Annotated in this window: 124 protein-coding genes and 1 pseudogene (2 of these 125 running past the window's edge); 49 read left to right on the top strand and 76 right to left on the bottom strand. The window is 63.4% G+C overall.

Annotated elements, in window-relative coordinates:
* The 7 genes in view from HOY44_RS08010 to HOY44_RS07980 are tightly spaced (at most 42 nt apart) and all read left to right on the top strand, a layout consistent with a single transcriptional unit that may run on beyond the window.
* Positions 1-12, top strand: the final stretch of a protein-coding gene (locus tag HOY44_RS08010; RefSeq protein WP_008333383.1) for a response regulator transcription factor. Its footprint begins 690 nt before the window's first position; only the last 12 of its 702 coding nucleotides appear in the window; the start codon falls outside the window, past its left edge; the stop codon is at positions 10-12.
* Positions 13-43: 31 nt separating this feature from the next.
* Entirely contained in the window at positions 44-1822 is a 1779-nt protein-coding gene (locus HOY44_RS08005; protein WP_138422023.1) for a sensor histidine kinase, read from the top strand.
* Positions 1819-2262, top strand: a complete 444-nt coding sequence (locus HOY44_RS08000) for an HPr kinase/phosphorylase (protein ID WP_287434121.1) — start codon at positions 1819-1821, stop codon at positions 2260-2262. The genes HOY44_RS08005 and HOY44_RS08000 overlap by 4 nt, the downstream gene beginning before the upstream one ends.
* Positions 2259-3152: an RNase adapter RapZ gene (rapZ, locus tag HOY44_RS07995; RefSeq protein ID WP_287434120.1), complete on the top strand. Its 894-nt coding sequence runs from the start codon at positions 2259-2261 to the stop codon at positions 3150-3152. The genes HOY44_RS08000 and rapZ overlap by 4 nt, the downstream gene beginning before the upstream one ends.
* Positions 3153-3182: 30 nt before the next feature.
* Positions 3183-3590 (top strand): PTS sugar transporter subunit IIA, encoded by a 408-nt coding sequence (locus tag HOY44_RS07990; protein ID WP_008333392.1) that lies wholly within the window; start codon positions 3183-3185, stop codon positions 3588-3590.
* Entirely contained in the window at positions 3587-3865 is a 279-nt protein-coding gene (locus tag HOY44_RS07985; RefSeq protein WP_008333394.1) for an HPr family phosphocarrier protein, read from the top strand. The genes HOY44_RS07990 and HOY44_RS07985 overlap by 4 nt, the downstream gene beginning before the upstream one ends.
* Positions 3866-3907: 42 nt before the next feature.
* Complete coding sequence (locus tag HOY44_RS07980) at positions 3908-4846, top strand: lysophospholipid acyltransferase family protein (RefSeq protein ID WP_287434116.1); 939 nt, start codon at positions 3908-3910, stop codon at positions 4844-4846.
* Positions 4847-4881: 35 nt separating this feature from the next.
* On the opposite strand, the gene HOY44_RS07975 is transcribed toward HOY44_RS07980, so the two are convergent.
* Positions 4882-5757 (bottom strand): 3-hydroxybutyryl-CoA dehydrogenase, encoded by an 876-nt coding sequence (locus HOY44_RS07975; RefSeq protein ID WP_040885048.1) that lies wholly within the window; start codon positions 5755-5757, stop codon positions 4882-4884.
* Between the two features lie 172 nt (positions 5758-5929).
* Here HOY44_RS07975 and HOY44_RS07970 point away from each other — a divergent pair, with 172 nt between their 5' ends.
* Positions 5930-6757, top strand: coding sequence for a DUF6473 family protein (locus tag HOY44_RS07970; RefSeq protein ID WP_287434115.1), 828 nt, complete (start codon positions 5930-5932; stop codon positions 6755-6757).
* A 94-nt stretch (positions 6758-6851) separates the two neighbouring features.
* Here the strand turns inward: HOY44_RS07970 and HOY44_RS07965 are convergent, their stop codons facing one another.
* The gene (locus HOY44_RS07965; protein ID WP_138422019.1) at positions 6852-7778 is read right to left on the bottom strand and encodes an electron transfer flavoprotein subunit alpha/FixB family protein; all 927 of its coding nucleotides are present in this window, start codon (positions 7776-7778) and stop codon (positions 6852-6854) included.
* Positions 7778-8536, bottom strand: a complete 759-nt coding sequence (locus HOY44_RS07960) for an electron transfer flavoprotein subunit beta/FixA family protein (protein WP_008333406.1) — start codon at positions 8534-8536, stop codon at positions 7778-7780. Before HOY44_RS07960 ends, HOY44_RS07965 begins: the two co-directional genes overlap by 1 nt.
* A 168-nt stretch (positions 8537-8704) precedes the next feature.
* On the opposite strand from HOY44_RS07960, the gene HOY44_RS07955 reads away from it, so the two are divergent.
* On the top strand, positions 8705-9070 hold the full coding sequence (locus HOY44_RS07955; RefSeq protein ID WP_287434111.1) for a VOC family protein: 366 nt from the start codon (positions 8705-8707) through the stop codon (positions 9068-9070).
* Positions 9071-9120: 50 nt separating this feature from the next.
* The gene (locus HOY44_RS07950) at positions 9121-9594 is read left to right on the top strand and encodes a GyrI-like domain-containing protein (RefSeq protein ID WP_287434110.1); all 474 of its coding nucleotides are present in this window, start codon (positions 9121-9123) and stop codon (positions 9592-9594) included.
* Here the strand turns inward: HOY44_RS07950 and smpB are convergent, their stop codons facing one another.
* Positions 9595-10071 (bottom strand): SsrA-binding protein SmpB, encoded by a 477-nt coding sequence (smpB, locus tag HOY44_RS07945; protein ID WP_040885747.1) that lies wholly within the window; start codon positions 10069-10071, stop codon positions 9595-9597.
* A gap of 92 nt (positions 10072-10163) precedes the next feature.
* On the opposite strand from smpB, the gene HOY44_RS07940 reads away from it, so the two are divergent.
* Positions 10164-11027: a hypothetical protein gene (locus tag HOY44_RS07940; RefSeq protein ID WP_287434109.1), complete on the top strand. Its 864-nt coding sequence runs from the start codon at positions 10164-10166 to the stop codon at positions 11025-11027.
* Between the two features lie 22 nt (positions 11028-11049).
* On the opposite strand, the gene dapA is transcribed toward HOY44_RS07940, so the two are convergent.
* Complete coding sequence (dapA, locus tag HOY44_RS07935) at positions 11050-11922, bottom strand: 4-hydroxy-tetrahydrodipicolinate synthase (protein ID WP_008333415.1); 873 nt, start codon at positions 11920-11922, stop codon at positions 11050-11052.
* Positions 11923-12078: 156 nt separating this feature from the next.
* Between dapA and HOY44_RS07930 the strand changes: the two genes are divergently transcribed.
* A complete protein-coding gene (locus HOY44_RS07930; protein WP_287434107.1) occupies positions 12079-14031 on the top strand; it encodes a lytic transglycosylase domain-containing protein in 1953 nt (650 codons plus the stop codon).
* Here HOY44_RS07930 and HOY44_RS07925 read toward each other — a convergent pair.
* Positions 14006-14902: a DMT family transporter gene (locus HOY44_RS07925; protein WP_287434105.1), complete on the bottom strand. Its 897-nt coding sequence runs from the start codon at positions 14900-14902 to the stop codon at positions 14006-14008. The two genes, HOY44_RS07930 and HOY44_RS07925, sit on opposite strands and share 26 nt — an antisense overlap.
* A complete protein-coding gene (mnmC2, locus tag HOY44_RS07920) occupies positions 14902-15567 on the bottom strand; it encodes a tRNA (5-methylaminomethyl-2-thiouridine)(34)-methyltransferase MnmC2 (RefSeq protein ID WP_287434103.1) in 666 nt (221 codons plus the stop codon). Before mnmC2 ends, HOY44_RS07925 begins: the two co-directional genes overlap by 1 nt.
* Positions 15568-15628: 61 nt before the next feature.
* Here mnmC2 and HOY44_RS07915 point away from each other — a divergent pair, with 61 nt between their 5' ends.
* Positions 15629-16657, top strand: coding sequence for an NAD(P)/FAD-dependent oxidoreductase (locus HOY44_RS07915; protein WP_287434733.1), 1029 nt, complete (start codon positions 15629-15631; stop codon positions 16655-16657).
* A 19-nt stretch (positions 16658-16676) separates the two neighbouring features.
* Here the strand turns inward: HOY44_RS07915 and HOY44_RS07910 are convergent, their stop codons facing one another.
* Positions 16677-17231, bottom strand: a complete 555-nt coding sequence (locus HOY44_RS07910; protein ID WP_287434102.1) for a DNA-3-methyladenine glycosylase I — start codon at positions 17229-17231, stop codon at positions 16677-16679.
* 84 nt (positions 17232-17315) lie between these two features.
* On the opposite strand from HOY44_RS07910, the gene HOY44_RS07905 reads away from it, so the two are divergent.
* From HOY44_RS07905 to yddG, 5 genes are all read left to right on the top strand, one after another.
* The gene (locus HOY44_RS07905) at positions 17316-18152 is read left to right on the top strand and encodes an EAL domain-containing protein (RefSeq protein WP_287434100.1); all 837 of its coding nucleotides are present in this window, start codon (positions 17316-17318) and stop codon (positions 18150-18152) included.
* Between the two features lie 151 nt (positions 18153-18303).
* Complete coding sequence (locus HOY44_RS07900; protein ID WP_040885060.1) at positions 18304-19479, top strand: acetyl-CoA C-acetyltransferase; 1176 nt, start codon at positions 18304-18306, stop codon at positions 19477-19479.
* Positions 19480-19524: 45 nt separating this feature from the next.
* A complete protein-coding gene (locus tag HOY44_RS07895; RefSeq protein WP_287434098.1) occupies positions 19525-20358 on the top strand; it encodes a patatin-like phospholipase family protein in 834 nt (277 codons plus the stop codon).
* Between the two features lie 74 nt (positions 20359-20432).
* On the top strand, positions 20433-21155 hold the full coding sequence (gene phbB, locus HOY44_RS07890; protein WP_008333425.1) for an acetoacetyl-CoA reductase: 723 nt from the start codon (positions 20433-20435) through the stop codon (positions 21153-21155).
* 67 nt (positions 21156-21222) lie between these two features.
* Positions 21223-22092: an aromatic amino acid exporter YddG gene (yddG, locus tag HOY44_RS07885; RefSeq protein ID WP_287434096.1), complete on the top strand. Its 870-nt coding sequence runs from the start codon at positions 21223-21225 to the stop codon at positions 22090-22092.
* 9 nt (positions 22093-22101) lie between these two features.
* On the opposite strand, the gene HOY44_RS07880 is transcribed toward yddG, so the two are convergent.
* The 3 genes from HOY44_RS07880 to HOY44_RS07870 form a co-directional block, all read right to left on the bottom strand.
* Entirely contained in the window at positions 22102-22269 is a 168-nt protein-coding gene (locus HOY44_RS07880) for a YdcH family protein (RefSeq protein WP_008333427.1), read from the bottom strand.
* A gap of 151 nt (positions 22270-22420) precedes the next feature.
* On the bottom strand, positions 22421-23182 hold the full coding sequence (locus tag HOY44_RS07875) for a tRNA1(Val) (adenine(37)-N6)-methyltransferase (RefSeq protein WP_287434094.1): 762 nt from the start codon (positions 23180-23182) through the stop codon (positions 22421-22423).
* A 2-nt stretch (positions 23183-23184) separates the two neighbouring features.
* The gene (locus tag HOY44_RS07870; RefSeq protein ID WP_008333434.1) at positions 23185-23403 is read right to left on the bottom strand and encodes a putative signal transducing protein; all 219 of its coding nucleotides are present in this window, start codon (positions 23401-23403) and stop codon (positions 23185-23187) included.
* Between the two features lie 71 nt (positions 23404-23474).
* Here HOY44_RS07870 and HOY44_RS07865 point away from each other — a divergent pair, with 71 nt between their 5' ends.
* A complete protein-coding gene (locus HOY44_RS07865) occupies positions 23475-24470 on the top strand; it encodes a polyprenyl synthetase family protein (protein WP_008333436.1) in 996 nt (331 codons plus the stop codon).
* Between the two features lies 1 nt (position 24471).
* Positions 24472-25212: an alpha/beta fold hydrolase gene (locus HOY44_RS07860; protein WP_138422009.1), complete on the top strand. Its 741-nt coding sequence runs from the start codon at positions 24472-24474 to the stop codon at positions 25210-25212.
* Here HOY44_RS07860 and HOY44_RS07855 read toward each other — a convergent pair.
* From HOY44_RS07855 to HOY44_RS07845, 3 genes are all read right to left on the bottom strand, one after another.
* Entirely contained in the window at positions 25205-26032 is an 828-nt protein-coding gene (locus tag HOY44_RS07855) for a 4-(cytidine 5'-diphospho)-2-C-methyl-D-erythritol kinase (RefSeq protein ID WP_287434732.1), read from the bottom strand. The two genes, HOY44_RS07860 and HOY44_RS07855, sit on opposite strands and share 8 nt — an antisense overlap.
* Entirely contained in the window at positions 26022-27758 is a 1737-nt protein-coding gene (locus tag HOY44_RS07850) for a tetratricopeptide repeat protein (RefSeq protein WP_287434092.1), read from the bottom strand. The genes HOY44_RS07855 and HOY44_RS07850 overlap by 11 nt, the downstream gene beginning before the upstream one ends.
* A gap of 98 nt (positions 27759-27856) precedes the next feature.
* A complete protein-coding gene (locus HOY44_RS07845) occupies positions 27857-29509 on the bottom strand; it encodes an electron transfer flavoprotein-ubiquinone oxidoreductase (RefSeq protein WP_287434091.1) in 1653 nt (550 codons plus the stop codon).
* Between the two features lie 224 nt (positions 29510-29733).
* Between HOY44_RS07845 and greA the strand changes: the two genes are divergently transcribed.
* Together greA and HOY44_RS07835 are read left to right on the top strand one after the other, a co-directional pair.
* Positions 29734-30204, top strand: coding sequence for a transcription elongation factor GreA (gene greA, locus HOY44_RS07840; protein ID WP_008333447.1), 471 nt, complete (start codon positions 29734-29736; stop codon positions 30202-30204).
* A 40-nt stretch (positions 30205-30244) separates the two neighbouring features.
* Positions 30245-31252, top strand: a complete 1008-nt coding sequence (locus tag HOY44_RS07835) for a hypothetical protein (RefSeq protein WP_138422560.1) — start codon at positions 30245-30247, stop codon at positions 31250-31252.
* Between the two features lie 172 nt (positions 31253-31424).
* Here HOY44_RS07835 and rlmN read toward each other — a convergent pair whose 3' ends face one another.
* The 5 genes from rlmN to HOY44_RS07810 form a co-directional block, all read right to left on the bottom strand.
* Positions 31425-32609, bottom strand: a complete 1185-nt coding sequence (rlmN, locus tag HOY44_RS07830) for a dual-specificity RNA methyltransferase RlmN (RefSeq protein WP_287434087.1) — start codon at positions 32607-32609, stop codon at positions 31425-31427.
* Between the two features lie 111 nt (positions 32610-32720).
* Positions 32721-33245 carry an invasion associated locus B family protein gene (locus HOY44_RS07825; protein WP_008333454.1) on the bottom strand — a complete coding sequence of 175 codons (525 nt, stop codon included), beginning with the start codon at positions 33243-33245 and terminating at the stop codon, positions 32721-32723.
* Between the two features lie 239 nt (positions 33246-33484).
* Positions 33485-34363, bottom strand: coding sequence for a phosphoserine phosphatase SerB (gene serB, locus HOY44_RS07820; RefSeq protein ID WP_287434085.1), 879 nt, complete (start codon positions 34361-34363; stop codon positions 33485-33487).
* Positions 34364-34423: 60 nt separating this feature from the next.
* The gene (locus HOY44_RS07815; protein WP_287434084.1) at positions 34424-35107 is read right to left on the bottom strand and encodes a flagellar hook capping FlgD N-terminal domain-containing protein; all 684 of its coding nucleotides are present in this window, start codon (positions 35105-35107) and stop codon (positions 34424-34426) included.
* Positions 35108-35126: 19 nt separating this feature from the next.
* Positions 35127-36647: a flagellar hook-length control protein FliK gene (locus HOY44_RS07810; protein WP_287434082.1), complete on the bottom strand. Its 1521-nt coding sequence runs from the start codon at positions 36645-36647 to the stop codon at positions 35127-35129.
* A gap of 116 nt (positions 36648-36763) precedes the next feature.
* On the opposite strand from HOY44_RS07810, the gene HOY44_RS07805 reads away from it, so the two are divergent.
* The gene (locus HOY44_RS07805; protein ID WP_287434081.1) at positions 36764-37057 is read left to right on the top strand and encodes a rod-binding protein; all 294 of its coding nucleotides are present in this window, start codon (positions 36764-36766) and stop codon (positions 37055-37057) included.
* Positions 37044-37397, top strand: coding sequence for a hypothetical protein (locus tag HOY44_RS07800; RefSeq protein ID WP_287434079.1), 354 nt, complete (start codon positions 37044-37046; stop codon positions 37395-37397). The genes HOY44_RS07805 and HOY44_RS07800 overlap by 14 nt, the downstream gene beginning before the upstream one ends.
* Positions 37398-37635: 238 nt before the next feature.
* Here HOY44_RS07800 and HOY44_RS07795 read toward each other — a convergent pair.
* From HOY44_RS07795 to HOY44_RS07775, 5 genes and pseudogenes are all read right to left on the bottom strand, one after another.
* A pseudogene (locus tag HOY44_RS07795) lies at positions 37636-37722 on the bottom strand (chemotaxis protein MotB); the annotation flags it as partial.
* Positions 37723-37833: 111 nt separating this feature from the next.
* Positions 37834-38607 (bottom strand): 4-hydroxy-tetrahydrodipicolinate reductase, encoded by a 774-nt coding sequence (gene dapB / locus HOY44_RS07790; RefSeq protein ID WP_287434077.1) that lies wholly within the window; start codon positions 38605-38607, stop codon positions 37834-37836.
* 101 nt (positions 38608-38708) lie between these two features.
* Positions 38709-39815: a THUMP domain-containing class I SAM-dependent RNA methyltransferase gene (locus tag HOY44_RS07785; protein WP_287434076.1), complete on the bottom strand. Its 1107-nt coding sequence runs from the start codon at positions 39813-39815 to the stop codon at positions 38709-38711.
* 47 nt (positions 39816-39862) lie between these two features.
* Positions 39863-40342, bottom strand: coding sequence for a GNAT family N-acetyltransferase (locus HOY44_RS07780; protein WP_287434074.1), 480 nt, complete (start codon positions 40340-40342; stop codon positions 39863-39865).
* A gap of 233 nt (positions 40343-40575) precedes the next feature.
* Positions 40576-41229 carry a peroxiredoxin gene (locus HOY44_RS07775; RefSeq protein ID WP_008333473.1) on the bottom strand — a complete coding sequence of 218 codons (654 nt, stop codon included), beginning with the start codon at positions 41227-41229 and terminating at the stop codon, positions 40576-40578.
* 208 nt (positions 41230-41437) lie between these two features.
* On the opposite strand from HOY44_RS07775, the gene HOY44_RS07770 reads away from it, so the two are divergent.
* Positions 41438-42886 carry an aldehyde dehydrogenase family protein gene (locus HOY44_RS07770; RefSeq protein ID WP_287434071.1) on the top strand — a complete coding sequence of 483 codons (1449 nt, stop codon included), beginning with the start codon at positions 41438-41440 and terminating at the stop codon, positions 42884-42886.
* A 200-nt stretch (positions 42887-43086) separates the two neighbouring features.
* Positions 43087-43503 carry a hypothetical protein gene (locus HOY44_RS07765; RefSeq protein WP_040885064.1) on the top strand — a complete coding sequence of 139 codons (417 nt, stop codon included), beginning with the start codon at positions 43087-43089 and terminating at the stop codon, positions 43501-43503.
* A 6-nt stretch (positions 43504-43509) separates the two neighbouring features.
* On the opposite strand, the gene HOY44_RS07760 is transcribed toward HOY44_RS07765, so the two are convergent.
* A complete protein-coding gene (locus HOY44_RS07760; RefSeq protein ID WP_287434069.1) occupies positions 43510-43839 on the bottom strand; it encodes a DUF1491 family protein in 330 nt (109 codons plus the stop codon).
* On the bottom strand, positions 43836-44744 hold the full coding sequence (gene era / locus HOY44_RS07755) for a GTPase Era (RefSeq protein WP_138421993.1): 909 nt from the start codon (positions 44742-44744) through the stop codon (positions 43836-43838). The genes HOY44_RS07760 and era overlap by 4 nt, the downstream gene beginning before the upstream one ends.
* 156 nt (positions 44745-44900) lie before the next feature.
* On the opposite strand from era, the gene HOY44_RS07750 reads away from it, so the two are divergent.
* Together HOY44_RS07750 and HOY44_RS07745 are read left to right on the top strand one after the other, a co-directional pair.
* Positions 44901-45410, top strand: a complete 510-nt coding sequence (locus HOY44_RS07750; protein ID WP_287434067.1) for a GFA family protein — start codon at positions 44901-44903, stop codon at positions 45408-45410.
* Positions 45407-45700, top strand: coding sequence for a DUF6958 family protein (locus tag HOY44_RS07745; RefSeq protein ID WP_138421991.1), 294 nt, complete (start codon positions 45407-45409; stop codon positions 45698-45700). The genes HOY44_RS07750 and HOY44_RS07745 overlap by 4 nt, the downstream gene beginning before the upstream one ends.
* On the opposite strand, the gene HOY44_RS07740 is transcribed toward HOY44_RS07745, so the two are convergent.
* The 7 genes from HOY44_RS07740 to HOY44_RS07710 all read right to left on the bottom strand — a co-directional run bounded on the left by HOY44_RS07740 (position 45697) and on the right by HOY44_RS07710 (position 49701).
* Positions 45697-46122 (bottom strand): group III truncated hemoglobin, encoded by a 426-nt coding sequence (locus HOY44_RS07740; RefSeq protein ID WP_287434065.1) that lies wholly within the window; start codon positions 46120-46122, stop codon positions 45697-45699. The genes HOY44_RS07745 and HOY44_RS07740 overlap by 4 nt on opposite strands.
* A gap of 46 nt (positions 46123-46168) precedes the next feature.
* The gene (locus tag HOY44_RS07735) at positions 46169-47041 is read right to left on the bottom strand and encodes a DMT family transporter (protein ID WP_287434063.1); all 873 of its coding nucleotides are present in this window, start codon (positions 47039-47041) and stop codon (positions 46169-46171) included.
* Between the two features lie 154 nt (positions 47042-47195).
* Positions 47196-47876 carry a ribonuclease III gene (gene rnc, locus HOY44_RS07730; RefSeq protein WP_138421988.1) on the bottom strand — a complete coding sequence of 227 codons (681 nt, stop codon included), beginning with the start codon at positions 47874-47876 and terminating at the stop codon, positions 47196-47198.
* Positions 47873-48652, bottom strand: a complete 780-nt coding sequence (lepB, locus tag HOY44_RS07725) for a signal peptidase I (RefSeq protein ID WP_008333497.1) — start codon at positions 48650-48652, stop codon at positions 47873-47875. Before lepB ends, rnc begins: the two co-directional genes overlap by 4 nt.
* A gap of 54 nt (positions 48653-48706) precedes the next feature.
* Entirely contained in the window at positions 48707-49108 is a 402-nt protein-coding gene (acpS, locus tag HOY44_RS07720; RefSeq protein WP_008333499.1) for a holo-ACP synthase, read from the bottom strand.
* Positions 49109-49110: 2 nt separating this feature from the next.
* On the bottom strand, positions 49111-49503 hold the full coding sequence (locus HOY44_RS07715; RefSeq protein ID WP_287434060.1) for an ABZJ_00895 family protein: 393 nt from the start codon (positions 49501-49503) through the stop codon (positions 49111-49113).
* A gap of 39 nt (positions 49504-49542) precedes the next feature.
* Entirely contained in the window at positions 49543-49701 is a 159-nt protein-coding gene (locus HOY44_RS07710) for a hypothetical protein (protein WP_287434058.1), read from the bottom strand.
* 87 nt (positions 49702-49788) lie between these two features.
* On the opposite strand from HOY44_RS07710, the gene HOY44_RS07705 reads away from it, so the two are divergent.
* Positions 49789-50685, top strand: coding sequence for a LysR substrate-binding domain-containing protein (locus HOY44_RS07705; protein WP_287434056.1), 897 nt, complete (start codon positions 49789-49791; stop codon positions 50683-50685).
* A gap of 36 nt (positions 50686-50721) precedes the next feature.
* Here the strand turns inward: HOY44_RS07705 and HOY44_RS07700 are convergent, their stop codons facing one another.
* The 6 genes from HOY44_RS07700 to folK all read right to left on the bottom strand — a co-directional run bounded on the left by HOY44_RS07700 (position 50722) and on the right by folK (position 55797).
* Positions 50722-51174, bottom strand: coding sequence for a hypothetical protein (locus tag HOY44_RS07700; protein ID WP_287434054.1), 453 nt, complete (start codon positions 51172-51174; stop codon positions 50722-50724).
* Positions 51171-51914 carry a pyridoxine 5'-phosphate synthase gene (locus tag HOY44_RS07695; RefSeq protein ID WP_287434052.1) on the bottom strand — a complete coding sequence of 248 codons (744 nt, stop codon included), beginning with the start codon at positions 51912-51914 and terminating at the stop codon, positions 51171-51173. The genes HOY44_RS07700 and HOY44_RS07695 overlap by 4 nt, the downstream gene beginning before the upstream one ends.
* On the bottom strand, positions 51911-52552 hold the full coding sequence (locus HOY44_RS07690) for a DUF2062 domain-containing protein (protein ID WP_287434051.1): 642 nt from the start codon (positions 52550-52552) through the stop codon (positions 51911-51913). The genes HOY44_RS07695 and HOY44_RS07690 overlap by 4 nt, the downstream gene beginning before the upstream one ends.
* 17 nt (positions 52553-52569) lie before the next feature.
* On the bottom strand, positions 52570-54693 hold the full coding sequence (locus HOY44_RS07685) for a RelA/SpoT family protein (protein WP_008333507.1): 2124 nt from the start codon (positions 54691-54693) through the stop codon (positions 52570-52572).
* Between the two features lie 18 nt (positions 54694-54711).
* The gene (gene rpoZ, locus HOY44_RS07680; protein WP_008333509.1) at positions 54712-55068 is read right to left on the bottom strand and encodes a DNA-directed RNA polymerase subunit omega; all 357 of its coding nucleotides are present in this window, start codon (positions 55066-55068) and stop codon (positions 54712-54714) included.
* A 135-nt stretch (positions 55069-55203) separates the two neighbouring features.
* Positions 55204-55797, bottom strand: coding sequence for a 2-amino-4-hydroxy-6-hydroxymethyldihydropteridine diphosphokinase (gene folK, locus HOY44_RS07675; protein ID WP_083783412.1), 594 nt, complete (start codon positions 55795-55797; stop codon positions 55204-55206).
* Between the two features lie 100 nt (positions 55798-55897).
* On the opposite strand from folK, the gene HOY44_RS07670 reads away from it, so the two are divergent.
* Positions 55898-56473 (top strand): LabA-like NYN domain-containing protein, encoded by a 576-nt coding sequence (locus HOY44_RS07670; protein WP_008333513.1) that lies wholly within the window; start codon positions 55898-55900, stop codon positions 56471-56473.
* 69 nt (positions 56474-56542) lie between these two features.
* On the opposite strand, the gene HOY44_RS07665 is transcribed toward HOY44_RS07670, so the two are convergent.
* Together HOY44_RS07665 and HOY44_RS07660 are read right to left on the bottom strand one after the other, a co-directional pair.
* The gene (locus HOY44_RS07665; RefSeq protein ID WP_287434048.1) at positions 56543-56887 is read right to left on the bottom strand and encodes a glyoxalase superfamily protein; all 345 of its coding nucleotides are present in this window, start codon (positions 56885-56887) and stop codon (positions 56543-56545) included.
* Complete coding sequence (locus HOY44_RS07660) at positions 56884-57240, bottom strand: DUF1801 domain-containing protein (RefSeq protein ID WP_287434046.1); 357 nt, start codon at positions 57238-57240, stop codon at positions 56884-56886. Before HOY44_RS07660 ends, HOY44_RS07665 begins: the two co-directional genes overlap by 4 nt.
* Before the next feature lie 102 nt (positions 57241-57342).
* Between HOY44_RS07660 and ispH the strand changes: the two genes are divergently transcribed.
* Genes ispH through rnhA form a run of 4 tightly spaced genes read left to right on the top strand, consistent with a single transcriptional unit; the run spans position 57343 to position 59747 of the window.
* Complete coding sequence (ispH, locus tag HOY44_RS07655) at positions 57343-58293, top strand: 4-hydroxy-3-methylbut-2-enyl diphosphate reductase (RefSeq protein ID WP_040885068.1); 951 nt, start codon at positions 57343-57345, stop codon at positions 58291-58293.
* A complete protein-coding gene (locus HOY44_RS07650; protein WP_287434044.1) occupies positions 58290-58721 on the top strand; it encodes a DUF3429 domain-containing protein in 432 nt (143 codons plus the stop codon). Before ispH ends, HOY44_RS07650 begins: the two co-directional genes overlap by 4 nt.
* Positions 58718-59305, top strand: coding sequence for a class I SAM-dependent DNA methyltransferase (locus tag HOY44_RS07645; RefSeq protein ID WP_287434043.1), 588 nt, complete (start codon positions 58718-58720; stop codon positions 59303-59305). The genes HOY44_RS07650 and HOY44_RS07645 overlap by 4 nt, the downstream gene beginning before the upstream one ends.
* On the top strand, positions 59298-59747 hold the full coding sequence (gene rnhA / locus HOY44_RS07640; RefSeq protein ID WP_138421975.1) for a ribonuclease HI: 450 nt from the start codon (positions 59298-59300) through the stop codon (positions 59745-59747). Before HOY44_RS07645 ends, rnhA begins: the two co-directional genes overlap by 8 nt.
* Before the next feature lie 4 nt (positions 59748-59751).
* On the opposite strand, the gene HOY44_RS07635 is transcribed toward rnhA, so the two are convergent.
* Both HOY44_RS07635 and HOY44_RS07630 read right to left on the bottom strand, forming a co-directional pair.
* Positions 59752-59991 carry a hypothetical protein gene (locus tag HOY44_RS07635; RefSeq protein ID WP_008333526.1) on the bottom strand — a complete coding sequence of 80 codons (240 nt, stop codon included), beginning with the start codon at positions 59989-59991 and terminating at the stop codon, positions 59752-59754.
* Positions 59992-60046: 55 nt separating this feature from the next.
* Positions 60047-61048 (bottom strand): glutathione S-transferase family protein, encoded by a 1002-nt coding sequence (locus HOY44_RS07630; protein ID WP_287434039.1) that lies wholly within the window; start codon positions 61046-61048, stop codon positions 60047-60049.
* Positions 61049-61319: 271 nt separating this feature from the next.
* Between HOY44_RS07630 and HOY44_RS07625 the strand changes: the two genes are divergently transcribed.
* From HOY44_RS07625 to HOY44_RS07590, 8 genes are all read left to right on the top strand, one after another.
* On the top strand, positions 61320-61532 hold the full coding sequence (locus tag HOY44_RS07625; RefSeq protein ID WP_287434038.1) for a DUF6732 family protein: 213 nt from the start codon (positions 61320-61322) through the stop codon (positions 61530-61532).
* Positions 61533-61534: 2 nt separating this feature from the next.
* A complete protein-coding gene (locus HOY44_RS07620; RefSeq protein WP_287434036.1) occupies positions 61535-62740 on the top strand; it encodes a sirohydrochlorin chelatase in 1206 nt (401 codons plus the stop codon).
* Positions 62737-63384, top strand: coding sequence for a precorrin-8X methylmutase (locus HOY44_RS07615; protein WP_287434035.1), 648 nt, complete (start codon positions 62737-62739; stop codon positions 63382-63384). Before HOY44_RS07620 ends, HOY44_RS07615 begins: the two co-directional genes overlap by 4 nt.
* The gene (gene cbiE / locus HOY44_RS07610; RefSeq protein WP_287434033.1) at positions 63381-64586 is read left to right on the top strand and encodes a precorrin-6y C5,15-methyltransferase (decarboxylating) subunit CbiE; all 1206 of its coding nucleotides are present in this window, start codon (positions 63381-63383) and stop codon (positions 64584-64586) included. The genes HOY44_RS07615 and cbiE overlap by 4 nt, the downstream gene beginning before the upstream one ends.
* On the top strand, positions 64583-65284 hold the full coding sequence (gene cobI / locus HOY44_RS07605; RefSeq protein ID WP_287434031.1) for a precorrin-2 C(20)-methyltransferase: 702 nt from the start codon (positions 64583-64585) through the stop codon (positions 65282-65284). Before cbiE ends, cobI begins: the two co-directional genes overlap by 4 nt.
* Entirely contained in the window at positions 65275-67116 is a 1842-nt protein-coding gene (cobJ, locus tag HOY44_RS07600; RefSeq protein WP_287434029.1) for a precorrin-3B C(17)-methyltransferase, read from the top strand. The genes cobI and cobJ overlap by 10 nt, the downstream gene beginning before the upstream one ends.
* Positions 67113-67904 (top strand): precorrin-4 C(11)-methyltransferase, encoded by a 792-nt coding sequence (cobM, locus tag HOY44_RS07595; RefSeq protein ID WP_287434027.1) that lies wholly within the window; start codon positions 67113-67115, stop codon positions 67902-67904. The genes cobJ and cobM overlap by 4 nt, the downstream gene beginning before the upstream one ends.
* A gap of 81 nt (positions 67905-67985) precedes the next feature.
* Positions 67986-68330: a hypothetical protein gene (locus HOY44_RS07590; protein WP_138421967.1), complete on the top strand. Its 345-nt coding sequence runs from the start codon at positions 67986-67988 to the stop codon at positions 68328-68330.
* Position 68331: 1 nt separating this feature from the next.
* On the opposite strand, the gene zapE is transcribed toward HOY44_RS07590, so the two are convergent.
* Positions 68332-69414: a cell division protein ZapE gene (gene zapE, locus HOY44_RS07585; protein WP_008333553.1), complete on the bottom strand. Its 1083-nt coding sequence runs from the start codon at positions 69412-69414 to the stop codon at positions 68332-68334.
* A 112-nt stretch (positions 69415-69526) separates the two neighbouring features.
* On the opposite strand from zapE, the gene HOY44_RS07580 reads away from it, so the two are divergent.
* Positions 69527-70762 (top strand): MFS transporter, encoded by a 1236-nt coding sequence (locus HOY44_RS07580; protein ID WP_138421965.1) that lies wholly within the window; start codon positions 69527-69529, stop codon positions 70760-70762.
* On the opposite strand, the gene HOY44_RS07575 is transcribed toward HOY44_RS07580, so the two are convergent.
* Positions 70759-71223 (bottom strand): Lrp/AsnC family transcriptional regulator, encoded by a 465-nt coding sequence (locus tag HOY44_RS07575; protein WP_138421964.1) that lies wholly within the window; start codon positions 71221-71223, stop codon positions 70759-70761. The genes HOY44_RS07580 and HOY44_RS07575 overlap by 4 nt on opposite strands.
* Positions 71224-71353: 130 nt before the next feature.
* On the opposite strand from HOY44_RS07575, the gene ald reads away from it, so the two are divergent.
* Together ald and gph are read left to right on the top strand one after the other, a co-directional pair.
* The gene (ald, locus tag HOY44_RS07570; protein ID WP_287434024.1) at positions 71354-72472 is read left to right on the top strand and encodes an alanine dehydrogenase; all 1119 of its coding nucleotides are present in this window, start codon (positions 71354-71356) and stop codon (positions 72470-72472) included.
* A 65-nt stretch (positions 72473-72537) separates the two neighbouring features.
* A complete protein-coding gene (gene gph / locus HOY44_RS07565) occupies positions 72538-73191 on the top strand; it encodes a phosphoglycolate phosphatase (protein WP_287434022.1) in 654 nt (217 codons plus the stop codon).
* 260 nt (positions 73192-73451) lie between these two features.
* Here gph and HOY44_RS07560 read toward each other — a convergent pair whose 3' ends face one another.
* Positions 73452-74375, bottom strand: coding sequence for a LysR family transcriptional regulator (locus HOY44_RS07560; protein WP_287434021.1), 924 nt, complete (start codon positions 74373-74375; stop codon positions 73452-73454).
* A 112-nt stretch (positions 74376-74487) separates the two neighbouring features.
* On the opposite strand from HOY44_RS07560, the gene HOY44_RS07555 reads away from it, so the two are divergent.
* On the top strand, positions 74488-74931 hold the full coding sequence (locus HOY44_RS07555) for a cupin domain-containing protein (protein ID WP_008333561.1): 444 nt from the start codon (positions 74488-74490) through the stop codon (positions 74929-74931).
* Between the two features lie 4 nt (positions 74932-74935).
* Positions 74936-75736, top strand: coding sequence for a glutathione S-transferase family protein (locus HOY44_RS07550; protein WP_287434019.1), 801 nt, complete (start codon positions 74936-74938; stop codon positions 75734-75736).
* 311 nt (positions 75737-76047) lie between these two features.
* Here the strand turns inward: HOY44_RS07550 and HOY44_RS07545 are convergent, their stop codons facing one another.
* Positions 76048-76674, bottom strand: a complete 627-nt coding sequence (locus HOY44_RS07545) for a HEPN domain-containing protein (RefSeq protein ID WP_287434017.1) — start codon at positions 76672-76674, stop codon at positions 76048-76050.
* A complete protein-coding gene (locus tag HOY44_RS07540; protein WP_287434015.1) occupies positions 76667-77836 on the bottom strand; it encodes a GmrSD restriction endonuclease domain-containing protein in 1170 nt (389 codons plus the stop codon). Before HOY44_RS07540 ends, HOY44_RS07545 begins: the two co-directional genes overlap by 8 nt.
* Before the next feature lie 406 nt (positions 77837-78242).
* Here HOY44_RS07540 and HOY44_RS07535 point away from each other — a divergent pair, with 406 nt between their 5' ends.
* Together HOY44_RS07535 and HOY44_RS07530 are read left to right on the top strand one after the other, a co-directional pair.
* A complete protein-coding gene (locus HOY44_RS07535; RefSeq protein ID WP_287434014.1) occupies positions 78243-78626 on the top strand; it encodes a helix-turn-helix domain-containing protein in 384 nt (127 codons plus the stop codon).
* 222 nt (positions 78627-78848) lie between these two features.
* Positions 78849-79937 (top strand): cache domain-containing protein, encoded by a 1089-nt coding sequence (locus tag HOY44_RS07530; RefSeq protein WP_287434012.1) that lies wholly within the window; start codon positions 78849-78851, stop codon positions 79935-79937.
* A 67-nt stretch (positions 79938-80004) separates the two neighbouring features.
* Here HOY44_RS07530 and HOY44_RS07525 read toward each other — a convergent pair whose 3' ends face one another.
* The 28 genes from HOY44_RS07525 to HOY44_RS07390 all read right to left on the bottom strand — a co-directional run.
* Positions 80005-80637 carry a hypothetical protein gene (locus tag HOY44_RS07525; protein ID WP_287434010.1) on the bottom strand — a complete coding sequence of 211 codons (633 nt, stop codon included), beginning with the start codon at positions 80635-80637 and terminating at the stop codon, positions 80005-80007.
* A gap of 167 nt (positions 80638-80804) precedes the next feature.
* On the bottom strand, positions 80805-81092 hold the full coding sequence (locus HOY44_RS07520) for a hypothetical protein (protein ID WP_287434008.1): 288 nt from the start codon (positions 81090-81092) through the stop codon (positions 80805-80807).
* On the bottom strand, positions 81089-82033 hold the full coding sequence (locus HOY44_RS07515; protein WP_287434006.1) for a lysozyme: 945 nt from the start codon (positions 82031-82033) through the stop codon (positions 81089-81091). Before HOY44_RS07515 ends, HOY44_RS07520 begins: the two co-directional genes overlap by 4 nt.
* Positions 82034-82061: 28 nt before the next feature.
* Positions 82062-85469, bottom strand: a complete 3408-nt coding sequence (locus HOY44_RS07510; RefSeq protein ID WP_287434004.1) for a hypothetical protein — start codon at positions 85467-85469, stop codon at positions 82062-82064.
* A gap of 3 nt (positions 85470-85472) precedes the next feature.
* Positions 85473-85820, bottom strand: coding sequence for a hypothetical protein (locus HOY44_RS07505; protein ID WP_008333574.1), 348 nt, complete (start codon positions 85818-85820; stop codon positions 85473-85475).
* Positions 85820-86626: a hypothetical protein gene (locus tag HOY44_RS07500; protein ID WP_008333575.1), complete on the bottom strand. Its 807-nt coding sequence runs from the start codon at positions 86624-86626 to the stop codon at positions 85820-85822. Before HOY44_RS07500 ends, HOY44_RS07505 begins: the two co-directional genes overlap by 1 nt.
* An 11-nt stretch (positions 86627-86637) precedes the next feature.
* Positions 86638-90060, bottom strand: a complete 3423-nt coding sequence (gpJ, locus tag HOY44_RS07495) for a TipJ family phage tail tip protein (protein WP_287434002.1) — start codon at positions 90058-90060, stop codon at positions 86638-86640.
* A gap of 193 nt (positions 90061-90253) precedes the next feature.
* On the bottom strand, positions 90254-90625 hold the full coding sequence (locus HOY44_RS07490; protein WP_287434001.1) for an NlpC/P60 family protein: 372 nt from the start codon (positions 90623-90625) through the stop codon (positions 90254-90256).
* Positions 90625-91083: a DUF1833 family protein gene (locus HOY44_RS07485; RefSeq protein ID WP_008333585.1), complete on the bottom strand. Its 459-nt coding sequence runs from the start codon at positions 91081-91083 to the stop codon at positions 90625-90627. The genes HOY44_RS07490 and HOY44_RS07485 overlap by 1 nt, the downstream gene beginning before the upstream one ends.
* The gene (locus HOY44_RS07480) at positions 91083-91421 is read right to left on the bottom strand and encodes a hypothetical protein (protein WP_287434000.1); all 339 of its coding nucleotides are present in this window, start codon (positions 91419-91421) and stop codon (positions 91083-91085) included. The genes HOY44_RS07485 and HOY44_RS07480 overlap by 1 nt, the downstream gene beginning before the upstream one ends.
* A 29-nt stretch (positions 91422-91450) precedes the next feature.
* Positions 91451-93508, bottom strand: coding sequence for a hypothetical protein (locus HOY44_RS07475; protein ID WP_287433998.1), 2058 nt, complete (start codon positions 93506-93508; stop codon positions 91451-91453).
* Between the two features lie 7 nt (positions 93509-93515).
* On the bottom strand, positions 93516-93650 hold the full coding sequence (locus HOY44_RS07470) for a hypothetical protein (protein WP_008333591.1): 135 nt from the start codon (positions 93648-93650) through the stop codon (positions 93516-93518).
* Positions 93650-93991, bottom strand: a complete 342-nt coding sequence (locus tag HOY44_RS07465) for a hypothetical protein (RefSeq protein ID WP_008333593.1) — start codon at positions 93989-93991, stop codon at positions 93650-93652. The genes HOY44_RS07470 and HOY44_RS07465 overlap by 1 nt, the downstream gene beginning before the upstream one ends.
* On the bottom strand, positions 93988-94377 hold the full coding sequence (locus HOY44_RS07460; RefSeq protein WP_287433995.1) for a hypothetical protein: 390 nt from the start codon (positions 94375-94377) through the stop codon (positions 93988-93990). The genes HOY44_RS07465 and HOY44_RS07460 overlap by 4 nt, the downstream gene beginning before the upstream one ends.
* Before the next feature lie 27 nt (positions 94378-94404).
* Positions 94405-94836, bottom strand: a complete 432-nt coding sequence (locus tag HOY44_RS07455) for a hypothetical protein (protein ID WP_287433994.1) — start codon at positions 94834-94836, stop codon at positions 94405-94407.
* The gene (locus tag HOY44_RS07450; RefSeq protein ID WP_287433993.1) at positions 94833-95003 is read right to left on the bottom strand and encodes a hypothetical protein; all 171 of its coding nucleotides are present in this window, start codon (positions 95001-95003) and stop codon (positions 94833-94835) included. The genes HOY44_RS07455 and HOY44_RS07450 overlap by 4 nt, the downstream gene beginning before the upstream one ends.
* Positions 95000-95323, bottom strand: a complete 324-nt coding sequence (locus tag HOY44_RS07445; protein WP_287433991.1) for a head-tail joining protein — start codon at positions 95321-95323, stop codon at positions 95000-95002. The genes HOY44_RS07450 and HOY44_RS07445 overlap by 4 nt, the downstream gene beginning before the upstream one ends.
* Positions 95323-95655, bottom strand: coding sequence for a DUF2190 family protein (locus tag HOY44_RS07440; RefSeq protein WP_287433989.1), 333 nt, complete (start codon positions 95653-95655; stop codon positions 95323-95325). Before HOY44_RS07440 ends, HOY44_RS07445 begins: the two co-directional genes overlap by 1 nt.
* 82 nt (positions 95656-95737) lie before the next feature.
* On the bottom strand, positions 95738-98305 hold the full coding sequence (locus HOY44_RS07435) for a S49 family peptidase (RefSeq protein ID WP_287433988.1): 2568 nt from the start codon (positions 98303-98305) through the stop codon (positions 95738-95740).
* Position 98306: 1 nt separating this feature from the next.
* Positions 98307-99737 carry a phage portal protein gene (locus tag HOY44_RS07430; protein WP_287433987.1) on the bottom strand — a complete coding sequence of 477 codons (1431 nt, stop codon included), beginning with the start codon at positions 99735-99737 and terminating at the stop codon, positions 98307-98309.
* Between the two features lie 38 nt (positions 99738-99775).
* Complete coding sequence (locus tag HOY44_RS07425; RefSeq protein ID WP_008333603.1) at positions 99776-99979, bottom strand: phage head-tail joining protein; 204 nt, start codon at positions 99977-99979, stop codon at positions 99776-99778.
* A gap of 12 nt (positions 99980-99991) precedes the next feature.
* Positions 99992-102124 carry a terminase gpA endonuclease subunit gene (locus HOY44_RS07420; protein WP_287433985.1) on the bottom strand — a complete coding sequence of 711 codons (2133 nt, stop codon included), beginning with the start codon at positions 102122-102124 and terminating at the stop codon, positions 99992-99994.
* Positions 102124-102780, bottom strand: coding sequence for a DUF1441 family protein (locus HOY44_RS07415; RefSeq protein WP_287433983.1), 657 nt, complete (start codon positions 102778-102780; stop codon positions 102124-102126). Before HOY44_RS07415 ends, HOY44_RS07420 begins: the two co-directional genes overlap by 1 nt.
* Before the next feature lie 146 nt (positions 102781-102926).
* The gene (locus tag HOY44_RS07410; protein WP_008333611.1) at positions 102927-103640 is read right to left on the bottom strand and encodes a hypothetical protein; all 714 of its coding nucleotides are present in this window, start codon (positions 103638-103640) and stop codon (positions 102927-102929) included.
* Positions 103641-103731: 91 nt separating this feature from the next.
* Positions 103732-104403 (bottom strand): hypothetical protein, encoded by a 672-nt coding sequence (locus HOY44_RS07405; protein ID WP_287433980.1) that lies wholly within the window; start codon positions 104401-104403, stop codon positions 103732-103734.
* A gap of 372 nt (positions 104404-104775) precedes the next feature.
* A complete protein-coding gene (locus HOY44_RS07400; RefSeq protein WP_287433979.1) occupies positions 104776-106599 on the bottom strand; it encodes a DNA primase family protein in 1824 nt (607 codons plus the stop codon).
* On the bottom strand, positions 106596-106820 hold the full coding sequence (locus HOY44_RS07395) for a hypothetical protein (protein ID WP_008333615.1): 225 nt from the start codon (positions 106818-106820) through the stop codon (positions 106596-106598). Before HOY44_RS07395 ends, HOY44_RS07400 begins: the two co-directional genes overlap by 4 nt.
* On the bottom strand, positions 106792-107669 hold the 3' portion of the coding sequence (locus HOY44_RS07390) for a DUF7146 domain-containing protein (protein WP_287433977.1). 340 nt of this gene lie beyond the right edge of the window; 878 of the gene's 1218 nt are visible here — the last part of the coding sequence; its start codon lies off the right edge, out of view — the gene reads right to left on this strand; its stop codon occupies positions 106792-106794. The genes HOY44_RS07395 and HOY44_RS07390 overlap by 29 nt, the downstream gene beginning before the upstream one ends.

Raw genomic sequence — 107669 nt, 5'->3', positions numbered from 1 at the left:
AACGAAGAATGATGGCTAGGCGGGGGGCAACCGCCCGAGCGGAGTGAACTTGGTGCGTGACACCGACACCGTATCTGACGGCGCTGACGTGGTGCTGGGCGAAGACTGGGTCGATCCCCAGTCTTCGGTCGACGTCGAATTGCGCGACTCCCGCCGCCGGCGGAAGGCGATTTCCGTCAATCGTTCACCGCTCGCCCGCAAGATCATCACGTTCAACCTGCTCGGCCTCGTCGTTCTCGTGGCCGGGGTTCTGTACCTCAACCCGGTGCGCGACAGCCTCGTCGCGCAGCGGGAACGGGCCTTGGTCAGCACGGCCGAGCTTCTGGCCGAGGTGTTCGTCGTTCAGCAGTCCGTGGGCATCGCGCCGAGCGATCCGGGCACATCCCCCGATGCGACCGATGCGCCCGACACCCAGCCCGAAGCCGATGGCGGCCTCACGCCCGAGCTTGTGCGGGACATTCTGGCCGAAACCAATATCTACGACAGCGGCGACATCGTCGTCTTCGATGCCGCGGGTGAGGTGCTGGGCACGAACGAAGGCATTCCACGGACCGACCGCCCGGCGGTCGTCGGGCTGGAAAGCGACGAACGATCCACGATCATCACCGATTTCCTCTCGAAGGTGTGGGAGGCCGTTGCGGGCCTGATCGCCGCGCAATCGACCGAGCCACCGATGCCGGTGGACAGCGTGGCGCTCGCGAAGGAATTGCTGCCGGACGTCTACAACGGCAACACGCGGATCAAGGGCGGGCAGGACGCGAGCGGGGCGACCCGATTCACGGTCGTCACGCCGATTACCGTCGACGGCGCGGTGCGTGGCGCGGTTGCGCTGACATCCGTGGGCGGGGAACTGGACGCGCTGGTGCGGGCGGAACGCGAGCAGGTGCTCCAGATGTTCGTGATCGCCATCCTCGTGTCGATCGGCCTCTCGCTGGTCCTTGCTTCGACCATCGCGAATCCGCTGGCCGATCTGGCCGCCGCCGCCGAGATCGGGCGCGACAAGAATGCTCAGGCCGCCGTGAACGCAGGCCGGGTGCGTATTCCCGACCTGTCGGGGCGACCGGACGAAATCGGCCGCCTGTCCAAGGCGTTGCGCGGCATGGTCTCGGCACTTTACGACCGGATCGACGCGAACGAGCAGTTCGCGGCCGACGTGGCGCATGAGATCAAGAACCCGCTCGCCTCGCTCCGCTCCGCCGTCGGCACCCTGCGGCTCGCCCGCAAGGACGAACAGCGTGAACGCCTGCTGGACGTGATCGATCACGACGTGCGCCGGCTCGACCGGCTGGTGTCCGACATTTCCAACGCCTCGCGGCTCGACTCGGAGCTCGTGAAGGAAGAGGAAGAGCCGTTCGACCTCATCAAGATGATCCGCAACCTGACCGAATACCTCGGCAACGAGGCGGAGGGGAAAGGCGTCGACTTCATTTCCGATCTGCCGTCGGAAAGCATCGTGATCCACGGCCTCGAAGCGCGGCTCGCACAGGTCTTCGTCAACCTCATCACCAACGCGCTGTCGTTCTGTGAAGAAGGCGACGCGATCCGCGTCTGGGCGCGCCACCGCGACAATCGCGTTCTGGTGGTGGTCGAGGATACAGGCCCGGGCATCCCGGAAGAGGCCCTGACCAAGATCTTCAACCGCTTCTACTCCGAACGCCCCGAGGGCCAGTTCGGCAACAACTCCGGCCTCGGTCTGGCGATCTCCAAGCAAATCGTCGAGGCTCATGGCGGCGTGATCTGGGCCGAGAACATCCGCCCGACCGATGCCGACATCACCTCGGAACCGCTGGGCGCACGCTTCGTCGTCGGTCTGCCGGTTTGACCCCGGCGCCTCCGCGCCAATCCAAAGACATCCTTCACGCCACCTCCGTCGCGGTCGACGGCAAGGCTGTTCTCATCACCGGCCCGTCCGGCAGCGGCAAATCGGGACTGGCGCTCGACCTGATCGCCTATGGCGCGGTGTTGATCTCGGACGACCTGACCCGCGTGAGTTCGGATGAAGGCGGGTGGCCCGTCGCGCAGGGCACAGGCCGGATGACCGGCGTCATCGAAGCGCGCGGCATCGGTCTTGTCACCGTCCCGCACGCACTCAGTGCGCCGATTTCCCTGATCGTCGATCTGTCGCACACCGAGACCGCGCGCCTGCCGGCGCCGCGACGCACCGAGCTTCTGGGATCACGGATCGTCACGGTGTCGCGGGTTGACACCCCGCACTTCGCCGCATCCATCATGGCCCTGATGAAAGGTGGGTTGGTTCAATGAGCGATCAGGGTCCAGGCGAGGTTTCGCCCCGTGTCGTGCTCGTCACCGGGCCATCCGGTGCCGGGCGGACGACGGCACTCAGGGTGTTCGAAGACCTCGGATACGAGATCATCGACAACCTGCCCATCAGCATGATCCCGCGCCTGTTCACCGGCGCGGCCCCCGAGCATCCTATCGCACTCGGCATCGACGTTCGGAACCGCGATTTTTCGACCCATGCCATTCTCGACCTGATCGACGCGGGCGAGGCGGGCTGGTCGGACCGGATCCAGGTTCTTTATTTGGATTGCCGCCCCGATGTTCTGGTGAACCGCTATTCGGAAACCCGACGGCGCCACCCGGTGTCGCCGAACGAGACGCCGGAGGCCGGGATCGCCAAGGAAATCGACCTGCTGCAACCGATCCGCATACGGGCCGACGTGCTGATCGACACGTCCGAAATGTCTCCGCACGACCTGAAATCCGAGCTGCTTGCGGTGTTCGAGGCGGGCGAGGACGCGAACCTCTCGGTGTCGGTGCAGAGCTTTTCCTACAAACGCGGGGTTCCGCGCGGTCTGGACCTCGTGTTCGACGTCCGTTTTCTGCGCAATCCGCATTGGGACCCGACCCTTCGGGGTCTCACCGGCCAATCCGAGGGTGTCGTCGACTATGTGACCGCCGACGAAAGGTACGCGCCGTTCTTCGACAAGACTCGCGACCTGATCGAATTCCTGCTTCCGGCCTACCGGGACGAGGGGAAATCTCACCTCGCGATCGGGTTCGGATGCACCGGCGGGCGTCACCGTTCGGTTACCCTTGCGGAAAGAATGGCCAAGGCCCTTGCAGACAAGGGCTGGCAAGTGTCAATTAGGCACCGGGAGCTCGAGCGTCAGGGGGGCGGTGGCGCATAGGGCAAGGGATCAGAACTCGAGGTTCATCGCGTGATCGGAATCGTGATCGTTGCGCATGGCGGCCTTGCCGGTGAATACCTGTCTGCGGTCGAACACGTCGTCGGTAAACTTGAGGCCGTGCGGGCGATAAGAATCGCCGCGGATTGCGACCGTGGTCGCAAGCGGGCCGAGATCATGGCCGCCGCCGATGCGGTCGACCACGGCGATGGCGTGATCGTTGTCGTGGATATGTTCGGTGGGTCGCCGTCGAACCTGTCGTTGCCGGCCTGTGCGGGACGCAACCGCAAGATCCTGTACGGCGCGAACCTCCCCATGCTTGTCAAACTGGCGAAAACCCGCCACGGAACGGTGGAGGAGGCGACACGGGCAGCATTGGCCGCCGGTCGCAAGTACATTGACGCCATCGACGGCGTGCAGGCGGAGGACACGCATCCATGAGCACGTCGCTCGCACGCAAGATGAAGATCGTGAACGAAAAGGGCCTACATGCCCGCGCATCCGCGAAATTCGTCGATGTCGTCGAAAACCACGATGCGCGCGCCCGCGTCTCCAAGGACGGGATGGAGGCCGAGGGCGACTCGATCATGGGTCTGCTCATGCTCGCCGCGTCGCGGGGGAGCGAGATCGAGGTCGAGACCTCGGGGCCACAGGCCGAGGCGCTTATGGAGGCGCTCGATGCGCTCGTGGCTGACAAATTCGGCGAAGGCATGTAGAAACACGTCTTGCGCGAGTCGAGAACAAAGGGGGCATCCCGTTTGGATCAATCTGTAAACACCGTTGCGCGGGCCCGGGCGGCCCGCCGTGCCGCATCCGATCGGACTGATGCGGCCAAGCAGGGTGAGCAGTATTCGCCTGAAAAGCCTGCCCTTGGGCACACCTATACCAAGCGCGACCTCAGCTACGCCGACACCTTCGACAACAAGGTTCAGGCGCGTCTCATCCGCTGGATGGAGATGCTGACCGGCAAGCTGATGATCTTCCACATGATCAACAAGTTCGAAAAGCTCGGCGCGCCGACCGGTATCGACTTCTGGTCCGGCGCGATGAAGGCGATGGGGATCGACGTCAACACGCCGAAAGAGCAATACCTGAACATCCCGAAAGAGGGCCCCGTGGTCGTCGTGGCCAACCATACGCATGGTCTTGTCGATGGTATGGTGCTGGGCGACATGATTTCGCGCGTGCGGCCGGACTTTCAGATCCTGACGCGCTCGGTCCTGACCGGGCTTGACGAAGTCGCGTCGTCCTTCCTGATCCCGGTTCCGTTTCCGCATGACCCGGACGCGCAGGAAAAGGGCAAGGAAATGCGGGCGCAGGCGCTGGAACGGCTGAAGTCCGGCGGTGTCATCGCGGTGTTTCCGTCAGGTGTCGTCGCGGCGTCGGAAACGTGGTGGGGCCCGCCCGTCGAGGCGGAGTGGAACTTGTTCACGGCGCAGTTGATCCGCAAGACGGGCGCGACGGTCGTTCCGATCAAGTTCCATGGCCGCAACACCCGCGCCTACAACATCGCGAACAAGGTGTCCGCGACGATGCGGCAGGGGCTCTTGATCCATGAGATCGTCCGGGCCTGCAATCAGCCCCATGCGCCGACGATCGGCAAGGCGATCACGCCGGATGAGGTCGACGAGAAATGGACGAGCCCGCGCGAGTTCATCAAGTGGCTGCGCGAGCATACGCTGTCTTTGAAATCCTGAGGTTCAGGGCGCGCGCGGCCTGAACGCCGCCTTGGTCAGCGCGTCGGGACCGGCACGTCGCCGCGATAGTCGTAGAACCCGCGCCCGGTCTTACGCCCGAGCCAACCGGCCTCGACGTATTTCGTCAGGAGCGGGCAGGGGCGGTATTTGGTGTCCGCCAGCCCGTCATGCAGCACGTTCATGATCGCCAGACAGGTGTCGAGACCGATAAAGTCGGCCAGTTCCAACGGCCCCATCGGGTGATTTGCGCCAAGCTTCATCGACTGGTCGATCGACTTCACCGAACCGACGCCTTCGTAAAGCGTATAGACCGCCTCGTTGATCATCGGCATCAGGATGCGGTTCACGATGAAGGCCGGGAAATCCTCGGCGCTCGCGGCGGTCTTGCCAAGGTTCTCGACCACCTCCTGACAGGCTTCGAAAGTCGCCTGATCGGTGGCGATCCCGCGGATGAGTTCTACGAGCTGCATGACCGGCACCGGGTTCATGAAGTGGAACCCCATGAACTTTTCCGGCCGGTCGGTGCGCGAGGCGAGGCGCGTGATCGAGATCGACGAGGTGTTCGACGTCAGGATCGTCTCGGGTCCGAGATGCGGCAGCAGATCCTCGAAGATCGCCTGTTTGACCGTTTCACGCTCGGTCGCCGCCTCGATAATCAGGTCGGAGGGGCCAAGGTCGGTCAGCGTCAGCGTCGTCTTGATGCGGGCCATCGCGGCGTCCGCGTCCGACTGCGAAATCTTGTCGCGCGACACCTGACGCTCGAGGTTCTTTCGCACGGTGTCGAGCGCGGCGTCGAGCGCATCCTGGCTGATGTCCGTAAGCAGAACGTCGTACCCGGCCAGCGCCATCACATGCGCGATGCCATTGCCCATCTGCCCTGCGCCGACCACGCCCACCGTCTTGATTGCCATTTGCGACCCTTCCACTTGTCTGACGGACCATAGGCGCGGGCGGGTTCAGGGGGCAAGACCCAGCCGTTAACCGTGCCGCCAGAAAAGACCCCTCCCGGCCCGGCTGTCTTTAAGTGTTTGGCAACGAGTCCCTGACAGATTGTCTGTCGGGTGAAAAAATGGAGTGGGTGGAATGGCCTATGAAAACCTGGGCGAGAGTGCCCTTGACTATGTCCCGTGCCGGTACGGGAAATCCAAACTGTTGTTCCGGGGGCCGAAGCGCAAGTTGACCGCGCCTTACGTCGCGATGATCGGAGGGACCGAGACCTACGGAAAATTCGTCGAGACGCCGTTTCCGGCGCTGACGGAAAGCGTGCTCGACATGCCGGTGGTCAACCTTGGCTGCGTCAATGCAGGGATCGACGTGTTTTCACAGGACCGGACGGTCGTGGACATCTGTTCCAAGGCCGAGGTGACGGTCGTGCAGGTTACCGGTGTACAGAACATGTCGAACCGGTTCTACGCGGTGCATCCCCGGCGCAACGACAGGTTCCTGCGGGCCTCGAACCTGCTGAAAACGATCTACCGCGAGGTCGATTTCACCGAGTTCAACTTCACGCGCCATCTGCTCACGGCACTTCGCGCGACCTCGGCGGAAAAGTTCGCCATGGTCGAGCAGGAATTGCGCGAGGCGTGGGTCGCGCGGATGAAGACGTTGGTGTCGCGGATCGACAGCCGAGTGGTGCTTCTATGGCTTTCGAGCCATGCGCCGGACCGGGCCGAGACTGACACTGCGGACGGGGCTGACCCGCTCTTCGTCGACAGCGACATGCTGGACGCGGTGGCCCCGTTCGTCGAGGAGATCGTCGAGGTCGTGGTGACACCGGAAGAAATCGTCGACGGGTTCGCGGGCCTTGCCTTCAACGAGTTCGAGGAACCCGTGGCGCGCGGCATGTTGGGCACCGTCGCACATGCAAGGGCGGCCGCCGCGCTGGATGCGTCGCTCCGGCGATTGCTCTGATCCAATCAAAAAAGGCCCGCCGAACCGGCGGGCCTTTTCGTTGTGCATGTTGCCTGCGCGCCCTGTGTGGACGGCGCAAGAACGCCTTCCCGGCTCAGAGCTTTTCGATCAGCTCCGGGACGGCGGTGAAGAGGTCGGCGACGAGGCCGTAGTCGGCGACCTGGAAGATCGGGGCCTCTTCGTCCTTGTTGATCGCGACGATGACCTTGGAGTCCTTCATGCCCGCGAGGTGCTGAATGGCGCCCGAGATGCCGACGGCGACGTAGAGTTCCGGCGCGACGACCTTGCCGGTCTGGCCCACCTGCCAGTCGTTCGGGGCGAAGCCCGAGTCGACCGCGGCGCGGGAGGCGCCGACGGCGGCGCCCAGCTTGTCGGCCAGCTTTTCGATTAGCGCGAAGTCCTCTTCCGAGCCGACGCCGCGGCCGCCCGACACGACGATGCCCGCCGAGGTCAGTTCCGGGCGGTCGCTTTCGGCCACCTTGTCCTCGACCCATTCGGATTTGCCCGAGGCATCCGGCGCGCCGATGGTCTCGACACTCGCCGAACCGCCGTCTCCGGCCGCGTCGAAGGTCGAGGTCCGGAAGGTGATAACCTTCTTTTCATCTTTCGACTTTACGGTCTGGATCGCGTTCCCGGCATAGACCGGGCGTTCGAACGTATCGGCATCCACAACGGCGGAGGCATCCGAGATCACCATCACATCCAGAAGCGCGGCCACGCGCGGCATGATGTTCTTCGCGTCCGTCGTCGCGGGCGCGCAGATGTGCGAGTAATCCCCGGCGAGCGAGACGATGAGGTCCGCGGTCGCTTCGGCAAGGCGGTGGCCGAGGCTGTCGCCTTCCGCGACCAACACCTTGGCCACACCGTCGATCTTGGACGCGGCCTCACCAGCGGCCGCAGCCGAGGCGCCCGCGCAGAGCACGGTCACATCGCCAAGCGCCTTGGCGGCGGTGACGGCTTTCGCGGTGGCGTCCAGCGCGAGTTCGCCGGAGTTGACTTCGGCAAGAAGCAGAACGGCCATCACACGACCCCCTTCTCTTTGAGTTTCGACACGAGCTCATCGACGCTCTCGACCTTGATGCCCGCCGACCGCACCGGCGGCTCGGCGGTCTTGACCACCTCGAGGCGGGGCGCGACGTCGACGCCGTAATCGGCGGCGGTCTTTTCGTCCAAGGGCTTCTTCTTGGCCTTCATGATGTTGGGCAGCGACGCATAGCGCGGCTCATTGAGGCGCAGGTCGGCGGTGACGATGGCGGGCAGGCCCACCTTGATCGTCTGAAGACCGCCATCGACTTCGCGCGTCACGGTGGCCGCGTCGCCGTCAATGTCGAGCTCCGAGGCGAAGGTCGCCTGACCCCAGCCGAGCAGGGCGGCCAGCATCTGGCCGGTCGCGTTCATGTCGTTGTCGATCGCCTGCTTGCCGGCGATGACCAGCTTGGGCTGCTCTTCGTCCACGATCGCCTTCAGGATCTTGGCGACCGCCAGCGGCTCGATATCGGTGTGAACGTCGTCGGCCGCCACCACGAGGATCGCGCGGTCAGCCCCCATCGCCAGCGCCGTGCGCAGCGTTTCCTGCGCCTGTTTCACGCCGATCGAAACCGCGACCACTTCCTCGGCCTTGCCCGCTTCCTTCAGCCGGATCGCCTCTTCCACCGCAATCTCGTCGAAGGGGTTCATCGACATCTTAACATTCGCAAGATCGACACCGGAGCCGTCGGACTTAACCTTCGCCTTCACGTTGTAGTCGATCACGCGCTTCACAGGCACAAGCACCTTCATGAGCGTTCTCTCCCGTTGCGCCCCACCGGGGCAGTTGTCTGGGGCATGGTGTAGCGAGAATGTCGGGGGCGTCACAATGCCAAAGCGACCAAAAGTTGCGCTGCGACGCCGCGTTTCGGGGAATTGTGATACGGTGGCGTGACGTCAAATCGGCATGGGAGCGCAAACATGGAGAAGGTCACGGGAATCGGAGGCGTGTTCTTCCGGTCGAACGATCCGGCCGCGCTGGCGAACTGGTATCGCGACATGCTTGGCGTGAACCTCGTGCCGCAGGATGCCGATGGAATGCCGTGGATGCAGGAGGCGGGCCCGACCGTGTTCGCACCTTTCGCCGCCGACACCGATTACTTCGGCCGCGACAGCCAGCAATTCATGCTGAATTTCCGCGTGGCCGATCTGGATGCGATGCTCGCGCAGTTGCGCGGCGCGGGCATCGAGGTCAGCCACGAACAGGCGATGGACGGCATCGGTCGTTTCGCGCGCGTGCACGATCCGGAAGGCAATCCCATCGAGTTGTGGGAACCCGCCGGCTAGGGGTTTAGGTTCGGCAACAGCCGCGCTACCGTCCGCGTCAGGAGGTGCCCATGGTCACATTGCCGAATGCCGCCATCGTCGAATCGCGTGCCAAACTGATTATCGGTCTGGTCGGTGACTATTCGTTGGATACCCGGGGCGAGATCCCGAAACTCTACGAACAGTTCTTCGCCATTCGGGACGGGATCAAGCATCGCGTCTCGGACGTGCTGTACGGGATTTCGATGGGCGCAAAGCCGGATGGTTCGTTCCGCTATGGCGTGGGGATCGAGGTCGAAGAGGCCGAAGACCTGCCCGAAGGCGCGTGTGAACTGCACCTCGTCGATGGCGAATACGCCGTCTTCTCGCAGCGCACGCCGATTGCCGAACTGCCCGCGCGCTTCGACGCCGTCTTTGCCGAGTGGTTGCCGCAGTCGGATTTCGTGCAGCGTGAGGGTGCGGTGTTCGAATGCTACCCGGACGACGACAGTCCGGAAGACGGCAAGATGCTTTACGAGATCTGGGTGCCGGTCGCGCCGAAGTAATCAGCCCTGCTGTTTCAGCAGGCGCTGTTTCTGGCGATTCCAGTCCTTTTTGGCGGTATCCGCGCGCTTGTCGTGGACCTTCTTACCCTTCGCGATGCCGACCTTCATCTTCGCGATGCCGCGATGGTTGAAGTAAAGCACCAGTGGCACGATCGTCATGCCCTTGCGTTGGGTGTCGTTCCAAAGGCGCGCCAATTCCTTTTTTGAACACAGCAGCTTGCGCCGCCGACGCTCTTCGTGGCCAAAGGTCTTGGCCTGCTCGTAGGGCGCGATATAGCCGTTGACCAGCCACAGCTCTCCGTCCTCCACCGCCGCATAGCTTTCGGCGATGTTGGCGGAGTTCACCCGCAGGCTTTTCACCTCGGACCCTTCCAGCACGATGCCGACTTCGAGATCGTCCTCGATCGCATAGTCGAAACGCGCCCGCCGGTTCTCGGCGATCACCTTGTAGTTCTTGTTTTCATCGGTCTTGGCCATCGACCCCATGTAGGCGGGCGCGCCTCGCCTGTCCAGAGTGGCGCCGGGATGGTATGATCGGGGCTATTGGAACAGAGATTTCGGGGGGAGCCATGTTCAGGAGGTTATTTCTTGCGGCCAGTGCCGCGTTGCTCGCGGCACCGCTCTGGGCCGAGGAAAATCCGGCGCCCGCCACGGCGGACGGTTTCGACTTCGACAGGGTCAGCCCCATTCAGGTGCGCTATTCCGGTTCGCTCGCGGATGGGACGTTCACGATCACGGTTCTGCCGGGGTGGGTCGCCGTAAACGGCGGGACGGATGGGGCGATCTACGGCGATTTCGCAGGGGGAGACATCTGGATCGCCGACGACAAAAACGGACGGTTGATTTCGCTATCGGGCGCGGCGGCGATGCGTGATGCGACCGGTGGCGACGAGATCAGGTCGACGCAGGCGTTGGACGAAGCCTTCGCAAGGATGGAAGCCATCCTTCAGGAGCGGCTGGAGGGCGTGCCCGAGGATCAGAGGCCCGCGATGGAACAGGCGATGCGCGACGCGATGGGCCTGCCCCCGATGATCGAAACGGTGGGCGGGGAAGCCATGTCGCTCAACATCTACGAGCTATCGGATTTTCAGGACGATCAGGGCCGCGACGTCTATCGGGCCGAGGCCCGGTCGGGCGGCGAGCTGGCCCGTAGCTTCGAGCTTGTCGGGCTGGGCGATGTGCCGGAGGCCGGGAATGTCGTGAAAGCCATGGCGCTGCTGGTCGCGATGCACAGGCAGATCATGGGGGATGACCTGCCGGGCGAAAGCCTGATCCTCGACCTTCTGGCCGTGGGGGCCACCTATTTCATCATCTCGGCCACGGACCATCGGTCCGGCGAAAGCTGGAAGCTGGAGGGGATCAGGCCCTATGCGCTGGGCGTGGCCCCGGGTGGCGCCGATGCATTGCACAAGGCTATGGCCAGCGACGGGTGATCGCTGGCCGCAGCGCGTGAAATCAGTTCAGAAGGCCCGCGTGACGCATGGCGCTGTCCATGGCCGCCTTGGTCTCGTCCGACAGGGCCATGAGCGGCAGACGCACGTCCTCTTCGATAAGGCCAAGCTTGGACATGCCGTATTTCGCGCCCGACACGCCCGGCTCCATGAAGATCGCGCGATGCAGCGGCATCAGCCGGTCCGCGATTTCCAGCGCGGTGCCGTAGTCGCCCGCCAGCGTGGCGTTCTGCATCTCGGCACAGAGTTTCGGGGCCACGTTCGCGGTCACCGAGATGCACCCGACTCCGCCCATGGCGTTGAAGCCGTGCGCCGTCGCATCCTCGCCGGAAAGCTGGATGAAATCCTTGCCGCAGAGGTCGCGCTGCCAGGCCACGCGGGCCAGATCGCCCGTCGCGTCCTTCACGCCCACGATCATCTCGTGCTTTGCCAGTTCGGCCATGGTCGCCGGGGTCATATCGACCGCCGAGCGTCCGGGGATGTTGTAGATGATGATCGGCAGGCCGACCTCGGCAATGGCGAGGAAATGCGCGATCAGGCCGGTCTGGGTCGGCTTGTTGTAATAGGGCGTCACGACGAGCGCGGCATCCGCCCCCGCCTTTTTCGCGTGCTCGGTGAAGTGCAGCGCCTCGACCGTGTTGTTCGACCCGGTGCCCGCGATCACCTTGATCCGGCCATCGACGGCTTTGACCACCTCGTCGACCACCATCAGGTGCTCTTCGTGCAGAAGCGTGGGGCTTTCGCCGGTCGTGCCGACGGGGACGAGCCCGTGCGAGCCTTGCTCGATATGCCAGTCCACGAGCCGTTTGAGCGCATCGACATCCACCTTGCCGTCCTTGAACGGCGTCACAAGGGCCGGAATCGAACCTTTCAGCATGTCACGCTCCTGTTGCTATCTTCGTCCGTGGAAGGGCACGCGAGTCGCGCCCCGGTAAAACGCGGCGGAAACTAGCCGCAGTTGAACCAAATGCCAAGAATGTGTGTTGCGAGAACGATTTGGCGGGCTAGGTATGCGGACATGACGAGACGAGCCATGAATTTCGCCCGCCTTTTCCGCCGTTTGTTCCTTGTTCTCGTGGTGCTGTCCGCGCCTGCCCATGCGCAGGATGCCGCTGACGTCGCCGCGTTGAAGGAGGGACTTTCCCTCATGCGTGAGGGCAAATGGGACGATGCGCTGGAGGCCGCAGGACCGCCGGGCGCCTTGCCCCGCGACATCATCGAATGGAACCGCCTGCGGGCGGGCAAGGGCACTTTCGCCGAAAGCGTCGAGTTTCTGAGCCGGCATCCCGACTGGCCGGGCGAGGATCTGCTGCGCGAACGGACCGAAAGCTCGATCCCGCGCGATGCGGTCGTTCAGGATGTGCTGACCTTCTTTCAGGACGTGAAACCGCAGTCCGGCACCGGGGCGATCCGCTATGCGCGGGGCCTTTGGGAATCGGGCTACAAGGAAGAGGCTCAGGCGGAAGCGCGGCGCGCGTGGACGACCATGTCGCTCTCCCAGTCGCAGGAAGAGCAGTTCATGCACGACTGGCCCAAGACGCTCGCGGATTATCACTGGGAGCGGATGGATCATCTGCTCTGGCTCGGCCTGACGGACGAGGCCGAGCGGCACATGGCGCGCGTCTCGACCGATCAACAGATTCTCGCCCGTGCCCGGATCGCGCTGCGCAACACCGACCCCGGCGTGGATGCGATGATCGAAAAGGTGCCCGAGGCGCTTCAGGATGACCCCGGCCTCGCCTATGAGCGGATGCTCTGGCGGCTTCGGAAGGGCCGGATCGACGATGCGATCGAAATGGTCCTCGAACGGTCCACCTCGGCCGCGGCGCTGGGCCGCCCGGTGATGTGGGGCGACGAACGCCGCCGTTTCGCCCGCGAGAAGATGCGCGAGGGCGAAGCGCAAATGGCCTATGACCTCGCCGCGAACCACTACATCGACGAGGCGGTCTGGGACCGCGAGGACAACGAGTGGATCGCCGGGTTCGTGTCGCTGAGGATGCTGGACGATGCCGAAACGGCGCTGAAGCATTTCCAGTCGTTCCGCGAATCCGTCGACACGCCGATCAGCCTTGGCCGTGCCGGGTACTGGGAGGGCCGGGCATTCGAGGCGCTCGGACGCGAGGACGAGGCGCAGGCCGCCTATGCCTTCGGCGCGCAGCATCAGACCGCCTTCTACGGTCTTCTGGCCGCCGAAAAGGCAGGCCTGCCGATGGACCCGAAACTCGCCGGGACCGAGGAATTTCCCGACTACACCGAAGCCAGCTTCTGGGGCACCCCGATCATGGAGGCCGCGCGTCTGGTCGCGGCGCTGGACGAGTATTACCTGACGCAGCGCTTCGTCGTGCATCTGTCCGAGCGGCTCGATCGCACCGAAACCGGGCAGTTGGCCGATTGGGCCGAGGATGTCGGGCTGCCATACGTCATGCTCAAGATCGCCAAGCATTCGGTGAACTTCGAAAAGGTGCTCGAACGCGCCTATTTCCCGACACCGGAGATCGGGAGCGGCAATCCCAACGTGCCGCGCGCGCTGGAGATGGCGATTTCCCGGCGCGAGAGTGAGTTCAACCATACGGTCCGCTCCCATGCCGGGGCGCTGGGGCTCATGCAGCTCATGCCCGGCACGGCGCGCGACATGGCGAACCGTCTGGGCATCGACTATGCGCCGGCCAAATTGACCACGGACATGGAATACAACGCGCGGCTGGGCTCGGAATACCTCGCCTGGCTGATGGAGCGGTTCGGGGACAATCCGGTGCTGATCGCGGTCGCCTATAACGCGGGTCTCGGGCGCGCCTACAACTGGTCCGAGGAACGCGGCGACCCACGCGACCCGGACGTTGACGTGATCGACTGGATCGAGATGATCCCCTTCGACGAAACCCAGAACTACGTGATGCGGGTGACCGAAACGCTCCCGATCTACGAGGCGCGGCTCAAGGGCGAAGTCGGCGAGTTGAACTTCACCGCAATGCTGAAGCGCCGCTGACCTTGCGGCCCTTCTGCCGTTCGCGCCATGCCGTGAACAGCCCGGCGCCGACCACGATTGCGGCGCCGAGCGCCACGTTCCACTCGATGGATTCGCCGAAGAACAGGATCGCGATGATCGAAACGAAGACGAGCTGGAAATAGGCGAAGGGCTGAACCGCGCTCGCCTCGGCCACCTCGTAACAGCGGATCAAAAGGTAGTGCCCGAGCGCGCCTGTGATGCAGAGCATCGCCATCCAGATCCAGTCGGGGCGCTCCATCGGTTCCCAGTGGAACGCGCCGACGGCGGTGATGGCCACGACCCCGGCGATCCCGGTCCAGAAGAACGAGGTCTGCGCGCTGTCCTTGCGCGCCGCGTAGCGTGTGGCGAGCCCGTAGATCGCGAAGAGGAACGCGGCGGCGACCGCGATCAGCGCCTCGGGCGCGAACACGGCGAAGCCCGGTTGCAGGATGATGAGGATGCCGATGAACCCCACCCCGATGGCGAGCCACCGGCGCGGCCCGACGGTTTCCCCCAGCACCGGACCGGAGAGCGCCGCGATCATCAGCGGGTAGGAGGCGAAGATGGCGTGCGTCGGGATCAGGCCCAGCACCACGAAAGCATAGATGGTGACCAGCACCTCGACGATCAGGATCACGCCCCGGAACGATTGCAGGAACGGCTGGCTGGTCGCGACCGCGCGGCGGAGCCCCCCGGCGCTGCGGGCCGCCATGACGGTGACGAACAGCGCGAAGAACCAGTAGCGGATCATCACGATCAGATAGACGTTGTACTTGTCGGCGAGCAGCCGCGAGACCCCGTCCTGCACCGCGAAGGTGAAGACCGCGCCGAGCATCAGGATGATGCCGGCCTTCGTGTTCTGAACCGCCATCAGACGCCCTTTCGTGCCACGGTCATGTGGCGTTTGTGGCCGTAGCCGGGCCGACGCTCGACGGCGAACCCCGCATCCGCCAGCCCTCGGCGCACGAAACCCGCCGCAGTATAGGTTGCCGCCGTGCCGCCCGGAGCCGTGTGGCGCCAAACCTCGGCCATCATTTCCGGCGACCACAGTTCCGGGTTCTTGGCGGGCGAGAACCCGTCCAGAAACCACGCATCCGCTTCGCCGGGCCATTTGGGCAGCGTCTCGCGCGCATCGCCTTCGATCACCTCGACCGTCACCGGGCCGACCGTGAAGAACCGGCCCCCCTGATCCCAGACGTCAAGGAACGGGTCCGCGACCGAACGCGCCTCGGGAAACGCCTCGAGTGCATGGGCAATATCCTCGCCGCTCATGGGAAAAGCCTCGAACGAGGTGAAGCGGATCGGGACATTCGTTTCACTCAAGGCCAGAACCATCGCCAGCATGTTCAGCCCGGTTCCAAAGCCAAGTTCGGCCACATGGAACCCCGGCACGCAGCGGTCGGGCAGCCCGTTCCCGTCAAGGAACACATGCCGGGTTTCGGCCAGCCCGTTCGCGATGGAAAAATAGGGGTCGTCGAACCGGGTCGAGACCGGGATCGCCCCGTCGCGCCATTCCAACGTCGCTCTCTGGCTCATTTCCGGCCGATCCCCTATCAGTTCGCCAGACGATCCATGACGGAGGGCCTCTGGCTTGGCAATGGTAGACGTGACCGTGCGTGGGGCGGGCGCTTTCGGCCTCTCCGTCGCCTATGCCTGCGCGGCCCGTGGTGCCCGTGTCCGCGTGGTCGACCCCAACGGCGTCGGCGGCGGGGCCTCTGGTGGCATCGTCGGGGCGCTGGCCCCCCATGTGCCGGAAAACTGGAATCCGAAAAAGGCGTTCCAGTTCGCCGCTCTGGACATGGGCGAGGCTTTCTGGCGCGCCGTCGAAGAGGTGGGCGGCGTGCCGTCTTCCTACGCGCGTACCGGACGGCTCCAACCGATTGCCGACGATCACGCGCTTGCCCTGGCGGAAGCGCGGGCCGAGACGGCGCGCGCGCTGTGGGAGGGGCGCTATGCGTGGGAGGTGGTCGAGGCGACCGGTGCTTGGACACCGCTTTCACCTACGGGCAGGCTGATCCACGACACGCTGACCGCGCGGATGTTCCCCCGTCACGCCTGCGCCGCGCTCGCGGCCGCAGTTCAGGCGCTGGGCGGTTCCATCGTGTCGGACGCGTCGGAAGAGGGTGCGGTGGTCTGGGCGACGGGTGCGGCGGGGCTTGAGGCCCTGAGCGCCGAACGGGGGCGCATGGTGGGGGTCGCCGTCAAGGGGCAGGCGGCGCTCCTCGATGTCGACGCCCGCGACTTGCCGCAGATATTTGCGGACACCGTGCATATTGTGCCCCATGCGAACGGCACGACCGCGATCGGCTCCACCTCCGAACGTGACTTCGGCGCAGCGGATACCACCGATGACCAGCTCGACGCGGTGATTGTCCGCGCCCGCGCTGCCGTGCCCGCACTTGCCGATGCGCCGGTTCTCGAACGCTGGGCCGGGCTGCGCCCCCGTGCCCGCACCCGCGCGCCGATGCTGGGCACATGGCCCGGCAAGCCGGGACATTTCATCGCCAATGGTGGCTTCAAGATCGGGTTCGGCATCGCGCCGATGGTGGGGCAGGTCATGGCCGATCTGATCCTCGACGGTCGCGACACGATCCCCGCCGAGTTCAGACCCGAAGCCAGTTTCTGATTTTCTGTCGCCAGAAACCTCAGACCCGCCGCGCCGGGCATCCTACGATATGGTCGTTCACCAACCCGCAGGCCTGCATCCACGCATAGACGATGGTCGGGCCGCAGAAACGGAACCCGGCTTTCTTGAGGTCTTTCGAGATCTGCGTCGATAGCGGTGTCGAGGCAGGCACTTCGCCGAGTGACGCGAAGTCGTTCACCAAAGGCGCGCCGCCGACATAGCCCCACATCCGATCCGCAAAGACCTGCGCCCCGCCCATGTCGAGATAGGCTTGCGCATTGCCGATGGTCGCTTCGATCTTGCCGCGATGGCGAATGATGCCTTCGTTGGTTAACAGACGCGCCACCTCGGGCTCTCCCCAAGACGCGATGACCTCGGGCTCGAAGCCCTCGAAGGCCGCCCGGAAGTTCTCGCGCTTGCGCAGAATCGTGATCCAGCTCAGCCCCGCCTGAAACCCGTCGAGGATGAGCTTTTCCCACAAGGCGCGTCCGTCGTATTCCGGCACGCCCCATTCCGTGTCGTGGTAGGCCACATAAAGCGGGTCGTCCCCGCACCAGCCACAGCGTTCACCCATCGCGATTTACCTCGAATCCGAAATTTTACTGCTTCTTAGCAGGTCTGGCGCAATGGTGGCGATGCATTGGCGTTTGAGGTTGGTATGCGCTTTGAAATCCCCGACGAACCGGATGTCGTCCTGTCCAGTCCGCTGACCATCGCGATCCAGCAACGGGACCGCGATACCATGGCCATGGTGCGTCGCGCCGTGCATACGAAACAGGTCATGCTCGCCTTTCAGCCCGTGATGCGTGCGCAGGCCGCCGATACAGTGGCGTTTTACGAGGGGTTGATCCGCGTTCTCGACCATACGGGCCGGATCATCCCGGCCAAGGACTTCATCGACGTGGTGGAGGAGCAGGAACTGGGGCGCATCATCGATGCCCTCGCGCTCGAACTCGGTCTGGCCGCGTTGGAGGAGGAGCCTTCGCTCAGGTTGTCGATCAACATGTCGGCCCGGTCCATCGGCTATCCGCGATGGAAGACGGTGCTCAGGCAGGGGTTGGAGCGTGATCCCACGCTGGGCGAGCGACTGATCCTCGAAATCACGGAACGCACCGCCATCGTCATGCCCGATCTGGTGCAGGTCTTCATGTCCGAGATGCAGGCCGAGGGTATCTCGTTCGCGCTGGACGATTTCGGTGCGGGCTATACGGCGTTCCGCTACCTGCGCGACCTCTACTTCGACATTCTCAAGATCGACGGCGAGTTCATTCGCGGCATCGCCGACAATCCGGACAATCAGGTGATCGCTCAGGCCATGCTGTCGCTCGCGCGGCACTTCGACATGATGACGGTGGCGGAATGCGTCGAGACACTCGAGGACGCGCAGTTCATGGCCGACAACGGCTGCGACTTCCTGCAAGGCTACTTCTTCGGGGCGCCGACCATACGCCCGTGGTGGAAGGGCGAGGGGCTGGAACAGCGTCAACGCGCGTGACGCTGCGTCACTGTCAACCTTGATTCATTCTGCCGTGCAGCATAATGGTACGACCGACGCGGATGTGGGGGAGAATCGTGCGATTGCACGGTCTGCATCGGCGAACCCCATGCACCGGCCCCTGCCGGATCTGACCTGGAGAGGACATACCATGACGAATGTCGTAATCGCTTCGGCTGCACGCACACCCGTGGGCAGCTTCAATGGCTCGTTTGCGAACACCCCTGCCCACGACCTCGGATCGGTCGTTCTGGAGGCGCTGGTCGCGCGTGCCGGGATCGACAAGTCCGAAGTAAGCGAAACGATTCTCGGTCAGGTTCTGACCGGCGGCCAGGGTCAGAACCCGGCCCGTCAGGCGCATATCAACGCCGGTCTGCCGAAAGAAAGCGCGGCTTGGAGCATCAACCAGGTCTGCGGTTCGGGCCTTCGCGCCGTCGCGCTGGCCGCCCAGCACGTTCAGCTCGGCGATGCCGATATCGTCGCTGCGGGCGGGCAGGAAAACATGAGCCTCAGCCCCCACGTCGCGCATCTGCGTGCCGGTCACAAGATGGGCGACATGAAGTTCATCGACTCGATGATCAAGGACGGGCTGTGGGATGCCTTCAACGGCTACCACATGGGTCAGACCGCCGAAAACGTGGCCGAGCAGTGGCAGATCACCCGCGACATGCAGGACGAATTCGCCGTGGCGTCGCAGAACAAGGCCGAGGCGGCCCAGAAGGCCGGCAAGTTCGCGGACGAGATCGTGCCGTTCGTGGTGAAGACCCGCAAGGGCGACATCACCGTCGATCAGGACGAATACATCCGTCACGGCGCGACGATGGACGCGATGCAGAAACTGCGCCCGGCCTTCACCAAGGACGGCTCGGTGACCGCCGCCAACGCCTCGGGCATCAACGACGGTGCGGCTGGCGTGCTGGTCATGTCGGCGGACGATGCCGAGAAGCGCGGAATCCAGCCGCTTGCCCGCATCGCCTCCTACGCGACCGCCGGTCTCGACCCGTCGATCATGGGCGTCGGCCCGATCTACGCGTCGCGCAAGGCGCTGGAAAAGGCCGGGTGGAAGGCATCGGACCTCGACCTCGTGGAAGCGAACGAAGCCTTCGCCGCCCAAGCCTGCGCGGTGAACAAGGACATGGACTGGGACCCGGCCATCGTGAACGTGAACGGCGGCGCCATCGCCATCGGCCACCCGATCGGCGCATCCGGCGCCCGCATCCTGAACACGCTGCTGTTCGAGATGCAGCGGCGCGACGCGAAAAAGGGCCTCGCCACGCTTTGCATCGGCGGCGGCATGGGCGTTGCGATGTGTCTCGAACGTCCGTGACGGAGTAGACTTGGAACCGGGCCCTGAGGGGCCCGTTTTCATATCATGGCAAAGCGACCCGATAACCCCGCGCAGATCGTCTTTTCCGGCGGTGGCCTTCGCTGTTTTTGGCAGGGCGGGTTCATGACGCGACTGGCGGAGGCCGGAGTGAACTATACGCCCGAACGCGTCACCGGCGTGAGCGGTGGGGCCCTCGCGGGGGCGGCCTGGCTTGCCGGATACGAGCGAAAGCTGCTGGACGAGATGTGCGCGGCCTTCGAGAAGCGCGATACGAACTTCGATCTGTTCGCCGCCGACGCGGACGGCATCACACCACATCAGGAGCTTTACTGTTCGGTCGTCGATCGGGTCATCGACGCGAGCGCCGCGAAACAAATCGCCGCGGGCCCGTCGTATCAGATCCTGATCGGACATCCACCGGAGACGGGGCTTCCAACCATGACCGGTGCGGCATTGGCCTTGGCCTATGAGGCCGAGTTGCACACGATCAATTCCCCCCATTTTAATTGGGCCGAAAAGATGGGGCTGACCGCCGAACTGGTCGACGCGAACGACGCGGCACGAAACGGGAAGCTGGTCGAACTCGTCAATGCGGCGGCCGTGATTCCGCCTGTGTTCGAGCCGCCCCTGTGGAACGACAAGCGTGTGGTGGACGGCGGCATGGCGGATCAGGCGCCGATGCCGGAGCCGAACGAGGGCGAGACGCTGGTGCTGCTGACGCGGCCCTATGAATGCCTGCCCGACATCGAAGGGCGGGTCTATGTCTGGCCGAGCGAAGAAACGCCGGCCGACAAGATCGACTTCACCGACCCGCAAAAACTGCGGGATACGTGGGCGCTGGGCGAGGCCGACGCCGAAAAGTTTCTGGCGCAGGGCTAGGTAATATTGTTGCGCTATCTTGGTGTATTGAGTAACAGAGTTACCGGACTGAAATGACAATTGGAGGACATCTTATGGGCAGAGTGGCACTTGTGACGGGGGGATCCCGCGGCATTGGCGAGGCCATTTCAAAGGGTCTCAAGGCGGCGGGATTCGACGTCGCGGCGACCTATGCGGGCAATGACGAAGCCGCGGCGAAATTCACCGAAGAGACCGGCATCAAGACTTACAAATGGAACGTGGGTTCCTATGAGGAATCGAAGGCCGGGATCGAAAAGGTCGAGGCCGAGATCGGGCCGATCGACGTGGTTGTGGCGAACGCTGGCATCACCCGCGACGCGCCGTTTCACAAGATGACGCCGGAGCAGTGGCAGCAGGTGATCGACACCAACCTGACGGGCGTGTTCAACACCGTTCATCCGGTCTGGCCGGGGATGCGCGAGCGCAAGTTCGGGCGCGTGATCGTCATTTCGTCGATCAACGGTCAGAAAGGCCAGTTCGGTCAGGTGAACTACGCGGCCACCAAGGCCGGCGACCTCGGCATCGTCAAATCGCTGGCACAGGAAGGTGCGCGCGCGGGCATCACCGCCAATGCGATCTGCCCCGGCTATATCGCGACCGAGATGGTAATGGCGGTGCCGGAAAAGGTCCGTGAATCGATCATCGCGCAAATCCCGGCTGGCCGACTGGGCGAACCGGAGGAAATCGCGCGCTGCGTGGCGTTCCTCGCGTCCGATGACGCCGGGTTCATCAACGGCTCGACCATTTCCGCGAACGGCGCGCAGTTCTTCGTCTGACGCGCCTTCTCTGGGAGGAGAGGAAACCGGCCTTTCGGGGCCGGTTTTTTCGTGGCAGATGGTGCGCATGACGCAATCCCGTGCCACCTTGATCGGCTTTACCGCCGTGCTGCTCTGGGCGCTTCTGGCGCTGTTCACCGTTGGCACGGCGCCGGTTCCGCCACTGCAGTTGAATGCGATCTGCTTCGCCATCGGTGGGGTGATCGGGTTGGTGTGGGTCAGCGCGACCGGGGGTTGGGCGCGGCTTCGGGCGGTGCCGTGGACGGTCTATGCCTTCGGGACGGCGGGTCTGTTCGGTTATCACTTCTTCTATTTCAGCGCGCTCAGGCTTGCACCCGCCGCCGAGGCCGGGCTGATCGCCTATCTCTGGCCGCTTCTGATCGTCCTGTTCTCTGGTCTGTTGCCCGGCGAACGGCTGCGGTCGGGGCATATCGTGGGCGCGCTCGTCAGTTTCGCGGGGGCGGCACTTCTGCTGTCGCGGGGCAGTGGCGGGTTCAGTGCCGAGGCGCTGCCGGGCTACATCTTCGCGGTGCTCTGCGCGCTGACATGGTCCAGTTATTCGGTCCTGTCACGGCGGTTGGGCGCGATGCCGACGGATACGGTCGCCATTTACTGCGTGGCGACGGCGGTGTTGTCGGCGGTTGCGCATCTTGTCGTGGAAACGACGACATGGCCCGAGACCGGCATTGGCTGGGTTTCGGTCGTTGCCTTGGGCCTTGGTCCGGTCGGGCTGGCCTTTTACACGTGGGACGTGGGGGTCAAGCGCGGAAACATCCAACTGCTTGGCACCGCAAGTTATGCAGCACCCTTGCTGTCGACCTTCGTCCTGATCGCATTCGGGGTCGCGCAATCCAGCCCTGTGCTGATCCTCGCGGCGGCTCTGATTACGTTCGGTGCGTTTCTTGCGGCCCGCGCAGGTCGTTCGCCTGCGCGGTGAGTGTGAGGCTCAGGTGGTGGCGAGACGCTCGATCTCGTCCTTCAGCATGAGTTTCTGCTTCTTCAAGGAGCTGATTTCGGTGTCCGGGGTGCTCGGGCTGCGCTGCGCGGCTTCGACCTGCACGGCCAGCGCCTCGTGTTTCCGGCGGAGTTCCTTCAAGCGCGCACTCAAATCCATGGGGTCCTCCTATTTGGTTATGTAGACCTAAATTGGAGCATAGAACCGCGAGTCTGTCACGAAATCGTTTCAAAACTCGGCGTCTTGGCAAACAAATGCCAAGGATTCAGGTTCTAATGCGTCAGAAAATATCAATGCGATTGAAGGATCACTACCAGAGCGGAAGCGCGGCACCATCCCGCAGGATTGCCGACACCTCACGGCGGTAGGATTCCGAGTCGCCCACATGCTCGGCCCCGTCATGCAATATGAGCGGGGAGGCCAGTCGAAATTCACCCCGTCCGCCTTTGCGGGCCTGAACGAGGATGAGAACCGCCGCGCGCCCTTCGCGGGGAAGCAGCGGCTTGACCAGTATGCTGCCCATGCGGTCGTCGAAACCCCGCAGAATCTCCGGCAGTCTTTCGGCTTTCTGGATGATCGTCATGTATCCCCGGTGCTTCAGTCGCCGCGTGCCGACATCGATCCATGTGGCGAGCGGCGTATCCTCGAACAGCGCGGCGGCCCGTCCGGCATCGTCCGAAGTCGTGGAGCGTTCCCGCAGGTGATAGGGCGGGTTCATGATGACGTGATCGTAGCTTTCCTCTTTCACCTCCGAGGGCAGGTCCGAAATATCGGCTTCCACCACGTCCATGTCGATGTCGTTGTCGAAGGAATTCTTTCGTGCGAGGTCGGCATAGTCCGCCTGCCGCTCAACCCCGACAAGGCGGATGCCCGGCACCCTCGTCGCCAGGCAAAGCCCGGCAGCCCCGGCGCCGCAGCCCAGATCAAGCACGCTCTCGCCATCATGTGCGGCCACGGAGGCAGCCAGAAAGACAGGGTCGACGCCCGCGCGGTAGCCGTCGCGTGGTTGCATCAGCACAAGCTGTCCGCCGAGGAACTTGTCCTCGGTCACAAGTTGGCGGGCAAACCCCATACTCATTCCTCCTCGAGCTCAATACCGTTCTCGGTCAGCACGCGGCGCGCGCGGACGTAATCATCGGCCCGAACCATAAGGCGACGAGGTAAAATACCTATTGATCCCTCGAGGGTGCTCATATGGACGTCCATCGGAAAGGCAGGTATACCTTCGCCCGATAAAAGGGCGCTCGCAAAGGCGATGATGGTCGGGTCTGTGGTGCGAAGAAGCTCTTTCATATATGGGACTTAGGACTGAAATCGACCGGATGTCGAGGCCATCGTCCGGGCGGCATGAAGAGAGACATCACGTGCTGGACCAAAAAGCGCACAAACCCCACGAACGGCTCGCGGCCCATCTGAAAGACGACTTGTCGCAGGTGGACGAGATGATTCGCGCCCGTATGGCGTCGGAGCATGCCCCCCGCATCCCCGAAGTGACGGCACATCTGGTGGATGCAGGCGGCAAGCGTCTGCGCCCGATGCTGACCCTCGCCTCGGCGCGGCTCTGCGGCTACGAGGGCGGGCATCACATTCACCTCGCCACGGCGGTCGAGTTCATCCACACCGCGACGCTCCTGCATGACGACGTGGTGGACGAAAGCGGTCAGCGGCGCGGGCGCCCGACCGCGAACCTTCTGTGGGACAACAAGTCAAGCGTGCTGGTGGGCGACTACCTGTTCGCACGCTCGTTCCAGCTGATGACCGAGGCGGATTCGCTTCGGGTGCTTCAGGTTCTGTCCAACGCGTCGGCCACCATCACCGAAGGCGAGGTGCTGCAACTGACCGCGGCGCAGGATCTGGGCACGACCGAAGACACCTATTTCAAGGTGGTGCGCGGCAAGACGGCTGCCCTGTTCGCGGCCGCGACCGAGGTGGGGGGCATTCTTGCGGGCGTGTCCGAGGACCGCATCAAGGCGCTGCACGACTACGGCGACGCGCTGGGCATCGCGTTTCAGGTGGTCGACGATCTGCTGGATTTCTGGGGCGGCGACGCGACGGGCAAGAACATTGGGGATGATTTCCGCGAGCGGAAGCTGACCCTGCCGATCATCAAGGCGATCGCGCGCGGCGACGATGAAGAGCGCGCATTCTGGAAGCGGACGCTTGAGAAGAACGATCAGCGCGACGGCGATCTGGAACGGGCGTTGGAGATCATGACGGCCCATGGCGCGCTGGATGACACGCGGGCCGCGGCGCTGGACTGGGCCGCCCGCGCCAAGGCCTGTCTCGACGCTTTGCCGGAAGACCCGATCCGCGACATGCTGAGCGACATCGCGGACTATGTGGTCGCGCGCCTGAACTGACATGAGCGAAGCTGGCGTCTATTTCCACGGCTTGCCCGGCGGGCCTGCCGAGCTTGACGCGCTGGGGCCGGGCTCACCGTTGACGGCGATCGACCGGATGGGCGTCGCGGGCGACGACTACCCTGCGCGGCTCGAGGCGGTGGCGGACAGGTTGCAGGCCGGTGCCCCGTATCGCATCGTCGCGTTTTCGCTTGGGGCCATGTCGGCGCTTAGGCTGGCGGCGGCGCATCCCGACCTCGTGCGGGAGTTGGTGCTGATCGGGCCGGCCGGTCCGCTTCAACTGGGCGACTTTCTGTCGGATATGGCCGGGCGTCCCGTTTTCGAGGCGGCGCAGCGCGGCGGCTTTCCGTTCAAAGGCTTCGTTTATGGGCAAGCGAGTGCGATCCGGATGATGCCGCAATCGTTTCTGGAAAGCCTGTTTCGTGGCGCGCCCGTCCACGACAAGGCCCTGCTGGTCGATCCCGACATCATGGATGGACTGATCGCCGCGTGGCGGTCGGCGTTGTTGAGCGCCCGCGCGGCTTATCGCGACGAGCTTGCGGCCTATGTCGAGGACTGGTCCGATGTGCCGGGCCGGGTGACGGTGCCCGTCACGATCCACATGGGCGCGGCCGACTCCTGGGTGCCGCCTGCCATGGTAAAGGCGCTCGCCAAATCCCTCGGGACCGAACCCGAGATGATCGAACATCCGGGCCTCGGTCACTACGGAACGGCAAGCAAGGTTCTGCTCGACATCAGGTAAGCGTGGCCGGGACGACCCACCAATCCGGGTGCAACTCCGCCAACGCGGCTGCGGCGCCATTCGCGGCTTCCCGGCTGGCGAAAAGCGCAAAACAGGTCGCACCGGACCCGGACATGCGCGCAAGACGTGCGTCCGGCAGCGTGGTGAGCGCGGCGAGCACATCGACGATCACCGGGGCGACCTGCATCGCGGGATCTTCCAGATCGTTTCGTTGGGCTGCGAGCCAGTCGATAAGCTGCTTGGTGCCCTGCCACTTCGGCAGTTTGCGCGGCATCGGGGCGTTCGTCTTGCTGGCCAAGGCCTTGAAGACGGCGGGCGTCGGGACTTCGACGCGGGGGTTGGCCAGAACCGCATGAAGCTGTGGCAGCGGGCCGACCGGCTCGACGATTTCCCCGATCCCGGACATCCGTGCGGCTTGCCGCGTCAGGCAGACACGCACGTCGGCGCCAAGCTGTGCCGCCCCCTCGGGCAGGGTGCGTTCGCCGGTCAGGTCGGACATCGCCAGCAAAGTGGCGGCGGCGTCCGACGACCCGCCACCGATCCCGGATGCAGGGGGCAGATGCTTGGACAACGTGATGGCGACCGGCTGATCGAACAGCTCCGCTGCCCGCCAGACAAGGTTCCTCGCGTCGGTCGGAACCCCGTCTGACATCGGGCCGGTCACGTCGAGCGACAGTTCGTCCGCCGCCATGACGGACACACGGTCCCCCACGTCGGCGAAGGCCACGAGGCTGTCGAGCAGGTGATAGCCGTCCTTGCGCTGCCCGGTGACATGCAGCGTCAGGTTCACCTTGGCCGGTGCGAAAACCTTAGTTAGCAGCCGCGCTCTCCTGCCGAAGGATGGGATCGCCGCCTTCCTCTTCCAGCACCTTGTCCAGACCGACCTCGAGCTTGCGGCGGATGCGGTCAGGTTTGACCTCTTCGAGGTTCGTCTCATCGGTGATGAAGCTTAACGCGCGGCTCCACTGGAATTCCGCCTCGCGGGTGCGGCCCACGGCCCAGTAGACGTCGCCGAGGTGATCGTTCACGACCGGGTCCACCGGCATCAGCGACACGGCTTTTTCCATCTGCGGCACGGCTTCTTCGTATCGGCCCAGCCGGTAATAGACCCAGCCGAGGCTGTCGACGATGTATCCTTCGTTCGGGCGCTGATCGACGGCCTTCTCGATCATGCCGAGCGCCTCGTCGAGGTTTTCGCGCTTTTCCACGAGCGAGTAACCGAGGTAATTGAGAACCGAAGGCTGGTCGGGCTCAAGTTCCAGCGCCTTTCGGAAATCGCGCTCGGCGTCGTCCCACCGGCCACCGCGTTCGTTCACGATGCCACGGGCGAAATAGACCGCCCATTGCGCCGCCACTTCCTCGGGATAGAGCGAAATTGCGCGGTCATAGGCCGCAATCGCCTCGGGCCAGGCTTCTTCGTAGCGATAGGCATCGCCGAGCGCGACATGCACGGGGGCGAGATCGGGGTAGCGATCCGCCAGTGTCGTCAGCGTTTCGATGCCCGCGTCTGCCTGATCCGAACGCCGCAACGCGCTTGCCTTGCCCATCATGGCCTGCACATAGGCGCGGCTGTCCGGGGCGATCTGGTCGTAGGTCTGCACGGCGAGTTCGTGGTTCTGCATGTCCTCGAACACCGCGGCACAGAGCAGCGTGGCACTCACGTTCTCGGGGTCGAGGAATTGCGACAGCCGGGCGTAGATCAGGACGAGGCTGGGGCTCGCATCATTGGCGAGCACTTCCGCCACGTTGTAAAACAGGGCTGAAAGCCCGTCCTTGGGCGATTTGACCGAGTCGAATTCGACCGTTGCGCCGCTTTCCAGTTCGGCACGCAGCATCGCGATTTCTTCGTCGCCGGTGTTCGGCAATTGCGCGTCGAGCAGGGCGATGGCGTCGTTGTTGCGTTCCAACTGGCTTAGGATCTGCGCATAGGCGATGACGCCCGAGCGGTTCAGGGCAAGCTCGACGCCCGCCTCGCCAGACAGGATCGCGGCCGCACCCTCGTAGTCACCGACATATGCAAGCGCCTGCGCTTTCTGGAAGGCCGAGACCTGTTTCGCGACGTCGTCCTGCGACAATTCCTCGAAAATTTCGAGCGCGCGGGACATGCGGCCATCGCCGATGGCGGTCCATGCCAGAATGAGCGGGTCCATCAGGCCACCGACCGAGAAACCGCCGTTCATGGTGTCTTCGACCGCAGCCCAATCCTCACGCCCCATCGCGTCCCCTAAAAGGACGATCTGGCCGAGTTCATTGCCCTCGGACATCTCGACGAGGCGCCGGGCCACCGGAACGGCTTGGTCGATCTGTCCGAGACCGAGATGCGCGACCAGCAGCCCCTCCATGATCCCGGCATTGTCGGGACGTTCGGCAAGGGCGCGGGTGCCGTATTCGACCAGAGCCTCGAAATCGGCATTCGCGTCGGCGGACCGCGCCGCGAGATACGCCCCGGTGAAACCGTCGGTCGACTGAGCCGAGATCGGCAAAGCGGTGAGGGCGAGAAACGACGCGACACCAAGCGTGCGGGCCGTTTGGAACAGTCGGGGCAAGGGGCACCTCTCCTCAGATGGACATGGAGAAACCTAACGTCGCGCCCGAGCGGGTTCAATGCGGGTGGGCCGCAAATGGCCGCCCACCCACGCAAAGGTTACATATTGGGATAATTCGGCCCGTCGCCGCCCTGAGGCACCGTCCAATTGATGTTCTGGGACGGATCCTTGATGTCGCAGGTCTTGCAGTGGACGCAGTTCTGGAAGTTGATCTGGAACTTCGGCCCATTGTCGCCTTCGACCACCTCATACACACCCGCCGGACAATACCGCTGCGCGGGTTCTGCGAACTGCGGCAGGTTCACGTCGATCGGGATCGACGGGTCTTTCAGTTTCAGGTGGCAGGGCTGGCTTTCTTCGTGGTTCGTGTTCGAGAACGACACGTTGGTCAGCCGGTCGAAGGACAGCACGCCATCGGGTTTCGGGTAGTCGATGGGCTTGTGCTTGTCGGCCTTCTCGGTCGCCTGCGCATCGTTCTTGCCGTGCTTGAGCGTGCCGAACAGCGAGAAACCACCGAACAGGGTCTGGAACCACATGTCGAAGCCACCCAGCGCCATGCCGCCGGCAGGGCCGAAGCGAGCATTGAGCGGCGCGACGTTGCGCACGCGTTTAAGGTCTTTGCCCACCGGGCCGGATTTCAGCGCGGCGTCGTATTCGGACAGCGTGTCGCCCGAACGGCCCGCCTTGATCGCCTCATAGGCGGCTTCGGCGGCCTGACGGCCCGAATGCATCGCGTTGTGGTTGCCCTTGATGCGCGGCAGGTTCACGAGGCCCGCCGAGCAGCCTGCAATCACGCCACCGGGGAACGCGGTGTCGGGGATCGACTGGAACCCGCCCTTGGTCACGGCCCGCGCGCCATAGGCCACGCGCTTGCCGCCTTCGAGCACCTGCTTCACACGCGGATGGTGCTTGAAGCGCTGGAATTCCTGATAGGGCGACAGGTAGGGGTTCTTGTAGTTCAGATCGACGATGTAGCCGACGTACACCTGATTGTTGTCGATGTGATACAGGAACGAACCGCCGCCGTTCTTGAACCCGAGCGGCCAGCCGAGCGAGTGCGTGACTTCGCCCTCGTTGTGGTTCTCGGGGTTCACCTCCCAGATTTCCTTCATCCCGATGCCGAATTTCGGCACGTCGGAGTCCTTGGCGAGGTCGTACTTGGCGATCAGCTCCTTGGCGAGCGACCCGCGCACGCCTTCGGAGATGATGGTGTATTTCGCCAGAAGCTCCATCCCCGGCTCGTAACCTTCGCCGGGTGTGCCGTCGGGGTTTTTGCCGAACTCGCCCGCGACCACGCCTTTGACCGCGCCGTTGTCGTCATAGACCAGCTCGGACGCAGCCATGCCGGGGTAAACCTCGACACCCAGCGCCTCGGCCTGTTCGGCCATCCAGCGGCAGACGTTGCCCATCGAGACGATGTAGTTGCCGTGGTTGTTCATCAGGGGCGGCATCAGGAAGTTCGGGATCTTCATCTGCCCGCCTTCCCCGAAGATGTAGAAGTTGTCCTTCTTCACCGGGACGTTCAGCGGCGCGCCCTTTTCCTTCCAGTCCGGGATAAGCGCGTCCAGACCGGACGGGTCCAGAACGGCCCCCGACAGGATATGCGCGCCCACTTCCGAGCCTTTTTCGAGCACGACGACCATCAGGTCCTCGTCCAGCTGTTTCAGTCGAATGGCTGCGGACAGGCCGGCAGGACCGGCCCCGACGATGACCACATCGACTTCCATGGCTTCGCGTTCGATTTCGGCCATAAAAGGCTCCCTCCACGAAATAAAGTTGCGCCTTGGTAACGGTATGCCAAAGGCCGGTCAATCGCGACACGGCGTCATTCGCCGCGTTGCGGCATCCCATCGGCTCCAACTATGCCGTTGCAAATCAAGCCCGATTGCTTTTGTGTTGAGCAAGCCTTTGGGCACTGGCGGCGCTGTCCGTCGTGCATCATGTGAGACCCGAAGAAGACGACGACAAGGCACTCATGGAAAAGATCTTGCTGACCCGCGCGGGCTATACCGCGCTGAACGACGAATTGAAGAAGCTGAAATCGGTGGAACGCCCCGCCGTCATCGCCGCCATTTCCGAGGCGCGTGAACATGGCGACCTGTCGGAAAACGCCGAATACCACGCCGCGCGCGAGAAGCAGAGCTTCATCGAAGGCCGCGTGAAAGAGCTGGAAAGCATCATCGGTCTGGCGGAAGTCATCGACCCGGCCAAGCTGTCGGGCGCGATCAAGTTTTCGGCCACGGTCAAGCTCGTGGACGAGGATACGGACGAGGAAAAGACCTATCAGATCGTGGGCGAACCCGAGGCCGATCTTGAAAAGGGAAAGCTGAACATCAAGTCGCCGCTGGCCCGCGCCCTGATCGGCAAAGAAGAGGGCGACTCGGTGGAAGTTCGCACACCGGGTGGCGAGAAGTCTTACGAAATCCTCGAGATCGAGTATATCTGACCCTGTGACGGACCCTATAACGGAACCTGCCGGGGGCGCGATGGCGCAGCAAAACGAAGAGGCGCTGGGCATGGGCATCTTCGGACGCCGGGCGAGGCGTGGAATCGCGCCGTCGGAACTTCTGGCGGCGGCGTTGTGCTGTCTGTGGTTGGTGGGCGCCGCGATCTATTTCCTGTTAATGGGGAACGACTTTTCCGCGGGCGGTGCCGGTGGCTTCATCATGACTCTGCTCGCCGTGTTTCTGCCCGTGGCGGTCATCTGGCTGGCCGCCTCCGCCGCGCGGTCGGCCCGGATCATGCGCGAAGAGACGGTGCGGCTTCAGTCGACCATCGACGCCATGCGTCACAGCTACCTGACCCAATCGCACGCGCATCACGCCGAGCGGAACCCCGAGGTCGAAGCCAAGATCGCGCGGCTCGAGCAGGCGCAGAAGCAAACGGAACAGGCGCTTACCACCTTCTCCACCACGCGCAATTTGGTGCGGGCCGAGGCCGAAATTCCACGGCCCCAGGCCCAGCCGGTCGTCGAAGAGCAACCGTCGCTCGCGTTGGAACCTCAGGCCGCCGACACGGCCCCGCCGCTTGAGCGGGACGACATGATAAAGGCGCTGCATTTCCCGGAGAACGCCGAGGATGAAGCGGGGTTTGCCGCCCTGCGGCGAGCGTTGAAGGACAGAAAAGTCGCGGGGCTGGTGACGGCGGCGCAAGACGTGCTCACGCTGCTGAGCCAAGACGGGATCTACATGGACGACCTGCGGCCGGATCGCGCACGTCCGGAGATCTGGCGCCGGTTCGCGCAAGGGCATCGGGGCCGAGAAGTGGCGGCGCTGGGGGGCATCCGGGATCGGTCGTCTTTGGCGCTCACGGCGGGCCGGATGAAAAGCGACCCGGTGTTTCGGGACGCGGCACATCACTTCCTGCGCCGTTTCGACGACGTGTTTCTGGAGTTCGAGGAAACCGCGACGGATGAGGACATCGCCCGGCTGTCGGATACCCGCACAGCGCGCGCTTTCATGTTGCTCGGGCGTGTGACCGGCACGTTTACCTGAAGAATTGCCATGCCGCGTGCGTGGTTTTCCGGCGGATTCAGGATACTAGGATACTAGGATCCTAGTATCCTAGTATTCTGCCCTTCCGGAATCGGAAAAATTCATTAGTTAACAATAGCTTGCGTAAGCGGGACCGAAAAGGGTGAGTTCAGACCGATCCGAAAAACCGGGACTAGAGCCCGGCTTCCCGCGCGATCTCGGCCTTTGATTTTCGCGCCCGCTCGGTCTCGGACTTAAGCTGACCGCAGGCGGCCATGATGTCCTCCCCTCGCGGCGTGCGGATGGGCGACGCATAGCCCGCCTGATAGATGATGTTCGCGAACGCCCGGATGCGGTTGTTGGACGACCGTTTGTAGGGCGCGCCGGGCCATTCGTTGAAGGGGATCAGGTTGATCTTGGCCGGAATGCCCTCGATCAGCTTGATAAGCCGCCGCGCGTCCTCGTCACTGTCGTTCACCCCGTCGAGCATCACGTATTCAAACGTGATCCGCTCGGAGTTGGACAGCTTCGGATATTCCTTGAGCGCCGCGAGCAGCTTTTCGATGTTCCACTTCTTGTTGATCGGCACCAGTTTGTCGCGCGTCTCGTCATCGGTGGCGTGAAAGCTGATGGCGAGCATGCAGCCGATCTCGGCCCCGGCGCGCGCAATTTCGGGCACGACGCCTGACGTGGACAGCGTGATCCGGCGGCGCGATAGGGAAATGCCTTCGCCATCCATCGCGATCTTCATCGCGTCGCGCACCGCGTCGAAGTTGTACAGCGGTTCGCCCATGCCCATCAGCACGATGTTCGACACGAGGCGCGGGCGTTCACCCATGCCTTTGCCCGCCGGCACCCAATCTTCAAGATCGTCGCGCGCCATCATGATCTGACCGACGATTTCGCCAGCCGTCAAATTGCGGACCAGCTTTTGCGTGCCGGTGTGGCAGAACGAACAGGTCAGCGTGCAACCGACCTGCGACGACACGCAGAGCGTGCCGCGATCCTCTTCGGGGATATAAACCACCTCGACCTCGTGCCCGCCCGCGATGCGGACGAGGTACTTACGCGTGCCATCGGTCGAAACCTGTTTCGATACCATCTCGGGCACCCGGATTTCGAAATGCTGGTCGAGAAGCGCGCGGTAATCCTTCGACAGGTTGGTCATGTCCGCGAAATCGCGCACCCCCTTCTGGTAGATCCACTGCCAGACCTGACCCACGCGCATCTTGGCCTGTTTCTCGGGCGTGCCGGCGGCGATCAGCGCGTCGCGCAGCCCGTCGCGGGTCAACCCGACAAGGTTGGGCTTGCCGAGAGTCGCATCCTCCTTTCGAGGGATCGTCATTACGTCTTGCGTGATCGGGGCCGAGGCCGTCATGTGTCGCGCTCCTGATGGAATTGCGCCTCATATAGGCGATCATACCATGAATTCAAAAGAAAACGCCCCGGACATCCTGCCGGGGCGCGTCTGTTCTGGCTCTGAGCCGGGTTATTCGCAGCGTTTGCCCGCATCTTCGACCGCGGCGGTGAAACCCATGAGCGAAAAGGTATCCTCGGTCCGGGTGCCGCGCGACGAGTTGCCGACGAGAACGGCATTGGCGCCACCCTTCATCGCGTTCACGATCTTGGTGTCGTCCTCTGGGCTGGCCGACCAGGCCCATTCACCATCCGTGAACAGCTGAAACTCGGTCTCGCCGATCGACAAGGTGACGGTCGACCCATCGGCAAAGGGGTAGCCCCCCGTAAAGCTTACTTCACCCGTTCCATTGCCGGACCGGTAGGAGACAAAAAGCAGGATGTCGCCCCGGCGCACCGCGACCGAACGGCCATCCTTGGTGTTCACCGTCTGCTTGGGTTTCGACACGCTCCAGCACTCCTGCGGATCGCCTTCGACGAAGACGCTCCAGTCGGTGTTGGCGGCGACCCGGTTCGTGCTTTCCTGTGCCACGGCGGCGCCGGTCGCAGTCAGCGACAGCGCGGCGATGCACAGACCCCGTGCGATGCGTGATGTCATGTCTAACACAGCCTCCAGCTGCTCTGCCTCTCGGGCCCTTTGCTCCATCCCTCTTTGGGGTGTTTCACGGCGCGGGCACCCTTTTCAACCTAATGGCGTTACCTTAACGGGTTTTTGCCGGTTTTTGAAAGACCTGTTGGCGGAAAACCGCGCGTTATCCTTGGGATGGCAGGGATGTGAACCGCGTGCGGCACCGGCCCGGTTGCGAATCGTTGGCGACGCCGATCCGGCGGGCCGGATCAGGCCCTTCGGAAGTCCGACTTCGCGTAGCCCTGCAAATACAGCAGCGCGGTGAGGTCACCGTGATTCACCCTGATGTCGCATTGGGCGGCGACCGAAGGTTTGGCGTGGAGGGCGACCCCCGATCCGGCAAGCTCGAGCATCCCCAAGTCGTTGGCCCCGTCGCCCACGGCGATGACATCGGCATGTTCCAGCCCAAGGCGCGCCGAAATCTCTTCGAGGGCCGCGACCTTGGCGGCCCGTCCGAGGATCGGGTCGACCACCTGGCCGGTCAGTTTCCCGTCCCGAATGTCGAGCGTGTTCGCGCGGTTCTCGTCAAAACCCAGCTCCGCTGCGACCTTGGCGGTGAACGCGGTGAAACCGCCGGAGACGAGCGCGGCATAGCCTCCGTTCGCGCGCATCGTGGCGACAAGCTCGGCGCCGCCGGGCATGAATGTGATGCGCTCGGCCAGAACCTTGTCGATGACCGTCGCGGGCAGATCCTTGAGAAGACCGACACGCTCGCGCAGTGCCCCTTCGAAATCCAACTCGCCGTTCATGGCGCGGGTGGTGATGTCGGCCACGCGCGGTCCGACACCGGCTTCGTCCGCCAATTCGTCGATGCATTCCTGCTGGATCATGGTGCTGTCCATGTCGGCGAGCAGCATTTTCTTGCGCCGGCCTTCTGTGGGCTGGACGATGAGATCGACCCCCAACGCCTGAAGTTCGTCCCACGAAGACCAGCGCGTATCGGGGACCGACGGCATGTCGAATTCCGCCGCTTCGTCAGGGGCGAGCCAGCGCGCGGTTGTCCCGCCCCACGCGCCCCGCAAGGCTTCGACCAGCGACGGGTCGAGGGCGGCTTTTCCGGGCGCGGTCAGAAGCGTGGTGGTGAACATCGGAGCCTCCGTTTGATCGGGGTCCGATTAACGTGGCAGGCCACGATGTGCCAGCCCGTTCTAGCCTTGCGGTTGGCGCAGCGCCTCGACCTCGGCCGCCGGGATTTCGTCGCCGGTTTCGAGGATCAGGATCGTCTGGCCCGAAACGACCTTTGCTTCGATGACTTCGGAGTAGACCGACATCGGTTCCTCCGACATCAAACCCCGCGTGTTGTAGCTTTGCAGGATGAAGCTGTATTCGCCGGGCGGGAACAGCGACCCGTTGTCGTCAAGCCCGGCCCACTGGACCGAGGTGTCGCTTGGCGAAAACTCGATCCGGTCCACGATCGAGCCGGCCGCGTTCTTGACGACCATGAAGGTCTGCGTCGCGCCGGTCGGCGGGTGCGGTGTCACCGTGATCGGCTCCATCTCGAACTGCGCCGACACGGCCGCTCGTGCTTCCATCCCGACCCATCCGGCCAAGTCGGACATGGACATGACGCCAAGCTGGGTCTGCAACGCCTTGAGCAGATCGTTGGTCTGGACCTGCTGCTCGACGCCCGAGAACGTGGCCAGTTGCACGGCGTAATCCGAGCTTTCGATCGGATTGAGCGGGTCCTGATTTTCCATCTGGACCGTGAGCATTTTCAGAAACGTCTCGAAGTCCGACGAGATGGCCGAGTTGGACTTGGGGTCTTCAGAGGCAGCGCCGGACGCGGCGGATGCACCATACGAGACGGTCGTCGAGGTCTGCGAAAGCTCCATTCGATGTCCTTTCTGGCTGTCAAAGCCGGAGGTCGACGCCGCCCCGTGCGGCGTGCGCCGACAGGTTGGCGTTCGGGGGCTGCGTGTCTTCGGGTGCCGGGCCTTGTCCGGCAGCCATTGCCGGATCGCGTGACTCGTCGGATTGACCATCCCGCCCTCCGCCATCGTCGAAGGCGAAGTTCAGACTGTCGTAGCCGAGATCGCGCAAGTCCTGTTCGAGAAGCGCAAGATTGCGTTTGATCAGATCGAGTGTTTCCGGGCGATCGGCGGACAAAGACACCGAAAGCGTGTTGCCGTCGCCGTTGAAAGACAGGCTGAGGCGACCGAGTTCTTCGGGCCGTAGGGTGACTTCGAGGGTTCCGTCACGCGAGGCGCGGATCACATCCGCCACCTGCTGGGCGACGAGGCGGGGCGTTTCCGGGCGATTGAAGATCTGTAGTTCTGGCCCCGCGCTCCGCCCAGTCTCCGAACGCGCGTGTTCGGTTCCCGACACCTCCGCGATGATCGGGTCGGACGTGACGACGACAGGGGCGCCCATTGTCTCGGCCATCGCGGGCATGGCGGGAGGCGGTGTGGTTTGAACGGAAGGCGAGCGTTGCGTGGACGGGGCCTCTGGGGGCGCGGCTTCCGTGGTCCGTTTGGGGTCGATCGGGTCTGACGGTATTTCCGGACGCTCGCCTTCGGTCGCGTCTTGGCTAATCAGGTCTGGGCGTTGCGTGGGCGAGACACCTTGCGTCGGGCTGCCGCTTTGCGTTGCTTTGGGCTCTCCCGTCTGAGGGGTCCCGGCGATCTTTTCCGACGCATCCGCAGCGGCGTTCTCAGCATCGGTCGCTCCGCCAGTCGGGATCGTAGTTGGCTCAGTGCGATGGCCCGGAACGGAAGATGGGGCTGTTGCTGCGGGAGTTGTTGCAGCCGCGAACCCCTCCTGTCCCGGCGGTGTGGCGATCGTATTTACCGCGGGCTGAGCGTCGTTTTCGGCGACGACCGGGCTCGGCGCGACGAGGGCGGAGGTGTCCCGTAGCAGGGCAGGCGCCGGCCTGCGCTCGGACGCCTCCGAAGCCGTCGATGTGTTGGAAAAAGCGTTCCCGGTGGGCACGGTGGCCGGCGATTCCTTGTTGTCGACCGGCGTTGTCAGATGCACAGAAGGCCCAGACAATGCCCGCATCGCCTGATCTCGCTCTGCCGGGATGAGTGACACCGTGGCGTCGGCCGGTTCGGGCGTCGCAGCAAGCCCGTGAATTGTCGCGTGTTCCGAAACCATCGCTAACCCTAAATGCGGCGACGTGGAGAGTTTACGGTCCACATCGGTCGTGCTCGCCACGTCCGGTGCTGCTGCATAGCTGCCTTCGCTTTCTTCCGGCGTCGGCTCTGCCTCAGCTGTCTTGTCGTGGCCCTGCCGTGTATCCTCCCCTCTGGCCTTGGGGCCTTGCGCGGCTTGAAACGCGTCGTCGAACGCGGTGCCTTTCGGGGCTCCGGTTTCGGGCGCATGGTCAGCGCGTCCCTGTTTGGGCGCCATGAAGGCGATATTGGTGACGTCCATCGTCGCTCCGGGAATTCTGTCTCCGAGTGGCGCGATACTTCCCCACAGAAATTACCGAATCTTTACCGGTTGCCGTCATCCTTTGCCGAAATGCCCACAATTCGACGGAACCGACGATGAACCCGGTCTTGCCAGTCTCACCGCGACCACCTCTTCAGCCCGCGCCCGTTTCCGCGGACGACAAACTGCGCGAGGCCGCGAAGGAGTTGGAGGCGACATTTCTGTCGGAAATGCTGAAATCGGCGGGACTGGGCGAGCTTTCCGAGACGTTCGGCGGTGGTCCGGGTGAGGAACAATTCGCGTCGTTCCTACGTCTGGAACAGGCGAGGGCGATGGTCGAGGCCGGGGGAATCGGTCTGGCCGAAACCCTCTTCGAAGCGATGAAGGAGCGTGCCGATGGGGCTGTTTGATGGATCGGGCACTCTCGCCGCTCTGGCTACCTTGCTGGACCGTGAAAAGGCGCTGATCCTGAAAGGGGATATCGAGGGCGTTCGGCGTCTCGCGCCCGAGAAAGAACGCCTCTTGTCGCGGATCGGGCGTAATCGGTTCAGGCGTGAACGGCTTGAAAACCTCAGAAAAAAAGCTGACCGGAACAATGAACTACTGGCCGCGTCGGCTCGAGGTTTCAAGGCCGTTCAGGAGAAGCTGATAGCGCTGCGCGCGGCGGGGGGGCAGCATTCGACATACGATCGGGACGGGCACCGTGCGCGCATGGGAAACCGCCCGACGGACTTCAACAAGCGGGCCTGACGCCCCGCAAGTTCCGCGCTTTCGCCTAAAATCCGACGCAATCGCATTTCACACGTTCACTGTTCTTTTAGCACTCCGGCTTCAGGTTGCTCGCGCATCCTGAGGGGGTGGCGCGGACCGGAAACCGAAACGGAGACCGGCGTCCGCAGAGGTCAGAATGGCTCTGGAACCTGCCCTGAGCGGGCGGACCTCTAACCCGGCGTGAAATCTGCGCCGAACGACTGAAGGAACTGAAAATGGCGACCTTCCACGCCCCACCGTGGTGTCCTTCGCCACTGACCTTTTTGACCTTCTTGATGATGGGCGCATTGGCTTGCGCACTCATCCCACCACACCTCTCTATTCACCCGAGGTCAGGTGTAGGTCTCGCCAGTTAAGCTGCGGTTTACGGATGCCCTGGCAGGGACATTTCTTGCTTCAGGGTTAACGGCCTGTGTCAGAGCAGGTTGTCCAAGCCCCGCAGCAGCCCGGTGATCCCCTTCACCTTCTGCGCGGCCAACAATGTGCCGGGCACGAGAATGTCGGCCGAGTGGCTGTCGGCATCGTGCGTGATCGTCAGACGCGAATTGCCCGCCGCGAAGGTGCTGGTGACAGTGGCCGAGTAGCTCGGCATCCGGATCGAATGGACCTGAACGCCGTTGACAGAGCCGCCGCGCAATCCCGGCTCGCCCTTGACCGTCGCGGGATCGACCTCGAAGGCCGGTTTCTTGATGTCCCCCATGCGCTCGGCCAGTTCGCGGGCCGTGCCGGTCGGGGCGTCGGTCTTTTTCGGGCGCGAGTAGTCGATGATCTCGAACCAGTCGAGGTATTCCGCGGCCATCAACGAAAACCGGGTCATCAGGGCGGCCGTCAGGGCGAAATTTCCGGACGCGACGACACCGAGCCGGGCTGCGCGTGCCGCGTCGTCGATCTTGGCGTAGTCCGCCGCCGTGAGGCCGGAGGTGCCGATCACCACGCGCCGTCCGGCGTCGATCGCCTGCATCGTGTGCGCGAACACGGCGTCGGCTTGGGTATAGTCCACGAGCACGTCGAACTCGGCCTCTGTCAGTGCCTCGGCCACCGTGGCGAAACAGGGGGCGCCATGCACCTGCTCACCCGCGCTGGACCGCGCGACGCAGGCGGTCAGGTCGAAGCGGGGGTCTGCGGCAAAGGCCGCCGCGATGGTCCCGCCGCTCAGGCCGGTCGCGCCGGCCATGCAGATGCGTTGCATTTGGTTCTCCCTCTTTTTCGGGGCCGAGACTGCGATGTCGGTCAGTATGCCGCAACCCCTGTCGCCGCGCAGGCCGGCATGGCCCCAACCGATCCCGCGTGTCAGCGGGACAGGTCGGCCTGATAGAGTTTGACCTTGATCCCGCCGTTGTCGATGACCGGGCCCGAGGTCAGGTCGAACCCGGTGGCATGGGCCAGTGCCTGATCGGAGGTGACGATACCGACCCGCCAGCCCCGGAACCGTTCGGCGAGCACCCGGCCGAGCGTCCCGTAGAGCGCGTAGAGTTGCCCTTTGTTCCCGATGCGGGTGCCGTAAGGCGGGTTCACGATGACCAGTCCGGGCTCACCCTCGGGTGGCGTCAGCTCCGATAGCGGCTGGCAGCCGAAGGTGCAGATCTGGTCGACCCCGGCCGCTTCGGCGTTCCTGCGCGCGCCGTCGATGGCGCCTTGATCCCGGTCGTAGCCATAGAAGCGGTGCATCGGCGTCGGACCCGAGCCTGCCCGCACGAGCGTCGCGAATCCGTCCGGATCGAACGTAGCGAGGCTCTGAAACGCGAAGGCGCGGTCCCGTCCGGGTTGAAGATCCGCCGCGATCTCGGCGGCTTCCAGAAGGAACGTGCCGGAGCCGCACATCGGGTCGACGACGGTCTGGCGTCCGTCATATCCGCAGGCCCGCAAGAGGAGCGCGGCGAGCGTCTCGCGGATCGGGGCCTTGCCGGTCGCGACCTTGTGGCCGCGCTTGTGCAGGCTCTCGCCCGAAGTGTCGACGCTGATGGTCACCAGATCGCGATCGATCCGAACCTTGATCGCGACCTCGGCCTCCGGGCTGATCGGCGCGTCCATCGCGGCGGAGACGGCTTTTTCGACCCGTTCCGCAGCGGCGCCCGCGTGATAGATCTTGGACTTCCGGTTGGTCGCAACCTCGACCTTCACCGGCACATGCGGTTCCAGCGTATCGCGCCACGGAAACTTCCGTGACCGCTTGTCGAGCTGTGCCAGATGGAACGCCGGAAAACTCCCGAGCCGGACGAGTATCCGGGTCGCCCCGCGAAGCTCCAGATTGGCGCGCCAGACTTCGGACCAGTTGCCCCTGAGGGTCACGCCCCCCGGTTCCGGCTTGCCGCGCTTGAAGCCGAGGGCGGCGCATTCCGCGGCAAGCTGCGGCTCCAGCCCGGGTGGGCAGACGGCGAAGAAATCCAGTTCGGTCATGGGATGGGATTACGGCATCGCGCCGCCAAGGGGAATACGGCGCACCGTCAGGCGCGTGTTTCCGGCGTGTCGAGCCGGAACTTGCGAAATGCCGCACCGCCATATTCGACGCCGTCCACTTCCCGCGCCCCCAGACGCGCCAGTGCGGCGACGTGGTTCCGGCTCGGCGGCAGCAGGAAGGTCACGAAAGGGATGCGTGGGTCGCGGGCGGCCGCGTCCAGACAGGCGCGCGCGATGCGGGGGCCCAGTCCGAAGCGGTCCGGGCGCAGGACGAGGCCGAAATCCCACTCCTCGCCCTCTCTCTGGAATCCGCCCCAGCCTGCATAGACCCCGTCCACCACGAAGGCCCAGTGACCAAGACCGTCGCGCCGCCAAGTCTCTTCCTTGGCGGCAACGAGTTCGGCCGATTGCCTGTCGCTCCAGTCGCCGGACAGAAGCGGCATGTGCGCCGCGACGCGCGGATCGGACATATGGGCGGTGATGTCGTCCAACGGAATGTCGCTCAGTCTGCGAAATGCGATGTCCACTCCGGACTCCTCTCGGATCGGTCCTGCGCTTCTTCGTTTCCCAAATACTTTCGGGGGGCGCCCGCAGGGCGCGGGGGCAGCAAGCCCCCTCCGCACCATCCATCAGGGCCTGCCCGGTGGGTCAATGCCCCGCCGAGCGAAGCGAGGCCCCGTCGCGACGGGGGCCCAGCCCGCGGCGCAATGAAAAAGCCCCGGCACTCTGGCCGGGGCTCTTCCTGTCGCCATCCCGGCGCTTACGCGGGATCCTTGATCGTGCGCAGGTAGGGCAACTTGATATCCACGTCGCCGTATTTGGCCTTGGCGTCGTCATCCGACACCGACAGGGCCACGATCACGTCCTGACCCGGGGTCCAGTTGGCCGGGGTCGCCAACGGCGCACCGTCCGTCTTCATCACAGCGTCGAGCGCCCGCAGAACCTCGGCGAAGTTGCGGCCCACCGACATCGGATAGGTCATGGTCAGGCGCAGCTTCTTGTCCGGCCCGACGATGAAGACCGAGCGCACGGTGGCGCTGTCGGCGGGCGTGCGGCCATCCGGCAGATAGGCGTCGGCGGGCAGCATGTCGAAGGCCTTGGCCATCGTCAGATCCTCGTCCGCCACGATCGGGAAGCCCGCCTTGGCTCCTGCGAAGCTTTCGATGTCGCCCTTCCATTTCTTGTGGTCCTCGACACCGTCGACCGAGATACCCAGAACTTTCACGCCGCGCTTTTCCCATTCATCGGCAAGCTGGGCGACCGCACCGAATTCGGTGGTGCAGACGGGCGTGAAATCCTTGGGGTGCGAGAACAGGATGGCATAGCTGCCATCGACCCATTCATGAAGGTTGATGTCGCCCTGATCGGTGGGCACGGTGATGTCGGGGATGGTATCGTTGATGCGAAGTCCCATGGAACTCTCCTTTTCCAATCGTCTCTTGTCTCAAAGGTAATCTGATCGTGTTTCGCTTGAAGGGGGTTGTGGCAGAATGTCCGACCTGAATCGAGCGGTTTCATGGGTGGCTGTTCCGGCCCCATGACGTAGCGGCAGAGCGGCCCCGGCTTGTGCCCCCTTCGCCCCGGTGACAGAGTGCGCGCAAAGCGCAATATGGGAGGTTTCCATGCTTGAGAAACGCGAATTCTATATCAACGGCGAATGGGTCGCTCCGGCCGAAGCACGCGACCACGAAGTGATCGACCCCTCTACGGAAGAGGCCTGCGCGGTCATTTCGCTCGCGAGCGCGGCAGATGTCGACAAGGCGGTCGCCGCCGCCAAGGCGGCCTTCCCCGACTGGATGATGACGCCGGTGGAAGAGCGCATCGCGCTCGTCGAGAAGTTCCTCGAAATCTACAAGGCGCGGGCCGAAGACGTCGCGCAGGCCATCACGATGGAGATGGGTGCGCCGCTCGATCTGGCGCGCAGTTCCCAGTGGGGCGCGGGCTATGCCCATACCAAGGCGTTCGTGAAGGCGGCCAAGTCCTTCGATTGGATCAAGCCGCTTGGCGATCACGCGCCGGATACGATGATCGTGCATGAAGCCGTCGGGGTCTGCGCCCTCATCACGCCGTGGAACTGGCCGATGAACCAGATCAGCCTCAAGGTGATCGCAGCGGCCATCGCGGGCTGCACGATGGTTCTGAAACCGTCCGAAGAAAGCCCGCTGGACGCGATGATCTTTGCCGAATGCATGCATGACGCCGGGTTCCCCAAAGGCGTCTTCAATCTCGTGAACGGCGACGGCGCTGTCACCGGCGACGCGCTTACGGGCCACCCGGACGTGGATATGGTCAGCTTCACCGGGTCGACGCGCGCGGGCATCGCGATCTCGCAGAACGCCGCCAAGTCGCTCAAGAAGGTGCATCTGGAACTCGGCGGCAAAGGCGCGAACATCGTTTTCGCCGACGCGGACGAGAAGGCGGTGAAACGCGGTGTCATGCACATGATGAACAACACCGGGCAAAGCTGTAACGCGCCCTCGCGGATGCTGGTCCAGCGCGAGATCTACGATCAGGCGGTCGAAACGGCGGCAGCCGCGGCGGACAAGGTCGCGGTGGGCGACGCGCATGAGGAAGGCCGCCATATCGGCCCCGTCGTGAACGAGGCCCAGTGGAACAAGATTCAGGGTCTGATCCAGACCGGGATCGACGAAGGCGCCCGGCTCGTCGCTGGCGGCTTGGGTCGCCCCGACGGCATGAACCGCGGGTTCTTCGTCAAGCCGACGGTGTTTGCCGACGTGACCAACGACATGACCATCGCACGTGAGGAAATCTTCGGCCCGGTCCTGACCATGATCCCCTTCGATACCGAAGAGGAAGCCGTGAACATCGCGAACGATACGGTCTACGGCCTGACCAACTACGTCCAGACGCAGGACGGGGCCAAGGCGAACCGCGTCGCGCTCAAACTTCGGTCCGGCATGGTCGAAATGAACGGGCAGCCGCGCGGGGCCGGTGCGCCGTTCGGCGGCATGAAGCAGTCGGGCAACGGTCGCGAAGGCGGCGTCTGGGGCATCGAGGATTTCACCGAGGTCAAGGCGATCGGCGGCTGGGCCGTCGACGCCGCCGAGTGACGCCGGTGTGAAGGAAGGGCAGGGTCCAGCCATTCGGTTGGGCCCCGCCGATCAAAATTGCAGCATTTCGCGTCCATGCGTGTCTTTGCGACGAGGCGAATGGCCAGGATCAGGCCTGAGCGTTGCCCCCTGAAAAGACCGCTCCTATATCTTGAATACAATTAACGAACAGTCATCCAACGCAGCCAGGGAGCCGCGCGTTGAGTTACTCGATCAGAATCCACCCGGATCGCCGTATCGCGGTGTTCCACTTCAGCGGTGTTCTGAACCCGCAGGTCGGCAAGCAGGCGTTCCTCGACTACATCAGGATGCCGGACTTCGATCCCCATTTCGCCATGCTGACGGATGCCCGGCAGTTGAACGGCGTCGAGGCCTCGTTCCCGGAAATCGTCAGCGGTGTGATGAAGGTCATGCGGAACCTGCGACAGTTCGACCAGCCGGTGCGCAGTGTGATTCTCGTCAACTCGGAAAAGCCGTTCGTCGTGGCGAGACTGCTCGATCAGGTGCTCGAACGCGCCAGCAAGATCCGCATCCATATTGCCCGTGAGGAGCATGAGGCGCTCGCGCTCGTCGGCTGCTCGGACACCGATTTCGCCCGCCTTGCGAACGCCGCCTGATCCGGGTCAGTCCAGACCCAGTTCGTCCAGCATGTGACGCCCGCGGGCATCCTCGACCTCGATCACCCACAGGTCCGGATCGAACGACCGCTGCTTGCCGATCGACTCGTCCACGGCGCGTTCGTCGCCTTCGGCCAGAACCATCCATTTGCGCTCGCCCGTCATCAGGTCGACGCTGCGTTGAAACGCCTGCGCCTGACCGTCCATCGTGGCGAGCTTGACCAGCACGGCCCCGGCGGTCGCATCGCCCTTGGCGACGACATAGGTTGAGATTCCTTCGGACTGAAGCCGGGCGAGGTATGCCGAAACCCAGATGCCGGTCGCAAGGCGGCTCATGCGTTCCCGTCTTTGAAGTCCAGACCCATTTCGGAATAGCGTTCGGATTCTTCCAGCCAGTTCGGGCGTACTTTCACCTGAAGGAACAGGTGAATCTTGCGGCCGAGAAATTCTTCCAGTTCCGCGCGTGCCGCCTGACTGACCGCCTTGATGGTCTCGCCCTTCTTGCCGAGAACGATACCTTTGTGCCCGTCACGGGCGACGTAGACGATCTGATCGACGCGGGCCGAGCCATCCGGGCGTTCTTCCCAATGCTCGGTTTCGACGGTGAGCTGATAGGGCAGTTCCTGATGCAGGCGAAGCGTCAGCTTCTCGCGCGTCATCTCGGCGGCGATCATCCGCATGGGCAGATCCGCGATCTGGTCCTCGGGGTAGAGCCATGGGCTTTCGGGCATCATACCGGCGAGCCAGGTCTTGAGGTCGGCGACGCCATATCCCTTTTCAGCCGAGATCATGAAGGTTTCGACGAAGGGAAACCGCTCGTTCATGTCCTGCGTCAGCCCGAGCAGGACATCGGACGACACCTTGTCGATCTTGTTGATCGCAAGCGCGACGGGGCGTTTGCGCGCCACCTCGGGCAGATGGTCGAGGATCGTCTCGACACCCTTGGTGACACCGCGATGCGCCTCGATCAGCAGGACGATGACATCTGCATCGGCGGCCCCGCCCCAAGCGGCGGCGACCATCGCGCGGTCCAGCCGCCTGCGCGGTTTGAAGAGGCCAGGCGTGTCGACGAGCACGATCTGGCTGTCCCCTTCCAGCGCGACACCGCGAATGCGCGCGCGCGTGGTCTGGACCTTGTGGGTCACGATGGACACCTTCGCCCCGACGAGGTGGTTCGTCAGGGTCGATTTGCCCGCGTTGGGCTCGCCGATAAGGGCGACAAATCCGGCACGTGTGGTCATGGCAGGGGCCATAGCCCCTTTCTTTGCCTCGCGCTAGGGGGCGTGAGCGGCAAGGCGCGCGGGCGTGCGCCGAGCGGCATTCGCATGGCGCGGGAACACGGTCCTGCAAATTGCAGCCAAATCGGTATGGTGTGGATAAGGAATCAGGAGGAGCTCATGCCCGACGCCACCTGCACCTGTGGACAGGTGCGGATCGAGGTCACCGGCAAGCCGATCATGGTCGCGGAATGCGGCTGCACCTCATGCCAGACTGCGGGGCAAGCCTTTGGCGGCGTGCTGACCGAGCATTACACCACGCCTTACGTCATGGTGCGCAAGGATCGCGTGCGTCTTGCGTCTGGCGACGGCGCGCTCGAAGCCCGACGGCTGACGCCCGAAAGCGCGACGCGCCGGGTCGTCGCGACCTGTTGCGGCGCGCCGATGTATCTGGAATTCGAGAAAGGCCATTGGCTTAGTGTCTATGCCGCGCGGCTGTCCGCGCAGGACCGCGGCGCACTCGATTGCCGAACCATGACGAAAGACCTGCCGGAGGGTATCGTTCTGCCGACCGATGTGCCGAACCCCAAGCGGCATACGCCGGGGTTCATGCTGAAACTCATGGGCGCGTGGGTCGCGATGGGGTTCCGCACACCCAAGATCGACTGGGCGAGGGAGGCCACGGGATGAGCGATGACAAGATCGAAGTCCGCAACATCAATTCACCGGATCACATCACGCGGGTAGATCGGACCAAGTACGAGGACATGAAGCAGGCCTTGCTGAAGGTGCTGCCATCCGAGGCGCCCGGTATGAAAGTCGCCGAGGCACAGGATGCGCTGAAACCGCATCTGGACCAGACCCTTTTCCCCGGCGGCGCGAAATCCGGCTGGTGGCTGAAATGCGTGCAACTCGACCTCGAGTTCAAAGGCGAGATCAAGCGCGCGGAGAAACCGCCCGTGCGGCTTTACAAGGTCTAACGCAATTTGGGCGGGCCGGGGTCGTTCTGCCGGTCCAGAACACCTTCGAGCCCCCAGCGGAGCCCTTGGCCGATCCGATCCGCCAGCGCCGAAAACCGCTCGGCCTTTTCGGGTGTCAGCACGTCGCGGGCCGCGGCATGGAACGTCTCGAGCCACATCGGAAAGTGCTCCGGCCGCACCTCGCCATTCGTGACATGCGCTTGCATCGGGCTGCCGCGAAAGCCGTGGTCGATCTGGAACGCCGCGCGCCAGAACCCGGCGATCTTCGCCTCATGCGCCCGCCAGACCGGCCCGTCCTCCGGTGCAATCGCCCGCGCGAAAATCGGACCGAGGACGTCATGTCGGCGCACGCGGGCGTAAAACGCAGCCATGAGGAGGTCGATGTCCTCGGCGGTCATGTCTTGTGCGGTTTCTGTCGTCATGTCGACGTTATGAACTCGTTTCGCACGGGCGTCATGGGGCGCGATGTCACACGGCCTGTGCGCGGCGTCCAGTCCTGAGCAGGGTGTATAGCCCCGTGGCCACGATCAGCGCACCGCCCAGAAGGGTGATGGCGTCGGGGCGTTCGCCGAAAGCCAGATAGGCGATCACCAGCGCGACCAGAAGGCGGGAATAGCGGAAAGGCGCGACGACGCCGATCTCGCCCGACCGCATCGCGGTGGTCAGCGCGTTATAGGCCACGGTCCCGAACAGGGCGGCCACGACGATGGCCCCCCACGCGGCGGCGCTCGCCCCCTGAGGCAGGCGCGGATCGAAGGCCCATATGACAAGGCCCGCGACGGTCACGACGATGAAACCGAGCGTGCCCAGTTGACGGCCCGAAACATGGGGCGGGCTGGCACGGGTGGCGAGGTCGCGGCCCGCGAACCCCAGCATCCCGATCACCGGAAAGATGACCAGAGGATCGAACATCTCGGGTGTCGGGCGCAGTATCAGGATCACGCCCGCGAACCCGATCAGCATCGCAATCCACCGACGCGGCCCCACCTTTTCGGCGAACAGGAGTGCCGCGCCGAGCGTCACGACAAGCGGTGTGGCCTGAAGGATCACGGAGGTCAGGGAAAGAGACACGAAGGCGATGGACAGCGTGTAGAACAGCCGCCCGATCAGCTCGATGCCCGACCGGATAAGGAGTCCGCGTGACAGGAAACTCTTTGGAAAGACTGCCTCGCCCGCGCGCAGTGACAGGATCGCGCAGATCGTCATGGCGATGAGGCCGAAGAGGGTAAAGGCCATGCCGCGCGGCACGTCCTGAAAGGCGAACTTCAGAAAGGCGTCCTCGCCCGCGAAGGCACACATGGACAGGACCATGAACAGCGCACCACGTGCATTCGGGCTCATGCCTGCGCCACCATGTGAAAGGTCGGGGTCAAGATCATGCTCTCCGCTGTTCCTGCCTTCCACCTAGCGAAAGCCCGAGACCGATACCAGACCTGCCGGCTTCGACCGCGCCAACTGGCTTTCAACACAGAGAAATGCGTGAACCGGCCCGCAGTTATGCGCCGAGCCGTTCCAGAAGCGCCCGCGCGGCATCCTGTTCGGCCGCCCGTTTGGAATTCGCCTTTGCGCGGGCGGCTTCACCGTTTTCGAGTTGCGCTTCGATCGTGAATTCCGGCGCGTGGTCGGGCCCGTCGCGGGCGATCTCGACATAGGTCGGGGGCTGCATCTTGCGCGCTTGCGCCCATTCCTGAAGCGCGGTCTTGGCGTCGCGCGCGTCCTCTTCGACCGCGCCGATGCGGTCACCCCACAACCGCACGATCATCTCGCGCGCGGCTTCGAAACCGGCATCGAGGTAGACCGCAGCGATCACCGCTTCCATCGCGTCGCCCAGCAGGGCCTGTTTGCGGCGGCCCCCCGACATCTGCTCGGACCGCCCGAGTTTCAGGACGGCCCCCAGATCGACCTGTCGCGCGACATCGGCGCAGGCTTCCTTGCGCACGAGCGCGTTGAACCTTGGGGCAAGCTGGCCTTCGCTCGCCTCCTTGTCGGCGGCGAGCATGGCTTCGGCCATGACGAGGCCGAGCACCCGGTCGCCCAGAAACTCCAGACGTTGATTGTCGGGCCTCGTATCCGACGAGATCGAGCCGTGTGTGAGCGCCCGGATCAGAAGTTCGGGGCGCTTGAAGTCGTGCCCGATCCGGTTGGCAAAGCCCTTCAGATCCGCCGACAGTTTCATTCGATCTTCTTGAAGAACCGGTCGCCGCGCCATGTCCAGAAATAAAGCAGGCGCTTGCCCGAGGCCGAGAAGATCACGCGGTCCACGCGGCCCAGCAGGTATTCTTCCGACACGAAGCCCACACCGTTGGCGCGCTGGCTTACCCGGCTGTCGGTCGAGTTGTCGCGGTTGTCGCCCATGAAGAAATAGTGGCCTTCGGGTACCGTGAACACGTTGGTCGAATCGAGCCGTCCGTCGCCCACGTTCAGGATCGAGTGGGATACGCCGTTGGGCAGCGTTTCGACGTATTTCTCTTTGATGCATTCGCCGCCCTGGCCGACCGGGCCGTTGGAACACAGCGGGAAGGTGCCGAAGCGGCCCTGCGAACGATAGGTCTCGACGAAGGTGCCGTCCGGGACCTGCGTCGCCTCTTCGCCGTTGATCGAAAGCACACCGTCCTGCACCTGAATCTTGTCGCCCGGCTTGCCGATCAGACGTTTCACGTAATCGGTGTTGAGTGTGGGGTGGCGGAACACGACGACATCGCCCCGTTCCGGTTCGGACCCGAGGATGCGGCCCGAGATCGGACACATGGCGAAGGGGCAGGAGTATTGAGAATAGCCGTAGGCCATCTTGTTGACGAACAGGAAGTCGCCGATCAGCAGCGTGTCCTTCATCGAGCCGGTTGGGATCCAGAACGGCTGGAAGAACACCGAACGGAAGATGCCCGCGATCAGAAGCGCCCAGAAAACCGTTTTGACGGTTTCCATGATCCCGTCTTTTTTCTCTTTCGCCATCTGCCCCTGCCTCCGCTTGGTTCTGTCGCTACATGGGCGGGTGCGCCGAGCCTGTCAAGCAATCGGCCGGGCTTCGATCAGGACAAAGGCCTGTGCCCATGGGTGGTCGTCGGTCAGGGTGACGTGGACGATCGCTTCGTGCCCCTCGGGCGTCATGTCGCGCAGGCGTTCGGCGGCCCAGCCTGTCAGATGCATGACGGGCTGTCCGGTGCGCAGGTTCGAGACCGCCATGTCTTTCCAGCTGATGCCCATGCGCAGGCCGGTGCCGAGTGCCTTGGAACAAGCCTCTTTCGCGGCCCAGCGTTTCGCATAAGTCCCCGCCTCGTCCTTGCGGCGCGCCGCCTTGAACTGCTCGGTTTCAGTGAACACCCGGTCGCGGAAGCGGTCGCCGTGCCGTTCGAGCACGCCGGCGATCCGGTCGATATTCGCAAGATCGGTGCCGATACCCAGAATCATGGTCAGGCGGTCTGCGGGGCAAGGCGCAGGCCAAGCCGGTTGAAGGCGAACTGGATGACGACAAGGGCCACGGCGCCAAGTGCCACGCGCGGGACGCCCCCCAGTTCCGCGAACAATTGGCCGCCGGTCGCGACGTTTCCAAGACCGAACAACAGCAGGCTCACGCCGAACGAAAACGCGGTCATGCGCAGGCTACCTTCCATTGCGGTGCGGCCTGCGGGGCGTGCTCCGTTCGTCTTGGCGAAGGCGTTCCCTTCGACGACGGCCGCGATCAGGGGCGGCAGGGCGATGGCGAACCCGGTCGCGCTGGGCATTCCGAGCAGGACGGGCAGAAAAAAGATGGCGACGGTGAACACCGTGAACAGGCCGGTGTAGCGCCCGATGTTGATGGTCATGCCGCCGTGCCCTTCCCGCTCGCGTCTGCGCGGCAGACCCTATTGCGCGGGCGTCGTCAAGGCAATGCGGGAGGGGCGGGGAAGGTCGGCAAGCTGGTCGGGCGTCAATCCGGTCAGGTCCGGGTGGTCATGCGGGTCGGCCGGCTGTGCGGTTCTGAGCGGCAGGGTGCGCAGGATGCGGGGAAGAATGCGGGTCATGGTGTGTCCTTTCGTTTGAAAGGAGTTTGCCTGTATCCGGCGCATAAAAATATGGAGTTTCGCTGATCCATATTTTAGAAAAACTGAATGAAGGAACTGGATCGCGTTCACCTCTCGGGTCTGCGGGCCGTCGAAGCCGTATTGCGCTTGGGCACACTCGTGCAGGCCGCCGAGGAGCTTGGGGTTTCTGTCGGGGCGGTGAGTCAGCGGGTGGCCAAGGCCGAAGACGCGCTGGGCGTAACCCTGTTCCTGCGCGGGCGTTCCGGCATGGTGCCGACGGCGCAGGGCAGGGCTATGGCCGGCCTGCTGACCACCGGCTTCGGCCAGCTTGCCGCCGCCGTGGGCGAGGCGACGCGGGATCATGGCACGACGCTCGTCGTGTCTGTCGCGCCGATTTTCGCGGCCCGCTGGCTGATCTGGCGTCTGCCGCGCTTCTCTGCGCGGCATCCGGAAATCCGGGTGCGCATCGACAGCGTCGAGGGACTGGTCGATCCGAATACCTCTGACGTTGACCTGTGTCTCAGGGTCGGCACGGGGCCTTATCCCGACCTCAGGGCCGAACGCCTGTTCTCGCATCGCGGCATGCCGGTCTGTGCGCCGGAGATGGCAGAGCGGCTCAAGTCGCCCGCCGATCTCGCGCATGTCCCGATCATTCGCGACACGAACTCGACCCTGCCATGGTCGGTCTGGCTGGAACCCGAAGGGCTGGACGAAAGCATTCTCGGACCGGGGCCGGAGTTTTCGGACGGGAGCCTGTGCTTCGACGCCGCAATGGGTGGGGCAGGGGTCTTTCTGGCGTGGGAGACGCTGGATCTGAAGGCCATGGCCGACGGTCGGGTGGTCGCGCCGTTCCCACGGCTTCAGGAAACGGGCCGTTCCTACTGGCTCGTATCGGCGCGTGACCGCAGCCCGGGCGCCGCCCATCGGTATTTCGTGCGCTGGATGAAGGAAGAGCTGGCAGAGGACGGGATCGAGCTTGCGTAGGCCGGACGTCCGAAACCGTCGTTCACCTTCGGGCCGTCAGTCGCCCAATTCCAGCCGGGGGGAAATCGCCCCGGTCGCCTGATTGAGCGAAAACTTCAGCATCGCCCCGACCGGCTCGACCGCGTCCGTCATGGCGAACACCCGGACCGGGACCGTGAACATCAGGCCGACAGAAGGGTCGTAAGCCGCTTCGAGACGGTCGAAATCTATCCCCGCGAACCCGCTCGTGTCCGGAAAGGTCAGGACGCGACATTGCCGTTCGCCAAGCTCGCCGTAGGGCGGCGAAAGGACCAATACGAAGAAGCCGCCGAAGGCCGGTTCGCCCACGTCCAGCTTGGCTATGCGCACAGCCCCGTTCGAAAAGGTCCGGCTGTTGTCCTCCCATGGCTCGGCCAGGTTCCAGGCCGAGGCCTGCCAATCGCACGCGATGACATCCTGTGCTGCGGCGGGCGTGGCGAGGACCGCCAAAGCGGCGAGCGCGCGGATCATGCCCGTGCCTCGTCCATCAGCCGCCGCATTTCGGCGATGCTGGCTTCGAGGCCGAGGAAGATCGCCTCTCCGATCAGGAAATGCCCGATGTTGAGTTCCCGCACTTCGGGGAAGGCAGCGACCGGGCCCACGGTTTCATAGGTCAGCCCGTGGCCCGCGTGCACCTCGAGCCCGAGGGAATGCGCGAAGGCCGCCATGTCGCGCAGGCGTTCGAGTTCGGCGTCGCGTTCGCTGAATTTGCCCTCGTAGTGGAAATCGCAATAGGCACCCGTGTGCAGCTCGACAACGGCGGCCCCGATCCGGTTCGCGGCCTCGATCTGGGCGCGGTCCGCGGCGATGAAGATCGATACGCGGCAGCCCGCGTCGGCCAGCGGCGCGATGAAGTGGGCAATGCGGTTTTCGTCCTTCGCCACCTCAAGCCCGCCTTCGGTGGTCCGCTCCTCGCGCTTTTCCGGCACGATGCAGACCGCGTGCGGCTTGTGGCGCAGCGCGATGGCCTGCATTTCGTCCGTCGCGGCCATCTCGAAGTTGAGCGGCACGGTCAGTTCCGCGGCAAGCCGCTCGATGTCGCCATCCCCGATGTGACGACGATCCTCACGCAGATGCGCGGTGATGCCGTCGGCGCCCGCCGCTTCGGCCAGCTTCGCAGCCCGCACCGGATCGGGATAGGCCGAACCGCGCGCGTTGCGCACCGTGGCCACGTGGTCGATGTTCACACCGAGGCGAAGTTTACCGCTCATGTCTCGCCTTCCTTCGCATGGGTCCGCTCGGCCATGCGTTTTTCATACCGTTTGCGCAACTGCTTCACGCGCCGCTTTTGATACGCCGTGATGATGGGGCGGGACAAGCCGAAGGCGATCATCGCCGCACCAAGCCCCGGAAGGATGCCTCCGACCAGATAGGGCAGAAACACCCGGTCCAGAAACAGGGCGAGACCCGCCCATTCCGCGGTCTCGTGAGTGAAGATCGCAGTGATGTTGTGCCAGATGTCATGGCTCGCGCGGGCAAAGGCGTCGACGATGTATGTCAGGTTCGTGTCCCGTGGCGGCAGTCCGAGGAACCGGTTGCCGAGCCGCAGGCTGATACTCGCGATAAAGGGAAAAGTGATCGGATTACCGACGAAAGTGGCCAGCACCGCGGCCAGAAGGTTTCCGCGCACCACCCATGCGATCAGCGCCGCCGTCACGAAGTGCAGACCGAAGAGCGGCGAAAAGCTGACGAAGACGCCCGCCGCGATCCCGCGCGCGATCCGGTCGGCGGGGTCCGGCAGGCGACGCAGGCGGTAGATGACGTAGCGGGTGGCGCGATACCAACCGCCACGGGGATAGAAGAACTCGGTGAGCGCGCGCATGTAGGAGCGCGGCTTGCGCTTGAACATGGCTCGGCCCCCTTTCCCTATGGCGCGCGGCTCAGGTCCCGATGCCTTCGGATTTCCGCCACGTCCGTTTCTGCCTCGAGCACCAGCATAACAGCATGAAGGTGTTCGATGTCCCTCAGATCCACGTCGATCAGAAGCCGATAGTAGTCCGGTTTCCGGTCGACGAAGGTCATGTTTGAGATATTGGCCTTCTGCTCGCCGATCAATGTGCAGATTCGTCCCAAAACGCCCGGACCGTTCGCGATCACGACATTGAGTGTGACCGTATGGATCGCCGGGTGCTGACCGGAATGCCAATGGACGTCCACCCAACGCGAACTGTCGCCGTCGAGCGCCTCAAGCGCGCGGCAGTCGATGGAATGGACCATCATGCTCTTGCCGCGATAGGTGATGCCGACGATCCGTTCGCCCGGCACCGGCTGACAGCATTGCGCGATCTGAAAGCTCTGATCCGGTTCCAGACCGATGACGGCGCGGGCCGCGTCAATCTCGCTCCCCGTGTCGACCGCGTTCGGATACAGGATCGCGACCACGTCGCGCGCGGCAAGGTCGGCAGAGCCGAGGCGGGCCAACAGGTCTTCCGGCCCGCCGAGGCTGAGTTGCTTCGCCGCCGTCGCCAGCGCCTTGTCCGTGGCCTTGCGCCCGACATGGTCGAAGGCGACGCGGGCCAGTTCGCGCCCGAGCCGGATGAACCTCTCGCGGTCCTCTTCGCGCAACCGTCGGCGGATGGCGGACTTGGCGCGCCCTGTCACGACGATGTCGAGCCACGTGGCCTGTGGCGACTGCCCTTCGGCGGTGATGATTTCGACCGACTGGCCGTTCTTGATCCGGGTCCAGAGCGGCACGCGGATGTTGTCGACGCGGGCACCGACGCAGCTATCCCCGATCCGGGTGTGGATCGCATAGGCGAAATCCAACGGCGTCGCCCCGCGCGGCAGTTTCACGACCTCGCCCTTGGGCGTGAAGCAGAACACCTGATCCTGATACATCTCGAGTTTGACGTTCTCGAGAAATTCGTCGTGATCCTCGGCGTTCTCGAACCGCTCGGTCAGCGAAGCGATCCACTTGGCGGGGTCGACGGCGAACGGGTTTTCGGCTCGCACACCGTCCTTGTACGACCAGTGCGCCGCGACGCCCGCTTCGGCCACGTCGTGCATCTGCCGGGTGCGGATCTGAATTTCGACCCGTTTCCCGTCACGCCCCGACACCGTGGTATGGATCGAGCGGTATCCGTTGGATTTCGGCTGGCTGATGTAATCCTTGAACCGCCCCGGCACGGCGCGCCAGCGTTGGTGCATCGCGCCCAGCACGGCGTAGCAATCCGCCTCGCTGTCGGTGATGACGCGGAAGCCGTAGGTGTCGGACAGGCGCGAGAAGGACTGATCCTTCTCCTGCATCTTCCGCCAGATCGAATAGGGTTTCTTGGCACGGCCAAAGACTTCGGCCTCGATCCCGACACGGTCGAGTTCCTTACGGATGTCCTTGGTGATCTTGTTGATGACGTCGCCCGATTCCTTTTGCAGGTGGACGAAGCGCCGGATGATCGACGCGCGGGCATCCGGGTTCAGGACGTGAAAGGCGAGGTCTTCCAACTCCTCGCGCATCCATTGCATACCCATCCGGCCCGCGAGCGGCGCGAAGATATCCATCGTTTCGCGCGATTTCTGCACCTGCTTTTCGATCCGCATGGCGCGGATCGTGCGCATGTTGTGCAGCCGGTCGGCCAGTTTGACGAGAATCACCCGCAGATCCTTGGACATCGCCATGAACAGCTTGCGGAAGTTCTCGGCCTGCTTGGTCTCGGTCGAGGAAAGCTGGAGATTGGTCAGCTTGGTGACGCCATCGACGAGTTCGGCCACGTCGGGCCCGAACCGCTCCGAAACCTCGGAATAGGTCGATCCGGTGTCTTCGATGGTGTCGTGAAGAAGCGCGGTGATGATGGTCGCATCGTCGAGCTGCTGCTCGGCGAGGATATGCGCGACGGCGATCGGATGCGTGAAATACGGCTCGCCCGAATGGCGGTACTGCCCCTCATGCATGCGCCGCCCGTAATCGAAGGCGGCGCGAATGAGGTCCGAATTGCTTTTCGGGTTGTAGGCGCGGACCTGCGCGACAAGCTCTTCAGGATTCAGCTCGGTCATGCAGGTGCGGTCTCAGGGTCAGCCTTGGCCCTGGGCCTCCATGAGCGCACGAAGAAGTTTTTCGTCCGTCATGTCGTCGTCGTCCGGCTTGTCCGGCGTTTCCTGACCCATGAGAAGCGCCATCTGGTCGTCCTCGGGCTCGTCCACCTCGATCTGGGTCTGGTTCGACTCGATCATCCGTTCGGTCAGTTCGTCCGCCGTCTGGGTCTCTTCCGCGATCTCGCGCAGCGCCACGACAGGGTTCTTGTCGTTGTCGCGGTCCACAGTGAGGGCACCACCGGACGAAATCTCACGCGCCCGATGGGCGGCAAGCATCACCAGGTCGAACCGGTTCGGGACTTTGTCAACGCAATCTTCAACCGTCACGCGGGCCATAGAAGGACTCCATTCAATTCGCGGATGTGAAGGGGCTATTTAGGCGCGAAAGGGCCTGAGCACAAGCACAATCGGCAGGTTTCTGCCCTGAAACAAATGCTCCGGCGAAACGTCTTTGCGCGGCGCCCGGTCGGGTCAAGGATCGAGAGGGCGGACCGGGGACACCAGGTCGTCGGGCAGCGCGTCCAGCATTTCGCGGATCGTGCGATCCAGCAGCGGGTGCCGCCAGTCCGGTGCGATGTCGGCGGCGGGGACGAGGACGAAGGCCCTGTCCTGCAACCGCGGATGGGGCAGGATGAGTTCTTCGGGTGTCGCGGATTTTTGCTTGTCGAACGGGAGGTTGACCCATTCACGAAGCGTGGGCTGGTCAGGCAGGATCATTTGGTCCAAGGTGAGAAGATCAAGGTCGAGCGTTCGGTTTGTCCACCGCTCACGGCGTATTCTGTCAAAGGACGTCTCGATCTTGTGAAGACGGGCAAGGATCATCGCCGGGTCCAGGGGCGTAGAAACCTCGACCACGGCGTTGACGACATCGGGCTCGGCCCCTTTGGGGACGAAAGGAGAGACGTAAAGACGGCTGCGGGCGAGGATTTCGAACGGCCCGTCGTCGAGCGAGGAAATGGCAGCTTGAATGGTTTCCACCGGGCCACCTGCCGGTGACGTTGCGTTACTGCCAAGGGAGATCAGCGCTTTACCTAGACGTAAACTTTCACCATATGGTTGCGTCATCGCGCTTTATCCCTATCTTGACGCGGATTCGCCGCCGCCCAATTTTTTCGCACTTACCACTCACGGCACTGACGGCGAACAGAATTCGGAAGGATGGATTATGTTCTACAAGGACGAACGGCTCGCGCTGTTCATTGATGGTTCGAATCTGTATGCGGCTGCCAAGTCGCTCGGCTTCGACATCGACTACAAGCTGCTGCGCCAGGAATTCATGCGCCGCGGCAAACTTCTTCGCGCGTTCTACTACACGGCGCTTCTGGAAAACGACGACTATTCGCCGATCCGGCCCCTCGTGGACTGGCTGCACTACAACGGCTTCACCATGGTCACCAAGCCGGCGAAGGAATTCACCGACTCGATGGGCCGCCGTAAAGTGAAGGGCAACATGGACATCGAACTCACCGTCGATGCCATGGAGATCGCGCCGCATGTCGACCACATCGTGCTGTTCTCCGGCGATGGCGACTTCCGTCCGCTGGTCGAAGGTCTGCAACGTAAAGGTGTGCGCGTCTCGGTCGTTTCGACGATCCGCAGCCAGCCGCCGATGATCGCGGACGAACTGCGCCGTCAGGCCGACAACTTCATCGAGCTCGACGAGCTGAAGGAAGTGATCGGTCGCCCGCCGCGCGATGATCGCCCGGAGCGGACCTACAACGAAGAAGACGCGGACGCCTAAGCAACCGCACCGTTGACATTACGACGACGCCCGGCCGCCCATGCGACCGGGCGTTTTTCGTGCGACGCTCTAAAGGTCGTGGTGGAAGTGGATCAGGTGCCCGGACGGATCGCGCACCGTGAAAGACCTGAGACCCCACGGCTTGTCCGATATCGGGTCCGAGATGTCCGCCCCAAGCGTGGTCAGGTCGGCTGCGGTCCCGTCCACATCGTCGCAGAAGACCCAAAGTTCGACGGGCGTTATGGGGCCGTCCGTTTCGCGCAGGAACAGCACGCAGTCGCCGCGCCGGACGGCACCGATGCGCCCTTTGACATTGTGCCAAGCGATGTCGAAGCCAAGCATGTCGCGGTACTGTGCCTGCGCCTCTGCGACGTCGCGCACCGGAAGCGTCGGGACCGCCGCGTGCAAGGTCACGCCCCGTCGCGGCTGTCGCACCAAGCGCGCGTGATCGCCTCGACCTCCTCACGCTTGGCGGCCAGATCCTCAAGGCTCGCCACTTTCAGCGTGCGCGCTTCCTTGCCGTCGCCTTCGAGCGACGGGAAATCGCCGGGAATGGCCGCGCCGGTGTGGAACATCAGCGAGGCGTGCTTTTTCGACTTTGGGAAGAACGAGGCCATGTTGCCCTTGTAGGTGAAGGTCGGCGCCGACCATTTGATGCATTCGGAAATGCGCGGATCGGCGGCGAGGATCACCTCGCGCATGGCCTGCACAGTCTCCTTCATCGGGTTGTCATAGGTTGCCATCCAGTCGTCGACCTCTTGCGCCATGCCATCCTCCGGTTTCGTCGCAGGAAGGGTAGCATGATTCCTTGCCGTCCCAAGTCTGGACGCGGCGCGCGGCGGTCATTAGGTGTGGACGAAGGAGCTGACATGACCAAGCCATCCCTGACCCTCATTCTTGCTGCGCCGCGCGGGTTCTGCGCGGGCGTCGACCGCGCGATCAAGATCGTCGAAATGGCGATCGAGAAGTGGGGCGCGCCGATCTATGTCCGGCACGAGATCGTTCACAACAAATTCGTGGTCGACAGCCTGCGCGAAAAGGGCGCGGTGTTCGTCGAGGAACTGGATGAATGCCCGACCGACCGTCCCGTGATCTTCTCGGCGCATGGCGTGGCCAAGGCCGTGCCGGCCGAGGCGAACCGACGCGAAATGATATATGTCGACGCGACATGCCCGCTGGTGTCCAAGGTGCACATCGAAGCCGAGCGGCACCATGCCAACGGGCTTCAGATGGTGATGATCGGGCACGCGGGCCATCCCGAAACCATCGGCACGATGGGACAGCTTCCCGAGGGTGAGGTGTTGCTGGTCGAGACCGAGGCCGATGTGGCCACGCTCGAACCGCGCGATCCCGAGCGTTTGGCGTTCATCACGCAGACCACCCTGTCGGTCGATGACACGGCGGGCATCGTCGCGGCCCTCAAGGCCCGGTTCCCGGCCATCATCGGCCCGCACAAGGAAGACATCTGCTACGCCACGACCAACCGGCAGGAGGCCGTGAAGGCCATCGCGCCCAAGGCCGACGCGCTACTGGTGATCGGGGCGCCCAACAGCTCAAACTCCCGCCGTCTGGTCGAGGTCGCCCGCTCGCGCGGCTGCGACTATGCGCAACTGGTGGGGCGCGCGGACGAGATCGACTGGCGCGCGCTCGAAGGGGTGCGTGCAGTGGGTCTGACCGCCGGGGCCAGCGCCCCCGAAGTGCTGGTGGACGAGGTGATCGCGGCCTTCCGCGACCGCTACGACGTCACGGTCGAGACGGTCGAAACCGCGACCGAGAACGTCGAATTCAAAGTGCCGCGCGTGCTGCGCGAGCCTGCATGAACGACATTCCCCGCACGCCGCTCCTCCTCGGCCTCGCCGGGTTGATACCGTTCGTCTGGGGCGCGGTGACGAGTTTTGCGCCGGTCGCGTGGGTGGACGATATCTTCGTCGGATACGCGGTGCTTGCCGACTATGGCATGATTATCCTGTCGTTCATGTCCGGCGTGATCTGGGGCTATGCGACCCGTGCCACGGGGCGGCAGGCGAACCTGCTTTACGTCCTTTCGGTGATCCCGGCGCTCTGGGCGTTCTTCTTCGCGTTCGGCGACTATGCCCTGCTCACCCTCGCGGCCGGGTTCCTTTTGATCCTGCCGATCGACATCGCCGCGACACGGGCCGGTCTGGCCCCTGTGTGGTGGACGCGGCTTCGCGTTCTGCTCACCTCAGTCGTGGTCCCCTGTCTTGTCATCGGCCATCTCGCCGCATGAGCGCGGACCGTGAGACCATCGCCGTCTACGACGCCCGCAGCGCCGACTATGCCACCATGGTCAGCGCGTGGGAAACGCCGGGGATCGACACGTTCATCGCGGCTATGCCACACCCGGCCTATGTGCTCGACCTGGGCTGCGGGCCGGGGCTGGACGCGCGGCGGATGTTGGACGCGGGCCTGACCGTCGATGCAGTGGATGCCAGCGCGCAGATGGTCAGAGTCGCGCAGGCTGCAGGCGTGACCGCGCGGCAGGCGCTGTTCGACGAGATTGACGGCGAGGACCTGTATGACGGTATCTGGGCCAACTTCTCGCTCCTCCATGCCCCGCGCGCGGCGTTTCCGTTCCACCTCATGGCGCTGAAGCGAGCCATCAAGCCCGGCGGGCTCTTGCATCTCGGCATGAAACTGGGTGAAGGGGAGGGCCGCGATGGCCTTGGCCGTTTCTACACCTATTACGACGAGGACGATCTGGTGCGTCATCTGACCATGACCGGCTGCACACCCGCCGCGCGGTTTCGCGGCGTCGGCAAGGGACTTTCGGGCGAGGAAAGCCCGTGGATCTGGATTCACGCCCATGGTTGACCTGATCGCGCACACGGATGGCGCCTGCTCCGGCAATCCCGGCCCGGGCGGCTGGGGGGTTCTGATGCAAGCCAAGGACGGCGGCACGGTCGTCAAGGAACGCACCCTGTCGGGCGGCGAGCCGGCGACGACGAACAACCGGATGGAGCTCATGGCGGCGATCATGGCGCTGGAAACGCTCGAACGGGCGTCGAAGATCACCATCGTCACCGACTCCGCCTACGTGAAAAACGGCGTCACCGGATGGATTCACGGCTGGAAGCGGAACGGCTGGCGCACCGCGAACAAGAAGCCGGTGAAGAACGTCGAGCTTTGGCAGCGGCTGGACGAGGCCGCGAAGCGTCACGATGTGGACTGGCGCTGGATCAAGGGCCACGCGGGGCACGAAGAGAACGAGCGTGCCGACGAGTTGGCGCGCGAAGGCATGGCCCCGTTCAAGTGACGCTTCAGCGTTTTCGGATGTAGGTTTCCCAGAACCAGATCAGGAACGCCGCACCCGCGACTGCGCCCAGAAACCCGAAGGCCACGCTGCCCACGGTCACGATGATGCGAAGGATCAGGCCGCCGATCAGCGCCCCGATCACACCGATGGCGATGGTGGTAAGGATGTCGGTTTCGACCTTCATGAGCCGTGTCGCCACGAACCCGGCCGCCGCTCCGACGATGATGACAAGCACAACGGGCATGACCTCTATATGGGGTCACGCCCGCGTGAATTGTAGGGTTCCGGCCTGAAACCCGTCAGGCCGACTTCGGCACGGCGAAGGCGCGGTCACGGCCATGTGGCGCGTCCCAGTCGATGACGGGTCCGACCGGGATGATGCGATGCGGGTTCACCGTTTCGTGGCTGTAGTGGTAGTGCCGGATGTAGTGATCCGGATGCACCGTGTTCGCCACGCCGGGCCATTGATAAAGCTCGCGGGTGTAGGCCCAGAGGTTCGGGAACTCGACCAGCTTGTTGCGGTTGCACTTGAAGTGGCCGTGATAGACCTGATCGAAGCGCAGGAGCGTCGGCAGAAGCCGCCAGTCGGCCTCGGTCACGCGGTCGCCGGTCAGGTAACGCTGCTTGGACAGGATGTCCTCGATCCAGTCGAGCGATGCGAAGAGCGCCTTGACCGCTTCGTTATAAGCCTCCTGCGTCGTGGCGAAACCGGATTTGTAGACGCCGTTGTTCACCGTGTCGTAGATGCGGTCGTTCACCGCCTCGATGTCGGCGTGCAGGTCGTCAGGATAGAAATCCTGCGTGTCCCCGGTCAGATCGTTGAAGGCCGAATTGAACATCCGAATGATCTCGGCGCTCTCGTTCGACACGATCTGGTTGGTTTTCTTGTCCCACAGGATCGGCACGGTCACTCGGCCCGAAATCTTGGGGTCCGCCTCGGTATAGACCTCGCGCAGAAATTTCTTGCCCATCTGCGTGTCGCCCGTGGCGCCGACGAAATCGGTGTCGAAGGTCCAGCCGTCCTCCAGCATGTCCGGATGCACCACCGACACGTCGATATGATCGACCAGACCCTTCAGCGTCCGAAAGATGAGCGTCCGGTGCGCCCATGGGCAGGCATAGGAGACGTAGAGGTGATAGCGGCCCGATTCGGCCTTGAACCCGCCGTCGCCGGTGGGGCCGGGGGAACCGTCGGCGGTCACCCAATTCCGGAATTTGGTCTCACTGCGTACGAATTTGCCGCCGTGTTTCTTGGTGTCATACCAGCCCGTGTGCCATTCGCCGTTTTCGAGATAACCCATCTTGCGTCTCCTCGTTTGCGTCCGATCTTACCTAAGCAAACGAACCACTGTGCGGAATAGTTCAGTTGGCGCAGCCTGCGTGCGGATACGCACAATGTCGCGGGACATTGAGCGTATGTCGCCTTTCCTGTAGAGACTCCCGCGACGATGCCCCATCAGGGGCCGGAGAGGTGACTGCCGAGTGATCGACCCAGACCGGGGATCAGGGCGCGGTGTCGTCGGTGGATGACGCATGGCCTCTTCGCGCCCGGACGCAGGAAAGGACCGTGCCATGAAACGTCTTGCAGCCCTTATCGCCCTCATGCCCGGCATGGCGCTGGCCCATCCCGGCCACCTTGCCGATGCCGCAGGTCACGACCACTGGGTCGCGGGCGTCGCCATCGGCGTGGCGATCGGCGTCGCGATCTGGGGCGCTCTGCGTGGCAAGAAGGACGACGAGGCCGACCAGGTCGACGACGCCGAAGCCGAACCGCAGGAGTCCTGACCATGTCGAAGATCGGGGTGATGATCTGTGGCCACGGCTCGCGCAGCCAATCGGCGGTGGACGAGTTCAAGGTACTGGCCGAAAAGCTGCCCGCCTTTTTTCCGGACGACTGGATGGTCGACTACGGCTATCTGGAATTCGCGAATCCGGTGATCCGCGTCGGGCTCGACAACCTGCGCGAGGCGGGGTGCGACAAGATCCTCGCCGTGCCGGGGATGCTCTTCGCCGCGATGCATTCCAAGAACGACATCCCGACCGTGCTGAACACATATGGCGCCGAACATGGGATCGACGTTTCCTATGGGCGCGAGCTTGGCGTCGACCCCAAGATGGTCGCCGCCGCGGGCGAGCGCATCCGCGATGCCGTTGCCGCCGCAAATGCCGAACATGGCGTGGTGGCGCATGAGGACACCTGCCTCGTCGTCATCGGGCGTGGTGCCTCGGACCCGGACGCCAACGCCAACGTCGCCAAGATCGCGCGGCTCTTGCAGGAGGGGATGGGCTTCGGCTGGCTCGAGGTCGGCTATTCCGGCGTCACGTTCCCACTGGTCGAACCGTGCCTCCAGCACGCCGCCAAGCTGGGCTACAAACGCATCGTGGTGTTCCCGTATTTCCTGTTCACGGGCATCCTGATCGACCGCATCTACGGCTTCACCGACCGCGTGGCCGAGGCGCACCCGGGCATTCAGTTCGTGAAAGCGGGCTATCTGAACGACCATCCCAAGGTGCTCGAAACCTTTGCCGAACGGGTGACCGAACAACTCGGCACCGTGCCGCCCCCGAACTGCGGCACCTGCCCCTACCGCGAACAGGTTCTGTCGCTCGCGGGCGGCGGTCACAAACACATCAAGCCGGAGGATCGAGCCTGGCATCCTGCCTTCTCCGACACGCCGCCGCCCACCTGCGTCATGTGCAAATACCGGGTCGAGGTTCTGGGGTTCGAGGCCGAGGTGGGCGCCGTGCAGGAAAGCCACCACCATCACGTCGAAGGGCAGGGGGCGTCGGCGCCCGGATCGAACGTGGCGGATTGCACGTTCTGCGACACCTTCTGCACGGGGGAGTGTCGCCTGCACCTGCACGATCATCACCACCACGACCACGATCATGGGCACCACCACCATCATCACGGTCACGACCACGGCCACCATCACGCCGAGTATCCGCACGCCAAGCACCCGCACGGCCCTGAATCGGCGCGCTCGAAATGAGGCCTCCGCTGCGATACGAGCGTGATCCGGCTGCGATCTATCGGCAAAGCTTCGCGACGGTCGAGAAAGAGGCGCGGTTGGATCGCTTCGATCCCGGCATGGCGCAACTCGCCACGCGGATCATCCACGCCTGCGGGATGGTCGAGGTCGCGGATCGTCTGGCCTATTCCGAGGGCGCTTTCGCGGCGGGGCAGGCGGCACTGGCCGCAGGCGCCCCGGTGCTGTGCGACTGCGAGATGGTCGGCGCGGGGATCATCCGGCGCTATCTTCCCGCCGGGAACGAGGTCATCGTCACGCTGAACGACCCCACCGTGCCGGATCGCGCGCGCGAGATCGGCAACACCCGCAGTGCGGCGGCGGTCGAGCTATGGGCCGACAAGCTCGAAGGCGCCGTGGTCGCCATCGGCAACGCGCCCACCGCGCTCTTCCATCTGCTCGAACTGCTGGATCAAGACGCGCCCAAGCCCGCCGTGATCCTTGGCTTCCCGGTCGGCTTCGTCGGCGCGGCGGAAAGCAAAGCGGAACTCGCGAACAACCCGCGCGGCTGTGATTTCGTGGCCCTACGCGGACGGCGCGGTGGATCGGCCATCGCATCCGCCGCCGTCAACGCATTGGCCGTTGGCCTCCCGGAGAAAACGCAATGACCCAACCCTGGCTTCACATCGTCGGTATCGGTGAAGACGGCATGGACGGACTGACCCCCGCCACCCGCGCCGTAGTCGAAGCTGCCGAGATCATCGTCGGCGGCGACCGGCACCATACGCTATCGAATGTTTCGGGTGCCGAGCGCGTGTCGTGGCCTTCGCCCTTCGACGCGCTGATCGACCAGCTACAGTCCTACAAGGGCAAGCGCGTCGTCGTTCTGGCAACCGGCGACCCCCTGTGGTTCTCGGTCGGCGCGCGCATCGGTCGGGCGATCCCAGCGGATGAGATCACGTTCCACCCGCAGCTTTCCGCCTTCCAACTCGCCTCCGCCCGCATGGGGTGGAGCATGGCGGACCTCGAAACCCTCACCGTGCATGGCCGCCCGGTCGAGCAGATGATCGCCTTCATCCAGCCTGACGCGCGGCTTCTGATCCTGACCACCGGGGCCGAAACCCCCGGTCAGATCGCCCGTTTCCTCACCGAGCGCGGGTTCGGGCGCAGCCCCATGACGGTTTTCGCCAATATGGGCGGCGAGAACGAGAAGCGTTTCGATGCACTGGCCGAGAGGTGGGACCACGAAGTGCCCGCGTTCAACACGCTCGCCGTCGAATGCGTCGCGGCCCCCGATGCGGCGCTGCTCCCGCGTGTGCCGGGGCTTGCGGATGAGTTGTTCCAGCATGACGGCACCATGACCAAACGCGAGGTTCGCGCGCTCACCGTGGCCAAGCTCATGCCAATGCGCGGCGCTTTGCTGTGGGATATCGGCACGGGCTGCGGGTCGGTCGCGGTCGAATGGATGCGCGCGGCACGTTATGCGCGCGCCATCGGGATCGAACCGCGCGCGGACCGTCGTGCGCTTGCCGCCGCCAACGCGCTGGCGCTGGGCGTTCCTCAGCTTCGCATCGTCGACGGGACGGTGCCCGAAGCTCTTGATGGGTTGGAAGCCCCCGATGCCGTATTCATCGGCGGCGGTCTGTCGGAAGAAACATACGCAACCGCATGGTCGGCGCTGAAACCGCTCGGCCGTCTCGTCGCAAACGCCGTGACGCTGGAAAGCCAGGCGGTTTTGACCGAACTCTACCACGCCCACGGCGGCGAACTCGTCCAGCTCTCGGTGTCCCGCGCCGATACGCTCGGCCCGCAGTCGACCGGCTGGCGTCCGTTCCGCCCCGTCGTGCAATGGAGCCTGATCAAACGATGACCGGCACGCTGATCGGTGTGGGCCTCGGGCCGGGCGACCCCGACCTGATGACGCTAAAGGCCGCGCGCGCGATCGGCGCGGCCGATGTCGTGGCCTATCCCGCGCTTCCCGGCACCGACAGTTTCGCTCGGTCCATCGCGGTGGACCTGATCCGACCCGATGCCCTTGAAATCGTCATCGAAGTCCCGATGACCAAATCCCGCGAGCCTGCCCAGGCGGCCTACGACCTCGGGGCCGACCGGATTGCCGAGGCGCTGGAGGCCGGCAGGAACGTCGCGGTCCTGTGCGAAGGCGACCCGTTCTTTTACGGCTCCTTCATGTATCTGCATGCGCGGCTCGCGGATCGCTTCCCGGTCGAAGTCATTCCGGGCATCACCTCGGTTTCCGCCGGGGCCGCGCGCGCCGCCGCGCCGCTGACCGCCCGGAACGAAGTGCTCACGGTCCTGCCCGGTCCGCTCGACAGCGACACGCTCGCCGCCCGCATCGCAGACGCGGACAGCATCGTCATCATGAAGGTCGGGCGTCATCTGGGCCGCATCCGTGACGTCTTGGCCGCCCAAGGCCTGTCCGACCGGGCCGTCTATATCGAGCGCGCCACGCTTGCCGCCGAGCGCATTCTGCCGCTCGCCCAAGCCCCTGATCCTGCGCCCTATTTCTCTCTCATTCTCGTGACGAAAGGTTCCGACCCGTGGCTGTGACCCCCGTCGTTCTCTGTCTCAACCGTTCCGGCGAAGCCGTGGCGCACCGTATCGCGGGCGCGCTGGGCGCACAGGTGCATGGCCGCGAAGGCCGCGTCGACAAAGCCGATGCGTTCTTCCCGAATGCGCTCGACCATGCCCGCGACTTGTTCGCGGCTGGCACGCCGATCATCGGGGTCTGCGCCGCTGGCATCCTGATCCGCGCGGTGGCGCCGATCCTTGCAGACAAGCGGACCGAACCACCCGTGGTCGCCGTTTCGGACGACGGCGGCGTCGCGATCCCGCTGCTGGGCGGGCACCGTGGGGCGAACCGCTTGGCGCGGGAGATCGCGGACCTGCTGGGCGCCAAAGCGGCGGTGACGACGGCTGGCGACGTGGCCTTGGGCGTCGCGCTGGATGTCCCGCCCGCAGGCTACCGTCTTGCGAACCCGGAAGACGCGAAATCGGTCATGGCCGCCATGCTGGCGGGCAAGGGGGCGCGCATCGAAGGTGACGCGATCTTCGACATCGCGAGCGATCCGCGGGGCGGCGTCGAACTGGTGGTCACGGAGGCACCCGTCGCGGGCGGCCCGGAGCGCCTTGTCTATTACCCGCAGACCTACGTTCTCGGCGTCGGTTGCGCGCGGAACGCGCCGGTGGAGGAGCTGCGTTCTTCGGTCGAGGTCATGTTGCGGGACGCGGGTATCGCCACCGGAGCCATTGCGGCCATCGCGACGCTCGACCTCAAGGCGGACGAGCCTGCGGTGAATGCGCTCGCGCGTGCGTTCGGCGTTCCGCTCAAGCTGTTCACGGCTGCGGAGTTGGAGGAGATGACGCCGCGCCTTGCCAACCCGTCCGATGTCGTCTTCGCGGAGGTCGGCTGTCATGGTGTGGCCGAAGCGGCTTCGCTGGCCTCGGCAGGCGAAGACGCGGTGCTTTCGGTCGAGAAGCGCAAGACCGCCAACACGACCTGCGCTTTGGCAAAGGCGCCGTCGCCCATAGCAGAGCCTTCGGGTCGCGCACGTGGTCATCTGTCGATCATCGGGATCGGACCGGGACAGGCCACGTGGCGCACGCCGGAAGCTTCGCGGCTCATTCAAGAGGCGGACGAACTGGTCGGATACGGTCTTTACATCGATCTGCTCGGCCCTCTCGCCGCAGGCAAAACGCGGTCGGACTTCCCCCTCGGCGGGGAGGAGGATCGATGCCGGTATGCGCTGGAACAGGCGGGCAAGGGCAAGAACGTCGCGCTGATCTGTTCGGGCGATGCGGGCATCTACGCGATGGGTGCGCTGGTCTTCGAACTGCTCGACCGGGCGCCTGACGAACAGGGCGTGTCGGACGCTGCGCGCCGGGTCGAAGTGATGTCGACACCGGGCGTCTCGGCGCTTCAGGCTGCGGCCGCGCGGGCAGGGGCGCCGCTCGGACACGATTTCTGCGCCATTTCGCTCTCCGATCTGCTGACGCCGCGGGACGATATCGTGAAGCGGCTGCACGCCGCCGCAGAAGGTGACTTCGTGATCGCCTTCTACAATCCCGTGTCGCGCCGCCGCCGCACGCTGTTGGCGGAGGCGCGGGACATTCTGCTGAGGCATCGGCCAGAAGATACGCCCGTTCTTCTGGCGTCCTCACTCGGAAGACCCGAGGAAAACATACGATACCGTAGGTTGGCCGACCTCGATGTGGACGAGGTCGATATGCTGACCGTCGTTCTGGTGGGATCGTCCAACTCCAAACTCGCCCAACTGGGCGACGGCCCCCGCATGTACACGCCGCGCGGCTATGCCCGGCGAATCGATGGTGACCTTCAAAACGTGGGCAATCGCCATCTGGAAACGGAGACTTCTGAATGACCGTCTATTTCATCGGCGCCGGACCGGGCGACCCGGAATTGCTCACGCTCAAGGCGCAGCGGATCATCGGGGAATGCCCTGTCTGCCTGTATGCCGGATCGCTGGTTCCCCCCGAAGTGGTCGCCTGCGCCCCCGAAAGCGCGCGCGTGATGGACACGGCGCCGATGACGCTCGACCAGACTCACGCCGAAATTCTGGCGGCACATCAGCGGGGCGAGGATGTGGCGCGTGTGCACTCCGGCGACCCGTCGCTCTATGGCGCGGTGGCCGAGCAGGTGCGGCGTTTGCAGGCGGACGGCATCGACTATCAGATCGTGCCCGGCGTGCCGGCCTATGCCGCTGCGGCTGCGGCGCTGGGTCAGGAATTGACGATCCCGGAGATCGCGCAAAGCATTGTTCTGACACGTGTTTCCATGCAGTCGACCGCCATGCCCGAAGGCGAAACACTTGAGAATTTCGCCCGCACGGGCGCGACGCTGGCGATCCATCTGGGCGTGCGCAACATGCGCGAGATCGAGCGGGTCCTGACCCCGCATTACGGCGCCGATTGTCCGGTCGTCGTCGCCTATCGCGTCGGGTGGCCCGACGAAATGCTCATCCGTGGCACGCTGTCGGACATCCGTCTGAAAGTGCGCGCCGAAAAGATCACGCGCACGGCGCTGATCCTTGTGGGTCCGGCGCTTGGCCGGGTTCGTGATTTCAAGGATTCCGCGCTGTACGACCCTACGCGACCGCATGTTTTGCGCCCGGTGGTGGGGGTCGACCTGGTGGAAGAAAACAACACCTGACACGGAACACATGCCCGCGACATTCGTTTACTTGACGAAAACCATGTCCCTGTCATGGTTTAGCCGTGATCGGAGGGTAACATGGACTCGCTTCCCAAGGACGTTCAGGAAGGCCTGCAAGCGGCCCACATGAAAGCGGCGCGCAAGAAGGCGCATATGCGTGTGGCCGTGGGGGACGAGTCTTTCCCGGTGCTGGAATTCCGTGAAGGCGGTTTCGCGCTCGACCGGGACGATGCGCCGAAGCTGCGCGGGCTGGTCGATCTCTACGCCGGTGAGAACCATCTGTACCAGTGTCTGATCGTAGCCTCGGAAGAAGACGGCCCGATGATGCGGTACGAGTTCAAACGCTCGACACTTGCGATGGACAAACCCCCGCTCGATTTCGCACGCGACCCGGATGCGCCCGTCGCCCTGATCCCGCGTTGAGCTACTGACCCCAGTCCTTGTCCTGCATCTCGCGCAGGCGGCTGGCCGTGCGTTCGAATTCGAAACTGCCCTCGCCTTCGAGATAGAGGTATTCCGGTTCCGCCGCGGCGCTCGCCACAAGCCGAACATGCGCCTCGTAGAGCGCATCGATCAGGGTGACGAAGCGTTTGGCCTCGTTGAAGTTCTGGCGTGACAGGGCCGGGATGTCCTCCAGCACCAGGACTTTCAGCGCATCCGCAATGGCGAGGTAGTCGGCCGGGCCGAGCATCCGCCCGCACAGCTCATGGAATTTCGCGCGCCCGACGCCGTTGCGGTAGGCCGGAATCTCGACCTCGCGGTTCTTCACGTTCAGCACGAGCGGTTCGGCATCGCCGCCGCCGGTCAGATCGGTCCAGACCGCTTCGATCGCCTGACGCGCCTCGCTGTTCGCGGGCGTGAAATAGACCTGTCCGCCGGTCAGACGGTCCTGGCGATAATCCTTGTGACTGGCGAGTTCGTGGACGACCAGACGATCCTTGATGAGGTCGATGAAGGGCAGGAACAACTGACGGTTCAGCCCGTCCTTATAAAGGTCGTTCGGTACGCGGTTCGACGTGGTGACGATCACAACGCCCTTCTTCATCAGGTGTTCGAACAATCGCCCGACCACCATCGCGTCGGCGATGTCGGTGATCTGCATTTCATCCAGCGCGAGCAGGCGAAGGTCCTTGGCGATCTTCGCGGCGACCGGCGCGATGGCATCCGACTCGCCCGACTTGCGAGCCTGATGGAGCCCCTCCTGCACCTCCTGCATGAAGGCATGGAAGTGGACGCGGCGTTTCCCTTCGATTGGCAGATGCTCGACGAACAGGTCCATGAGCATCGACTTGCCGCGCCCGACACCGCCCCAAAGGTATAGACCGTCCGGCACATCCTCGGGCTTGTGAAACAGCCCGCCCAATAGACCGCGCTTTTTGTCTTTCACTGCGACCAGATGCGCGCGGATGTCGTCGAACAGCGGCAACGCCTCTTCCTGCGCGGGGTCGGGGGTGATCCGTCCTTCGGCGACGCGGGCGGCGTAGATGTCTTGCAGGCTCTCGCTCATGACAACCGTCTAGCCCGCCGTGCCCGATAGGAAAAGGTGATATGCCGCATCACGGATAAGCGTTTGACGCGGGCGCCGCTCTGGCGGATTACGCAGATGTCGGAGGGCCCTGATGGACAACACACGCCTTATCACACCGGTTCTGATCGCCGGGTGCATCGTCATCATCATAAGTTTCGCGATCCGGGCGAGTTTCGGCGTGTTCCAGATTCCGATCGCCGAGGAATTCGGCTGGATGCGCGCCGACTTCAGCATGGCGATCGCGATCCAGAACCTCGCCTGGGGCATCGGCCAGCCGATCTTCGGCGCGATTGCCGAAAAGATGGGGGATCGCAAGGCGATCATCTTCGGCGCGGTGCTTTATGCCGCGGGGCTTGTCGCCTCGTCCTTCGCGACCACGCCGCTGGCCCATCAGACGCTGGAAGTGCTGGTCGGTTTCGGCATCGCGGGCACCGGGTTCGGCGTGATCCTCGCCGTGGTCGGTCGCGCGTCGTCCGACAAGAACAGATCCATGTCGCTTGCCATCGCGACGGCGGCGGGTTCGGCCGGGCAGGTGTTCGGCGCACCGCTGGCCGAATGGATGCTGTCGTTCATGCCGTGGCAGAGCGTGTTCATCCTGTTCGCCGTGGCCATCCTCGCCGTGCTTCTGGTCCTGCCGCTGATGCGCGCGCCTGCGGCCAGCCGGTTGGAGTTGCAGGAGAGTATGGGGACGGTTCTGATGCGCGCACTGCGCGACCCGTCCTACACGCTGATCTTCCTCGGCTTCTTCTCCTGCGGCTATCAACTCGGTTTCATCACGGCGCATTTCCCCGCCTTCGTGACCGAGATGTGCGGTGCCATCGACCCTTCGGGCACGCTGGCATCGCTCGGTGTGTCGACGACCTCGGCCTTGGGGGCCATCGCGATTTCGCTCATCGGTCTCGCCAACATCGCGGGCACGCTTTACGCGGGCTATCTGGGCAACAAGCTTCCCAAGAAATACCTGCTCGCGGCGATCTACACCGCCCGCACGGTTGCCGCCGGGGCCTTCATCCTGCTGCCGATCACGCCCACCAGCGTCATAATCTTCTCGATCGTCATGGGGAGCCTTTGGCTCGCCACCGTTCCGCTGACATCGGGTCTGGTCGCACACCTCTATGGTCTGCGCTACATGGGCACGCTTTATGGGATCGTCTTCTTCTCGCACCAGCTTGGCAGTTTTATGGGCGTCTGGCTGGGTGGCCGCTTCTATGACCTGACCGGCGACTACACGATGGTCTGGTGGGTCGGCGTCGGGGTCGGCGCGCTGTCGGCGCTGCTGCACCTTCCGATCAAGGAGCGGCGCTCGCCTGTCATGGCCGCGGCTTAGGTCGGCAGCGCGGTGGTCTTGAACACCGTGCGCAGGGCGAAGCTGGACTGCATGCCCTGAACGCCGGGCAACCGGGCGAGCTTCTGGCGGTGCACGCGGGCGAAATCGTCGGTGTCGCGCGCGACGACCTTGAGGATGTAGTCCGCCGTGCCCGCCATCAGGTGACATTCCAGAACTTCCGGCACCAGCGCGACCTCACGCTCGAACGCCTCCAACAACTCGTCGGCCTGACCGGAGAGAGAGATTTCCACGAAGACCATCGTCGGGTAGCCGATCTTTCGCGCGGCCAGAAGGGCGACGTAATCGCGGATGAACCCGTCTTTCTCAAGCCGTTGAACCCGGCGGTGACAGGCCGAGGCGGACAGATGCACCCGTTCGGCAAGGTCCGCGTTCGAAATGCGCCCCTGCCGTTGAAGAACGTGCAAAATGCGCCGGTCCATTTCGTCGAGAGTGGAATCCATCGAATGTCCTTGCGTCGTATCGCTTGCTCGTTGGTGGATTATTCGAAAAACGGCCCGATTGCACGGAGGAATTTCAATCCGATTGCTTGCGGGCGGGGGTAGCCTGCGCGTGAAGCGAACGGAGGATACCATGCTCATCGGATGCCCCAAGGAAATCAAGCCGCAGGAATATCGTGTCGGCCTTACCCCTCATGCGGCGGCGGAAGCCATCGCGCACGGGCATGACGTGATCGTCGAGATGGGCGCGGGCGAAGGCTCGGGCTTCACCGATGATGCCTATCGCGCCATTGGGGCAGGCGTCGTGGACACGGCGGACGAGGTGTTCGCGCGTGCTGACATGGTGGTGAAGGTCAAGGAACCGCAGGCGGTCGAGCGGGCCAAGCTGCGCGAGGGGCAGGTGTTGTTCACCTACCTTCACCTTGCGCCCGACCCGGACCAGACCCGCGATCTGATCGACAGCGGCGCCACGGCGATTGCCTATGAAACCGTGACAGATCGTGACGGGCGGCTTCCGCTGCTCGCGCCCATGTCCGAGGTGGCGGGCAAGCTGGCCCCGCAGGTCGGCGCGTGGACCCTGCAAAAGGCCAACGGAGGGCGTGGCGTGCTCATGGGCGGCGTTCCGGGGGTCGGACCCGCGAAGGTCGTCGTCATCGGTGGTGGCGTCGTCGGCACGCAGGCGGCGCGCGTCGCCTCCGGCATGGGGGCGGATGTGACGGTGCTCGATATGTCGCTGCCGAGACTTCGCCAGCTCGACGATATGTTCCGAGGCGAATTCAAGACCTCCTATTCCTCCAAAGCCCGTACCGCCGAGCTTGTGGCCGAGGCCGACATGGTCATCGGTGCCGTGCTCATCCCCGGTGCGGCGGCCCCCAAACTCATCAGTCGGGCCGAACTCTCCGAGATGAAACCGGGCGCGGCGCTGGTCGACGTCGCCATCGATCAGGGTGGCTGTTTCGAAACATCGAAGGCGACCACCCACCAAGACCCGATCTACGAGGTGGACGGGATCATGCACTACTGTGTGGCCAACATGCCGGGTGCGGTCGCCCGCACCTCGACCCTCGCGCTGGGCAACGCCACCTTGCCCTACATGCTGCGGCTGGCGGATCTGGGCTGGCGCGCGGCGATGGAGGCCGACGAGGGGCTCATGGCAGGCCTCAACGTTCATGCCGGTAAGCTGACGAACTACGCCGTGGGGCGGGCGCTGGAAATCGATGTGGTGTCGCCCTCGCTCGCGATCAAAGCCTGATGCGCCGCGGTTGACGTGCCGGGCGGTTTGGGGTCTCAAACACCCAAACCGCGAACGGAAATGGCATGGCTCGCATCGTATTCGATCTGGACGGCACGCTCATCGACTCGGCCCCCGACATCCGCGAGGTGGCAAATGCCCTTCTGGCCGAAGCCGGGGTGGCCCCGCTTACGCTTGGGGAGACGCGCCAGTTCATCGGAAACGGCGCGGCAGCCCTTGTCGAAAGGATGCGCCAAGCGCGGGGGCTTCCTGAAAGTGAGCAGGACCGGATGCTTGCGACCTTCGTCGAAAGATACGATGCGGCGGTGACCCTGACCGTGCCCTATCCGGGCGTCGAGGATGCGCTGGACGCGCTCGTCGGTGCGGGTCACAGCCTCGGGATCTGCACCAACAAGCCCATCAGCCCGTGTCGCGCGGTTCTGAAACATCTTCGCCTGAACGGGTATTTCGACACGATCTGGGGTGGCGACAGCCTTGCCACCCGCAAGCCCGACCCCGCGCCCCTGATCGCCGCATTCGACGCGTTGGGCGGCGGAGACAGGGTCTATGTGGGCGACAGCGAAGTCGACGCCGAGACCGCACAGCGCGCAGGCGTGCCCTTTCTGCTTTTCACGGAAGGCTACCGGAAGACCGAGGTCTCAAGTATTCCGCACAGCTTCGCTTTCGACGACTTTGCGAAATTGCCGCGACTGGTTCAGCAAGCGGTCGGCGGGGTCTGAGTGCGCGGGCGGGTCCGCGGATGCCAAGGCATCGGCAGACCCGTTCGCAAACCCGAATTGTCTGGGGTTTCGTGTGGTAGCGTGGGGGCGTTCACGTGACGGTCAGCCGATCATGTCCGCTCGGATCGGATGAGCGAGGATTAGCCTTGTCACCCTTGTTAAGTTTGGGGTTGGCTCGCTCGAGGCAGCGCGGGCGGGGAGCTGTCATTCTCTGCGCGGTGCGTCAATCGCGGGTGTGTAAGTGGAGGCGCCTATGCACCTCAATCCAATGCCTTCATGAGAGTAAAGACCTGCTTACGCATCCAGATGGCCATCGGTGTGTTGTCTGAACGTTTGTGCCAAATGCCAATGATCAACGCAGGATCAATCTTCATCGGCGGCTCGAACACACGTAGCCGAAATGTGTCGGCGACTTTCGACGCAAGTTGCGCAGGCACGAGGGCAATGAGATCGCTTTCGCTGACCGCTCGGCAGACGCCGCTGAAAACGGGTACGGTCATCGCGACTTGTCGACTTTTCCCGACCCGGTGAAGGGCAGCGTCACCCATCGCTGCCAGATTGCCTTCAGGAGAAAACAGGACGTGATGAAGCGCGCAGAAGACATCCATTGGCATTTCCATTCCTTCCCCCAATCCCGCGGTGATCGGATGACCTTCGCGCGCGATCACATGGAACGGAGAATAGAACAAAGGCTCCCGGTTGACCCATTCCGGCAGCGGCAAGTCAGGGATCAACGCGATGTCGGCATTGCGCCTTTCAAGGCTAGCCACATAGTCGGTCGGAACGAGGTCGACGAGCTGCGCCCTGAGGTGAGGTGCCGATTTCTGTAGGAGATCAGCCAAAGGCGGCATCAAGAGCTCTGCGAAAAAGTCACTTGCGGCAATCCTGAAAGTGCCTTTGGCGGTTTGCGGGTCAAAGACGGCCGGGGGGGCAAGCAACGCCTCAAGGCGTTCCAGCTCCTCTCTCAAACCAGCTTCGATTCCCGCTGCGTAATCAGTAGCAACCAACCGGTTCCCCTGTCGAATGAAGAGCTGATCACCTAATGCATGGCGGAGCCGGGAGAGCGCCCCGGAAACGGCCGACTGCGACATCGCCAGCCCCGATGCGGCCTTAACGGTTGAGCCCTCTCGAAAGAGGGCGTCCAGAACGCGCAGAAGGTTCAGATCGAGTGTCGCGAAATTCACCTAGGCGATACCCTTTATCAGATAATGCGGTTTGCCTGATAGGTTGGCTTTCCGGTAAGCTCGTGTCAACGAAAGCGCTTTCGTTTCAATCCACTGCCCATGGAGAGAAACGATGAAAGATCTGCCCGAAATCGACGGAGCCATTGAATGGCTCGGCGTGCGGTACAAGACGATCCTGAGCCCTGAAGAAACCAGCGGAGCGATGTCCATCGTGGATAGCTGGTCTCCGGCCGGAAGCGGACCACCACGCCATGTGCACAAGAACGAAGACGAAACGTTCGTGATTATGACCGGGACCTGCAAGTTCTGGCTGGAAGGTCAGGAGTTCGCGGCGGGCGCGGGCGAGAGTGTGTTTATCCCGCGGGGCAAGGAGCATACGTTCAAGGTGATCGGAGATGAGCCGTGCCGCCACCTGGTGATCCTCACGCCTGGTGGTTTCGAAGGGTTCTTTAAGGATATGGCGGATGGCCAGTTCCGCATCCCGGAAGACATGCCAGCTATCGAAGAATCCGCAAAGCGGCACAACATGGCCTTCACCGGCCCACCTCTGGACTGACCAAATGACAGGAAGACATATCGTTTACCACATTCCGGTCTGCCCCTTTTCGCAGCGTCTGGAAATCCTCTTGGCTCTGCGCGGGCAGCAGGACGCGGTCGAGTTTAGGGTTGTCGACATCACCAAACCGCGCGAACCCGAACTGCTGGCTAAGACACGTGGCACGACCGCATTGCCAGTCCTCGAAACCAGAGACGGACGCATTCTAAAAGAGAGCCTTGTGATCCTGCGGTATCTTGATGAAGCTTTGGAAGGCCCCATGCTGCGCCGAAGCGACCCGTTAGAACATGCAATTGAATCGATGTTGATCGCCCGCGAAGGCCCTTTCACGATGGCCGGCTATCTCTTTGTCATGAATCAAGACCGTGCGCGTCGTGGCGAACATCTCGACAATCTCCTGGCACTTTACAGGGACATCAACGACTTCCTCACCGACCGGAATCCGAAGGGCACGTATCTCTTTAAGGACTTCGGCCTTGCGGAGGCCGTCTTCGCGCCGATGTTCAAACGTTTCTGGTTCCTGGACTATTACGAAGATTTCGAACTTCCACGAGGAACAGACTACGAGCGCGTGCGGATATGGCGCGACGCTTGCATGGCCCATCCTAGCACCCATCAGGTGACCGAGGAGCAAATCGTTAAACTCTATTACGACTATGCGCTTGGCGCGGGAAATGGCGCGTTGCCAGAGGGGCGCAATGTATCCAGCTTCGTTTTCGAACCCAGCTGGCAATCGAGACCGATGCCCCCCAAAGACAAGTATGCAGGCAGCGCCACCGACAGGGACCTCGGACTCGTAGCCTGAGCCAACGTATCGTAGGCAGCCTACAAACTCGGCGATCGTGTAAATTGCAGCATCACGCAAAGCAGAATCGGCGCACGCGACGAGCGACACGAACGGCGGGAATGGGCGGGTAACGGACGTTCGCCGCGCCGATCACGAACGGCGGTGATGCGCAGGAAGCGGACTCTGCAAAATCTCACGCAGAGCAATGTCATATTGGTGGCTCCCAATTCAAACAGGCATTTTCCATCCGAAGGATTCAGCTGAGAGGCAAATCGAGATTTGCGCGGTGTATAGACGCGACCACGTACTGTGATCGCACAAGACCGCCATCAATTTTCGAGATTGATGCCGTGTCGCTCGCACAAAAAATTATCAAAAATCAGCACCAAATTTAATATGTTGCGAACCTTGCTCTCTTGTCCAGCTTTAGGAGCAACGGTTCTAATACCAAATCCGTGTGCAAACTCCCCCCTAAGAGTACCAAACGAGTTGAGGCTCTGGGACAAAAGTCTGTCAAAATCGAAGAGCCTTACGCCGATTGGTAAGAACAACGCGTCTTGATCCTTTGTTTTAACACCGTGGTTTTCGTCGACAGCCTTCCTATGCTCGGCAATGGCCCGCCGGAATACAGCCAAAAACACATCATGTAGGTGATCGCCGGCAGATCGAGAGGTGACTTCATTCATTAGCACAATCTTATAAAAACTGCATGCAGCCAGCAAAGGATCGCGTACACATCTGTCAGCTTCGAAAGCGACAAGACTACGGCTGAGTACTGCTAGCGAAACTCGTTCCAAATACTCCTCAATTGCGGCATGGCAAAGCAAGACATATGATTTTAGCTTAAGCTCATGCAGCCGGCTCGCAACGTCGTGCTCAGGTAAGCCCAGAATGATACCGCGAGCTTCAGCAAGGGCCAATTCAAGCTTCGCAAATTCAACAGAACTCTCAGTCATTCTTCTTGATCAGTGGAACCCTGAGCTGCAAGCCATATTCTTTCTTTATTTTCTCGTACCAGTAGGTAAATCGATATTTGGTGGCGGTAATACTCTTGGTAGTGCTCTCGACTGAACGAACAAACGAGGAGTTCTCAAAGGCAGACTGGTACATCGACCTGAATTTATCAACGTCTTCCAGTGCGGCGTTCCTGAACTCTTGATTTGCTAGTGACCCCCCCAATACGTCAAATATTGCACGGTTGAAGCTACCCTCAAAATGGCCAGTTTCAGGTACAAATTTTCGGGAAAAAGTTTTGTCTTCAAATAGCGGTAGGCTCTCTGCAATGAGTTTTTCTAGCGCCTGAACAGGCTCGATGACCTGCCCTACCTCAAAGGATCTATTTTTGTGCCGGCAATATTCATCCAGGAACTCTTTTAGATTCCCTCGGTATTCGATTTCAAAGCTTTGAAATGCAAAATGGCGAATGGCCACTTCAACGTCTTTCATGCGCTTGTCTGGTTTCTTGAGCCCAAGCATCTTCTGAAGATTTGCGCACTCCGTCGTTTGCCTAATAACCTCACGAACGAACGGACCTCTAATTAGAGACATTCTCAATTCCATAGGTGATAGCCTGACGGAACCAGAGTTTAGGCGGTGAAAAATCTCGTACAGGACGTCATCTCGCCTCCATCCGCGTATTACCGCAGTTCGTATCGCAGCGGCGTCGATTGCACGAGCTATCTGAGGTTTGTCTTCTTTTATTGACTGCCAACTCTGGCCGTTCAATTCTTTCAAGTCATCAAGGCCTTGAAGTTTGAAAGGCGCGCCATCTTCGTTGACCCCATCAAAGAACTCTTTGATCGATGACAGCCTTTGTTTCCCATCAAGGACAAGAAATTGGTTCCTTTCTTCCTGTCGTTCAGCAAGCAGAATTTGCGGTATTGGGATTCCTAGTACCAGCGACTCTATGAACTTTGATTTTGCTCGCGCCGTCCAAACGCTGCGGCGCTGAAAATGGGGCTCAAGATCGACAATATCGACTAGTTCTTGGCGTAAAGTGGACACCGTCCAGTCTGAAGGGATTACAAAAATATCCTCGAAGTCTGAAGGAGCAATCTGGTAATCGTCGCCGCCTTCAGCGGATTCGTCTTCTTCGAACAGACCGTCAAGCTCTGACATTCGCAATCTCTCCTGTCTACGCAATCCTGTCTATTGAAGCACCGGCATTACGGCAATGCTTCAAGCATTCAGATCTTAGCGCACGAGTTTCCGCCCATGGTGCAGATAGCACATATCCGCTTCGAGCTGGCAGCGGTCATTCAACGCAACTGCCCTGAATGGTGCGTTTGGGCCGAAACTGGCCGCTAGCGAGCGCTGGCACCGCTCGAATGGCGGTCAACCATCTTATTCCATTTGAGTTCTACTACGGGTTTCTGGGCGGAACAGGTCGATCGCCCTCAAGTTTCTTGTACATCTGAAATCCTGAAATTACTGTATCGCAGGTTTTGGCCGGGCCTGGTGCCCTAGCGAATCCAGCGCTGAAACACTGTAGACATCGCGCACCATTTGGTTGCATTCTGCGAGAGTGCCACACTCAGTAGATGCATTCATAGGACAGAGAATCCGCGACGAACGGCTGAAAGCTGGGCTAACCCAGGTTGAACTCGCCAAGGAAATTGGTATCCGATTCCAACAACTGCAGAAGTACGAAACGGCAGCAAACCGAGTGTCAGGCTCACGCTTGTGGATGATTTGTAAGGCGTTGGGAATTCCGATTTCTGCTCTCTTCCCCACTCCCGAAGACTTTCCTCGTGAGCCCAAGATTCGTGCAAGCTCGAACGATATTCGCTTGATACATGCGATCGTTTGCTTGGACCCTGAAACCAAACGGGCCGTAGCAGATCTCATTCACTCACTTGAGGGAAAACCGGCTTCTTCGGGTTCTCGCCTGCCAGCTAGTCAAGAGTGAAGGCGGCCGACACTCCACTCCATCATTAGGGCCTCTGACCGTCCTCGGCGTCCGAGACACCGCGACGTAGTTGGTGATGAACGTCTCTCAAATTGGCAATCGAGTTGACGGTCTCCGTGGGAAAATGTACTCGCCGGTTATTTTTTGCGGTAGTGGCCAAACAATTGCCCCAATCTTTGGCAAAAGATCAAGAAACACACACTGGCTCGAGCGGAGGTTAGCATGGGCAGTCACAGATCGTCGCACCCGCGTATCTTCCATGCGCTTCTAGGTAGTGCAGCTGTTGCTTTCTTCTTGATCGCGATCGGTCTTGCGATGCCCACGAAGAATCGTCTCGAGACCCTCGAGTACCAAGCGCAATCGAAAGCCGCTCTGCACGCTGCGGCGTCGCTACAAGTGTCTGTTTCGTCCCTTATTGCACGTGAATGGGAAAGCCTTGGAAGTTTTGGAGTTCTGGTCGATGTGAAGAACCCGTCGTCCGCCCGCCAAGTCTCGGATGCAGCCAATAGAGCTTCAAAGGGTATTCTTTGGGCAGGCGTTGTTGGATTGGACGGTGTTGTCGTTGCCGGCAGCGATGGGCTGCGGGAGGGCGAAGACGTCTCGTCCCGGCAATGGTTCCTGAGCGGACTTCACGGAGTTCGCATCGGAAACGTCTATACCCCCCAAAATGACAAAGACGGGATAGGCCAACGCTTTAACATGTCGCGGCCGATGCTCAATGACGCGGGCGATGTAGTCGGTGTTGCTGTCTACACGATGCGATTTGATTGGATCACGAACCACATCGCAGCCAGCGCAGACGCCATGGAAGTTGAGTTCGGCATTCTTGACCGACGCGGCGACGCGTTGGCCGACTATGCTGGCTTCGAGGATGATCCGATGGTGCAAGAATTGAGACGTCTTGCCTTGCTAGGTTCAAGCCGGACGTCCCATAATGTTGGTTCAGATAGCGCATTCGTCGGCGCTTTGATGCCCAACTTCGTGCAAGGCGACGTGCCTGAATTTGGTTGGAGCTTGATCGTACGCCTGCCGTCTATGCCGGAACAGAGCATTATGGGTACGGCTTGGAACTCCCTGGTGTTCATCTTGGGCGGTGCGTTCGTGATAATCGCGGCGGTCGCCTATCTTTTCGCGGCGCATTTCCTCAGGCCGATTTCCGCTCTGGTCGACACCGCCGACAATATCGCTCGTGGCGTTCCGACTTACCCCACCGAGGATGACAGTTCCCATGAAGCGATCATGCTGTCTGGAGCCTTGGCTCGCATACAAACGACGATAGCCTCGCTCGAGTTCAAGGCCAAAGGTACTTGAAGCCCCGACACGGTTGTCAACGTGAACCCGCGCGGTTAGTCCGCGCGGGTTTTTTGCCCTTGATTGGTCACTCCAACTGCTTGATCGCAAACGGAATCGGCTCGTTTTGATACTCGAGCGGTGGCTCACCCTCGATCCAGCCAGGGCAGTGCGTGTATCTCGCGATGAACGTGAAATTCGCGTCCGGTTGCAGCCCGGTCGGTGTGATCACCGTGACGAAGGTGTCCTCCCAGGTCAGTCCAATGTTGCGCCCGGCCGGCGGGTCGACGCGCTCGGCATGGGCGAAGATCTCCGACCGCGGGTTCACGAATCCCCATTCGACTGAGCCTGGCACAATCTGGCATTCCTTCGCAGGCTCGAGGCGGCGGATTCGGAGCTTGATGCGGCAGGGCTCGCCCTCTTCACAGAAGCCAGCCACCGGCCGCGTGCTTACCCTGGACACCTCGAACACCTTGCGCGGCTGCGTCAGTCGGCGCACCGTCGTCTCGACCGCCTCGATCCGTTCGCCCTGCTTCTGGATTTCACGCGGCATAGTCCCCATGCCGACCAGCCAGTCGCGCGCAGGCTCCCAGACGAGAGCGGCGGTCAGAGCCACGAAACCCGTGATGACAATCGTCAGGAATTGCCTGAAGGCGAACTTGATCGCCTCGTCTTTCATCCATGCCTTACGCGGCATTGGGTTACCGTTCTCATCCGTCATGCGTCACCAGCCCCTTGATCGCTCCAATTTTGTCGTTGGCCGTGTCCAACCCCGCACGCAGGCGGAGCGCACACTCGCCGAGCGCGCGTACCGTCGTGCCTGCGGCGCAGCGTACGATCACAGGTTCGAGCAGGGTCGGGGGGACCGGATGGCGGGCAACCGTGGTTTCACCGCACGCTGTCAAGAACAGCGCGGCCATAATCGGATAGCGCATCGTCGGCCCCTTCCAGTTCCGCGAACTCGTCGATCCGCGCCTCGAGCGCGGCGTTTCGTGCCTGCTCGGCGCGCAGCTGATCGTTAGCGACCCGCGCCGCTTCACGGTAATTCTCGATCGTCGCCTGGGCCCCGCGCAGATCCGCGCGCAGAGCGGCATTCCGGGTCGTCAGGTGGTAGATCAGCCACCCTGCCGCCAGAGCGGCCGCAAGAGCGCCGAGGATGAGCGGCAGGCGGGTCACCACCGCAACTCGACAGGGAAGATCAGTAGATCCCCGCGTGCGACCGCAGCTGAGGCATTCCACCACGCGACGATGGGCTCCTCGCGTTTCCTCAATCCCACCTGGTTCGCGACAGAGACCCCCGCCATGCAGTCGACCCATTCCTTGCCCCGCCGGATCTGAAGTCCGGGTAGCGGGCGCCCAGCCTGCTTGTGGAACCAGGTCATCGCGTCACAGGCGCCCTCGATCCACCCGGCATTCAGCCGCTTGATGGCCGTCGACCGCTGGGCGGCACCGCCCCCGATGTTCAGCGTCCAGCTGGTGAAGGCGCAGTCGCGCGGCGTATTGAGCCGGGTGCGCCGCGACTCTTCGGTCAACGCTTTCATGTAGAAGGTTCGGTAGAGCCGCATGTGCTCGTCGAGGAGATCCATCGCCTGTTCCATCGTGATCACCATCCCCATCGTGACGGGCTTGCCGTCAATGTGGGTCGCGCCGACGCCGATGGTCGGTCGATCGTCCGGCGTCGGCATGTATGCCTCGAGGCGCACCCCCTCGTACTCCACGATCTTCAGGCGGCAATAGGCGAACGTCTTGGCCTCGGTCACGTTCGGACTCAACAGCGCGGCCTGCGTGACCTTGGCGGGCGCCGGGGCCTCGCTCATGGCCTCGGCGCGCGATCCGTAGAGCGTGGCGGCGGCGGTGACCCCGATCGCGAGCGCGTACTTGACCAGCGTGCGGATCCACCGACCTTGATCGCCGCGACGCGCGGCAATGCCCTGATCTCGGCCGCGCAGTGCAAGGGCCAGTACGATGAACACGAGGATCCCCCAGGACAGAGGCACGGGGTTCAGGTTCCCCACCGCAACGAAGGTGATCGCGAGCAGCGCGACCCCGGCGAGGATCGCGAAAATCATTGAGTCGGCGTGCAAGAGCAGCCGCAGCCAGGTCGGGGTCTGTTTCATGGGTTTCTCCTTGTGCGAGAGGTGCCGGCTAGACCTGATGCCAGTCGCCGTCGGGATGCTTGCGCAGCGTCACCTGCGCCGTTGTCGAACTGAGCGTCACGTCGCCGCTCGTCAGGGCGAGGTTGCCTGTGCCGTCCTTCAGGATGACGGCGCGCGCGTTGTCGGCGATCGCGACCATCAGCTCGTCGCCGATTGCGCCGTCCTCGATCGTGTCCAGGTCGTCGCTCGACGCATCGGCCTGCGTGTCGAGGCGGTGGAAACCGTAGCCCGCGGTGACCGACCCACCCTGGATCGTCAGCTCCGGGCCGTGGCCGTCCATGAGCCGCGTCAGATCGTGCAGCTCGGGCTCATTGTTCCACCAGCCGGAGCCGTCGGGATTGTAGACACGGCCTTTCCACGCGCCGTTGATCGTCGCGCTCGCCCCTTTCGAGATGACATTGGCGCTCAGACGTTCGACCAGAAGGCTTGACCGCTTTCCGAGGTAGAGGTTCGTGACGGAATTGGTGCCGCCGACGTCGATGAGCTCGTAGGTTCCGCGCACGCGACCGTCGATCCAGACCTCATGGGCGTCGCCGCTGACCTTGACCAGAGCGCCCCCTTTGCTCGCGCCGAGCTGGTGCTCGAGATCCACGTCGATGAACACGTTCCGGCAATCGTTCAACAGGAACACATCGGCGACGCCGCTGGTCGGCCGGGCCTCCGACCGGATATGCCCGGTCAGCTCGACATCCTCGGCCGTGACGGTGATCGAACCCTCGCCGTTGGTGTGAAGGTCCGCGAAATCGACGCGGACCTTACTGACGTTGTCGATCTGGAATGCGCCGCCGCCCCGGTTGTCGAGCGTCAGGCTCTCAAACACGATGTGCTCGCTCGGCCCCTCATTGCCGAGGCGGCGCTCCCATTCACCCTCGTAATCCGTGGTCGACGGGCTGTCGACCAGCGGGACCAGGTAGTCGCCGACGTTGAAGTTGATCCCGTCGACCGTCCCCGCGACCGAGCACGTCCAAAAGTCTCCGATCGAGCCGCTCGACGGGAACGTGACGCCGGATGCGTCCCAAGCCCCCTGGTCGTTCATATGCGTGCCGACGCCGTCGGTCGTGAACTTCGCCGGCACCATCGCGGGCAGGCGAGCGAAAGTTTCGCCGGTGTTGTACCACTCGCCCTCGTAGGTATCAGTGGCCGCATCATCCTTGAGGGCATAGACGATCTCGCCGGTCGAGAAGGTCTCACCGTCCACGGTGCCGCCTGTCGTGACCGTGTAATAGCGGTACTGGACGGACCCTGACGGGAACGCGCCCGTCGACGCGTCCCAATCCCCCGCGCTGCGCCCCTCGAATGACGGGAAGTTATCCCCGCGCGACACGAAGAGGTTGCGGTAGGACTTGAAATGGTAGCCCGGTCCCGCCTTGCCCGGGGTCGGTCGGAACGTATTGCCCCAGGCGAAGATGCCCCGGATCTGGAGGTCGGCGTCGAAGGCGATACCGGTATCAGGCTCTTTCCATGTCGAGGTGACGACGATGCCACAGCCATCGAAGATGTTGTTGACGATCTTGATCTGCGAATACTGGCGCTCGCGCGCGGCAAAATCGCCTGCGACGTTATAGGCCAGCTTGATGTCGACCGCAGCGATCAGGACGCGGAAATAGTTGCGCTCGAACGTCCAACCGTGGAAGCCCCCGGTGCCATCCGGGCCGTCGCGCTTGTCGTTGATGAATTCGTTGTCCTGCACGACACAATAGCGGGGACCGATGCCGAGCGTGGTGTTGGGCGTCGTCTTGATATAGTCTCCGAAAGCGGACGGGGCCGTGCCGCTGACGTTCAGGGCGGTGATCCCCATCTGGCCCCGGTTGCCGATGTAGCGACCGAAGTGTGCCTCGCCGACGACGTTTAGCAGGTACTTTTGCGGTCCGGCGTAGCAGTTGATGAACTTCCAGTGCGGGCTTTTCGTTATCTGGATCCCAGTGCCACCCTCGAAGTCGAACCGAACCTTGTCGACGGTGATCCCGACCGCGTTATCGTTGCAGTGGAACACCTCGCCCGCGTTGCCGCCTGCGATCAGCGCGGTCTCGTCCACGTCGACGTTATGATCGAGGCGCAGGCCGCCGACCAGAAACCCGGAAGGTGTCGTGAAGCGTGTCCCGAGATCTCGGGTCAGGCTGTTCGCCGTCGCGCTCTCGTCGCAGGCGTCCATCATCAACAGCCCGCGCGTCGCTTCCTCGCCGTGGCCGATGGTTTCGTAATTGTCCGCCAGCCAGGCCTTCATGCCCGTGGGGATCGTATAGCCGCTGCCCTGGATCCAGTAATCGCCGTTCTGGCGCAGGATGGAGGCGCCGGTCGGCCAGTGATCGAGAATGCGGGTCAGGGCCGTGGTGACGTCCGCATCCTCGGTCCAACCCAGTTGCGAGGTGTAGACCTCGCCCCGGCCGTTCGGGAGGGCGTAGAGTTTGACCGCACCTGCGGTGATGACGTGGTAGTCCGACGCGGCCGAGGTGGCGACCTGGTAACGATAGTCGCTGGCCGTGATGATGTCGCCCGAAGCGACGTCGAGCGTCTTTTCGTCGCCGGAATAGCCGAGGATCGTGTCGTCAGCGATCAGGGCCGCGACGGTGTCGAAATCCGCAAGGCCGGTGGTGGCAAGCGCCAGGCCCGCCGAGGTCGCAGCACTCGCCGCAGACGACGCCGCCGCATCGGCATCGTCCGAAGCCTCGCCGGCCTTCGTGGTGGCCGTGCCGGCGGCCGTGGAGGCCGTTGCAGCGGAAGCCGCCGCCGCGTCGGCGTCGTCCGAGGCCTCGCCTGCTTTCGTCGTAGCCGTGCCCGCCGAGGTCGCCGCGCTCGCGGCAGAGGCCGCCGCTGCATCGGCATCGTCCGACGCCTCGCCCGCCTTGGTGGTGGCGGTCGACGCCGCGCCCGTGGCCGTGGTCGCGGCGCCGGACGCCGTTGTGGCCGATCCTGCCGCCGCCGTCGCGCTGGCCCCGGCCTTTGCCGCATAGTGCTTGGCCGAGTATTCGCCATCGGCGACGACCGTATCCTCGTCCTCGTTGGCCCATTGCTTTGCGAGCAGGGCCGATGCGGCCGCGCCGGCATTCGTCGCCGGCAGCTGCGACGCGACCACGCCGAGCAGGTCGTCGAGGTCATAGGTCGTCGCTGCGGGCACCGAGATGTTACCCAGCGAGATCCGGCGCTCGTACTGGCCGCTGTTCATCGAGACGACGACATGGACCTCGTATTGGGTCGAGCGCCCGCCAAGCTCGTTCGGCCACAAGTCGATCGAGAAATCGCCGCTGCCGTCGACGTCGGCCGACACCGGCTCATGCACGATCGTCGCATCCTCGGTCTCGAACCCCGTGAGTGTGAACTCGATCCGGTCGATGGTTGTCAAAGCGGTATCGTCCGGCAGCACCAGCGTGCCGGAAATCGTGGCGGTCGAAATGGTCATGTTTTACTCCGGCAGGGCGACGGGGCCGTCCGTGGCGACAGTGATGGGCTCGGGGAAACGGCGCGCCTCCGACGCCTCGGCGAGGTGCGGCAGGGTGACGGGCACGATCAGCTCGCCCGTCGCGTCGCGGTGGATGTCGCCGCAGATCCACGGGCAGTCGATCAGGATGGTGACGTCGCCGTTGGGACCGAACAGGAAATCGCCGGTCTCGTCGCGGGCGTAGAGCGGCATCGTCCCGCCGGTCGGAATGTCCGACAGGTCGATCGCCGTCCCGTTCAGGATGATGGTCTCGCCCGATACCTCGATGGTCAGGTCGTCGTACCGCAGCTGCGGAAACAGGTCGATGCGCATCAGTACCACTCCCCCATCGCGCCAAGATAGATCGCGTCGCCGGTGCGCGACGTCCACGAATGCACGCCGAACCCCCATTGCGTCGACGCATTGACGACGCGGCCATTGGCCCAGGCGGTCGCCGTACTCCGGTTTTCGGCCCAGCCGACGTGGTTGCCAACGAAGGCGGCCGGCAGGTTCTTGGACAGGCCACCCGACCAGTATCCGTTTCCGATTGAGGTGTTCGCATCGGCGCTGGAATAGGTGGCCCAACAGATCTGCAGGTTGTTCTCGAACCGCCAAAGATCCCCTGTGGCCGAGGTTGAATATTCCGGCAGGCGGTGCACGAAGATGTCAGTGCCGTCGGTCCAGAACTCGGTCAGTTTGCCGCTGCGGATGTACCCGGACGGAAGCGCGGCGCCGGTGACCGTCTTGACCGCCGTGGCCGATCCGCCGTCGATCGCGAAGGTCGTCGCGCCGGTGTTCGCGGCCGTCGGGATGAAATAGCCCCGGTATCCTTCCGGGAAGCTGGCGAGGTCGAGCGCCGAGGTCAGCGTGATCGCATTCGCGGTGCCCCCCACATCGAACCGGATCGCGCTGCGATCTTCGGGCACCAGTGCGCGGTCCGACGCCCCGTCCCAGAACTTCGGAACGTAGACGCCCGATCCGACGTCTTTCGTCCAGATGCCGCCGGTCTGGATGTTCGCGGGCCGGGTGCCGCCCTCGCCCTGCGACATCAGGTGGTTGACCAGGCCGAGAATGTCGGCCTGCGCCGCCACGCCCGACAGGGGCGAGACCGCCGTCGTGTTGCCTGTGTATTGTGACACCTTGTGCGCTCCTATTGTTGCCCGTAGCCGATCGCCTGCCAGTCGAACGTCGCCGAGATGTCCGACCCGCCGCTGTCGACGAATTTCTGGTGAAAGCTCGATGCCGTGACGGCCGAGCGGATCGAGCGCGCCCCGGTCGGCAGGCCCTGACCGTCGACGACGATCGAGGGCACCGCACGGAACGGCGTCTGAAAGGTCACCGTGACCCCGCCCGAGGGCGCGCTGACATTTGCGCCCTTCTCGACACGATCCGGCATGTCGACGATGAAATCGCACTCCGACACGGCGACGAGCACCTGGGGATCCAGCGACTCGAACACCAGCCGGAACCGGAACGCCCGCGCCCGGTAATCCCCGACGACGATGTTGGACCAGTCCGACCAGGTCGGCGATACCGTCGGATCGTCATCGGTGGTCGAGACCTGGGCGGTCAGGCTCCATTCCCCATCGGCCGCGCCGAGAAGGTCGGGCGTCTGGGTGATGTCGTCGATCAGGAGGATGTCGAAATCGTCGTAATAGGCGAGCGCCTCGATCTCGGCCGAGATCTGCGCGGTGTCGACCGCACCGAGGTCGATCACGTCGTAGGCGGTGTATATCCCTGTGTTCGCGGTCCGGTAGGAGGTGAGGATGTTGTCCTCGAGCAGGATGTCATCGAGGGCGAGGATGTCGTTGTCGGCCGCGAAGATCAGGTCGCCCGACACGACCGCGAGGCCGGGGTCGAGGTCGCCGTCGAAATCCGGGGCGAGCGCCAGGGTCTCGATCGCGTTCGGCAGACTCGCGGCCGAAGTGACGACGACCGAACTTGCCGTCGCGCTTTCCTGCCCCGTGGCCGTGACCGCCTTGACCAGATAGGTGCCATTGCGGGCCGGTACGCTGGTGCGCGTGGCGCGCAGCACCGGGACCACAGGCACCGCGCTCGCCCAGGTCGCCCCGGTGGTCGCGGGCGTGTAGCGCACCTGGTAATACTCGACGTTGGTCTCGCCCGAGCGCCAGTTGAGGTGGATTTGCCCGGCGGCGACCTGCACCGCGAACCCGGCAACGGTGGCGGGCGGCGCGAAGAACGACGCGGTCGAGATCCCGACCGACTTGATCGGCCCCCAAGTGCCGTTCGGCAGCCGCGCCGAGATCTCGGCGGTGAAGGTGTCGGCGACGACCGCCTGCACCGGGAACTTGGCGATCCGGTCGGCGCCCGTCGACGTCCCGACCGCGGCGCCAGCGCCGTTCTCCAGCGTCACGCGCCACATGGTTTCCTGACCGTAGTCCAGCGCCTGCCAGCGCACGACGACCGACAGGACACCATTCGCATACTCGAATCCGCCGGTGATGCCGCGTGCCTCGTTGATCGACAGCACGCGCGGGTCGTAGGTCGGCAGCGGGCGGTTCAGATCGCCAAGCGGCACCTCGGTTGCCTCGGCCAGCGTGATCCGGGCTCGTTCACCGAAGTCCGGCGCGATGTCCTTGACCAGCCACTTCGCAGGCTCGGTCTCGGCCTCGTAGACCGTCGCGAGGTCGCCACGCGCGACAAGGTTCGCATCGAAGGCGCCACCATTCATCGCGACGCCGCTGCCCGCCGTGACGGTGAAGCCCCGGCCCGCCTTGATGGCGGTGACGTATTGCAACGCCCCGGCCGAGCCGCGCAGGACCACATGCGCCTCGTAGCCGTCCGGCACGCCCGGCAGAGTGTCGTCGAGCGTGAGCGTGGCGATGTCGTCGCCACTGAACGTGACGGCCGACACCCGACCCATGCCGACCTGGTTGCGCAGGACCGGCGTCGTGAAGATCACCGGGTCGCCGCGCGTGCAGACCAGGTGATCGAGCTCGGTCGTGAAACTGACCTGCGTGGTGCGCAGTTTCAGCTGCGCAAGGTGGTAATACCCCAGCCGCGCGATCCGCTCGATGCTTTCGTAGCGACCCAGCGCGAGGCCGGGGAACTCGATGGTCTCGACGATCGTCGCGTTCCCCGCCGAATAGCCGTTGCCGTAAACGATGATCTCGTCAGTATCCCACCCCGCCTTTTCCGAGGTGAACATCATCCGAAGCCCGTGCACCTCGGGCGAGGGTGTCCAGGTCGCCTGCATGTCGGCCGTGTTGCGCGGGCTAAAGATCTGCACCGCGGGCTCGGCCGAGCGGTCGGTGAGCACGCCCCATTTGCCTGCCTTGTGGATCGGCATGGCGAGACCGGTGGCAAGCACCTGACGGCACAGGTCGCCCAGCTGGATGTCGCTGGTCACGACCATGTCGCAGCGCCAGTCGGGCCAGGCAAGGCGCCAGGCGCGAATGCCGTCGAGGTCGATCTTGGCGTCGGCCACCGGACGCCGCCGAATATCCGAGCGCAGAAGGTGCACGAAGATGTCGGCGGGATGCCGGATCGGTGTGGGAGCGGTAAAGGCCGACCCGTTCCAGAACGGCGCCATCTGCCAGACGATCGCGTTCAAAGGATCGAGCGCGCCGTTGATCTGATCGGTCGCCTTGATCCTGAGCGTGACCTCGGCCACGCCCGACGGTGAGGGCAGGGTGCCAGGCTGGCGCGACTGCAGGGCCTCGAGATAGCTGTCGTCCTGCACCCGGACGTCGTCGTCATCCTCGGACAGCCGAATGACCGACACGTCCCATTCACCCGGCTCGGGAAAATTGATGTATTTGCCGAACCTCAGAACCGAGGTCGTCTCGCCCTTGTACCAGTGCTCCGACACCGTGACCCAATCGCCGCCCGACGCGGGTCGGTAGTAGATCCCGATCTGCCGATAGCGCGGCTGTTTGGCATTGTCGTCGTCGATCCCGACCAGGCCCGCGAAATAGAAACGGACGGTCGCGGCCGTGGTGTTCGCGGGCGTCGTGCGCGTCACTCGGACGTTGTGATCGAGCTTCGCGCTTTCGGGATCCTCGAAGATGTCCCGCGAGTAAAGCGTCATCGGATCGTCGTCGTCGAGCCAGTCGACATCCATGTTCGCCAGCGCCGGGATACGTGCCAGCGTCTCGGTCCGGTCGACGTTGCGGAACTGCAGCTGCACGTCCTTGAACTTGGCGATCTCGGTCGTGCCGATCTTCAGGTCGTCGATCAGCACCGGACCAACACCGAACGTCATGCGCTCGACCCGGTAGACCGTCTGATCGTCAAGCTCGGTATACCCCGTCGCCGTCTTGACCGCCGCCATACGGTGACGGCCCAGGACCATCGGCACCGGCGTGCCCATCGACGGATAAATGTTCTGCAGGCCCCGGATCGTCGGGTTCTCGCGGTCGGCGTTTCTGCTCGGATCCGCGTCGGCAGACAGGAACGACCGGGTCACAAGCAGGCCGACAACCGACACTGCGATCGCAGCACCAGCGACGATAATCGGCGCAACCGCGGCCGACACGCCCAGGTTTGTCAGAAGCGTCACACCAAAGCCGAAGGCTGTCACCGGATCGCCCACATGAGGCTGGACGATCACGGTCGTGCCTGGCGTCGGTCGAACCCTCTCGAAGTGTTCACTTTTGACATTCCAAGCGTGGCCATCCCTCAGCAATATGACCTGTGCGTGGCGAAGCTTCGTCACACACGACAGGATACCGCAGATCGTCAGACCGGCTGGCACAGATTGACGTTTGGCCGCACCCGCCAAGGGATGAGCGCGGACCAGCACATCAATGGACATACGCGTAAACACCTTCTAGCCGCCGACCCCACTTCGGGCCGAGGAATGATTCAATCACCGAGGCTGGGCGCGCGGCGTGCAACATACGACTGGCGTCGATTGCAACGCCGATGTGCCATCCCCGACCCCGCTGCATGAGGACGGCACATCCTTCTGTCGCGACATCCACCCGCTGCCACCCGCTTGCGTGCCGTGCGCGAACGCTCTCTTCTTCCGGTCCCTTGGGGACGAGGCCATAATCGAGCGAGAGGCCGAACTCGGCGTTCTGCACAGCCATGAACAGGCCGAGGCAATCGAACGCGTCCGGCCCCCGGCCGAGCACGGCATAGGGTTTGCCAAGCCACCGCTCGGACCAGTGCATCAGATCAGCCCTGGAAAGTCGCCGGTCGAGAACCGGAACGACGCGTTCGCGACCTCTTCCATGACCGGATAGACCACAAGCGCACCGGACACTGATCCATAGCGCAGGTCGGCCTGCCGGATCTCTGCCTCGAACGGCCCCGCCTGCACTGTGTCGGGATCCGACGCGAGCACGTAGCTGACCTCGATGTCGATCACGTCGTTGGTCGTTCTGAGCAGCACCGCGACATCGTGATCGACGTCGTTCAGGGTCCAACGCATCGCCGCGTTGCGATCCTCGGCCTGGTCCGGCATCGCCACCTGAAACCCGGCGGCGGTGTAGGTCTCGCCGTCATGCTCAAAGTCCGCAACGTCGTTCACCAGCCGCACAGGCGCAGCCCAATCGGCATGATCGAGCGTGACGAGAGTCAGGACGACCTCGGCGGTCTCAGCGTCGTTGATCGCGTCGAGCCAGGGCATCAGGGCAGCACCACAAGCGACAGGCCGACTCGGATCTTGCCACCCCCGACCGGCATCGGCTGATAGGGGGACCCATCGGATCTGAACACGGTCACCGTCCCCGTCATGGGGTGCGGAGCAGCAAACGACAAAGTGCCTTGTGAGAGGTCGTAGTTCCAGAAATTCTCAAAGTTCTCGAACTCAGCTGCGGTCAATGGGCGGGTGCGGCCGGACACCATGCGTTCGGCGGCCGTGGTCACCGCCCGCACTTTCGTGTTGCCGCTATCCGACACGAACGTGCGCCTGTTGCCGTCCGGGCCGTTCAGAGAAAGGCCTCTGAGTTGATCGATGAACGGCAAGTCCGAAGGCCATGATGGAATAGTCACGATCAGGCGCCCCGCCCGCGCGGCACGAGACCGTACCTGTTTCGGTTCGCGCGATCCAACGCGCCCGACTCGATGAATTGGGCAATCAGGGGACCAAGCTGAATGTCGATGCGATCCTGATCCTGCTGAACGGTGCCTCTGGGCACCTCGGCCCCGATGTGGATTTGAACAGTCGCGCCGCCGGACTTGGTGTGATCAACGACTGTTTCGTTGGGGTGGAGGATGGCAGGAAACCCGCCCAATCCATCGACACCGCCAGATCTGGGACCTGCGCCCGTGTGACCACCACCCGCAAAAGAAAGGAGGCCGCCACCACCCCCTGCGGCCACGCCACCGAAAAGACCACCGATCAGAGAGCCGCCAGTGCCGCCGAAGGCGAGACTCATCAACGCCTGGAAGCCCTTCGAGATGGCGAGCTTAAGAAGGTCGCGCATCGCAGAGCGGACAAAGTCGTTCACCGCAGCCTTCAGGTCGTCCAGGTTGTCGACGTTGTCCATGACGAGGACACCGAAATCTCCCAGAAAATCCCCGACTTCCTGAGTATAGTTTTTGAGCTCCTCTCCGCTCTTCAGGAACTGGTCCTGAGCCTTCTGCAGATAGGTGTTGAACTCGTCTTGTGTGATTTTTCCGGCGTTCAGGCTCTGAGTCAGGAGGTCAGTAGCTTCACGGTATTGTTGCATTCCCTTGTAAACGGGATCGAGTTGCCCGAGCAGCGTGTCGAGTGAACGAGTGAGTTTGTCGGCCTCGTCCCCAGCGCCACCGCTACTACCGCGGCTGCCGTCGGTATCGCGAAGAGCTGCGAGCGCAGCTTTCTCGGCGGCCGACATCACGGCCAGCTGGCGCGCGTTGTTAATGTATTGGCTGCGTTGGCCCCGAATACCCATCGCATTCTGCAAGCCGATGTCGATGCCCGAGGGAACGCGCGCGTCGAATCGAGCGCCAGCCAGAGCGCCGGCCTGATCAATCGGTTGCCCGACGGTATCAAGCTTGATCTTCTGAATCAGCAGGTCGTTGACCTGCTGATTTGCGAGCGCTTGAGCAGCCGAAAAGGCTCTGCCGAGCTGGTCGGCGAGCGAAGAGGCGACGGCGACGGACGGCTTCAGGGCGGGCGCGACACCGCTGGCAGCATCGGATAGGGCGTCCATGACAGCCCGAGCTTCCTCCGAATTGCGCATGAGCTTGATCATCTCGCTGACGACCGAACGCATTTCTGGCGGAAGGTCGCTGGCCGTGATGTTCATTTGCCGCATGTACTGCAGCACATTGGCAAAGGCATCTTCTTGCGCGCGCGCGCCGTCCGCGTTTCGCCAGGCCGACAAAAGGCCTTCGAACTTCCGGGCTTCTGCACCAGCCAGACCGAACTGATCAGTGATCCGGAGAAGGGTGTTTCGCAGTTCTCGGCCACCCGTAGAAGAGGTTTCAAACATCCGGATAGAGTCGCCGACCGCAAGGGTCAGGGCTTCGATGCCCGCCGTTGCCTCTGCCGTCGCGATTTCGGCCTGAACCTTCGCATATGCCCGAACCTTGTCAGCCGCTTCGCCGTACTTTTCTGCCAGATCCCCCGCCGACATCGACAAGATGTCCAGCGGATCGTTCAGCCTCGAGACGATCCCTTCGACGGACTTCAGCGCATTCTCTAGATCGTTTGCCTCTCCCTCGCTTCCGGATAAAGCCTCGATGAGGAATGGAAGTGCGATACCTGCAACAAGACCAATCGCGGTCCCTGCGGCGCCAAAAGCCAGACCCATATCCGGCAATTGAATAGCCAACGCTCTGACAAAGTCGCCGCCAGCCATTGCCTGCTGCCCGACTTGGCTTAGCTGCTGAGTCAGCATGCGCATAGACCCAGCAGCACCACCGGCGCTCTTGCCGAGCCGGGCGGTCGCAGAACCAGAATATACCAAGCTGCGTCCGTAGTTGTTGATTGTGGCACTTTTGGCGGCGGCAGTATTGATGCGCGTCAACTGGGTCTCGACACCCTTCAGGTAGTTCGACACACCCTTCATGGCCGGGCCGGTTTTATTGTCGGCTCGGACTGAGAATTTCAGATCTTGAAGCACGGCGAGGTCAATTGCCCTTGAGCGTGAGATATGTTGCGGTCACGGCGATCTGTTCTTCCGACATTTCCGCTGCGACCTCGTGCGGGTATTTGCCTAGGGCGACCGCGACCGCGAGAATGCTCTGCGCGGCCGGGTCGCCCATCAGACGTTTTTTACGTCGTCGGACGTCATCTTGGCTCGAGCACTGTCGGCCGCCTCGATGATGCGCCGGATCACCGAAAACTCGGCTTTGCCGGACAGAATTGCGCGCGTCTCTGCGGTGTCCTCGAACACACGCTTGCCATCCTTGTCGCAGGCTTTCCGGATGATGCTTGCGATCATCATTTCGCCGTCATCCTCGGCATCGATTCCTTTCCGGATCGACGCACGCTCCGCGGCCGTGAGCGGCGTAAAATAGAGCTTCGTGTTCCATTCCGGAACGTCAATCTCCGTTGCTGTCTGATCGGCATGGCGTTGCGAGATCGTCTGGAGAATGTCACTCATGCCGACACCGTCGCGACCGAAAGCGCGCCCTTGCCGGTGATCGAATAGGTGCGCTCGACCGGCGATTTATATTCGTGGTTCACGCCATGGCTGATCACCGTAGCCGTTCCGGAAAGATAGGTTTTCCCGGTTGCGTCCCCCTCGGTGTAGCCTTGGAAGGCAATCTCGTCGCCAGCGCGCAGGTCCTGGCCGTCGGCCGAATGGTCAAGGCGCATCGTGATCGATCCTGACCACTTCTTGAGGGTCGTGTCGTGATCCTCCCAAGTGTCGCCTGCGGCGGTGATGTCCTCGACGCCGATTTCTTCCGTGATGTCGAACGAAACCAGACCTGCAATGTCGGTGCCGTCGACTTTCACCGTGCCGTTCTTGCCGGTGTGTCGTGCCATATCGGTTCTCCTTGGATGGCGATGATGTCAGGATTGAGCGCCTTCGTCCGCGTAGCGGGTGATGGCAAAATGGATTTCGAGAGTGCCGATCCGCTTCTTGGAGCCGCCTTCGACTTGGGTCAGCACCCGCGTGACCTGGTAGAACGGTAGCTCGGTCGGCCAGCTGTCAAGGACGTCGATCACGACCGCCTCGATCGTCTCGGAATAGCCGTCGAGCGTGTCCTCGATTTCGTCGCCCCCTGCACATTTCAGAACAACGGCGAGCTCGACATTGCGACTCGCGTTGTCCCCTGTGTCCATCTCGACCCGTTCGTCGCGCGTGACCACGGTGAATGCAGGCAGGTCTTCGTCGTTTTTGGGTAAGGCCCATGCCCGGCAGGCTGCAACGCCGGACAGGTCGGCATGGGCCGAGAGGGCGGTCCGGACCGCGTCGCGGTATGCCTTGCGGGGATGCGTCACGTCTCGGACTTCGCCTTGGCTTTGTCCGGCTGATCTTCAGCGCGGCCGAACTGGATCAGATCGCGGCGCTCCTGTTCGGTCGCCTCGAACGCGGCGCCGCGCTCAACTTTGCCCCGTGTCGCTGTTGCAGACAGGGTCATGAGCGCAATCATCGGGTATTTCTTCATGGGTCGATTTCCTCGAGTTCATAGATGGTGAAGCCGTCATCGGCAGGCGAGCCGGACGGCAGGCCATTGACCACCTGGTACGTGCGGCCGTTGCCGGGCTCGACGACAGTGCCGCTCGCAAGCGAAGCCTCGACGTCGCGTGGTACACTCAAGACGGGCAGGACCGTGACGATCTCCCGGCCGTCGCCATCCGGAACCGTCACAGGGTTTTCCCGGAACACCGCCTGGATCGCGCGCGCAGCCTCGCCGTCCGGTGTGATCGTGACGGACGCGCCGAACACTCCGTTCAGCACGCCCGACATGCCGGCGAAGATCGACACTACCGAGCGGCGCCGTCGAGCAGCACCGTCCCCGTAGCCGACGGGTTCGCCGCCACAGCCATCGCGACACCGACCAACGTGTTGCCCGAGGCCGAGGTGGTGAACACCTTGTTGGTGTCATCCCAATAGAGCTTGGCGCCGACGGTCCAGGCCTGAGCCGAGGTCTTGGCATGGGTGAATACACCCGAGCGCATCAGGGCGACGGTTGCGCCACTCTCGGCATCGGCCTGCGCGATCCCGAAGATCGAGCCGACGAGGGCACCGCCTCCCGAGCTGACAGCATAGGGCGCGGGCACTTCCACCACGGCGCCGTTCTGAACGAAGTTCTGCATTGTTATGATCCTTTGATCGAAGTCGAAAACGATTGAGGGCGACCACTTGAGCCGCCCTCAGGTTGGAAAGGTCTCGGACGCCTTAGGAGCCGGCGTTCTTGTAAAGACCCTCCCAGGCGAGGGCCTTGGCGGCCGCGTCGAGGCGCACCTTGAACTCGGTGCCATCGACCGTCCAACCGTCCTGCTGATCGAGGAAGGGCAGCGCGATGCCGTCGAGGTAGCTGACCTCGATCGTGTCGAACCGGCTCGGATCGGCGGCGAGGAACCATGCGTCGCCAGAGATCCGGGCATCGAAGATCGGCTTGGCCGCGTCGCGCACCGTGTTGTAGGCGCGCGGCATCTTCGCGGTGCCAACCTTGTCGGTGTCATCCGGCGCATACTCGCTGTTGAGCGCCTGCAGCACCGCCGAGCGATTGTTGGGCCCGGCGATCAGGAAGGCCGCCGGGATGTTCAGCGCGGTCGCGTTGCCTCCCCGGTCCTTCTGGGTGGCCATTGCGGTGATGCCCGCATTGATCGTGGCCTCGCCGGGCAGACCTGCCGACCCAGCAAGGTTCGCATGGTCAGCATGGAAGAGGGCGGTGCCATCCGACATGTCCGGGTTGCCGGTCAAGATCGCAAAGACCAGATCGCCGACGGTGCGGCGTGCCGCGCGGCCCATCTTCATCGGAATCCGGCTGAAGGCGTCGAGATCGTCGTTGATGATGGTCTGGCGGGTGAGGGCGAAGAGGCGGCCGTAGGTCGCGAGCACGACGCTCTCACCGTGATCGCCGATCGTGCCATGCTTGAACTCGGCACCTTCCGGCACCTCGGTCAGCGACGGGAAGGCATCGAGGCCGACGCGCTTGGTCGGCTTGAAGTCGCCCAGCGTCCCGGTCGAGGTGAACTGTTCGAAGGTCTCCTCGGTCTCTTCGAACCCCTTCAACATCGACTTGTTGGCGACATCGGCGAGGATGTTGCCGAAGTCGCTCGTGGAGTGCATGCCGCCCGACGCACCCGCGGGCGAGAAGGCCGCACCGGCAAGTGCCATTGCACCGCCCTGAACACTGATGCCGCGTGCCGTGAGCGAGGCCCGGGCCATCTCACGCAGCTGCATCCCGGTGAACTCGTTGCGCTCGCCACCATCGAGCCCAACACGGGCGTAGAGCGCCTTGGTGATGCCTTCCGTGGTCCGGTCGACGACGTCGCCCGTCACCTTGGCCGTCGGCGTGACACCATTGATGTCGCCGCCATCCTGAGCTTTGGCCGCTTTCTCGTCGAGGATCTTGTCGTATGCGGCCTCAAGGCTCACACCGTCCGAGATCAGTTTCTGTCCGAAGCTCGACGGGAGCCCCGCCTGAGCGACCTTCGCGGTGATCTTCGAGGCACGTTCGCGTTCCGCTTGTACGGCCTCTTCAGCGGACGGCACGGGCGCCGTCGCGGTCTTTGCCTTCTGCTCTTCAGCGTCCGGCTTGGTGACATCTTTCGTCATGTCAGTCTCCTTGGATGAAGGGGCCTCCGCCCCGGTTTCGCAGCCGGGGCTGCAATCTTCGGCGAGGACCGTTTCGAGGTCCTGCAGCTGAATGGTTTCGCCCTGAAGCGTCACGGGCCCGCCCAGGTCGTCGATGTGCTCCTCGATCCAGGTCGTGAGGGCCGCGACGTCGGTGATGGAACTGGCAACGAGAGAGACACCCGTTGCGACACGCCCCGCCGCCATCGCGGCCGCGGCGGCAGGTCCCGCGCTCACCGCACCGGGTTTGGCCGGCGGGTTGAGCTCTTCGACCAACGCCTCGAATGCAGCGCGCGCCTCGATCACCTCGTCCGCCAGCCCGTACCTCACGGCATCCAGCCCGGTGAAGACGCCGGCCTCGAGCTTCATCGCGCCTTGCGCGGTGATCTTGCCGCGACGGCCTTGCTCGACCGCTTCAGCGAATGCGAGCCACATCGCGTCGTTCTCCTGCTGGATCCGATCGCGCACTTCGCCTTTGAGATGCTGGTACGGGTTGCCGTCGACTTTATGCTTGCCCGAATGGATCAGCGTCACGTTCACACCGGCATTTTCGAGCTGCGTCTGATAGTCGGCATGGATCACCACCACGCCAATCGACCCAGCCTTCCCGAACGGCGGGATCGTCACGCGATCCGCTTGTGATGCGAGCGCATAGCCGGCCGACAGCGCGTATTCCGCGAGGAAGGCGTAGACCGGCTTTTTCTCCCGGGCCGCGCGAATGTCGGCCATCAGTTCGAAGATGCCAGCCGCTTCACCTCCGAAACTGTCGATTTCCATGGCGATCGCGCGGACGGTCTCGTCTTCGGCCGCCGCGCGGATCTGCGCACTCAGCCCTTCGTAGCTGGTCATGCCCGAGCTTTCGCCGACGAAAGACCCACGCCGAACGAGCGTGCCCGTCACCGGAATGACCGCAACCCCCTGCACGTTGAGATAGGCCGCGTGTTTCTTGACCCCGCGATAGAGGCTTCCCCCGATCATCGAGGCGGCCTCCGGACGCGCCTCCCAGCGGTCGGCGGACGGCTGAACACCGTGCAAGTCGAGAGCGACGTCGCCCATCCCGAGGAACCGGGGGCCAAGAGCCTGAATGATCACGGCAGCTTTCTCTGGGTCGATCATGAGCGGAGTGTTGAACACCTTCGCGGCGATCTGTGCGGTCGGGGCCATGTCAGGTTCCTTTCGTGTCAGTGGCAGCGGGTGCAGGGTCGTGTTTGTCTGTGCTGTAGCCGACGCTCGCAGCCTTGGCGGCAGCGCGTTCTTCGGCGATCTCGGCCTCGACCTTCAGGGGATCCTTGCCCCGCTCGCGCAGCTTGCTGCGGCGGCTCGCCAGGCCCGCCTCGATCTCTGCCTTGTCGGCATTCGCATCCTTCGACGGATCCACCACCGGGCGAGCCGGCGGGGTCCAGCGGATCTCGTAACTGTCCGGATCCAGGTCGGCGACATCTTGCACGGCCTCTTCGATCCAAGCCGCGAACCGGTCACAGACTTGCGCGATCATCAGGTTCTGCTGCCAGTCCCGGATGTTCGGGTCCGTCGCCATCCGCCCCGCCCGATGCGAGGTGTAGTTGGACTGGCTCGTGTCCCCGGTGAACTGGTCATAGGTGAGCCCCAGCGCCGAGGCGATCGTGCGTTCGGTCACGCGCATGAACGGCTCGTAACCTTCGACGGTCGGCGGATCTGTGAAGTCGATCTCATCCTCGTCGCCGATGTTCAGAACCGAACCGGGCGCCAGCTCGCCAAGGTCGGTCGGTGTCTCCGAAGTCTTCCAGATGGCGGCGAACATGGCCGCGACTTCCTGTCGCTTCACCTGTCCGTCCTGGTACTTCTGAAGCTCGTGCAGGAGCGTCACCACCGGAGCGAACCAACTCACACCGCGCTGCTGCCCCGGCCGCAAGGGATCGAACGCATGGATGATGTTCTCTGCGAGGATTCGTTTCGTGGGCGGCATGGCCCCCCAGCGGCTGCCGGGATGCTCCGCGAAGATATGGTATGCCACGCGGCGACCGATCGCGTCGAACTCAATGCCTAGGATGGCCGTGTTCCCGTTCGCGAGCTTTCCGTCGATCTGCTCGTTCAGGAAATCGGCTTCCAGGACCTGCACCTGAAAGTTCAGCGGAAAGCCGTCCGATGTCCGGCGGAAACGGCGACGAAACAGAACCTCACCATCCGTGACGATCGTACCAAACCCGAGCGCCTGCTGGCCCAGCATCGTAAGGCGGCCATCGACATCCCAGTTGCGGGTCAGGCAGTGTCTTCGGATGAGCCGGTCGACCTCGTCGCGCGCCGCCGTATCGTCGTCTTCAGTATGGACAGACGGCAAGATGCCTGCGCCGACTACGTGGTTGATCAGCTGACGCCGGCCCCGCACGGCGCGAGGATTATTGCGGAGCATGTCGCGGGACATCCAGCTCAGGCGCGAGCGGTCGGCGCGCCCTGCTTCGATGGCGTCGGTCCGGTTGAACCGGAAATCCGAGGCGCGCGTTGTGCGGCCGGCCCCGTCATAGTGTCCGGACATCGAGGTCAGGGCACGGCGCTGCGATAGGGCCATCTCTCGTTGGAAGGCGAGACGGGGCGCGAAGGCAGCGATGATGTCGTTCACGCGGCTCGCGAGGGGCGGTTTTGCCGGGGCTTTCCTGCTCATCGCCAGCCACTCTTCGTTGTCGGCACCTGAATCCGTGTCGTGGCGGAGAGGCCAAGGTCCTCCATGATCTTGCGTTCGATGCGCTGCATCTCGGACAGACTGCGGAACTCGACGCGCTCGCCGTTCATCTGGACGCTGCGCGCACCCTTCGAGATCGCCGACCGAATGGCGGCGAGGTCTGTTTCGGTATAGTCGGCCATGAAGGCTCCCTGTCAGAATAGTCGGCGCGGCACGCGCCGCGTCGGCAGCGCATGCGGTTCGGCGGTGCCCGGTTCGGTTGCCTCAGCCGGGACGGCGTGACGGTTCTGCTCGCCACCGATCGCCCAGTCGGGCGGCGTGTCGAAGTTGATCTTCTTCAGGCCCAGCTGCTCGGCGACGACTCGCGCCATGACCGAGAGGTCGAAACCTTCGTTGCGGACGACGCCCGGTTTCTTTTCCCAGACGTTCTTCGCGTTCCGGAACTCAGACACGAACTCTTCGATCCTGTCGTCGGTCATCCAGCGAGGGATGATCAGCCCGCCGGCGGCCGAACTCCCGCGGCTCAGCATCGCGAACACCGACTCTTTCACCCGGTCGGTCGCGAAGTTCAGGATCTTGATCGAGCGACCCTTGCCTCCCCCAGACTTGCGCTCGGGGGTCGCCAGCCAGAGACGCGAGGCCTGCTTGCCACCATTGCCCCTCGTCACGAACCAGCGCCGGCCGTAGCCCTCTTTCTTGCGGGCCTTCCAGAAGGCCTCGGCATTGTCGGAGACCCCGGGCTGCCCCTGAAAGTCCACGTTGAGCCCAGCGGCGCGCAGGCCGTAATGGGCGCCGTCGACCGGCCAGACCCGCGTGCTGAGCGCGTCGAGCACCGCCCAGTCCTCGATGTATTTGCCGGGGTCGAGCGTTCGGCCGTTTCCATCTTCGTCACGCTCCGCATTCGGCGCATCCGCCGGCGGTTGGGTGATGTCGAAGCGGTCCACCACTTGGGCGCAAAACCCGTCACCCCAGGCGGTGACCTGAACCGCGAAATATGTGCCCTGCACGTCGATCGAGACGGTGATGAACCGTGTCCACGCCGGGGCGATCCCGCGCGCAAGGTCGTGACCCTCGTCGCGCAGGAAGGCGACGCCGATCTCTTCGGTGTCGCCCTGCCTCGGGCAGAACGGAACACCGATCTCCGTGTAATGGACCGTCGCCAGGTCGGTATGATCGTCCAGCTGCTCGGCCCGCCGCCGAGCTTCCTCGTAGTTGGCGACCAGATCACGCCAGCTGGCAAAGGTCGCGGCCGCGCCATTGAGCGCGTAGCTCACGACGTCCGTCTTGCGGATCCCGGTGTCGCCAAGCGCGACCACCGTGCCGTCCGGTCCCTCATGGCGCCAGCCGCCGCGCCCCGCGAGTGCAGCACGGTTCAAGGTCATCTTGTGACGATGCGCGATCAGGCTCCCGCAATGAGGGCATTCCATCTCGGCGTGGTCGCCGGCGTCGCCGGGATCCAGTGCATCGTCATAGTGCAGTCGATCAAACCGAGGCTCGAACTCGCCAGCGCAATCGGGACATTCCCAGTGCCAACGGGCCCGCGTGCCCTGATTGTAGAGCGGCACGATCCCGCCACCGACGGGCGGCATCTCGTGCGGCGCCGTTGGCGATGGTCGCCAGCTCGGGTCTATCACCTGATAGGCAGGGCTGCTCTCGACCAGGACGAGGCCCCGGCTCAGGTAGGATTTCACCCGCTGCAGCCCCATCCGGTAAGGTGTTCCTTCGGGATTGTCCTTGCCGCCGAGCACGGCCGGATGGTGATCATAGTCGGTGAAGAGGACCATCTTGTAGGTCCCGCCCGAAAGCATCGTCGGCGTTGGGTATCCGATTGTGAGCCGCATACCCCGGAAACGCTTCCGGCTGAATGTGTCGTCGTCACGGGCACGCCCCAGCCGGTCCCTGATCACCGGGCTGTTCTGGATCAGCGGGTTCAGCTTCTCCTCAACCCACTTGTCGCGGTCGCTCTTCGACATGTGCACGATCAGGATCGGGTTGGGATCGCAGATCGGCGCATGCAGAGCCGTGGTCTGCAACATCATCGTCTTGCCGGACTGCGACGGGCCGACGAACACGACCGTCTTGAACCGGCGCGACTGCGTGATGTCGCTTGGCTCGACCATGTAGGGCGTCACGCTCCTGTCGTAGCTTTGCCAAGCCCCTTGCGCCTGTACCCGGATGTAGCGCTCGGCCGCATCCGTGACCGTGATCCGGCTCGGTGGATCCATGATCGGCAGCGCGTCGGACAAGATTTCTTCCGGGGTCCTGAGTGGCGGCAGTGGCGCGAAGGCGCCTAGGCTGCCGATCGCCGCATCGGTCATTTGCACCATCAGACGCCCATCTCTCCCTGGTCGCCGACGATTGCGCCCACGACGCCGGCCCGCCGCCCGTCGATCAGTTCTTGGAACTTGACCCGTGACTGGATCAGGACCTCGTCGGCTCGGCGCTGGATCTTTTCGACCTCAGCGGGATCGAGACCGAACTCCATCTCGCAGAAATCGGCGAGCGTGGTTGCCGATTTCTTGAACTCGTCGATCATCAGCTCGAAGAGTTCTTCGACACGAGAGGCGCGCACCAACTCGCCGCGCAACTCTGCAGCCCGGTTTCGGGCATAGTCGGCATCCGCCTCGTCCTTCACCTGCCGCGCCGTCAGGAAGGACTCGGGGTCGGTCCCGTCATCTGCATTGCGAAACAGAAGCGCCAGCTGGGCCGCAGAACGGCTCGCCTCGTCTTTTGCCAACTGCTCGGCATCGTTACGCGCCATGCGCCAGGCGTAGCAGTCGGCGAGCCGAAACTTGTATTCGCGACCGTTCCCGCCCACCTCGAGCACCGGCAGTGGATTCTCGAGATCTTGCAGCCACTTCGTGATGGTCGGTTCGCTCACATCCATCGCCTGGGCGAGCTGGTAGCGATTGACCGGCGTATCCTTGATGTGGTCCGGCAACGGGAACTTCGCCCGCAGCTCGGCCAGATCCTTCTCGGTCATCCTTGCCTCTTGCCTGTCTCACTGCTGCCGACCTCACCGGGACAACAACAACAACCTCAAAACGAACCTCCCGAAACCTAATCCCACCCAATTCCAACGGGGCGCGAATAACCCGCATGCGGGCGCCATGAGGAAGGACCCGTCGCCTATTTCGCTGTCGCAAGCGCGTGCTGCAGCCAGCGGTAGAAGTTGGCTTCGAACGTCTCGCGCGACCTACGGACCGCGACTTCCTCGAACTTAAATCGCGGCGTGTACGTCGGCACCGCGGTGGTGAAGTGCATCACCTTGCGCAACGTCCGCTTGCCGCGCCTTTCCCAGATCCCGGGCGAGAGCTTCGATCCGGGGCGCGGCACGAAGTACTGCGCCCGAGACGGCGCGCGCATGCGTGATCTCGCGGTCGTGTTCTGTTGCCGGTCCAGCTGAACCTGTACGGCGGCGATTACGCGGCTCACCATCGCGGGGGACATGTTGCCAGCCGCTGTCAGTCTCATGCCCGCCGCTGGTGTCACGGCGACGATCTGTCCTGCGTACTTCAGCCGGTATCCCATCGCCCGCTCAAGCCCCGTCTGCGGTCGCGCGCCACCCTCGGCTTGCACTTCAAGGTAGAAGCGGCGACCGACTGCAGACTTGCGCTCGACCGTAGCGACGAGGTTCGACTTCGACGAGCGCTCGACCCGAAAGGCGTTGAGCGTCCACCTGGTCGGTCGGTCGAATACCGAGACCATGTGCAGCCTCTCGGCTTCGATCACATCCCTGGCCGTGTCGTTCAATGCCCTTGAAAGGGCGTAGGGGATTTGCCGGGCCTGCACGTCGTCCAACTGACGCACTAGCCTTTCGATGTTCCCTGAGATCGAGATCATGGCGTTCCCAAACGAGAAGCGCCCGAGGCTGGGTCTCAGCTTCGGGCGCAGTTCGGTTCGCAGGCAAGATGTCAATAGATTGGGAATGAGGTCAAGCTTTATCTTTCCAAGGCTCGCGCCGCGGCATCGCGTCGGTCAGCCGAAAGGCCGATAGGCTGCGGCCTATCGACAGGCAATGACGCAGCTCTAGCAAGGCTGACCACCACTGAAGATAGGCGCGCCGTGCCCGACCAACGTCGACGGCTGTGCCCGTGTATGTGACCGGGCAGACATACCCGTACTTGTCCGACAACCAGGTCGAAGGCCATCGGCCCGGCCCCGTCCAGTATTCCCGCTCGGCATATGTGCCCGTCTTGTGGCGACGCCACCCACGCGGCGCGCACCGTGCCACGGCATTAGGCATGCAGTCCGGCATCCGGCCAGTGCGGGCACACTCGGCAATGGTGATCGCCATGCCAGCACCACCGTAAGCTTCAGGCAGCACGGTCAGGGCGGCCGCAACGATGTCGGCGTCAGGGTGCGGGTCCGACCGGCCGCCGCCGTCGGGGCGGCACCCGAGCCGGGCCTGCTCGATCAGGATCCACTCGATCCCGACGTTGTACCGCATCCCGACCTCATCGAAGTTGAGGCTCGCCCCTTCCACCTGGAACGCCCACTGCACCAGATCCCAGATCCCGACATCAACAACCGCACCGCGCCTCGGTCTGGCCAAGCCGTCCTTCGGTTCAAACGTCTCACTGTCCCAATTCCGCACCGCCATCATGTCGGACCTCTATATTTGGTGGGGTCTGCGCCCCGTTCTACAACCTGTTGTTTCTCGTCTGGTTCATCAGGGAGGGTAGGGAGGATCAAGGTGGTTTCATGGGAGGATAGGGCGCGAACCAAGAGGAAGCATAAGGCCCTGAAAAAGCGAGGAAAACGCAACGCTGTGGGAGGGTAGGGAGGATAGGGAGGCAAAAACCGACCCAACGCATGTGAGGCAACTTTCCCCCAGACCCCGGTTCATATCTCGCACGTGCGTAGGTCGGAAACATCCTCCCTAGCCTCCCTACCCTCCCACGCCGACTGGTAAGCCCATAAGATTGCGAGACATTCCCCCAGACCCCGGAGCGGGCGTTATCCTCCCACGAGCGGCTCAATCCTCCCAACCCTCCCGTACATCCGATGGATCGGGGTCGGGGGTTGCGACTTCACCGCGCAGGAAACCGCCCCGATGATCGCGTGGAGCATTGTCGAGGTCGCGTGCAAACACTTCGGTCAGCCGGATCCCGTCATAGAACACGGTCGACGCCTTGCGCTTGGTGAAGCTCTGGCCGCCGTTGGGGTGTCGCCATCGCTCGGCCTTGTCGGACAGGCGGCGTGAGACCGTTGTCGGTTTCCAGGCGCCCTGTCCGTTCTTCATGAGCCAGAAGGTGAAGGCCTCGACGAGCCGAGAGCTCGTGACCGTGTCCTCGGGGCGACCAGTCACCACGGTGCAGGTCGCAAGGAAGTCACCGACGGGATCCTGTTCGGCGCGGAACTCGGCCGTCGCCGCGACCACCGCATCGGGCGGCGACAGACCGATCTCCTGGAACTGGTTCAGACCCACGATCAGCCACTGGAAGATGCCATCGCGCTCCTCCCAAAGCTTGTCGACGAGGTGCGGATCCCGCTCGGCCACGGGGATCTGTTCCGTGAACGGGACCATGAGGAAGCGTCGCCAGATCCCATCGTCCGTTCCGCGAATGTCCGGCTTGTGGTTCCCCGACATCGTGAGTTTGAACTTGGGTAACACCACGATGAAGTCGGAGTGCAAGGCGCGGACGAGGATCGGTTCGCCGCCGGTCCATTCCTTGATAAGCCCCTCCTGAAGCCGCATCCCCTCGTCAGGCTCAGACGTCCGCACATGGCGCGAGCCAATAAGCGGAATGAGGTCTGGCGTCGCGTCGCCACCGCCGCGTCGGTTCGTCCCGGTCAGGCTTTCGATCCGAGCCGTGGCGCCGTAGTCACCCAGCACGCGCGAGATGATATCGACCAGCACCGATTTGCCGTTCGCACCCGAACCATAGAGGAACACCATGTTTTGCAGCGGCTCGGCCGTCATGGCGACGCCAAACCATCGCTGAAGGAACGCCCGTATGTCAGGGTCAGGCAGCACCCGAGTGAGGAACTTTTCGAATCCGGGGGCAGTCGCGTCAGGGTCGTACTCGACCGGCATGATTTTGGTCAGTCGTTGCTCGCGGGCGTGGGGCACGAGATCGACCTGCGCATAGCGGATCTTGCGACCGTCGTCGGTCGGCTCTTCGGTCACCCTCGACTGGACGACGCCCGACAAGCAGTTGACGTCGAAAGGGGCCGCGTCGAGCTGCTCGAGCGGGACCGCGAGCGAGGTCTGACTTTCGGCGACCATGTGATCGATCGGACCGGAATTACCTGCCTGCACCGCCTTTCGACGGCGGGCGGCGCGGCGCTCCGACAGTTTCTTCTTCGCCTCGGAAATCCGGTCCAGCTTCAATCTCAGCTCGGTTAGTTCGGTGGCCTGGTCTGAGCTTCGATCCTTGGCGGGTATGGCCTCGATCTCGACACGCCGCAGGACCAACACGTCCTCTTCTGCGATCAGGTCCATTTGAACCTGCGGCAGTCTCAGGTAATCGAGCTCTTCGAGGATCAGCGGCCCGATCTGTTGCGCACGACGCCGGACCTCGAGCTCGTCGGGATCCGCCTGCCACACGGCGCCGGTCCAGGTGAACCAGCCAACACGCGGCACGAACATAAGGTCGTCTCCAAAGTGGATGATGAACCGCTGCCCATTGCCATAGTCGTTTTCGCTCTGCTGGCTCGCCAGATAGACGGGATCGACCGGATCCTCGGGAGGCGGCGGCGCACCTGCATCATCCGGGGTGCGGGGCTGTTGGCCCCCATCGATCGGCTCGACCCGCTCGGGCTTGTCGAACGCTTCGCGCACGTCCTTAGTGCTCACTCCCCCACCTCCTCGATCAGGCGCTCAAGACCGGCAACCGTCTCGGCGTAGTGTCCAGCGTGCTCACCGGCGGTCTTCGTGCGTTCGCACTTGCGGTCACGCAGTTCGCGGTAAAACGCGAGGCGTGAGCCGAGCTCTTCGACCGGGAACCGGTCGGAATGGATCGGACCCTCGATGACCACGTCGCGACCGTCAGTGGTCAGGGAGACGGTCTTCGTCATCGGCCTGCGCCTCCTCAATCAGCATGTCGTTCAGATCCTTGCCCGGCTTGGCCGTGACGATCTCGCCCGTCAGGCCAGGCACGAGTGCCATTGCCCGGCGCAGACCGGATTCCAGCTTGGCGCGGGTCATGGCCGGGTGACTGTCACCGTCCATCACGAAGATGAGGCGCTTGATCCACGGCGGCGGCACGAATGCTTCGCCGTCGGTCATGTCGGGGATCCCTGACCAGCGCGGGGCGCCGGGGGTCGGATCCTTGACCATGATGCCGGACAGGTTGCCCAGATCGACGCCCGCCCAATAGGCCGCGCCCTCGATTGGAGCGCCGCGCATGGCCGAGAAGGTCGTTTCGATGCCTTCGCCCATGATCAGGGTGTGACACCCTTTGGCTGAGGTGAGCCGGATCGCGGCGCCCTTTTTCGACCCGCGCACAAGTTTGGCGGGCTGTTCTTCGCCGCCGTACAGGATCTTGGCCTTTTTGCCGGGGCGATCCGAGTCGATCCACGTCTGGTGAACGGCCGTGATCCGGTTGTCCGGTGACAGCACGGCCGCGATCATTGCAGGGCCGGTGTGCAGGGAACGAACCTGGCCGTCGATCTTTTTGGCGTAGGTGTGCCGGGCGAGATAGCGGATCGTCGGGGGAAAGCGTTTCAGGGGCAGACCGCGCCCCGCGAGATAATCGGCGACCGGGGTGCCGGCCGGTTCGACCGCCTGTTTCCAGATCCTCTTGCCATCCTCGATGGCCTTGCGCCGAAACCGTGCGGCATCGGCCAAGCGTTTGCGCTCGGCGGCCTCGGCCCGCGCCCGACGCCGCGCCCGTTCGGCGTCCGAGATCTGCACCGCGGTCTCGC

The sequence above is a fragment of the Maritimibacter sp. genome (assembly GCF_016774595.1).
In the GTDB taxonomy this organism is placed as follows: Bacteria; Pseudomonadota; Alphaproteobacteria; order Rhodobacterales; family Rhodobacteraceae; genus Maritimibacter; species Maritimibacter alkaliphilus.
This window is presented reverse-complemented; position numbering and strand designations above follow the sequence as displayed.

What these genes read in the sequence shown, in the direction of transcription:
- rapZ (WP_287434120.1), top strand. Translation starts at nt 2,259, where the DNA reads ATGAGCGATCAGGGTCCAGGCGAGGTTTCGCCCCGTGTCGTGCTCGTC.
- HOY44_RS07985 (WP_008333394.1), top strand. Translation starts at nt 3,587, where the DNA reads ATGAGCACGTCGCTCGCACGCAAGATGAAGATCGTGAACGAAAAGGGC.
- HOY44_RS07975 (WP_040885048.1), bottom strand. Translation starts at nt 5,757, where the DNA reads ATGGCAATCAAGACGGTGGGCGTGGTCGGCGCAGGGCAGATGGGCAAT.
- HOY44_RS07970 (WP_287434115.1), top strand. Translation starts at nt 5,930, where the DNA reads ATGGCCTATGAAAACCTGGGCGAGAGTGCCCTTGACTATGTCCCGTGC.
- HOY44_RS07965 (WP_138422019.1), bottom strand. Translation starts at nt 7,778, where the DNA reads ATGGCCGTTCTGCTTCTTGCCGAAGTCAACTCCGGCGAACTCGCGCTG.
- HOY44_RS07960 (WP_008333406.1), bottom strand. Translation starts at nt 8,536, where the DNA reads ATGAAGGTGCTTGTGCCTGTGAAGCGCGTGATCGACTACAACGTGAAG.
- HOY44_RS07955 (WP_287434111.1), top strand. Translation starts at nt 8,705, where the DNA reads ATGGAGAAGGTCACGGGAATCGGAGGCGTGTTCTTCCGGTCGAACGAT.
- HOY44_RS07950 (WP_287434110.1), top strand. Translation starts at nt 9,121, where the DNA reads ATGGTCACATTGCCGAATGCCGCCATCGTCGAATCGCGTGCCAAACTG.
- smpB (WP_040885747.1), bottom strand. Translation starts at nt 10,071, where the DNA reads ATGGCCAAGACCGATGAAAACAAGAACTACAAGGTGATCGCCGAGAAC.
- HOY44_RS07940 (WP_287434109.1), top strand. Translation starts at nt 10,164, where the DNA reads ATGTTCAGGAGGTTATTTCTTGCGGCCAGTGCCGCGTTGCTCGCGGCA.
- dapA (WP_008333415.1), bottom strand. Translation starts at nt 11,922, where the DNA reads ATGCTGAAAGGTTCGATTCCGGCCCTTGTGACGCCGTTCAAGGACGGC.
- HOY44_RS07930 (WP_287434107.1), top strand. Translation starts at nt 12,079, where the DNA reads ATGAATTTCGCCCGCCTTTTCCGCCGTTTGTTCCTTGTTCTCGTGGTG.
- HOY44_RS07925 (WP_287434105.1), bottom strand. Translation starts at nt 14,902, where the DNA reads ATGGCGGTTCAGAACACGAAGGCCGGCATCATCCTGATGCTCGGCGCG.
- mnmC2 (WP_287434103.1), bottom strand. Translation starts at nt 15,567, where the DNA reads ATGAGCCAGAGAGCGACGTTGGAATGGCGCGACGGGGCGATCCCGGTC.
- HOY44_RS07915 (WP_287434733.1), top strand. Translation starts at nt 15,629, where the DNA reads ATGGTAGACGTGACCGTGCGTGGGGCGGGCGCTTTCGGCCTCTCCGTC.
- HOY44_RS07910 (WP_287434102.1), bottom strand. Translation starts at nt 17,231, where the DNA reads ATGGGTGAACGCTGTGGCTGGTGCGGGGACGACCCGCTTTATGTGGCC.
- HOY44_RS07905 (WP_287434100.1), top strand. Translation starts at nt 17,316, where the DNA reads ATGCGCTTTGAAATCCCCGACGAACCGGATGTCGTCCTGTCCAGTCCG.
- HOY44_RS07900 (WP_040885060.1), top strand. Translation starts at nt 18,304, where the DNA reads ATGACGAATGTCGTAATCGCTTCGGCTGCACGCACACCCGTGGGCAGC.
- HOY44_RS07895 (WP_287434098.1), top strand. Translation starts at nt 19,525, where the DNA reads ATGGCAAAGCGACCCGATAACCCCGCGCAGATCGTCTTTTCCGGCGGT.
- phbB (WP_008333425.1), top strand. Translation starts at nt 20,433, where the DNA reads ATGGGCAGAGTGGCACTTGTGACGGGGGGATCCCGCGGCATTGGCGAG.
- yddG (WP_287434096.1), top strand. Translation starts at nt 21,223, where the DNA reads ATGACGCAATCCCGTGCCACCTTGATCGGCTTTACCGCCGTGCTGCTC.
- HOY44_RS07880 (WP_008333427.1), bottom strand. Translation starts at nt 22,269, where the DNA reads ATGGATTTGAGTGCGCGCTTGAAGGAACTCCGCCGGAAACACGAGGCG.
- HOY44_RS07875 (WP_287434094.1), bottom strand. Translation starts at nt 23,182, where the DNA reads ATGGGGTTTGCCCGCCAACTTGTGACCGAGGACAAGTTCCTCGGCGGA.
- HOY44_RS07870 (WP_008333434.1), bottom strand. Translation starts at nt 23,403, where the DNA reads ATGAAAGAGCTTCTTCGCACCACAGACCCGACCATCATCGCCTTTGCG.
- HOY44_RS07860 (WP_138422009.1), top strand. Translation starts at nt 24,472, where the DNA reads ATGAGCGAAGCTGGCGTCTATTTCCACGGCTTGCCCGGCGGGCCTGCC.
- HOY44_RS07845 (WP_287434091.1), bottom strand. Translation starts at nt 29,509, where the DNA reads ATGGCCGAAATCGAACGCGAAGCCATGGAAGTCGATGTGGTCATCGTC.
- greA (WP_008333447.1), top strand. Translation starts at nt 29,734, where the DNA reads ATGGAAAAGATCTTGCTGACCCGCGCGGGCTATACCGCGCTGAACGAC.
- HOY44_RS07835 (WP_138422560.1), top strand. Translation starts at nt 30,245, where the DNA reads ATGGCGCAGCAAAACGAAGAGGCGCTGGGCATGGGCATCTTCGGACGC.
- rlmN (WP_287434087.1), bottom strand. Translation starts at nt 32,609, where the DNA reads ATGACGGCCTCGGCCCCGATCACGCAAGACGTAATGACGATCCCTCGA.
- HOY44_RS07825 (WP_008333454.1), bottom strand. Translation starts at nt 33,245, where the DNA reads ATGACATCACGCATCGCACGGGGTCTGTGCATCGCCGCGCTGTCGCTG.
- serB (WP_287434085.1), bottom strand. Translation starts at nt 34,363, where the DNA reads ATGTTCACCACCACGCTTCTGACCGCGCCCGGAAAAGCCGCCCTCGAC.
- HOY44_RS07815 (WP_287434084.1), bottom strand. Translation starts at nt 35,107, where the DNA reads ATGGAGCTTTCGCAGACCTCGACGACCGTCTCGTATGGTGCATCCGCC.
- HOY44_RS07810 (WP_287434082.1), bottom strand. Translation starts at nt 36,647, where the DNA reads ATGGACGTCACCAATATCGCCTTCATGGCGCCCAAACAGGGACGCGCT.
- HOY44_RS07805 (WP_287434081.1), top strand. Translation starts at nt 36,764, where the DNA reads ATGAACCCGGTCTTGCCAGTCTCACCGCGACCACCTCTTCAGCCCGCG.
- HOY44_RS07800 (WP_287434079.1), top strand. Translation starts at nt 37,044, where the DNA reads ATGGGGCTGTTTGATGGATCGGGCACTCTCGCCGCTCTGGCTACCTTG.
- dapB (WP_287434077.1), bottom strand. Translation starts at nt 38,607, where the DNA reads ATGCAACGCATCTGCATGGCCGGCGCGACCGGCCTGAGCGGCGGGACC.
- HOY44_RS07785 (WP_287434076.1), bottom strand. Translation starts at nt 39,815, where the DNA reads ATGACCGAACTGGATTTCTTCGCCGTCTGCCCACCCGGGCTGGAGCCG.
- HOY44_RS07775 (WP_008333473.1), bottom strand. Translation starts at nt 41,229, where the DNA reads ATGGGACTTCGCATCAACGATACCATCCCCGACATCACCGTGCCCACC.
- HOY44_RS07770 (WP_287434071.1), top strand. Translation starts at nt 41,438, where the DNA reads ATGCTTGAGAAACGCGAATTCTATATCAACGGCGAATGGGTCGCTCCG.
- HOY44_RS07760 (WP_287434069.1), bottom strand. Translation starts at nt 43,839, where the DNA reads ATGAGCCGCCTTGCGACCGGCATCTGGGTTTCGGCATACCTCGCCCGG.
- era (WP_138421993.1), bottom strand. Translation starts at nt 44,744, where the DNA reads ATGACCACACGTGCCGGATTTGTCGCCCTTATCGGCGAGCCCAACGCG.
- HOY44_RS07750 (WP_287434067.1), top strand. Translation starts at nt 44,901, where the DNA reads ATGCCCGACGCCACCTGCACCTGTGGACAGGTGCGGATCGAGGTCACC.
- HOY44_RS07745 (WP_138421991.1), top strand. Translation starts at nt 45,407, where the DNA reads ATGAGCGATGACAAGATCGAAGTCCGCAACATCAATTCACCGGATCAC.
- HOY44_RS07740 (WP_287434065.1), bottom strand. Translation starts at nt 46,122, where the DNA reads ATGACGACAGAAACCGCACAAGACATGACCGCCGAGGACATCGACCTC.
- HOY44_RS07735 (WP_287434063.1), bottom strand. Translation starts at nt 47,041, where the DNA reads ATGAGCCCGAATGCACGTGGTGCGCTGTTCATGGTCCTGTCCATGTGT.
- rnc (WP_138421988.1), bottom strand. Translation starts at nt 47,876, where the DNA reads ATGAAACTGTCGGCGGATCTGAAGGGCTTTGCCAACCGGATCGGGCAC.
- lepB (WP_008333497.1), bottom strand. Translation starts at nt 48,652, where the DNA reads ATGGCGAAAGAGAAAAAAGACGGGATCATGGAAACCGTCAAAACGGTT.
- acpS (WP_008333499.1), bottom strand. Translation starts at nt 49,108, where the DNA reads ATGATTCTGGGTATCGGCACCGATCTTGCGAATATCGACCGGATCGCC.
- HOY44_RS07715 (WP_287434060.1), bottom strand. Translation starts at nt 49,503, where the DNA reads ATGACCATCAACATCGGGCGCTACACCGGCCTGTTCACGGTGTTCACC.
- HOY44_RS07710 (WP_287434058.1), bottom strand. Translation starts at nt 49,701, where the DNA reads ATGACCCGCATTCTTCCCCGCATCCTGCGCACCCTGCCGCTCAGAACC.
- HOY44_RS07705 (WP_287434056.1), top strand. Translation starts at nt 49,789, where the DNA reads ATGAAGGAACTGGATCGCGTTCACCTCTCGGGTCTGCGGGCCGTCGAA.
- HOY44_RS07700 (WP_287434054.1), bottom strand. Translation starts at nt 51,174, where the DNA reads ATGATCCGCGCGCTCGCCGCTTTGGCGGTCCTCGCCACGCCCGCCGCA.
- HOY44_RS07695 (WP_287434052.1), bottom strand. Translation starts at nt 51,914, where the DNA reads ATGAGCGGTAAACTTCGCCTCGGTGTGAACATCGACCACGTGGCCACG.
- HOY44_RS07690 (WP_287434051.1), bottom strand. Translation starts at nt 52,552, where the DNA reads ATGTTCAAGCGCAAGCCGCGCTCCTACATGCGCGCGCTCACCGAGTTC.
- HOY44_RS07685 (WP_008333507.1), bottom strand. Translation starts at nt 54,693, where the DNA reads ATGACCGAGCTGAATCCTGAAGAGCTTGTCGCGCAGGTCCGCGCCTAC.
- rpoZ (WP_008333509.1), bottom strand. Translation starts at nt 55,068, where the DNA reads ATGGCCCGCGTGACGGTTGAAGATTGCGTTGACAAAGTCCCGAACCGG.
- folK (WP_083783412.1), bottom strand. Translation starts at nt 55,797, where the DNA reads ATGACGCAACCATATGGTGAAAGTTTACGTCTAGGTAAAGCGCTGATC.
- HOY44_RS07670 (WP_008333513.1), top strand. Translation starts at nt 55,898, where the DNA reads ATGTTCTACAAGGACGAACGGCTCGCGCTGTTCATTGATGGTTCGAAT.
- HOY44_RS07660 (WP_287434046.1), bottom strand. Translation starts at nt 57,240, where the DNA reads ATGGCGCAAGAGGTCGACGACTGGATGGCAACCTATGACAACCCGATG.
- ispH (WP_040885068.1), top strand. Translation starts at nt 57,343, where the DNA reads ATGACCAAGCCATCCCTGACCCTCATTCTTGCTGCGCCGCGCGGGTTC.
- HOY44_RS07650 (WP_287434044.1), top strand. Translation starts at nt 58,290, where the DNA reads ATGAACGACATTCCCCGCACGCCGCTCCTCCTCGGCCTCGCCGGGTTG.
- HOY44_RS07645 (WP_287434043.1), top strand. Translation starts at nt 58,718, where the DNA reads ATGAGCGCGGACCGTGAGACCATCGCCGTCTACGACGCCCGCAGCGCC.
- rnhA (WP_138421975.1), top strand. Translation starts at nt 59,298, where the DNA reads ATGGTTGACCTGATCGCGCACACGGATGGCGCCTGCTCCGGCAATCCC.
- HOY44_RS07635 (WP_008333526.1), bottom strand. Translation starts at nt 59,991, where the DNA reads ATGCCCGTTGTGCTTGTCATCATCGTCGGAGCGGCGGCCGGGTTCGTG.
- HOY44_RS07630 (WP_287434039.1), bottom strand. Translation starts at nt 61,048, where the DNA reads ATGGGTTATCTCGAAAACGGCGAATGGCACACGGGCTGGTATGACACC.
- HOY44_RS07625 (WP_287434038.1), top strand. Translation starts at nt 61,320, where the DNA reads ATGAAACGTCTTGCAGCCCTTATCGCCCTCATGCCCGGCATGGCGCTG.
- HOY44_RS07620 (WP_287434036.1), top strand. Translation starts at nt 61,535, where the DNA reads ATGTCGAAGATCGGGGTGATGATCTGTGGCCACGGCTCGCGCAGCCAA.
- HOY44_RS07615 (WP_287434035.1), top strand. Translation starts at nt 62,737, where the DNA reads ATGAGGCCTCCGCTGCGATACGAGCGTGATCCGGCTGCGATCTATCGG.
- cbiE (WP_287434033.1), top strand. Translation starts at nt 63,381, where the DNA reads ATGACCCAACCCTGGCTTCACATCGTCGGTATCGGTGAAGACGGCATG.
- cobI (WP_287434031.1), top strand. Translation starts at nt 64,583, where the DNA reads ATGACCGGCACGCTGATCGGTGTGGGCCTCGGGCCGGGCGACCCCGAC.
- cobM (WP_287434027.1), top strand. Translation starts at nt 67,113, where the DNA reads ATGACCGTCTATTTCATCGGCGCCGGACCGGGCGACCCGGAATTGCTC.
- HOY44_RS07590 (WP_138421967.1), top strand. Translation starts at nt 67,986, where the DNA reads ATGGACTCGCTTCCCAAGGACGTTCAGGAAGGCCTGCAAGCGGCCCAC.
- zapE (WP_008333553.1), bottom strand. Translation starts at nt 69,414, where the DNA reads ATGAGCGAGAGCCTGCAAGACATCTACGCCGCCCGCGTCGCCGAAGGA.
- HOY44_RS07580 (WP_138421965.1), top strand. Translation starts at nt 69,527, where the DNA reads ATGGACAACACACGCCTTATCACACCGGTTCTGATCGCCGGGTGCATC.
- HOY44_RS07575 (WP_138421964.1), bottom strand. Translation starts at nt 71,223, where the DNA reads ATGGATTCCACTCTCGACGAAATGGACCGGCGCATTTTGCACGTTCTT.
- ald (WP_287434024.1), top strand. Translation starts at nt 71,354, where the DNA reads ATGCTCATCGGATGCCCCAAGGAAATCAAGCCGCAGGAATATCGTGTC.
- gph (WP_287434022.1), top strand. Translation starts at nt 72,538, where the DNA reads ATGGCTCGCATCGTATTCGATCTGGACGGCACGCTCATCGACTCGGCC.
- HOY44_RS07555 (WP_008333561.1), top strand. Translation starts at nt 74,488, where the DNA reads ATGAAAGATCTGCCCGAAATCGACGGAGCCATTGAATGGCTCGGCGTG.
- HOY44_RS07550 (WP_287434019.1), top strand. Translation starts at nt 74,936, where the DNA reads ATGACAGGAAGACATATCGTTTACCACATTCCGGTCTGCCCCTTTTCG.
- HOY44_RS07545 (WP_287434017.1), bottom strand. Translation starts at nt 76,674, where the DNA reads ATGACTGAGAGTTCTGTTGAATTTGCGAAGCTTGAATTGGCCCTTGCT.
- HOY44_RS07540 (WP_287434015.1), bottom strand. Translation starts at nt 77,836, where the DNA reads ATGTCAGAGCTTGACGGTCTGTTCGAAGAAGACGAATCCGCTGAAGGC.
- HOY44_RS07530 (WP_287434012.1), top strand. Translation starts at nt 78,849, where the DNA reads ATGGGCAGTCACAGATCGTCGCACCCGCGTATCTTCCATGCGCTTCTA.
- HOY44_RS07525 (WP_287434010.1), bottom strand. Translation starts at nt 80,637, where the DNA reads ATGACGGATGAGAACGGTAACCCAATGCCGCGTAAGGCATGGATGAAA.
- HOY44_RS07515 (WP_287434006.1), bottom strand. Translation starts at nt 82,033, where the DNA reads ATGAAACAGACCCCGACCTGGCTGCGGCTGCTCTTGCACGCCGACTCA.
- HOY44_RS07510 (WP_287434004.1), bottom strand. Translation starts at nt 85,469, where the DNA reads ATGACCATTTCGACCGCCACGATTTCCGGCACGCTGGTGCTGCCGGAC.
- HOY44_RS07505 (WP_008333574.1), bottom strand. Translation starts at nt 85,820, where the DNA reads ATGCGCATCGACCTGTTTCCGCAGCTGCGGTACGACGACCTGACCATC.
- HOY44_RS07490 (WP_287434001.1), bottom strand. Translation starts at nt 90,625, where the DNA reads ATGCACTGGTCCGAGCGGTGGCTTGGCAAACCCTATGCCGTGCTCGGC.
- HOY44_RS07485 (WP_008333585.1), bottom strand. Translation starts at nt 91,083, where the DNA reads ATGCCCTGGCTCGACGCGATCAACGACGCTGAGACCGCCGAGGTCGTC.
- HOY44_RS07470 (WP_008333591.1), bottom strand. Translation starts at nt 93,650, where the DNA reads ATGGGCGACCCGGCCGCGCAGAGCATTCTCGCGGTCGCGGTCGCCCTA.
- HOY44_RS07465 (WP_008333593.1), bottom strand. Translation starts at nt 93,991, where the DNA reads ATGAGTGACATTCTCCAGACGATCTCGCAACGCCATGCCGATCAGACA.
- HOY44_RS07460 (WP_287433995.1), bottom strand. Translation starts at nt 94,377, where the DNA reads ATGGCACGACACACCGGCAAGAACGGCACGGTGAAAGTCGACGGCACC.
- HOY44_RS07450 (WP_287433993.1), bottom strand. Translation starts at nt 95,003, where the DNA reads ATGAAGAAATACCCGATGATTGCGCTCATGACCCTGTCTGCAACAGCG.
- HOY44_RS07440 (WP_287433989.1), bottom strand. Translation starts at nt 95,655, where the DNA reads ATGCAGAACTTCGTTCAGAACGGCGCCGTGGTGGAAGTGCCCGCGCCC.
- HOY44_RS07435 (WP_287433988.1), bottom strand. Translation starts at nt 98,305, where the DNA reads ATGGCCCCGACCGCACAGATCGCCGCGAAGGTGTTCAACACTCCGCTC.
- HOY44_RS07425 (WP_008333603.1), bottom strand. Translation starts at nt 99,979, where the DNA reads ATGGCCGACTATACCGAAACAGACCTCGCCGCCATTCGGTCGGCGATC.
- HOY44_RS07420 (WP_287433985.1), bottom strand. Translation starts at nt 102,124, where the DNA reads ATGGTGCAAATGACCGATGCGGCGATCGGCAGCCTAGGCGCCTTCGCG.
- HOY44_RS07415 (WP_287433983.1), bottom strand. Translation starts at nt 102,780, where the DNA reads ATGACCGAGAAGGATCTGGCCGAGCTGCGGGCGAAGTTCCCGTTGCCG.
- HOY44_RS07410 (WP_008333611.1), bottom strand. Translation starts at nt 103,640, where the DNA reads ATGATCTCGATCTCAGGGAACATCGAAAGGCTAGTGCGTCAGTTGGAC.
- HOY44_RS07405 (WP_287433980.1), bottom strand. Translation starts at nt 104,403, where the DNA reads ATGATGGCGGTGCGGAATTGGGACAGTGAGACGTTTGAACCGAAGGAC.
- HOY44_RS07395 (WP_008333615.1), bottom strand. Translation starts at nt 106,820, where the DNA reads ATGACGAAGACCGTCTCCCTGACCACTGACGGTCGCGACGTGGTCATC.